This window comes from Vibrio sp. T3Y01 (assembly GCF_013114525.1).
GTDB classification, from domain to species: domain Bacteria; phylum Pseudomonadota; class Gammaproteobacteria; order Enterobacterales; family Vibrionaceae; genus Vibrio; species Vibrio chagasii_B.
This window is the reverse complement of record NZ_VTXJ01000002.1, coordinates 115343-230685: the sequence shown is the minus strand read 5'-3', so window position 1 is coordinate 230685 and position 115343 is coordinate 115343. Positions and strand designations below refer to the sequence as shown.

At 45.7% G+C, this 115343-nt stretch carries 110 protein-coding genes (2 of these 110 running past the window's edge); 59 read left to right on the top strand and 51 right to left on the bottom strand.

Annotated features, from left to right (window positions below; all coding sequences use genetic code 11):
- From F0232_RS03525 to F0232_RS03515, 3 genes are all read right to left on the bottom strand, one after another.
- Positions 1-506: the 5' portion of a TetR/AcrR family transcriptional regulator gene (locus tag F0232_RS03525; protein ID WP_008216855.1), read on the bottom strand. 67 nt of this gene lie to the left of the window's left edge; only the first 506 of its 573 coding nucleotides appear in the window; it begins with the start codon at positions 504-506; the stop codon falls past the left edge of the window.
- Between the two features lie 166 nt (positions 507-672).
- The gene (locus F0232_RS03520) at positions 673-1548 is read right to left on the bottom strand and encodes an NAD(P)-dependent oxidoreductase (RefSeq protein ID WP_171750676.1); all 876 of its coding nucleotides are present in this window, start codon (positions 1546-1548) and stop codon (positions 673-675) included.
- A 16-nt stretch (positions 1549-1564) separates the two neighbouring features.
- Positions 1565-2464: a LysR family transcriptional regulator gene (locus tag F0232_RS03515; RefSeq protein WP_171750675.1), complete on the bottom strand. Its 900-nt coding sequence runs from the start codon at positions 2462-2464 to the stop codon at positions 1565-1567.
- A gap of 84 nt (positions 2465-2548) precedes the next feature.
- On the opposite strand from F0232_RS03515, the gene F0232_RS03510 reads away from it, so the two are divergent.
- Positions 2549-2779, top strand: coding sequence for a DUF2798 domain-containing protein (locus F0232_RS03510; RefSeq protein ID WP_081324508.1), 231 nt, complete (start codon positions 2549-2551; stop codon positions 2777-2779).
- Positions 2780-2908: 129 nt separating this feature from the next.
- Here the strand turns inward: F0232_RS03510 and F0232_RS03505 are convergent, their stop codons facing one another.
- The 6 genes from F0232_RS03505 to phhA all read right to left on the bottom strand — a co-directional run bounded on the left by F0232_RS03505 (position 2909) and on the right by phhA (position 7079).
- The gene (locus F0232_RS03505; protein ID WP_017072329.1) at positions 2909-3625 is read right to left on the bottom strand and encodes a YebC/PmpR family DNA-binding transcriptional regulator; all 717 of its coding nucleotides are present in this window, start codon (positions 3623-3625) and stop codon (positions 2909-2911) included.
- A gap of 96 nt (positions 3626-3721) precedes the next feature.
- Positions 3722-3931 (bottom strand): DUF3283 family protein, encoded by a 210-nt coding sequence (locus F0232_RS03500; protein WP_004736949.1) that lies wholly within the window; start codon positions 3929-3931, stop codon positions 3722-3724.
- Positions 3932-4181: 250 nt separating this feature from the next.
- Entirely contained in the window at positions 4182-4529 is a 348-nt protein-coding gene (locus F0232_RS03495; RefSeq protein WP_171730308.1) for a hypothetical protein, read from the bottom strand.
- A gap of 183 nt (positions 4530-4712) precedes the next feature.
- The gene (locus tag F0232_RS03490) at positions 4713-5813 is read right to left on the bottom strand and encodes a Fic family protein (RefSeq protein ID WP_171750674.1); all 1101 of its coding nucleotides are present in this window, start codon (positions 5811-5813) and stop codon (positions 4713-4715) included.
- Between the two features lie 143 nt (positions 5814-5956).
- The gene (locus F0232_RS03485; protein ID WP_116871108.1) at positions 5957-6295 is read right to left on the bottom strand and encodes a 4a-hydroxytetrahydrobiopterin dehydratase; all 339 of its coding nucleotides are present in this window, start codon (positions 6293-6295) and stop codon (positions 5957-5959) included.
- Positions 6285-7079, bottom strand: coding sequence for a phenylalanine 4-monooxygenase (phhA, locus tag F0232_RS03480; RefSeq protein ID WP_171750673.1), 795 nt, complete (start codon positions 7077-7079; stop codon positions 6285-6287). Before phhA ends, F0232_RS03485 begins: the two co-directional genes overlap by 11 nt.
- A 200-nt stretch (positions 7080-7279) precedes the next feature.
- Here phhA and F0232_RS03475 point away from each other — a divergent pair, with 200 nt between their 5' ends.
- Positions 7280-9265 (top strand): acetoacetate--CoA ligase, encoded by a 1986-nt coding sequence (locus F0232_RS03475; protein ID WP_171750672.1) that lies wholly within the window; start codon positions 7280-7282, stop codon positions 9263-9265.
- Between the two features lie 80 nt (positions 9266-9345).
- On the opposite strand, the gene maiA is transcribed toward F0232_RS03475, so the two are convergent.
- The 4 genes from maiA to hppD are packed head-to-tail and all read right to left on the bottom strand — an operon-like array spanning position 9346 to position 13330.
- Positions 9346-10029, bottom strand: a complete 684-nt coding sequence (gene maiA / locus F0232_RS03470) for a maleylacetoacetate isomerase (RefSeq protein WP_171750671.1) — start codon at positions 10027-10029, stop codon at positions 9346-9348.
- Positions 10030-10083: 54 nt separating this feature from the next.
- On the bottom strand, positions 10084-11121 hold the full coding sequence (locus tag F0232_RS03465; RefSeq protein WP_171750670.1) for a fumarylacetoacetate hydrolase family protein: 1038 nt from the start codon (positions 11119-11121) through the stop codon (positions 10084-10086).
- A 12-nt stretch (positions 11122-11133) separates the two neighbouring features.
- Complete coding sequence (locus F0232_RS03460) at positions 11134-12264, bottom strand: homogentisate 1,2-dioxygenase (protein ID WP_171750669.1); 1131 nt, start codon at positions 12262-12264, stop codon at positions 11134-11136.
- Positions 12257-13330 carry a 4-hydroxyphenylpyruvate dioxygenase gene (hppD, locus tag F0232_RS03455; protein WP_004736942.1) on the bottom strand — a complete coding sequence of 358 codons (1074 nt, stop codon included), beginning with the start codon at positions 13328-13330 and terminating at the stop codon, positions 12257-12259. The genes F0232_RS03460 and hppD overlap by 8 nt, the downstream gene beginning before the upstream one ends.
- A gap of 103 nt (positions 13331-13433) precedes the next feature.
- Here hppD and F0232_RS25000 point away from each other — a divergent pair, with 103 nt between their 5' ends.
- On the top strand, positions 13434-13622 hold the full coding sequence (locus F0232_RS25000; RefSeq protein WP_116871114.1) for a hypothetical protein: 189 nt from the start codon (positions 13434-13436) through the stop codon (positions 13620-13622).
- Between the two features lie 99 nt (positions 13623-13721).
- On the opposite strand, the gene F0232_RS03450 is transcribed toward F0232_RS25000, so the two are convergent.
- The 6 genes from F0232_RS03450 to F0232_RS03425 are packed head-to-tail and all read right to left on the bottom strand — an operon-like array spanning position 13722 to position 19077.
- On the bottom strand, positions 13722-14381 hold the full coding sequence (locus F0232_RS03450) for an HAD family phosphatase (protein ID WP_171750668.1): 660 nt from the start codon (positions 14379-14381) through the stop codon (positions 13722-13724).
- A 1-nt stretch (position 14382) separates the two neighbouring features.
- Complete coding sequence (locus F0232_RS03445) at positions 14383-15402, bottom strand: ABC transporter ATP-binding protein (protein WP_122081402.1); 1020 nt, start codon at positions 15400-15402, stop codon at positions 14383-14385.
- Positions 15402-16187 (bottom strand): ABC transporter permease, encoded by a 786-nt coding sequence (locus F0232_RS03440; protein WP_171750667.1) that lies wholly within the window; start codon positions 16185-16187, stop codon positions 15402-15404. Before F0232_RS03440 ends, F0232_RS03445 begins: the two co-directional genes overlap by 1 nt.
- Positions 16187-17080: an ABC transporter permease subunit gene (locus tag F0232_RS03435; protein ID WP_105058626.1), complete on the bottom strand. Its 894-nt coding sequence runs from the start codon at positions 17078-17080 to the stop codon at positions 16187-16189. The genes F0232_RS03440 and F0232_RS03435 overlap by 1 nt, the downstream gene beginning before the upstream one ends.
- Positions 17077-17940, bottom strand: a complete 864-nt coding sequence (locus tag F0232_RS03430; RefSeq protein ID WP_105058625.1) for an alkaline phosphatase family protein — start codon at positions 17938-17940, stop codon at positions 17077-17079. The genes F0232_RS03435 and F0232_RS03430 overlap by 4 nt, the downstream gene beginning before the upstream one ends.
- Positions 17941-17973: 33 nt before the next feature.
- Positions 17974-19077, bottom strand: a complete 1104-nt coding sequence (locus tag F0232_RS03425; RefSeq protein ID WP_061033991.1) for an ABC transporter substrate-binding protein — start codon at positions 19075-19077, stop codon at positions 17974-17976.
- A gap of 211 nt (positions 19078-19288) precedes the next feature.
- Here F0232_RS03425 and F0232_RS03420 point away from each other — a divergent pair, with 211 nt between their 5' ends.
- Positions 19289-20017 (top strand): UTRA domain-containing protein, encoded by a 729-nt coding sequence (locus F0232_RS03420; protein ID WP_061033990.1) that lies wholly within the window; start codon positions 19289-19291, stop codon positions 20015-20017.
- Positions 20018-20115: 98 nt separating this feature from the next.
- Here the strand turns inward: F0232_RS03420 and F0232_RS03415 are convergent, their stop codons facing one another.
- Positions 20116-22506, bottom strand: a complete 2391-nt coding sequence (locus tag F0232_RS03415; protein WP_105058624.1) for a response regulator — start codon at positions 22504-22506, stop codon at positions 20116-20118.
- A gap of 88 nt (positions 22507-22594) precedes the next feature.
- Between F0232_RS03415 and F0232_RS03410 the strand changes: the two genes are divergently transcribed.
- The gene (locus tag F0232_RS03410; RefSeq protein WP_061033988.1) at positions 22595-23353 is read left to right on the top strand and encodes an ABC transporter substrate-binding protein; all 759 of its coding nucleotides are present in this window, start codon (positions 22595-22597) and stop codon (positions 23351-23353) included.
- A gap of 125 nt (positions 23354-23478) precedes the next feature.
- Here the strand turns inward: F0232_RS03410 and F0232_RS03405 are convergent, their stop codons facing one another.
- Both F0232_RS03405 and F0232_RS03400 read right to left on the bottom strand, forming a co-directional pair.
- Positions 23479-24039, bottom strand: coding sequence for an NADAR family protein (locus tag F0232_RS03405; protein WP_105058623.1), 561 nt, complete (start codon positions 24037-24039; stop codon positions 23479-23481).
- Positions 24040-24228: 189 nt separating this feature from the next.
- A complete protein-coding gene (locus F0232_RS03400; protein ID WP_004736928.1) occupies positions 24229-24423 on the bottom strand; it encodes a PA3496 family putative envelope integrity protein in 195 nt (64 codons plus the stop codon).
- 362 nt (positions 24424-24785) lie between these two features.
- Here F0232_RS03400 and F0232_RS03395 point away from each other — a divergent pair, with 362 nt between their 5' ends.
- From F0232_RS03395 to F0232_RS03385, 3 genes are read left to right on the top strand one after another with little or no spacing between them, the layout of a single operon-like run.
- Entirely contained in the window at positions 24786-25610 is an 825-nt protein-coding gene (locus tag F0232_RS03395; protein ID WP_105058622.1) for an ABC transporter ATP-binding protein, read from the top strand.
- 8 nt (positions 25611-25618) lie between these two features.
- Positions 25619-26551: an ATP-binding cassette domain-containing protein gene (locus tag F0232_RS03390; protein ID WP_061033985.1), complete on the top strand. Its 933-nt coding sequence runs from the start codon at positions 25619-25621 to the stop codon at positions 26549-26551.
- Positions 26548-27030 (top strand): hypothetical protein, encoded by a 483-nt coding sequence (locus F0232_RS03385; protein WP_008216907.1) that lies wholly within the window; start codon positions 26548-26550, stop codon positions 27028-27030. The genes F0232_RS03390 and F0232_RS03385 overlap by 4 nt, the downstream gene beginning before the upstream one ends.
- Positions 27031-27409: 379 nt before the next feature.
- Here the strand turns inward: F0232_RS03385 and F0232_RS03380 are convergent, their stop codons facing one another.
- Positions 27410-29389: a replication initiator protein RctB domain-containing protein gene (locus tag F0232_RS03380; RefSeq protein WP_105058621.1), complete on the bottom strand. Its 1980-nt coding sequence runs from the start codon at positions 29387-29389 to the stop codon at positions 27410-27412.
- 1281 nt (positions 29390-30670) lie between these two features.
- On the opposite strand from F0232_RS03380, the gene F0232_RS03375 reads away from it, so the two are divergent.
- The 4 genes from F0232_RS03375 to F0232_RS03360 all read left to right on the top strand — a co-directional run bounded on the left by F0232_RS03375 (position 30671) and on the right by F0232_RS03360 (position 37164).
- On the top strand, positions 30671-31888 hold the full coding sequence (locus F0232_RS03375) for a ParA family protein (RefSeq protein WP_008217969.1): 1218 nt from the start codon (positions 30671-30673) through the stop codon (positions 31886-31888).
- A gap of 5 nt (positions 31889-31893) precedes the next feature.
- Positions 31894-32868 (top strand): ParB/RepB/Spo0J family partition protein, encoded by a 975-nt coding sequence (locus F0232_RS03370; RefSeq protein WP_102425412.1) that lies wholly within the window; start codon positions 31894-31896, stop codon positions 32866-32868.
- 92 nt (positions 32869-32960) lie between these two features.
- A complete protein-coding gene (locus F0232_RS03365) occupies positions 32961-35114 on the top strand; it encodes a GNAT family N-acetyltransferase (protein ID WP_105058620.1) in 2154 nt (717 codons plus the stop codon).
- 379 nt (positions 35115-35493) lie between these two features.
- Positions 35494-37164, top strand: coding sequence for a DUF342 domain-containing protein (locus tag F0232_RS03360; RefSeq protein ID WP_105058619.1), 1671 nt, complete (start codon positions 35494-35496; stop codon positions 37162-37164).
- Between the two features lie 52 nt (positions 37165-37216).
- Here F0232_RS03360 and F0232_RS03355 read toward each other — a convergent pair whose 3' ends face one another.
- The 7 genes from F0232_RS03355 to F0232_RS03325 all read right to left on the bottom strand — a co-directional run bounded on the left by F0232_RS03355 (position 37217) and on the right by F0232_RS03325 (position 48643).
- Positions 37217-38965, bottom strand: coding sequence for an SgrR family transcriptional regulator (locus tag F0232_RS03355; RefSeq protein WP_105058618.1), 1749 nt, complete (start codon positions 38963-38965; stop codon positions 37217-37219).
- A gap of 158 nt (positions 38966-39123) precedes the next feature.
- Positions 39124-41238: a type I secretion system permease/ATPase gene (locus F0232_RS03350; protein ID WP_105058617.1), complete on the bottom strand. Its 2115-nt coding sequence runs from the start codon at positions 41236-41238 to the stop codon at positions 39124-39126.
- Between the two features lie 18 nt (positions 41239-41256).
- On the bottom strand, positions 41257-43167 hold the full coding sequence (locus F0232_RS03345; RefSeq protein WP_105058616.1) for a LapD/MoxY N-terminal periplasmic domain-containing protein: 1911 nt from the start codon (positions 43165-43167) through the stop codon (positions 41257-41259).
- A gap of 5 nt (positions 43168-43172) precedes the next feature.
- On the bottom strand, positions 43173-43841 hold the full coding sequence (locus tag F0232_RS03340) for a transglutaminase-like cysteine peptidase (RefSeq protein WP_061031924.1): 669 nt from the start codon (positions 43839-43841) through the stop codon (positions 43173-43175).
- Positions 43842-43900: 59 nt separating this feature from the next.
- The gene (locus F0232_RS03335) at positions 43901-45292 is read right to left on the bottom strand and encodes an HlyD family type I secretion periplasmic adaptor subunit (protein WP_008217986.1); all 1392 of its coding nucleotides are present in this window, start codon (positions 45290-45292) and stop codon (positions 43901-43903) included.
- A gap of 112 nt (positions 45293-45404) precedes the next feature.
- Complete coding sequence (locus tag F0232_RS03330; protein WP_105058615.1) at positions 45405-46718, bottom strand: sigma-54 dependent transcriptional regulator; 1314 nt, start codon at positions 46716-46718, stop codon at positions 45405-45407.
- A gap of 53 nt (positions 46719-46771) precedes the next feature.
- Entirely contained in the window at positions 46772-48643 is a 1872-nt protein-coding gene (locus F0232_RS03325) for an ATP-binding protein (protein ID WP_105058614.1), read from the bottom strand.
- A 167-nt stretch (positions 48644-48810) separates the two neighbouring features.
- Here F0232_RS03325 and pdxH point away from each other — a divergent pair, with 167 nt between their 5' ends.
- Positions 48811-49446 (top strand): pyridoxamine 5'-phosphate oxidase, encoded by a 636-nt coding sequence (pdxH, locus tag F0232_RS03320; RefSeq protein ID WP_008217992.1) that lies wholly within the window; start codon positions 48811-48813, stop codon positions 49444-49446.
- Between the two features lie 127 nt (positions 49447-49573).
- On the opposite strand, the gene F0232_RS03315 is transcribed toward pdxH, so the two are convergent.
- The 3 genes from F0232_RS03315 to F0232_RS03305 form a co-directional block, all read right to left on the bottom strand.
- A complete protein-coding gene (locus F0232_RS03315) occupies positions 49574-50323 on the bottom strand; it encodes a helix-turn-helix transcriptional regulator (RefSeq protein WP_061031927.1) in 750 nt (249 codons plus the stop codon).
- A gap of 409 nt (positions 50324-50732) precedes the next feature.
- The gene (locus tag F0232_RS03310) at positions 50733-52565 is read right to left on the bottom strand and encodes a formylglycine-generating enzyme family protein (RefSeq protein WP_105058613.1); all 1833 of its coding nucleotides are present in this window, start codon (positions 52563-52565) and stop codon (positions 50733-50735) included.
- Positions 52566-52731: 166 nt separating this feature from the next.
- Complete coding sequence (locus F0232_RS03305; RefSeq protein ID WP_061031929.1) at positions 52732-53835, bottom strand: PEGA domain-containing protein; 1104 nt, start codon at positions 53833-53835, stop codon at positions 52732-52734.
- Positions 53836-54317: 482 nt separating this feature from the next.
- Here F0232_RS03305 and F0232_RS03300 point away from each other — a divergent pair, with 482 nt between their 5' ends.
- The 4 genes from F0232_RS03300 (at position 54318) to putP (ending at position 60851) form a co-directional block, all read left to right on the top strand.
- Positions 54318-55142, top strand: a complete 825-nt coding sequence (locus F0232_RS03300) for an AraC family transcriptional regulator (RefSeq protein ID WP_017071242.1) — start codon at positions 54318-54320, stop codon at positions 55140-55142.
- A 181-nt stretch (positions 55143-55323) separates the two neighbouring features.
- Positions 55324-58461, top strand: a complete 3138-nt coding sequence (gene putA / locus F0232_RS03295; RefSeq protein WP_105058612.1) for a bifunctional proline dehydrogenase/L-glutamate gamma-semialdehyde dehydrogenase PutA — start codon at positions 55324-55326, stop codon at positions 58459-58461.
- 11 nt (positions 58462-58472) lie between these two features.
- Complete coding sequence (locus F0232_RS03290) at positions 58473-59177, top strand: 1-pyrroline-5-carboxylate dehydrogenase (protein WP_105058611.1); 705 nt, start codon at positions 58473-58475, stop codon at positions 59175-59177.
- A 183-nt stretch (positions 59178-59360) separates the two neighbouring features.
- On the top strand, positions 59361-60851 hold the full coding sequence (gene putP / locus F0232_RS03285) for a sodium/proline symporter PutP (RefSeq protein WP_061032388.1): 1491 nt from the start codon (positions 59361-59363) through the stop codon (positions 60849-60851).
- 71 nt (positions 60852-60922) lie between these two features.
- On the opposite strand, the gene F0232_RS03280 is transcribed toward putP, so the two are convergent.
- On the bottom strand, positions 60923-61444 hold the full coding sequence (locus F0232_RS03280) for a MerR family transcriptional regulator (RefSeq protein WP_105058610.1): 522 nt from the start codon (positions 61442-61444) through the stop codon (positions 60923-60925).
- A 421-nt stretch (positions 61445-61865) separates the two neighbouring features.
- On the opposite strand from F0232_RS03280, the gene F0232_RS24995 reads away from it, so the two are divergent.
- Positions 61866-62090 carry a hypothetical protein gene (locus F0232_RS24995; RefSeq protein WP_061031932.1) on the top strand — a complete coding sequence of 75 codons (225 nt, stop codon included), beginning with the start codon at positions 61866-61868 and terminating at the stop codon, positions 62088-62090.
- A gap of 61 nt (positions 62091-62151) precedes the next feature.
- Here the strand turns inward: F0232_RS24995 and F0232_RS03275 are convergent, their stop codons facing one another.
- On the bottom strand, positions 62152-62322 hold the full coding sequence (locus F0232_RS03275; RefSeq protein WP_004736895.1) for a hypothetical protein: 171 nt from the start codon (positions 62320-62322) through the stop codon (positions 62152-62154).
- Positions 62323-62600: 278 nt separating this feature from the next.
- Here F0232_RS03275 and F0232_RS03270 point away from each other — a divergent pair, with 278 nt between their 5' ends.
- The gene (locus tag F0232_RS03270; protein ID WP_061031933.1) at positions 62601-63089 is read left to right on the top strand and encodes an Lrp/AsnC family transcriptional regulator; all 489 of its coding nucleotides are present in this window, start codon (positions 62601-62603) and stop codon (positions 63087-63089) included.
- Positions 63090-63197: 108 nt separating this feature from the next.
- Here F0232_RS03270 and F0232_RS03265 read toward each other — a convergent pair whose 3' ends face one another.
- Together F0232_RS03265 and F0232_RS03260 are read right to left on the bottom strand one after the other, a co-directional pair.
- Positions 63198-63905 (bottom strand): hypothetical protein, encoded by a 708-nt coding sequence (locus F0232_RS03265; RefSeq protein WP_008218014.1) that lies wholly within the window; start codon positions 63903-63905, stop codon positions 63198-63200.
- A 288-nt stretch (positions 63906-64193) separates the two neighbouring features.
- Complete coding sequence (locus F0232_RS03260; protein ID WP_105058609.1) at positions 64194-66044, bottom strand: ABC transporter ATP-binding protein; 1851 nt, start codon at positions 66042-66044, stop codon at positions 64194-64196.
- A 588-nt stretch (positions 66045-66632) separates the two neighbouring features.
- Between F0232_RS03260 and F0232_RS03255 the strand changes: the two genes are divergently transcribed.
- The gene (locus F0232_RS03255) at positions 66633-67607 is read left to right on the top strand and encodes an arginine deiminase-related protein (protein ID WP_105058608.1); all 975 of its coding nucleotides are present in this window, start codon (positions 66633-66635) and stop codon (positions 67605-67607) included.
- A 133-nt stretch (positions 67608-67740) separates the two neighbouring features.
- On the opposite strand, the gene F0232_RS03250 is transcribed toward F0232_RS03255, so the two are convergent.
- The 9 genes from F0232_RS03250 to F0232_RS03210 all read right to left on the bottom strand — a co-directional run bounded on the left by F0232_RS03250 (position 67741) and on the right by F0232_RS03210 (position 74496).
- Entirely contained in the window at positions 67741-68373 is a 633-nt protein-coding gene (locus F0232_RS03250) for a triacylglycerol lipase (protein ID WP_050647609.1), read from the bottom strand.
- Between the two features lie 112 nt (positions 68374-68485).
- The gene (locus F0232_RS03245) at positions 68486-69325 is read right to left on the bottom strand and encodes an AraC family transcriptional regulator (protein ID WP_105058607.1); all 840 of its coding nucleotides are present in this window, start codon (positions 69323-69325) and stop codon (positions 68486-68488) included.
- Between the two features lie 143 nt (positions 69326-69468).
- Positions 69469-70296, bottom strand: coding sequence for a GNAT family N-acetyltransferase (locus F0232_RS03240; protein ID WP_105058606.1), 828 nt, complete (start codon positions 70294-70296; stop codon positions 69469-69471).
- A gap of 106 nt (positions 70297-70402) precedes the next feature.
- Positions 70403-71542 carry a flagellar biosynthesis protein FlhB gene (gene flhB, locus F0232_RS03235; protein WP_105058605.1) on the bottom strand — a complete coding sequence of 380 codons (1140 nt, stop codon included), beginning with the start codon at positions 71540-71542 and terminating at the stop codon, positions 70403-70405.
- Entirely contained in the window at positions 71535-72317 is a 783-nt protein-coding gene (gene fliR / locus F0232_RS03230; protein ID WP_008218028.1) for a flagellar biosynthetic protein FliR, read from the bottom strand. The genes flhB and fliR overlap by 8 nt, the downstream gene beginning before the upstream one ends.
- A gap of 2 nt (positions 72318-72319) precedes the next feature.
- Complete coding sequence (gene fliQ / locus F0232_RS03225) at positions 72320-72589, bottom strand: flagellar biosynthesis protein FliQ (protein WP_008218029.1); 270 nt, start codon at positions 72587-72589, stop codon at positions 72320-72322.
- A complete protein-coding gene (gene fliP, locus F0232_RS03220) occupies positions 72586-73326 on the bottom strand; it encodes a flagellar type III secretion system pore protein FliP (protein WP_105058604.1) in 741 nt (246 codons plus the stop codon). The genes fliQ and fliP overlap by 4 nt, the downstream gene beginning before the upstream one ends.
- 26 nt (positions 73327-73352) lie before the next feature.
- Positions 73353-73736, bottom strand: coding sequence for a FliM/FliN family flagellar motor switch protein (locus F0232_RS03215; RefSeq protein WP_008218033.1), 384 nt, complete (start codon positions 73734-73736; stop codon positions 73353-73355).
- Entirely contained in the window at positions 73729-74496 is a 768-nt protein-coding gene (locus F0232_RS03210; protein WP_105058603.1) for a FliM/FliN family flagellar motor switch protein, read from the bottom strand. The genes F0232_RS03215 and F0232_RS03210 overlap by 8 nt, the downstream gene beginning before the upstream one ends.
- Before the next feature lie 171 nt (positions 74497-74667).
- Between F0232_RS03210 and F0232_RS03205 the strand changes: the two genes are divergently transcribed.
- From F0232_RS03205 to F0232_RS03110, 20 genes are all read left to right on the top strand, one after another.
- Positions 74668-75015, top strand: a complete 348-nt coding sequence (locus F0232_RS03205) for a flagellar basal body protein (protein WP_008223413.1) — start codon at positions 74668-74670, stop codon at positions 75013-75015.
- 20 nt (positions 75016-75035) lie between these two features.
- Positions 75036-75464 carry a flagellar basal body rod protein FlgC gene (flgC, locus tag F0232_RS03200; RefSeq protein WP_008223411.1) on the top strand — a complete coding sequence of 143 codons (429 nt, stop codon included), beginning with the start codon at positions 75036-75038 and terminating at the stop codon, positions 75462-75464.
- Positions 75465-75501: 37 nt separating this feature from the next.
- Positions 75502-76170 (top strand): flagellar hook capping FlgD N-terminal domain-containing protein, encoded by a 669-nt coding sequence (locus F0232_RS03195; protein ID WP_105058602.1) that lies wholly within the window; start codon positions 75502-75504, stop codon positions 76168-76170.
- Positions 76171-76331: 161 nt separating this feature from the next.
- A complete protein-coding gene (flgE, locus tag F0232_RS03190; RefSeq protein WP_105058601.1) occupies positions 76332-77558 on the top strand; it encodes a flagellar hook protein FlgE in 1227 nt (408 codons plus the stop codon).
- Between the two features lie 4 nt (positions 77559-77562).
- A complete protein-coding gene (locus tag F0232_RS03185; protein WP_105058600.1) occupies positions 77563-78297 on the top strand; it encodes a flagellar basal body rod protein FlgF in 735 nt (244 codons plus the stop codon).
- Between the two features lie 11 nt (positions 78298-78308).
- Positions 78309-79094, top strand: coding sequence for a flagellar basal-body rod protein FlgG (gene flgG / locus F0232_RS03180; RefSeq protein ID WP_102423980.1), 786 nt, complete (start codon positions 78309-78311; stop codon positions 79092-79094).
- Between the two features lie 47 nt (positions 79095-79141).
- Positions 79142-79864, top strand: coding sequence for a flagellar basal body L-ring protein FlgH (gene flgH / locus F0232_RS03175; protein ID WP_105058599.1), 723 nt, complete (start codon positions 79142-79144; stop codon positions 79862-79864).
- Positions 79864-80991 carry a flagellar basal body P-ring protein FlgI gene (locus F0232_RS03170; protein ID WP_105058598.1) on the top strand — a complete coding sequence of 376 codons (1128 nt, stop codon included), beginning with the start codon at positions 79864-79866 and terminating at the stop codon, positions 80989-80991. Before flgH ends, F0232_RS03170 begins: the two co-directional genes overlap by 1 nt.
- Positions 80991-81509 carry a rod-binding protein gene (locus F0232_RS03165; protein WP_105058597.1) on the top strand — a complete coding sequence of 173 codons (519 nt, stop codon included), beginning with the start codon at positions 80991-80993 and terminating at the stop codon, positions 81507-81509. Before F0232_RS03170 ends, F0232_RS03165 begins: the two co-directional genes overlap by 1 nt.
- Positions 81509-82888, top strand: a complete 1380-nt coding sequence (flgK, locus tag F0232_RS03160) for a flagellar hook-associated protein FlgK (RefSeq protein WP_105058596.1) — start codon at positions 81509-81511, stop codon at positions 82886-82888. The genes F0232_RS03165 and flgK overlap by 1 nt, the downstream gene beginning before the upstream one ends.
- Before the next feature lie 10 nt (positions 82889-82898).
- Positions 82899-83783, top strand: coding sequence for a flagellar hook-associated protein FlgL (gene flgL, locus F0232_RS03155; RefSeq protein WP_105058595.1), 885 nt, complete (start codon positions 82899-82901; stop codon positions 83781-83783).
- Positions 83780-84679: an OmpA family protein gene (locus F0232_RS03150; RefSeq protein WP_105058594.1), complete on the top strand. Its 900-nt coding sequence runs from the start codon at positions 83780-83782 to the stop codon at positions 84677-84679. The genes flgL and F0232_RS03150 overlap by 4 nt, the downstream gene beginning before the upstream one ends.
- A gap of 128 nt (positions 84680-84807) precedes the next feature.
- The gene (locus F0232_RS03145) at positions 84808-85083 is read left to right on the top strand and encodes a flagellar hook-basal body complex protein FliE (protein WP_239916223.1); all 276 of its coding nucleotides are present in this window, start codon (positions 84808-84810) and stop codon (positions 85081-85083) included.
- 14 nt (positions 85084-85097) lie between these two features.
- Positions 85098-86771 (top strand): flagellar basal-body MS-ring/collar protein FliF, encoded by a 1674-nt coding sequence (gene fliF / locus F0232_RS03140; RefSeq protein WP_105058593.1) that lies wholly within the window; start codon positions 85098-85100, stop codon positions 86769-86771.
- A gap of 32 nt (positions 86772-86803) precedes the next feature.
- Positions 86804-87808 carry a FliG C-terminal domain-containing protein gene (locus F0232_RS03135; RefSeq protein WP_105058592.1) on the top strand — a complete coding sequence of 335 codons (1005 nt, stop codon included), beginning with the start codon at positions 86804-86806 and terminating at the stop codon, positions 87806-87808.
- A 13-nt stretch (positions 87809-87821) separates the two neighbouring features.
- Positions 87822-88829 carry a hypothetical protein gene (locus F0232_RS03130; RefSeq protein WP_105058591.1) on the top strand — a complete coding sequence of 336 codons (1008 nt, stop codon included), beginning with the start codon at positions 87822-87824 and terminating at the stop codon, positions 88827-88829.
- Positions 88830-88890: 61 nt separating this feature from the next.
- Positions 88891-89178 (top strand): flagellar biosynthesis anti-sigma factor FlgM, encoded by a 288-nt coding sequence (locus tag F0232_RS03125; RefSeq protein ID WP_061031954.1) that lies wholly within the window; start codon positions 88891-88893, stop codon positions 89176-89178.
- Entirely contained in the window at positions 89168-89587 is a 420-nt protein-coding gene (locus tag F0232_RS03120) for a hypothetical protein (RefSeq protein WP_105058590.1), read from the top strand. Before F0232_RS03125 ends, F0232_RS03120 begins: the two co-directional genes overlap by 11 nt.
- A gap of 13 nt (positions 89588-89600) precedes the next feature.
- Positions 89601-90308 (top strand): flagellar basal body P-ring formation chaperone FlgA, encoded by a 708-nt coding sequence (flgA, locus tag F0232_RS03115; RefSeq protein WP_061032390.1) that lies wholly within the window; start codon positions 89601-89603, stop codon positions 90306-90308.
- A 180-nt stretch (positions 90309-90488) separates the two neighbouring features.
- Positions 90489-91004 (top strand): glycine zipper 2TM domain-containing protein, encoded by a 516-nt coding sequence (locus F0232_RS03110; RefSeq protein WP_105058589.1) that lies wholly within the window; start codon positions 90489-90491, stop codon positions 91002-91004.
- Positions 91005-91169: 165 nt separating this feature from the next.
- Here F0232_RS03110 and F0232_RS03105 read toward each other — a convergent pair whose 3' ends face one another.
- Positions 91170-93257 carry a flagellar biosynthesis protein FlhA gene (locus F0232_RS03105; protein WP_105058588.1) on the bottom strand — a complete coding sequence of 696 codons (2088 nt, stop codon included), beginning with the start codon at positions 93255-93257 and terminating at the stop codon, positions 91170-91172.
- A gap of 165 nt (positions 93258-93422) precedes the next feature.
- Between F0232_RS03105 and F0232_RS24990 the strand changes: the two genes are divergently transcribed.
- From F0232_RS24990 to F0232_RS03050, 11 genes are all read left to right on the top strand, one after another.
- A complete protein-coding gene (locus tag F0232_RS24990; RefSeq protein ID WP_081090315.1) occupies positions 93423-94607 on the top strand; it encodes a flagellin in 1185 nt (394 codons plus the stop codon).
- A 95-nt stretch (positions 94608-94702) separates the two neighbouring features.
- On the top strand, positions 94703-96025 hold the full coding sequence (gene fliD, locus F0232_RS03095; RefSeq protein WP_061031958.1) for a flagellar filament capping protein FliD: 1323 nt from the start codon (positions 94703-94705) through the stop codon (positions 96023-96025).
- Positions 96026-96035: 10 nt separating this feature from the next.
- Positions 96036-96440 (top strand): flagellar export chaperone FliS, encoded by a 405-nt coding sequence (gene fliS, locus F0232_RS03090; RefSeq protein WP_061031959.1) that lies wholly within the window; start codon positions 96036-96038, stop codon positions 96438-96440.
- Positions 96424-96723 (top strand): hypothetical protein, encoded by a 300-nt coding sequence (locus F0232_RS03085; protein ID WP_105058587.1) that lies wholly within the window; start codon positions 96424-96426, stop codon positions 96721-96723. Before fliS ends, F0232_RS03085 begins: the two co-directional genes overlap by 17 nt.
- 2 nt (positions 96724-96725) lie before the next feature.
- The gene (locus F0232_RS03080) at positions 96726-98024 is read left to right on the top strand and encodes a flagellar hook-length control protein FliK (protein ID WP_105058586.1); all 1299 of its coding nucleotides are present in this window, start codon (positions 96726-96728) and stop codon (positions 98022-98024) included.
- Between the two features lie 2 nt (positions 98025-98026).
- Positions 98027-98461 carry a flagellar biosynthesis sigma factor gene (locus F0232_RS03075; protein WP_105058585.1) on the top strand — a complete coding sequence of 145 codons (435 nt, stop codon included), beginning with the start codon at positions 98027-98029 and terminating at the stop codon, positions 98459-98461.
- Between the two features lie 9 nt (positions 98462-98470).
- The gene (locus F0232_RS03070; RefSeq protein WP_061031963.1) at positions 98471-99178 is read left to right on the top strand and encodes a sigma-70 family RNA polymerase sigma factor; all 708 of its coding nucleotides are present in this window, start codon (positions 98471-98473) and stop codon (positions 99176-99178) included.
- A complete protein-coding gene (gene motA, locus F0232_RS03065; protein ID WP_102423999.1) occupies positions 99166-100038 on the top strand; it encodes a flagellar motor stator protein MotA in 873 nt (290 codons plus the stop codon). The genes F0232_RS03070 and motA overlap by 13 nt, the downstream gene beginning before the upstream one ends.
- A 10-nt stretch (positions 100039-100048) precedes the next feature.
- Positions 100049-101026 carry an OmpA family protein gene (locus F0232_RS03060; RefSeq protein WP_105058584.1) on the top strand — a complete coding sequence of 326 codons (978 nt, stop codon included), beginning with the start codon at positions 100049-100051 and terminating at the stop codon, positions 101024-101026.
- Entirely contained in the window at positions 101019-101309 is a 291-nt protein-coding gene (locus tag F0232_RS03055) for a hypothetical protein (protein ID WP_008216133.1), read from the top strand. The genes F0232_RS03060 and F0232_RS03055 overlap by 8 nt, the downstream gene beginning before the upstream one ends.
- A gap of 108 nt (positions 101310-101417) precedes the next feature.
- Positions 101418-102137 carry a lytic transglycosylase domain-containing protein gene (locus F0232_RS03050; protein ID WP_105058583.1) on the top strand — a complete coding sequence of 240 codons (720 nt, stop codon included), beginning with the start codon at positions 101418-101420 and terminating at the stop codon, positions 102135-102137.
- A gap of 53 nt (positions 102138-102190) precedes the next feature.
- Here F0232_RS03050 and F0232_RS03045 read toward each other — a convergent pair whose 3' ends face one another.
- Together F0232_RS03045 and F0232_RS03040 are read right to left on the bottom strand one after the other, a co-directional pair.
- Entirely contained in the window at positions 102191-103819 is a 1629-nt protein-coding gene (locus F0232_RS03045) for a phosphoethanolamine transferase (protein WP_061031967.1), read from the bottom strand.
- 233 nt (positions 103820-104052) lie between these two features.
- Entirely contained in the window at positions 104053-104625 is a 573-nt protein-coding gene (locus F0232_RS03040; RefSeq protein ID WP_061031968.1) for a porin family protein, read from the bottom strand.
- A gap of 189 nt (positions 104626-104814) precedes the next feature.
- Here F0232_RS03040 and F0232_RS03035 point away from each other — a divergent pair, with 189 nt between their 5' ends.
- Complete coding sequence (locus F0232_RS03035; protein WP_105058582.1) at positions 104815-105354, top strand: hydrolase; 540 nt, start codon at positions 104815-104817, stop codon at positions 105352-105354.
- A gap of 53 nt (positions 105355-105407) precedes the next feature.
- Positions 105408-105950 (top strand): AAA family ATPase, encoded by a 543-nt coding sequence (locus F0232_RS03030; RefSeq protein WP_105058581.1) that lies wholly within the window; start codon positions 105408-105410, stop codon positions 105948-105950.
- 121 nt (positions 105951-106071) lie between these two features.
- On the opposite strand, the gene F0232_RS03025 is transcribed toward F0232_RS03030, so the two are convergent.
- Positions 106072-106935 carry a MurR/RpiR family transcriptional regulator gene (locus F0232_RS03025; protein WP_105058580.1) on the bottom strand — a complete coding sequence of 288 codons (864 nt, stop codon included), beginning with the start codon at positions 106933-106935 and terminating at the stop codon, positions 106072-106074.
- An 89-nt stretch (positions 106936-107024) separates the two neighbouring features.
- A complete protein-coding gene (locus F0232_RS03020; protein ID WP_105058579.1) occupies positions 107025-108299 on the bottom strand; it encodes an amino acid deaminase in 1275 nt (424 codons plus the stop codon).
- Between the two features lie 176 nt (positions 108300-108475).
- Here F0232_RS03020 and F0232_RS03015 point away from each other — a divergent pair, with 176 nt between their 5' ends.
- From F0232_RS03015 to F0232_RS02990, 6 genes are all read left to right on the top strand, one after another.
- Positions 108476-109909, top strand: coding sequence for an amidohydrolase family protein (locus F0232_RS03015; protein ID WP_105058578.1), 1434 nt, complete (start codon positions 108476-108478; stop codon positions 109907-109909).
- An 85-nt stretch (positions 109910-109994) separates the two neighbouring features.
- Positions 109995-110387, top strand: coding sequence for a RidA family protein (locus F0232_RS03010; RefSeq protein WP_061016111.1), 393 nt, complete (start codon positions 109995-109997; stop codon positions 110385-110387).
- Positions 110388-110593: 206 nt separating this feature from the next.
- Positions 110594-112108, top strand: coding sequence for a sodium:solute symporter family protein (locus F0232_RS03005; protein WP_105058577.1), 1515 nt, complete (start codon positions 110594-110596; stop codon positions 112106-112108).
- Positions 112109-112197: 89 nt separating this feature from the next.
- Positions 112198-113145, top strand: a complete 948-nt coding sequence (locus tag F0232_RS03000; protein ID WP_105058576.1) for a sugar kinase — start codon at positions 112198-112200, stop codon at positions 113143-113145.
- A gap of 20 nt (positions 113146-113165) precedes the next feature.
- Positions 113166-113795 (top strand): bifunctional 4-hydroxy-2-oxoglutarate aldolase/2-dehydro-3-deoxy-phosphogluconate aldolase, encoded by a 630-nt coding sequence (locus tag F0232_RS02995; protein ID WP_105058575.1) that lies wholly within the window; start codon positions 113166-113168, stop codon positions 113793-113795.
- 143 nt (positions 113796-113938) lie between these two features.
- Positions 113939-115343, top strand: the 5' portion of a protein-coding gene (locus F0232_RS02990) for a family 20 glycosylhydrolase (protein WP_105058574.1). 1046 nt of this gene lie beyond the right edge of the window; 1405 of the gene's 2451 nt are visible here — the first part of the coding sequence; the start codon lies at positions 113939-113941; its stop codon lies off the right edge, out of view.

Below are 115343 nucleotides of genomic sequence, written 5' to 3'. Positions count from 1 at the left end.
TGAGACAGTAAAATCCCCCCCTCCAAGGCGACAAAAATTAGCCTCGCAGCTTGAGTCGCTTCTAATCCAGAACGGAAATGTCCACTCGCAATCCCCTGCTCTATGCTTTTACGAATAAAGTCTTCATTGATTTGAACAAATTTAGACAATAGGCTTTCCAAACCATCCGCCAAAAAATAGAAGTCAGAAGCATACATACCACATAGACACAGTTTGTTGTTCTCGCGCACATCAACAAAAATGTCGGCTAACGCTTCAATTTTACCTTCTGCAGAGATGTCTTGACTCTCGATCCGCTTTAACGCTACTTCGTAATTAACAAGGTAACGTTCAAATACCGTTTGAGCCAGGTCTTGTTTCGTTTTGAAATGATAATGGATACTCGCAGTCTTTATCCCAAGCTCATTTTGAATGTCGCGAAAACTGAAGCCATTAAAACCTCGGCTTTGCATATAACTTTCAGCTAAATCGACGATCTTTTCTGCCGTTGGATTAAGTTCTTTCATATTAATTCCACCTATATTTGGGGGGAATATAGCATAATTCACAGGCATCGCCTATCTATCAGTAGGTATGGAGTTCCAAGAGGTGTAAAGTTCGAGTGTGGGTGGGCAAAAAAATAGCCACTGATTAGCGGCTATTTTTAGTTATCTAAACGAAGTTTCTATCTTTCTAATTCTTTGTCTCTTCAACCACAGCTTTCATCAATACAGAGGTATCCATGCGGCCTTCACCTTGTGCAGACAGAGCCTTGTATGCGTTGTTGGTCTTCTCCGTCAATGGAAGTTGAATGCCTTGGCGCTCAGCTTCATCTAGGCAGAAACCTAAGTCTTTGATCATCCAGTCAATGGCGAAGCCGAAATCAAACTTGTCTTGCGCCATTGTCGTAGCGCGGTTTTCCATCTGCCACGAACCAGCAGCGCCGTTTTTAAGGCAATCAACCAGAGTTGGGATATCCAAGCCTGATTTCTCAGCAAGCACTAAGCCTTCAGATAAGCCGTTCAACACACCCGCGATGCAGATCTGGTTAACCATTTTCGCGCGTTGGCCTTGGCCTACTTTACCCATCAGAACTGACGATTTACCGTAAGCTTCAAATACAGGTTGAAGGTCGTTGAATAGCTCTTGCTCACCACCACACATGATAGTTAGCACACCGTTTTCTGCGCCCGCTTGGCCACCAGACACTGGTGCATCCATAAAGCGAACACCTGCTTGCTTCGCAGCTACTTCAAGCTCTTCGGCAAGGATTGCAGAGGTTGTCGTGTGATCAACAAGAATCGCGTTTGGCTTCATCGCGGCCAATGCACCTGTTTCGCTGGTTGTCATGCTGCGTACGTCATCATCGTTACCCACACAAACCAACACAACATCAGCTTCTGCCACACACTCAGCAACGCTCTCAGCGGCTTTACCTTGGTGTTTTTCAGCCCAGTCCAATGCTTTGCTGTGAGTACGGTTAAATACCGTTACCTCGAAACCGGCTTTGACTAGGTGTCCTGCCATTGGGAAACCCATAACGCCTAACCCGATAAAACTTACTTTCATTTCTTTCTCCTTTTGTTTAACTCAGCTCATCGCTATGGAACGACTGAACGCTTTTAATTAACGCCTCAATAAGCAGAGTTAAAGCCTTCGGCTGATATTTTCTTTCTTTGTACACTAAATACGCTTGGCGATCACCCCGATGGTACTCAGGGAGCACTTGAACCAGATTCATTTCCGGATACACATGACGAAAAGGCAGCGAAGCGATACCCAGCCCCTTTTGCGCTGCCGCCGCGACCGCATGAATATCGTTCACAATAAACTTGGGTTTGATCGTCACCATCTGTTCCAAGTGACCCGCTTTGTAGAGCGGCATATCAAACACATCATCAACGTTAATCCAGTCTTGATGTTCGAGATCTTCCGGTTTAACGATCGGCCCACGTGATTCTAAATAGGCTTGGCTCGCAAAAAAGCCATGTTTCGCTCTAAACAATGGTCGAGCGATCATGCCGTCCATGTCGGAAATCTGAAATGTGATCAACAAATCGCGATCGGTTTGAGGCACAACTTGCTGCTGGCTCAAAATCAGATTGAGCTGCACATTTGGATATTGAGTAAGGTATTGCTCGACAGTCGGGCGAAGAAAACCACTATAGAAATTATGAGGCACGGCGAGTTTTATCTTGCCTTGAATAGCGTCGCGCTCTTCAAGCAGGCTACTAAAGCCTTGATGAAGGGACTCCATACAACTGCTCAGCGCTGCAAAGGCCGCCTCACCATCTTTCGTCGCTACAAGCTCCCTGCCCTTCTTTTCTAGCAAGCGGATGCTCAAACGCTCTTCTAAAGCGGTTAACCGGCGTGACATGGTCGACACAGGCAGTTGAAGCCGCTTCGATGCCGACAGCAACGAGCCCTCTTCAACCACAGTACAAAACAGGAATAGATCGTCAATGTTTCCGAATATGGAATTCATACTTCTATTTATGCCTATTTTTCTCATTAATGGATAGTTGTAACCTTATCTCATCAGTTACAGAAAATCACGGGAGAAACATATATGAGCAAAAAACAATTTTGGGTAACCGCGATTTTATCCTCCCTCACCATGGCAACCATCATGTCTGGGTTAATTTCTGGCTATAAGATGGGATTCAGCCACGATTGGCCGCCAATCTGGTTACAAAGCTTCTTTCTTGCTTGGCCGTGTGCCATTGTGCTGAACCTGACAGTGCTCCCTTTGGTTCGAAAGCTATCTGAGTGGATTTGTCGCCCGCGCACGCTTTGCTAATCAGTGCTGTATAAACGGGCTCTTTGGTGGCAAAAATACGGAACGATGATCAAGGCTTGATCAATACTAAAAGCATAAAAAAACCGAGCACTAGGCTCGGTTTTTTATTAACTGTTGTCACTGTAAAAATTACAGCTCAGCGTTGTGGTAAACCTGCTGAACATCATCACAGTCGTCAAGCATGTCTAAGAACTTCTGGAACTTCTCAGAATCTTCTTCCGCTACCGGCGTCATAGTTTGAGGAACGAAAGTGATTTCCTCAACATCTAGAACTAGCTCAGGGAACGCGTTAGTTAGTGCAGTCTTCGTTTTGAAGAACTCAGTTGTTGGAGCGAATACAGTGATTACGCCATCTTCTAGCTCAACGTCTGTTACGTCTACGTCGTCCATCATTAGTGTTTCTAGGATGATCTCGTCGTCTTCACCTTTGAACTGGAATACAGCTTGGTGAGCGAACATGTGAGAAACAGAACCTTCAACACCGATTTTCGCGCCAGTTTTAACGAAACATTGGCGAACGTCTTGGAAAGTACGGTTGCCGTTGTCAGTTAGACAGTCAACGATTACGCTTGTGCCGCCTGGGCCAAAGCCTTCGTAACGAGCTGGAGCGTAGTCTTCACCACCGCCGCCGTTTGCTTTGTCGATCGCTTTGTCGATAACGTGTGCAGGAACTTGGTCTTTCTTCGCTTTAGCAATAAGGTGCTTTAGCGACAGGTTCATGTCTGGATCTGAACCACCATTCTTCGCACACATGTAAATTTCTTTACCGTATTTGGAATAAACTTTAATTTTTGCGCCAGCAGTTTTAGCCATTGAGGCTTTGCGCACTTCAAAACTTCTTCCCATCGGGATCTTCTCTCTGATTCAATTAACGGGGCAAATTCTAGCAAATTACTGTGTCATTTCAATTCTACAGCTTTGCTGAGCAAGGTTTGTCTGCGGTTATGCGACGCCCATTACTCGTTTGTATTTTTCTACAGACTGTTCAAACCACGCCTTTTCATCTGGGTCACCGAGCTTCATTGCTTCTTCAACAATGGCTTCAGGGCCACATTTAGCCTGCTTCAATTTCCATACTAGAAACGATGCCTGCTTATCCAGTTCGATTTTGTTTTTCTCGCTGGGTGGAAGGAGTGAAAGGTTGATAGACATTAGTCGCCTTCGTCTGTAATACACTTGGCCGAGAAATATATCATAGAGCAGCCTCATAAAACCAATACTATGAGTAGTAGAAAGGATTTATGAGACAAGAAACCAAGCAAGTCGCTGATGCAGGTCAAGCTAGGTTTGGAAATTGCGTTTGGGTAAAGAGGCCATTACAATATAAAAAGTAGGGGGGAATGTTATCTTTGTATGGTCAATGGTTCGCATTTTTAGAAAGACAGCAGCATAACTAACACGCTTACTCTACATTACTAAAAGCTTGGCAAGGGAGGTCTAAAGGAACTTCAAAAGTTACTCTATGAGCAATATTTGATTCATCTAAGTTTTTAATACCGCCTCCGATAGAGAAAACTGATAATTTGGCTTTTGCGCTAGCATCAACATCAGTGCTTTCTTTTACTTGGATTGCTATATCAAATTTAATAGTTTGCTTTGGCGGCTTTTCAGGGTGTACATCAAAAACAGCATCAATAAACGTTGCATGAGGATTAACAGTGCCACCTAACGAAGACACCTCTTGAGCAGCATCATTCACGCCTTTTACTATCTGCACTAACGTTTCTTTAATATATTCATCTAACTGCATAATTTAACTCGAATAATCACGCTTATCAAAGTATCCATAATACCAATATAGAACATCCGTTGCATAACATTATTCTTTTGATATTTATAGATTTCTCACACACGAAATTGAAAGCGGAGCAGAGTTATGTGGTCGCTAATAGGCAGGTCGAACTAGCCCTGAGATGCATCAAAGGCCTAAACCCTACTTCGGCAACAGATAGCGGGTGCTTCTGCCACCAGAACCAGATTTAACTAAGCAGCCATTCTCAGTCAAAGCGCTCAAATGACGTGTTGCTGTGGCACTACTCACCTTCGCTACCTTTTTATATTGACTAGCATTGATACCTTCAGAAAAATCACCATCAAGCATTCTATTAAGCACTTTCACTTGCTCTACAGTAAGCTTAGTTTGATCTACACTTCGCCAATAATTGGTCTTATAAACGGTTTGGTCGACCTCAGAAAAAACTCCTGTAAACGTCTCGTCTAATGTATCTAAAAACCACATCAACCAATCGCTGATATCGAGTCCCCCTTTCTGGGTTCGCTCCAATATCTCGTAATAATGTTTGCGATTAGCAAGTATCCCCACCGACATCGCATAGAAACGTACCGATTGCTTCTCTGCTTGTGCTAACGCCAAGTCGGTCAACAATCGAGTAATACGACCATTACCATCATCTAGCGGGTGTAAGGTGATAAACCAAAGGTGAGTTATCGCAGCTCTAAGTAAGGGATCGAGTGTAGCGTCGGTAAGTGAATCATTAAACCATGTGATAAATGTATCTAGCTCAACATCAAGAATGTCTCGGCTAGGCGCTTCAAAGTGCACGGTTGGACGGTCAATTCTTCCTGATACCACTTGCATCGGAGCGTCACCTCGTAGCTGACCTCCAACTACAGGGTTAAACATGGTGTAGCCTTGAGGAAACAGTCTATCGTGCCAATGTAAGATCCTATCAAGCGCTAGTGGCTCTGTTAGGTTCTGCACCGCATCCAACATAATTTCAGCTAGGCCATCGGTTTGCTCTGTCGTAGGAAAAGGTCGCTCTTCACTCACGCCAAGTTTGTTGGCTAAAGAAGAACGAACAGAGAAGGCATTCAGCTTTTCTCCTTCTATCGCACTGGAGTGGACAATGTTCGCTAGCAAAGTATCGAGCATTGTTTGCGTTTGGTCTGCAGATTGAGAGGTAATCTTGCCCAATAAAATGCCCTGATTAAGCCGAACTTCTCTTAACCTCACGCCTATTCTCTGATTATCCCAAACAAAGTTTGGCCAATTATCTTGCTGCCAAATCCACATATTACGCCCCATGATGCGAAAATATCACTTATTCAAATCACATTATGAGGTGTTTAAGGTTATTATTCAAATCACAAAGTGAGCCGAATAATGGGATATTCAAATCATTGAGGCTGGAGAAGTACTTCTCCAGCCCAGAAAGACTATTCACTCACCGAGAACACATCACAGCGTGAGGCACAGATGAAGTCATTTTTGTGCAGGCCTTTGATTGAGTGGCTCCACCAAGTGACGGTAACTTTGCCCCACTCTAATAAGATAGAAGGATGATGGAACTCTTCTTCTGCCAACTCTGACACTTTGTTGCTGAATGCCCATGCTTGCTTGTAGTTTTTAAATTTGTACACCTTCTCAAGCTGCGGAATACCGTCTCTTTCCATGATTTGCCAGTCAGACAACTCCAACAAAAGAGACTGCTGCTCATCTTTACTCAGGGCAATCGCGTCAATACTGCAGGCTTCGCATTTTAATTCATTCAACATGTGTCGGTTCCTTAGGTTCAAAAAGTGGTGGTAGTAACCCCGCTTCAATTGCGAGATCAGCTTGCTGTAACAGGTTTTCTTGACTGATTTGAAATAGCTCAGCCAGATCATTAATCACATAATATTTCGGTTGCATGATGTCGATGCGATAAGGGGTTCTTAGCACCGTTTGTAAATCGAAACGCTCACGAACGGCCAAGTCCCCTTCCAGCGCATAGTTAGTTTCTGCTGGAGAAGAGAGAATGCCGCCGCCGTAGATTTTCAATTTATCTCCCTCTTTTACTAATCCGAACTCAACCGTAAACCAATACAAACGGGCAAGGTAACCTCGCTGTTTAGAGGTGGCTGCTTGGCCTAGCTTTCCATATTGCTCAGTGAAAGCGGCAAAATCAGGGTTAGTGAGCATGGCACAGTGACCAAAAATTTCATGAAAGAAATCTGGTTCTTGTAGGTAATCAAACTCGTCTCGCGTTCTCAAAAATGTTGCTACAGGGAATCGCTTATTGGCGAGCAAATCAAAGAAACGGTCGAAATCGATCAACGCAGGTACGGGCTGTACTTGCCAACCTGTTGTTTCCTTTAGAACTTTGTTTATCTCAGGGAGTTGAGGAACTCTGCCTAATGGCAGATCAAGCAGCGTCAATCCATGCAAATAAGCTTCACATGCGCGATCATCAATGACGTCCAGTTGCCTTTTCACCAAGTCGTGCCAAATGGCGTCTTCTTCGAGGCTCCACTCAACCCATCCCTCTTGGCTCACGGGCTTAGAATGATATTGAGTCATTACGTACCTCCTTTCGAATGTCTCCCTTTAAGCCTATCCCCACTCATTGTAAGCGCCAAATTTACGCTATTTTTCGAAACAGCCCTTTATGTAACATTTTATTTACATAAATATATCAAAGCCTTATTTCACTGATCTTTTGACTTTGTAAAACCTTCATACCAGACTGAAATCGTTAAGTTTTTGTTAAAGGTAAAGGAATGTACGAAAGCAACAAGCCAGTTTGGCAGCCAAGCGATCAGCGTATCGCTGATGCCAACTTAACCCGATTTATCGACACCCTTGATCTGTCTGATTTAAACCTAGATAGAGGCATACAAAGCTACGCCGAACTCCATCAATGGTCGGTGGATCAGCCTGAGTCGTTTTGGCAAAACGTGTGGCAGTTTTGTGGAGTGGTTGGCTCGCAAGGGGATGACATCAAAACCCAAGGTGAGAGCCGCTGGCAGCAACCTAAATCCAATCGTGATGCAGCTTGGTTTCCGAATGCGCAAGTAAACTACGCCGAGAACTTGCTGCGCTTCGCGCAAACCATGCCTGACGAGCACGCAATTTGGTTTGAGAATGAGCGTGGTGAGCAGCAGAGCTACACATGGAAAGCCCTATGTGAGGCTGTGTCCAACGTTCAGCAATGGCTTGTTGATAGCGGCGTAAGGCAAGGTGATGTGGTTGCTGCGTATACGCCCTACCTACCACAAACCGTGATCGCCATGCTCGCAACCACCAGCTTAGGGGCGACTTGGACGTCAACCTCGCCTGATTTTGGCGTTGAGAGTGTGATTGAGCGATTCGGCCAAGTGAAGCCCAAAGTGCTATTCACCTGCGATGGTTACACCTTCAATGGTAAAACATTTGATATGGCAGACAAGAACAGCGCCATCATTGAACATCTCAGCGAGCTAAAACAAGTGTGTCAGATCGGCTATTTAAAAAAGAATGATTTTGAGCATGACGTGTCGCTGCAAAGCTGGAACAACATCATCAATCATTACCAGCCACAGCCTGTTCGATTTGTGCGTATCGGCTTCAATGAGCCGCTGTTTGTGCTCTACTCTTCTGGAACCACAGGTAAGCCAAAGTGCATAGTGCACTCTGTTGGTGGCACCATCATTAACCACCTAAAAGAGCATCAACTGCACAGCGATGTTAAGCAGAACGATCGCGTTTTCTACTACACCACATGTGGTTGGATGATGTGGAACTGGCACGTCTCTGCACTCGCCAGCGGAGCTTGTTTGGTGATCTTTGATGGCAGCCCTGTTTACCCGCAACCTAATGTGCTGTGGGACTTGGCACAGCGCGCCGATGTGTCGCTGTTTGGTACCTCAGCCAAGTATCTAGAAGCGATTGAGAAGGCTGAAGTCTCGCCTATCGACAGCCACTCTCTGCCTCATTTGAGGACACTGTGTTCAACTGGGTCAGTGCTTTACCCAGAGCAGTTTGATTTCGTTTACAAACACATCAAGCAAGACCTACATTTAGCATCCATTTCTGGCGGCACGGATATTTGCGGATGCTTTGTGTTAGGTAATCCTATCTCGCCGGTGTATCGCGGCGAATGCCAACAGGCAGGGCTTGGCGTCGACATCAAGGTTTTCAATTCAACGGGTCATAAAGTCGATCACGAACGTGGTGAACTGGTGTGTACAAATTCCCTCCCCAATTTCCCAGTTGGCTTCTGGAATGACACCGGAGAGCGCTATCACAGCACTTATTGGGACAGGTTCGACAATGTATGGCATCACGGTGACGAGGTCGCACAGAGCGTGCATGGCGGTTATCTGTTCTACGGGCGAGGCGACACCACGCTCAACCCTGGTGGTGTGCGTATTGGTACTGCTGAGATCTACCAACAAGTGAACACCATTGAGGGCATCATCGACTCCATCGCCGTCGGTAAAGACGTCGACCGCAATGAGCAGATTTGGTTGTTCGTTCAACTGCAGCAAGGTGTGGTTCTCAATGAAACGCTATTGGCCGCCATTAAGCACAAGCTCAAATCCTCTTGTTCACCTAGGCATGTACCAAGCCAAATTTTTACTATCAGCGACGTACCAAAAACACGCTCAGGAAAACTAGTTGAGCTGGCCGTGAAACAGATCGTGAATGGTAAACCCGTTGAGAACCTCGGCGCGATAGCCAATGCGGATGTGCTCGATGAGATCAAGCGTGTGATTTCGCTTTAAACTTGAAACAAAAAAGCCCTCCACGAATGAACATCGTGGAGGGCTTTCTACTCTTAATAACCGTTGGGGCTTAATCTGAGCTATACGTTCGCATCCGCCTGATTCTCCGGCATCGCATCAATAAACGCAGGCAACTGGTTACACGCTGCAACAATCGAGTTAATCAGCGGATAAGGCGACATATCGAGGTCAAAGCGCAGCGCATTGTAAACTTGCGGCACTAAGCAAATATCGACGATACAGGGTGAATCCGTGAGGCTATATACCGAGTCGCCGTGCGCTTTTCTGTGTTTAGCCAGTTTCTCTTCTAATGCACGGAACCCTTGGCTCATCCAATAGTGAAGCCATTCCATTTTTGCTTCTTGTTCGCACGACAATTCTCGCTCCAAATACTGCAACACGCGCAGATTGTTCAGAGGATGAATTTCTATCGCAATATCCTGAGCCATCGCCAACGCTTGATAACGTAGTGGTGTTTGCTCAGGAATCAACAAGGAGTCTGGGCTGCTCTCACACAAATAGTTTTCGTCCAAGTATTGCAAGATCGTCAGCGACTGATTGAGTTGAACATCACCATCCACCAGCACTGGCACTAATTCACTGGCATTGAGCTCGCGATATAGTGGATCATGCTGCTCGCCGCCATTACGCACCAAATGTACCGATTTCGACTCATAGCTAAGTTGCTTTAGGTTCAAGCCAATACGCACTCGATAGGCAGCCGAAGATCGCCAATAACCATAGAGTGTGACCTTCTTGTTCATAAAGAGCCCTCGTTCATAACGTGCTTCTCTGCAGTTTTACTCTTGTCATTGTAATTAGCGCAGTCGATATTGACTGACTTTTTGGTCAATCGCGCCAAAGATCGAGTCACCAGCGGCATCGAACATCTCTAGACGAATCGAATCACCAAACGACATAAATTGAGTTGAAGGCTTACCATCACGAATCGTCTCTATCATGCGTACTTCAGCAATGCATGAATAGCCTACGCCGCCCTCGGCAATTGAGGTGCCGTGGTCAGTACCTTGTTTATTGGACACAGTACCCGAGCCAATGATTGCCCCTGCAGACAGTGGTCGAGTTTTCGCAGCATGCACAACCAACTCAGCAAAATTGAAAGTCATATCCACACCAGCATTTGGACAACCAAAAGGCTGGTCATTGTAGGTTGAAGTCAGTGGCAGGTGCACCTTACTGCCTTTCCAATGTTCCCCCAACTCATCAGGCGTAACGGCAACCGGAGAGAACGCTGAAGAGGGCTTAGACTGGAAGAAACCAAAGCCCTTGGCGAGCTCAGCCGGAATCAAACCACGCAGCGACACATCATTCACCAACATTAGCAGACGAATCGAATCATGCGCTTGCTTGGCACTGGCACCCATTGGCACATCTCCGGTAACCACCGCGACTTCACCCTCGAAATCGATACCCCACTCGTCACTGGCAAATTCAATGTTGTCACGAGGGCCAATAAAGGCATCTGAGCCACCCTGATACATGAGCGGGTCAACCCAGAAGCTTTCTGGCATTTCAGCGCCACGAGCCTTACGCACCAGCTCAACGTGGTTTACATACGCGCTGCCATCTGCCCATTGATAAGCACGTGGCAGAGGCGATTCACAATATTGAGGTGCAAACACTTCACTGCCTGTCACATGGCCAGTGTTGAGTGAGTTGTATAGCTCCTCTAACTGAGATGCCACACTGTCCCAGTTATCCAAGGCGACTTGCATTGTTGGCGCCAGATGCATCGCGTGAAAAATCTCCGTCGCTGGCACACACTGTTTGAGATCTCTACTCACGACCATCAACAGACCATCGCGAGTACCATTTTTCTTGGTTGCTAATTTCATCCTTGTTGCCCCTTACTTCTCTTGCCAACTGTAGACATATTCTTTGTTCTCAACACTGTCGAGTTCGTCAGAGAACTGCAGCGCGTGGCGGGTATCAATCATCACAGCCACTTCGTCGGTGAATTTTTTCTTATACGCTTGCCCAGCCTTAAAGGCTTTCGGGTGAGGTCCATGAGTGAAACCCACAGGGTGAAAAGTCACCATGCCCGCTTCAATATTGTCGCGACTGAAGAAGTCCCCTGCGTGATAGAAAAGCACTTCGTCGTAATCATCATTGTTGTGGTAAAACGGCACTTTCAATGCGCCTGGATCGCTCTCAATCGGGCGCGGCACAAAGGTACACACCACAAAGCCTGCGCCAACAAAGGTCGTGTGTGCAGACGGTGGCAAGTGGTAACGATGTGACATCAGCGGTCTAATATCGCGCCAATTCACTTTTACCACAGCCAAATCACCATGCCAGCCAATTGCATCTAAAGGATTGAACGGATAAGTGATCACGCTGACTTTGTCGTGACGTTTCACCTGAACTTGAGTTTGATCTTCTGAATACTGAGCGCGGAATTGATCGTTGATCGACGGGATTTCAAGAACCGCTGGATCAAACACCGCGTGATTGCCGACCATGCCCTTCTCTGGCAAGGAATAAGCCGCGTCGGTGTTCTCAATCATCAAGATGAACATCGGCTCACTTGGCTCCAAGCGCCAATTAGTCGAGCGCGGGATCATCACGTAATCCCCTTCACTCACCTCTAAATGACCATAATCGCAATAGAGATCAGCGCTGCCTTGGTGAATGAACAGTAGCTCATCGCCATCGGAGTTACGTACCAAGAAATCCATCTTCTCATCCATACGCCATACACGAATTTTGCAGTCCGCGTTGTGCAAAAGATGAGGCACCGCCCAAGGGGTTATCTGGCTGGCTTTTTCCACCAGCGTAAAATCAAAAGCGCGAGGGCGTAAGTCGCCCTCCCACTCTGACCAACCTGTTGGCGCATGTTGGTGATGAAAGTGAGCGGCAGGGCCGAAGAAACCACTTCGGCCCGCCTCTCGCTCATAGATAGCCTCTTCGGGGAAATCAGCATGCGCTTGTTTAGAGCACACACCCTCCCGATGAGGAAACGAGATCCATTTATGCATCGTCTAATACTCCTCGACGAATCTGGTCCTCTTCAATCGATTCAAACAGCGCCTTGAAGTTACCTTCACCAAAGCCTTCATTGCCTTTACGCTGAATGATTTCAAAGAACACAGGCCCAATAACCGTCTGTGTGAAAATTTGCAACAAGATGCCGTCTTTAGTCGGTGCGCCGTCAATCAGAACACGCAGTTCGCGCAGCAGATCAGTGTCTTCACCATGGCCTTTAACGCGCTCATCGACTTTCTCATAGTAAGTATCTGGAGTTGGCATAAAGTCCATGCCGCGATCACGCAGAGTTTTCACTGTTTTGTAGATGTCATCCGTAGCAAGCGCTATGTGCTGGATGCCTTCACCGTTGTATTCGCGAATGAACTCTTCAATTTGTGATTTATCGTCTGAAGACTCATTAATTGGGATGCGGATTTTGCCGCATGGGGAGGTCATTGCGCGGCTCACAAGGCCTGTCAGCTTACCTTCGATGTCAAAGTAACGAATCTCGCGGAAGTTACCGATACGCTCATAAAAACCAGACCACAGATCCATATTGCCTTGTTTCACGTTGTGCGTAAGGTGGTCGATCTCGTAGAGGCCTACATCAGCTTTTGCCATGCGCTCTTCCGCATCGTCATAGAATCGGAAATCAACATCATAGATGCTCTGCTTGCCGTAACGGTCTACGAAATAAAGCAAACTTTCACCAATACCGTAAATAGCAGGAATGCTCAGCTCCATTGGCCCGATTTCGGTCTTGTACTCTTCACCACCGCCGCTAGACGCCTGCGTCATTGCCGTGGTTGCATCGTTAACACGAAACGCCATGCCACACACCGATGGGCCGTGAACTTTAGCGAACGCTTCAGCTTGGCTGTGTGGTTGTTCATTGACGATAAAGTTGATGTCACCTTGTCGATAAAGCCAAGCCTCTTTTGAACGGTGCTTAGCAATCTCGGCAAAACCAAGTGACACAAACAGCGCTTTAAGTTGCTCAATTCCCTTGTGGTCGACAGCTGTGTATTCAACAAACTCGAATCCATCCGTACCAAGCGGGTTGTATGACTCCACCATGAACTTTCTCCTTGTACCTATCGGTCTTGTGTTACGTTTTTTATGAAATGGTTGTGTGTTTTTTGTCCTTAATTAAATTTGGCTCACAAGCTGACAGATTGGAATGGATGGAGAGAAATGGGCAATCACGCTAAAAATCCGTCAAATTGTAAAATATTTGTTACACGCAATCTCTAGTAACAAGAAAGTGAGCGCTATCAAGGGATTGAAAGATGGTGGTTTGATTTACAATCAAGCAAGAGATGTTATTAAGTTGTTACATGTGAGATTTTCAATGGAAAGTACAGATTAGAGAATTCCACCAAATCTCATTCACTGGCAAACAAAAAGCCGCTGTAGTCAGCGGCTTGATAAGTTCTAAAACGAAGCTAATTCGAATATAGGATTCACGTTAATCCCAGTTTAAAATCGACCAATTCGGTTGATCGGCCAATGCTTTCAAACGCGGGCATGGATTCACTAGGTACGCAAAATCAGCGTGTTCACACAAAGGTAAGTCGTTGATTGAATCTGTATAAAAGTGAATGTCTGAGTAGTTAGTTTCTTGATTGTCTAACCACTCTTTCAAACGGGTAACTTTACCTTCTCGATAGCTTGGCACGCCTAATATTTGAGAAGTAAAGCGGCCTTGGTTTTCGACCAAATCGATACCGAGTGCGTTCTCGATACCAATCTTACGACCCACTGCTTCTACTAGGAAAGTGACGCTCGCCGAGATGATCAACATGTCGATATCGTCACGCTCCAGCTGCTCTATCAAGGGTTTCGACTGTTTGAACTGCTTAGGTAAAATATGCTGCTCAACACACTCTTCAACCAAAGCGCTGACTTGCTCAGTTGGCATGTCGGCCAGTGGATGCATGGCGAACGCAAGGTAGTCTTCCATGTTCAGCTTACCTTCCGAATACAAGCCCATTAAGCGCTGGTCTTCTTCAATAAAGTTCGGTGCTGTAGCTATGCCCTTTTCAACCAAGAATTCATTCCAGAGCATCGCTGCATCAGCGTTGATCAGCGTTTCGTCCATATCAAATACATACAAAGGTTTGAACATCTTAGGCTCTCACAGGTTGAATTTCGTTCAGGTTAAACAGGAGTTCAAGTTGGCTGCCATTTGCCAATAGTCGTTCAGAAGAACGGTTAAGTAGGTCGACCGTTAGCTCGCACTCATCGACATCCACTTGGTAGCGAATCACGTTGCCCAACAGCTGGTGGTTACGAATGGTGCCGGTTTTCGGCGCAGAGATATGTTCGCCATATTGTCGACCTTGCTCTTTAACGTAGATAGATTCAGGTCGAATCGCCACTTTCCACTCGGTTTCAATATTAAACAGCTGCTTAGCCTTGTTCGCTTGTACCAAGTTGTAGTGTCCCATGAACCCTGCCACAAACTCATTGGCTGGTTGAGTGTAGATCTCTTCAGGTGTTCCCGCTTGCACGATCTCGCCTTTATTCATCAAGAAGATACGGTCAGACATGATCATCGCTTCTTCTTGATCGTGAGTCACGAAGATCGTGGTCAGATTCATCTCTTTTTGAATGTCTCGGATCTGTTGGCGCAGATGTTTACGAATCTTCGCATCCAGCGCTGAAAGTGGCTCATCGAGCAATAGAATACGCGGCTTGACCACCAAGGCTCTTGCCAAAGCCACACGCTGACGCTGACCGCCAGATAACTGATGCGGGTAGAACTTCTCTTTGCCCGTTAAATCCACCAGCCCAATCACTTTCGCCACTTCGCGCTTTATCTCATCAGCAGCAAGCTTTTTCATCTTAAGGCCAAACGCAATGTTACCCTCAACCGTCATATTCGGGAACAACGCATAAGATTGAAACACCATGCCGATGCCACGCTCTTGCGGTACTTGATGAGTGATCTCTTCACCATTCACCCAAATCTCGCCACCATCGACCGGATTTAGGCCTGCTAAGCTACGTAGCAACGTTGACTTACCGCAGCCACTCGGGCCAAGTAGCGTGATGAATTCACCTTTCTCGATGGAGAATTCAATGTCTTCAAATACTGTGTTGTCACCAAAACGCTTGGTGAGGTTTTTCGCATTTACATAGCTCATTATTTGGTTCCCTGGCTGAAACGACTTGCCAACCAAGTCAGTAAGAAAATAAACAGGAAGTACGTCATCACAAGGGCTGACGTGAAGTGGCCACTGGTTTGACGCATGTTGTATAGGTAGATTTGCAGCGTCTCGTAACGTGTACCCACCAAGATATTGGCAAACACGAACTCGCCCAATAGGAACGAGAACGACAAGAACAGCGACGCCATTAAGCCTTTCTTAAGGTTTGGCAGAATAATCAACAAGAACGCCTTGGTGGTTCTTGCGCCGAGCAAGTGTGCCGCGTCCATCAAGTCGTGCAGGTTGATCGCTTCAAAGCTGTTGGCAATCGCGCGATACATGAATGGCAGCGCGATGGTGAAGTAAGTACCAATCAAGATCCACGGTGTGCCTATCAAGGAAATTTCACTATCGGCATATAGCTGAAGCAAGCCAACCGACGACACCACGGGTGGCACAGCGAATGGCAATAAGATCAGGATATTCATCACCTTGTCGAGCTTCGGGAAATAGTAAAACACCACGAAAATCGCAGGCAGAACCAACACCACACTCAATGACAGCGCCGCCACACAGATAAACAGTGAACGACCAAAGGCTTGTAAGAAGCGAGGATCGGTCAACAGGTTGATGTACCAATCTAACGTGAAGCCATCCGGCAGGATCGTTGCGCCCCAACGAGAAGAGATCGAGTAGATAAAGGTCGCTAAGATCGGGATCATCATGATGCCGACAATCGAATAGACCACGGTTTTATGAAAGTGAGTATTTACAATATTCATTACTTTCTCTTCCCTGCGTAGCTTTTGCTGATCAGCCATTGGTTAATCACAGTGATGAAGGCCAGCATCGCCATCAGAATCACGGAGATCGCCGCAGCTAGATTAGGTTCTAGGAACAAATCGCCCGATACCAAGCTCGCGATACGAATCGTAATCACGTTGTAGTTACCCGAGGTCAACGCATACACGCTTGCATACGCGCCAATCGCATTAGCAATCAAGATGATGAAGGTGCCAAATAAGGCCGGAGACAGCACAGGAAGCGCAACTTTGGTCCAATATTGCCAGGTTTTCGCACCAAGCAGTGCTGAGGCAGCTTGCCAGTCGTCGCTAAGGGCATCAAACGCTGGATACAGCAACAACACCGCCAGTGGAATCTGGAAGTAGATGTAAATCGCCAGTAAGCCCCACTTGCCGTACAAGTCGAAGTCCCCCAACAATCCGTACTGCTTGAGCAATAAGGTGATTGCACCGTTAGTGCCTAAGATGATGATGAAGGCGAACGACAAAGGTACGCCAGAGAAGTTGCTGCTCATGTTAGTGAAAGCAATCACCGCATCGCGGATTTTAGAATCAACGCGACGCAATGAAGAAACGAGCAGAGTCGCAATCGCCAAGCCGACAATACTCGACCAAATAGACAACCATAAACTGTTGCCAAAGGCCTGCATCATAAAAGCAGAGTCGAATATTTCAGAATAGTTTTCTAAGGAAAACTCATCGTCGTAGAAGAAGCTGTTGATCAGCACCCAAACCATAGGGGCCAGCTGAAACAGATAGAAAAACAGGGCGAAAGGCGCAAGCCACAAAGCGGGCTTGAAGCGTTTGAACCAAGATTTGGTTTGAGGTTTAAGGGCAGAGCCATCGCTCTGCGTGATTACAGAACTGCTCATAGGGCCAACAATTCCTGAGTGTAAGATTTATCGTGTTCAAGGTTGAGTAGCTGACACACACTGCCGCAAATATCAGTCTGTTTCACTGAACAGGCTTGGTGTGTGAACTTATCGCCAATCACAAAGAATGGCACTTCACGTTCTTCAGGCAGAATGCCACCGTGCGATAAGTCATTGTTCATGCCGTGGTCACTGGTGATGATCACCTGATAACCATCGTCAACCCATTTCTCAAGGTAGTTCGATAGGTAAATATCCGCGCCACGTGCACTATTGCGGTATTGGCGAGAGTCCAACCCGTGCTTGTGACCCATGTCGTCAATGTTCATTGGGTGAATCAGTAAGAAGTCCGGCTGATGAGTGACACGCAAGTGCTCTGCATCCAAGAACAAGGCTTCATCTGGGTAGTGGTCCCAGTGATAGAAACAGCCATGTTGAATATTCATGGTTTCGTCGTTGGTAAATCGGTCACGGACAGCGTCAAACGGTGCTCGGTTATACAACTCGCTCACCCAGTGATATGCGGCTGCAGCCGTCACTTTGCCCTGCGATTTAGCCAAGCTAAAGATCGACTCGTGATTCGACAAACGCACGATTTGATTGTTAACGATGCCACTCTCAAAGGGGCGGACTCCAGTTAAGATACACTCATACAACGGACGTGACATGGACGGCAGCTCGCACTGCATTGGGTAAAGCGTCGCGCGCAGCTTGTTTTTCTGCGTGCTCATGTTTAGCGAATCGCCTTGTTTTTCATGAAGATCACTCAGTTCTAGAAGACCGTTCAGGTAGCCCATGCAATCACGGGCTACCTGATAATTCAGTCCATCTAGAACAACAAGGATAACCTTATTGCTCATGGTCTATTCTCTGTTGCTTGTTTTGAATATGGATTACTGCTGGTGAATCAAGACGCTTTCTTGCCATTGGCGCGGCAGACGACGTGCTGATTTTTCCCATGCTGAGAAGTCAGTGACGGGATGAACGTTGCTGTATTGCTCGTTCGAGATCAGCTTGTCTTGTACTGATTGAGGTAGCGTCACGTTGCTACGGATTGGGCGTGCGTAACCTTCTGCTAGGTTGATCTGGCCTTGGTCGCTGAAGATGTATTCACGAGCTAGCTTCGCTGCATTCGGGTTCTTTGCGTATTTATTGATGATGGTGGTGTAACCAGAGATCACTGAACCATCTTGTGGGATATTTACAGTAAAGCGCTCACGGTCAATCTTGTCACGGTAGTTCAGTGCATTGAAATCCCACATGATCGCTACTTCCACTTCACCTTTTTCAAGGTTCGCAATGCTTGGATCGGTGTAAGATAGGCGGCCTTGCTTCGCTAGCTCACCAAAGAATTTAATCGCCGGTTTTAAGTTCGACTCATCACCGCCATTAGCAAATGCCGCCGCGAGAATCGCGTTGTTTGCTTGCGCTGCTACGCCTACGTCACCAACAGTGACTTTGTAGTCGCCTTCAAGTAGGTCGCTCCAAGATTTTGGTGCATCTTCAACAAGGTTGTTGTTTGAGATGAACGAGATAGTGCCCGTATAAGCCAGAGCCCAGTGACCATCTTTATCTTTCGCCCAGTCAGGAATGTCATTCCAAGTGGTTGGCTTGTATGGCTGTGTTACGTCTTTCTTCACCGCAACACGTGCAAAGGCGAAACCAACATCACCGATATCTGCGGTTGCGTTTCTTTTCTCTGCTTCAAATTTCGAGATCTCTTGTGCCGAGCTCATGTCTGTATCTTGATGCTTCAAACCGTAGCTCGCTTTCAGATCAGCCCATGTGCCTTTCCAGTTTGCCCAACTGTCTGGCATGCCCACACTGTAAACCGCACCCTCTTTTTGAGCGGCCTCAATCAGTGACTCAAGATCAGCATCCTTCGCCATCGCTGGCATTGAAAGTGTTGCCGTTATTAGCGTTGCGCCGATTAATTTTGCAGGTGAACCAATCAGTTTGGCTGGCGATACAGTTGAACGGCTAAGCAAAGTTTTCATTGTCTCTATCCCTCTGGACTAGGTCAGTAAGTTCGTTTTGTATGCTATCGCCAGAGTGTGACGCTTTCGCGCAACTTATTTGACAGTTAGGGTGCATTTTCGTGGCAGTTATATTTCACTCATATGACAGTAAGCCTTTGTTTACTGTCACATTCCTGTTAACTCCATGGTTTACCTTATTGAGCACACGAACTTATGGACTAGATCAGTAATGAGAACATTGGCAACAGCGCAATCAGGGACACAGCTAGGTAGAATTAAGGCGAGCATCAGAGAACAACTTCAATCAGGTATCTTCACCGAGGGGCAAAAACTGCCATCCGAACGAGAGCTCAGCGAACTGTTTTCCACCACACGAATCACGCTCAAAGATGCATTGGTGTCGTTAGAAACTGAAGGTCTGATATACAGAGAGGAGCGCCGAGGCTGGTATGTGTCACCCGAACGTATTCGCTACAACCCACTGTCTCGTTCTCACTTTCATCAAATGATTCGCGAGCAAGACCGTATCGCAGAAACACGGCTACTGAGCACTCGCACAGAGATGGCGGCAGGCGATTACGCCAAAGCATTAGAAATAGAACAGATAACGCCAATACACGTGATCGAGCGATTACGCTTTATTGATGGCAGAGCGGTACTGTTCGTTGAAAACGTATTGAAAGCGCCCCTGTTCGAAAAAATATTGTCGGAAAACCTCACCATGTCGCTGACAGGCATTTATAGAGAGAAGTATGGCTATGAGACCAAACGTTCGCGCTTTGATGTCATTCCCACTTCAGCCCCAGCCTATGTCGCTAAGGCGCTAAACTTGGCTGAGGGCCAGCCAGTGCTGAAGATCTGCCGTGTGAACTACAAGCAAGATGGCGAGCTAATGGACTGCGAATTGGAATACTGGCGACCAGACTCAGTAGTGATTCACATCGATAGTATTGGCTAGTGCCGCATCCGTTGAAAGAATAACCCCACATATACAAAAACTCCGACTGATTAGGTCGGAGTTTTGGGTTCTCACGATGAGATTTAATGGCGCGCGGACTAAACAATCTTCTGTTCACCTTCACCTGTTAGTTCGCTTTTATCAGACAAAAAACTCGCGACAATCTCTCTCAATTTACCTTGATTCACGGGTTTAGGTAAAAACTCATCCATACCCACATCAAAACATAAGTGCTTATCTCTCTGCACTACGTTAGCTGTCAGCGCCACAATAGGAATATGTTTCGACGTCCCTTCTTCGAGTGCTCTAATTTGTTTTGTCGCTTCAAAACCATCGAGCACTGGCATCTGACAATCCATGAAGATCATTTGATATTCGTTGTGCTTAAACTTATCGACTCCGACTTTACCGTTGTCGGCAATATCCACTTCAAAACCAAGCTTCTTAAGCATCATCTTGGCAACTTGCTGATTGACTCTAGAGTCTTCAACTACCAGTACTTTACCGCTAAACAACCCAGTTTCAGATTGAGGCTTAGACTCTTCAGCCTTAACGCTCTCTTTCGCCACTACCGCTGGTTTAGTGGTTAGTACAGGCTCATTGTCCTTAAACGCGACTTCACCTCGGTTTGGATAGGTGAAGGTCGAGGTGTCCGCCGATCTCGCTAATACCTCACAGATGGTCCACTTAAGCTGGTTATCTTGATATGGGCGAGCAATGTAGGCAATAAAACCCACTTGTTTGGCATGCATTTCGTCTTGCTTACGAGGGTCGGCAGAGATCATAACTAGCTTAGGGCAGGCTTTGCCCAAGCGCTCTATCAGGTTTCTTGCAAGCTGGAACCCGTCAATAGAAGGCATCACTTTATCAATCAACACTAAGTCGTAAGGCGAAGCGTTTTCGACAGACTCTGAAACGAGCTCTAGCGCTTGGGTTGCGGTTTCACAGCATGTAGAGGACACACCAAAAGACTGTAGCTGTGTCGAGGTGATACGCATGTTAAGTTGGCTATCATCCACCAGCAACACCGAGACCTTATTGAAATCGATATTACTCTCGTCGAGCTCCAAACACGGATCAAAGTCAGCCACAAAGTAAAAGGTACTGCCCTTGCCTTCGATACTGGTTAGCTCAAGCTTGCTGCCCATTAAGGACACTATCTTATCGCATATGGTCAGGCCCAATCCTGTGCCGCCGTAAATACGAGTGGTGCTGCCGTCGGCCTGCTGAAACTTATCGAATACCGATTTTTGTTTATCTTCTGCGATACCAATACCGCTGTCAGCAACTTCAAATCGAACTCTCAACTTCTGCTCAGGCTCGATCACTTTTTCTAAGCGAAGAGAAAGCGTCACATGACCTCGCTCGGTAAATTTGATGGCGTTGCCGACTAAGTTATTCAGTACCTGTCTGAGCTGGGTTCCATCTCCGATCACCATGGTTGGGATCTTAGGGTCTATCTCCAATTGGAATCGTAAACCTTTTTGTTCGGCTTTCACTCTGAAGGTCGATTCAACATCGGCTGCAATACCCATCATTTTCATTGGTTCTTGTTGCAGTTCTAAACGTCCCGCTTCAATTTTCGAATAATCCAAGATGTCGTTAATAAGGTCTAGAAGAGTTAACGAAGAGGTATTGAGCATGTTGACGTACTCTTTTTGCTCTTTCGGCATATCCATTTCTGAGAGCAGAGACGAAAGTCCGATAATTCCATTCATTGGAGTGCGGATTTCGTGGCTCATGTTAGCCAAAAATTCACTCTTGTTGCGGTTAGCAACTTCAGCCGTCTCTTTGGCTTTAATCAACTCTTGATACTGTTGACGAATGCGTTCAATTGATTGGTTGTAGCTGTTTTCCAACGTCGATATTTCATCTTTATAAGTAGAGTCGGTTGGCGTTAAAAAACGTGGTTTATTGTCTTCAACTTGCTGCTCGTTTATCTGAGAGGACATGGTCATTAAACGTTTGACAACCAAGCGATAAACAATGGCCAAAGAGACCAATGACAGCAAAAAGATTTTCACGGCTTCAAAAGCGAGTAGCAACAGTACTCGTTCTTCGAAGTCATTGAGGATCATACTTAAATCGGATTGCACCGTGAGGGTGGCCAGTGGGAAGTCTTTGCCCCCCATCTGATACACCATTTCCCATGACTGAGAATATGACTGCCCTGTCGTTGGGCTGCCAAGCTCTAAGATTTTTTCATCAGGGCTTTCGATAAGGAGATAACTGACCGAAGGAAGGCGGGAGATGCCCTCTGCTTGCACAAACAACTGAGCACGATCTTCAACCCATAGACTTGACGTCAAGCCAGAAAGGTAGCCTGCTTTAACCTGTTCGATCTGAGAACTAATAAAAGAAACTCGATTTTGGTACTCCACATACAGCCCCAGACCTGTCACTATAACTGTGAATAAGGTACTGATAGCAATGATGGCCCCGATCAACTGTCGAGAGAGTCCAATATAGCGTTTTCCTTTTTTCACCATATAAAAATTACCAATGTTGTTATCTTAGTAAACTACAATTACTCAACTAGTATAGTAGTAGTCATTCATCAAATAACTAGGGAAGGTTATGAAAAAACATCTTATCGTTGCATCCATAGTCAGTTTGTTTTCAAGCAGTTATGCTTTATCAAGCGAGCCTCTTCACTACTACATTATTGCGAGCCAAGCGCAACCTTTTCAGATAGAAACTGACGGGTCATCCCACAGAGGAATCGTTTCTGATATTGTTGAAGCAGTGTTTGACGATAGCCAGTACGAGATTAACTACCATACCTACCCTTTTAATCGAATGATTGACAAGCTAGATGCGAGAGAGAACCCAAATTGGGTAACTTACGGCAGCCCTAGCTGGGGGAACATCCAATCAGTCAACCTATCTGAAGAGCCAATTTACAATGTAAAACACGTATTGCTGAGTAGCGGTAAAAAGCCGTTCGAGTTCAATACGATTGACGATTTAGATGGCAAGGCTGTGGTATTGCTGGTGGGATTTGAATATCCAAACTTAGAGCCTTACATCCAACAAGGTAAGCTCAATGAGATCCGAGTAAAAGATTACACCGCAGCGTTTCGTGTCCTGAACCGAGCACCTGGTGATACTGTGTTTGTCGAAATGGAATCACGAATCAAATACAACCTCAACGAACAGAAGCTAAGCATTGATGATTACCAAATGCAGGATTTTGGTTCCATCATCAACAACTACCCTATTCATTTAGCTTTCGACCCAGAAATGGATCCTAAGCTCGAGACTTTTATTAACCAACGCCTAGACCAAATGAAAGACGATGGGCAGCTCGATGACATCGTCCAAAGTTACTTATAGTACTAGCGTCAATCTGTGGCTCGTTAGAGCACTCTAGCGACTTCGGATACCGGAACTACAGAAATACAAAAGGCCGCTCTGTTTTTAGCATACAAGCTAACCAGAGCGGCCTTTTTAATGTGTGCTTAATGTGATGTGATCAAGTGCAGTTGTTGGGTACGAAGTTGTTGGCGTACTGCCATTAGAATCTCACCCAAATGGTTCTCACCACTTCCGTCTCCCCCATCCCCCCAAAAAGGGTCTTTATGTGAGTGCTCTTTGATCACTGAGTCACCAGTTCCCGTCAGGAACAGAGCAAATTGTGGGTTCTGTTTAAACTTTTCGGTGACAATGAAACGCATCACCTCAACACGAACATCGTACCAATCGTCTCGAACTTGGTCTTCATATTGGCGGCTTAATGAAAATGCTTCTGCGGGTGTGCAGGCTTCAAGAATCATGTTTCTAAGTGCTGGTGAAACAAACTTCATCGCCTGATAGTAATGTTCACTGGTTGCCCAAACTTGACCATCCACTTTGATAGGACAAGCGGCAAAATTAGACAAATATCCATTCGGATCTTCTGGTTCATAAAACAAGACTTCTTCAGCTTGAGCCACAGAATTCGACATAGCCTTCTCCTCACCAATGACATCGCATATTTTTGCTTTGCCTTTAAAATTAGTGGCGTCACATATTGCTGTCAAACAACTTAGTTCAAGAGTATGCCGTCAGCCTGTTTTTATACGTAGAAAGAGAGTTACAGAGAGGAGTAATACGATTGAATAGCGACCAAACAAAGTTAGGAAACCAGCTTGAATGGGGTAGGCAGTAAATAAAGTACTTATAAATCAAAGGGTGGCACTGAGCCACCCTCTTAAATGCAATTGGGGATATTAGTGAATAAGACCCAGCTCCCTCGCTTCTTCCAGACTCAAACCGCTTTCTCTAATTTCTCTTAGAGCCTCGATACGACGACGAGCTTCAGCGGACTTCATTTTCTTTTCTGGTTTGAAAGATACTTCTTCTTCAGCATCCCACTTGTTTGCAATATTTGTCATTTCATCATGGTTGATAGAATTAATGGACATGTTTTCCTCCGAAAAGCACCATGTAATGGACAGGTAATCTGTAGCAAATGCTATTTCGCTTGTTAAGAAATTCTGCACTGAAATGTGATGATTCCGACGCTTCACAAAGCTAATTAATAAATAGCTCATTTAAACTTTGCCAAAGCCATTTTCTGCCATTACATTTAAAAGATTCCCCATAAGAAATGTGGTTTGATCCAACTCTCACTTTCCTCCCTCTCATTTCTTGTTTTACCCTGAAAATTCCTGAAATTCTCCAAGATAAATTTCGAGGCACTTCATTGTTTTTGCGCTGATCGCTTTCACTAAATCCAACACATGCTAATGATAATGGTTATCAATATCATAACTGAGTATCAATCATGTCTATGGAAAAACCAGATACACCGCTTCTTGAAGTGAAGAATCTATGCGTCGACTACATCACCGACGACGGTGACTTCAATGCCGTAAAGTCCGTCAGCTTTAGCATAGGGCAAGGAGAAATCTTTGGCCTGGCCGGCGAGTCAGGTTGTGGCAAGAGCACCATCGCATTTGCTATTAACCGACTTCACAAGCCGCCCGCATTCATCTCTGGCGGTCAAATACTTTTTGATGGACAAGACCTACTGAGACTATCTGACAGCCAGCTTAATACATTACGCTGGAGTGAGATCGCCATGGTGTTCCAGAGTGCCATGAACTCACTCAACCCTGTATTAACTATCGAAGAACAATTTGCTGACGTACTACGCCACCACAAAGGAATGAGTGATGAACAAGCCAAGGACCGCGCAGAAAAGCTGCTCGACCTAGTGAATATTCCTCGCCATCGCCTGACCGAATACCCTCATCAATTTAGCGGCGGTATGCGTCAACGATTAGTGATTGCGATTGCTCTCGCGCTCAATCCCAAACTGATCATCATGGATGAGCCAACTACGGCTTTGGATGTCGTCGTTCAACGAGAAATATTGCAACAAATACATCAACTCAGAGAAGAATTCGGCTTCTCAATCCTGTTTATCACCCACGATTTAGCCCTGATGAGCCAGCTGTGTGACCGCATTGCCATTATGCGTCATGGCAAGATAGTTGAAGTCAATCAAGCCTATGAGATTCGCAATAACCCTCAGCACTCCTACACCCAAAAGCTGTGGAGTTCATTCCCTAATATTCACGAACATGCTCACGCCACAGCGTGCTAGGAGCCTCAATGTCACAACCAATTATGCAAGTAAAAAACCTCGTTAAAGAGTTCACCGTAGGTGGTGGATTTGGCAAAGAGGAGATATTTAGAGCCCTACATGGCGTGAGTTTTGATTTATACCCAGGAAGAACGCTAGCACTCGTTGGCGAATCAGGCTGCGGAAAGAGTACCTGTGCGAGGCTGATGACCAAAGTTTACCCACCGACAGAGGGCGAGATCCTTTTCAATGGCAAAGACATCTCAACCCTCAACAGCCGCAAAGACATCTTGGACTACCGCAGCCGAGTACAAATGGTGTTCCAAGACCCGTTTGGCTCGTTGAATCCGACACATACTATAGAGCACCACTTAACACGCCCTCTCAAGATTCATAAGCAAGTCGCCAACAAACAAGCGCTAGCAGAGCGACTGGAAGAGTTATTAACGCTGGTGGAGTTACCCATTGAAACATTGGCTAAGTACCCTCACGAGCTCAGTGGAGGCCAAAGACAAAGGGTTAACCTAGCAAGAGCACTGGCTGTTGGCGCTGAGGTCATTCTTGCCGACGAGCCCACCTCCATGCTGGATGTTTCGATTCGACTTGGCGTACTTAACCTAATGCAAAGAATGAAGAAAGAGCTCGGGATTGGCTTTTTGTACATCACCCATGATCTCGCCACCGCACATTACATCGCAGAAGAGACAGCAGTTATGTACAAAGGACAGATCGTCGAATGGGGATCCACTCAGTCGATCTTGACCAATCCTCAACACCCATACACCAAGCTATTGATATCTGCGGTGCCAGATCCTGATCTACCGTTTGGCGAACTCGTTAAAAATGAACCAAACTATTCAATAGACGCTGATCGTATTCGAGAGCAAAGCAGTGAAATACAGCATAACGTTAAGCAAGTTGCTGATAATCACTTTGTAAAACAATGGGATAATGTTGCATGAATGAACTAGACACTTGGTTAGAGCGGATCGGAGATTGGTACAAAGCCCGAAAGCATGATCAAGTGGAACGGTTAGAACCTTTGATCTTAACGCCTCCAGATGCACTCTGGGGGCCGTTGATCACGGATGAACAAAGCAAAGGCATCGCATGTTGGTTAGATGGCTGCCTGAGAATCTTTACCTTCTATCGACAGCCGAACGAAAATGCACACCATCAAGAAAAGGCTTACCAATACCTAATGTTTGCTTACGGCAAGCTGCAAGCAGTGTCGTGTGACCCTAAAGCAGAGCCAGACTTGCAAGAGTGGTGTACTCAGCGGGTTCAGCACCTGTGTGTGCTGGCTCTAGAGTTTGCCAATCAGCAGCAGGAGCCGCGCTGGCAAGCAGAATCAGAGAAGTTGATCGAGTCACATGTCCGCTTTATGGCCAGCCATCCCCGAAACGATGATCAAGGTAATGTAAAACATCAGATTCACTGATCACCGAGTTATTGATCTGATACTTTTTCGTAAAAGTTTTCATCGGTAGCGATGAGTTGGATCCATGAAAGCATGATCTAGCCTTGATCATGCTTCGGTAAGGAATATCTTAAGCTGTTGATTTTTAATAGTTAGGCGGATTTTAGACAAAAAAAAGCGAGTCCCTTGGGGGAACTCGCAAAAATCTATTCAGTATGATGTAACAAAATATGAGCCAATCTATTAATCATAAGAAAGGACAAAAGGTTGTCTATTCGGGATAAATAATAATCAACCGAGTGCGCTACTTTGTCATCACTTTGTCAGCGTTAGGTGCGGTTCTTATCAACACCTAATGTGTTTCAAAGACCCATTCATAGCACTGAAAACTGGCACAGAATTAATGACCTATCGCCATTTCATCCAACGCTAGGAACACATTTTCATCCAAATGCCCTTCGTGAACTTGCTTACAGACCTTACGACGCACTGCTAAGCCTGAGATAAGACGTTCAATCGAAAGGTGGCGATTACTGCTACTATCGCGATCGTTATACAGCTCAATTAACTTACTTAGTGTTTCGTAAGGAATGATCTCATCCCCTACTCTCAGCCAATCAAGCTTCTCAATAAGCTCTGAACACTCTTCTTTGATTGAGGCATGTGAGTGCCCTGTCATAGCAGATAAAGCCGTTATACTGCGTTCTAGAGCCTCTGCAGAGGTATATTTAGAGAGCGTTATCATGATCTCATCAGCGTTAATCTCTACAGAGTGCTTACGTTGTTTAACGCGACGTCCTAACTTGCCTCTTGGTGATGGTGCTTTACGTTGGATTGGCTCGAACTCTCCATCAATGATTTCAGACAGCTCTTCCAGCTTCTGCTTGGAAACCATTTCGTTACGAAGCGGGTTCGGTAGCGTCGGTGCCATATTACGTTTGCCGGCGTTAGTAGTTCGTGCTCTTGAGTAACGCAGTACTTCTTCCACGTTACACTTGATATCTACTTGATAATCCGTCGTTTTGCCTTTTTCGATCAACGCGGTGATCGTCAAGTGATAACCCCAAAGGTTAACCAGAAAGGTATCTTCATGATCCCCTACTTCGCCCAACTTTCTGAGTTCACGGATCAGATCCATCGAGAACCGACGCCAATCAATGTTACGCGCCAATTTCTGGTTGAGCTCACTGAGCAACATACAATCTGAATGACGACGTGCCATACGGCTTCTAAAGTACGAATACATTTGGAAGACCAAGGTATGTTGCTTCAGAATTTCTGGCGGAAATAGGAAGAAATAATCACGCGTCAGCAGCTCTTCGTAGAACGAAGGTTCCCAAACCAAGATGTATAGGTTCGGTTTAATGCGAATTTCGCCGTCAGAGCCTTCTGTAGGCGCTTCTTCCGATGCGGTAATGGTTCTAGCTAAGAATCGGAAACGATCACTCTTAAAGCCTTCTGGCATGTTCTCACTAAGCCAGCGGCCTGTAAGCTCATGCAGTTGGAAATCAGTGAATTCAATACGATCAATACTGTCGCGGATCGAATCACGTGCAGGGCCGCTGTCTTTCTTGCCACGCAAAGACAAAATATCAGTGATGTAGAGTGGTGTTTTGTTCGGTGTGTGTTTCGCGTCTAGATGGTAATCATCTTGGTGATGATCATGATATTGAACGGTGAGCGTGAATAACGCGAATAGCGTCATCAGATCGTCAACAGTCATGATGTTTTTAGAAGATCGTGTCTCGATCACCGCTCGAGTGCCAGAGATCGAAACCATGGATTTCTGGTAGCTCTTACGAGTTCTAGGCGGCGCTAACGCTTGATCAATAATCCCCGCCCAATTGGTTGGCGAAACAATGAATTGATCCGCTTCATCTTTCATCGTTGGTGGGGTATTCAGTCCATGTTCATTCAGTAAGCGCTTGTTTACTTTGGTTTGAGCTAGGGCTTTAGAGCGCTTTTGCTTTTCATTTTGCTTCACGCTTTCTGTTACTAAGCTGGTGGCACCCAGTACCGATATCAATTGGTTTGGGTTCACAAAGCGATGCAACATGGTTTTACCAGCAAGGCCTTCTTCAAAGCGAACGGGGATTTGTTTGAACAATCCGATATTGACTGCTGCTCTCAGCCTTTGCTGTAAGGCCGCACGAGTGACTTGACCATCAGTTGATTCAATAATCTCAGTGGTGGAAACGTACCCGTCTTTGCTACTAAACCCACGAAGTGAAATTAGGTTAAGAAGCTCAACTATGCTTTTGGTGACACCTTTAAAGTGTTGATATTGTTCTATCCATTCAACGGCTGTTTCAGATACCTCAAATAAATGACCATCTTTGTGGCTTCGTGCCTTAATTAACAATTTCTCTTCTGGTTTCATTTTTGATCCGTATCACACTAACCGTAATTTCACTATAGTTCCTGAATGATAAAGAAAGAATGATCATAAATAAAGAGAATTTATTGGCTTTTAAATAACTGATCTTTTTGATTAATATGATCTTAAATGATTAAGTGATCTAATGATCTGGCTGTAAGTTTGCTTTTAAGTTGCTGAATTTAAACTGTTAAATAAAATTCGCTTGGAAAGCATGATCATAAGTTACTCGAAACGATGATCATAAAACAGAAGAAAGCATGATCACAGCGAGTCAGAACGATGATCATTAAGTCATTGTAAGCATGATCATTATTGATTCGAAAGCATGATCATTATGGTTATACAGCTTATCCACAGCCGATCTTTGTCTACTTTGCTTCGAAGTACTTATTTGCTGGCAATGTGGATATTTTTGATTATCAATGTATCGGAACGATGATCAAGTAAGTCGGTATTTTTATCGTTCCTACCCCCTTTCGTACAAAATCCAGTCAATATTGATTACTCATTACTGATTTGGAGCTTCGGAAAGAGAACCCGTTAAATATAGGAAGCATGATCATGAAATTGTCATGTTTACGTATTCTCAGCTCGTGTCGATTGAATTTCCTAGTGTTTAAGCCTTATGAGCCTTGAATCCCCATTCCAAAAGCATTCGTCCGTAAGTTAGCCCTGAAAATATATGCTTCCGGAACGATATCTACTTGATCATTTTTCCGGAGATTGATCATTTGGAGCGCGCATTTTAGTGGATCAATATTGGGGACCATAAGCCTTGATCATGCTTCATAATATGCAGTTATCAATCCAAGTATATGTGATGAAACCCATGATCATTCTTCCGTCGTCGTCGGCGACACGATTGTTCGTTTGGCCAACTGACGACTAAATTGTAGGTCTACGAGTTATTTATCTAGCATCAATCAACTCTGTTATTGAGCGTGTATGTTCATCACCTGTTCCATAATCAATATTCGAATACAAATCACATCTACCGTAATCTATGGTTGTATTTCAATCGTTCCGAAGGTTTTTCTTCATATTCTCATTTACATTGTAAATAAGTGATGCTGTAACATTTAAAATCTAAGGGGAAATTAGGCTCGTTATACACTATGAAAATGGTCAAATTTGTATTCGTTTTAGATACTATTTCATCAAACTGTAAAAAATCAGTCTATTTTATGTGATTTTACTCATAAATGTATGTTCATGTTTTTGTTGTTTTTATTGTTAATCGCTGTACAATTTGTACTTAGTTAATCATTACGGAAACTGGCAATGAAAAGAGAACAAACGATTGATAAGCTCTATCAGCTAGCCGAACAAACTCAACAAGTTCAGGCTGACCGAATTGAGATTATTTTGGAAGAGCGAAGTGATGAGCATTTTCCGCCTATGTCTAAGGCTATGATGGAGACTCGTTCTGGTTTAACTCGTCGTAAATTGGATGAAGCTATCACTAAGCTTGAGGCGGAAGGCCATCAGTTTACGAAGAATAATGCCAACCATTACTCGATTTCATTGACCGAAGCTCACATGCTAATGGACGCGGCTGAAGTGCCAAAGTTCCACCAACGTAAACAGCATGCGGGCAATAAGCCATGGATTATCAACGTACAGAACCAAAAGGGTGGTACGGGTAAATCAATGACAGCGGTTCATTTAGCGGCATGTTTATCTTTGAATCTTGATAAGCGTTACCGCATCTGTCTGATCGATTTAGATCCACAAGGCTCACTGCGTTTGTTCCTAAACCCACAAATTAGTGGTGCTGAGCACGATAGCATTTATTCTGCTGTTGATATCATGCTGGACAACGTGCCTGAAGGCCAAGAGGTTGACCAAGAATTTCTGCGCAAAAATGTATTGTTGCCAACACAATATCCAAACCTAAAGACGATTTCTGCGTTCCCAGAAGATGCAATGTTTAATGCTGAAGCGTGGCAAAGCCTTTCTCAAGATCAGTCTTTAGACATTGTTCGTCTTTTAAAAGAGAAGCTTATCGATAAAATCGCGGACGATTTTGATGTGATTATGATTGATACTGGCCCTCACGTAGACCCGCTTGTATGGAACGCAATGTACGCGTCTAACGCACTGTTGATTCCATGTGCGGCGAAGCGTTTGGACTGGGCTTCAACGGTTAACTTCTTCCAGCACTTACCAACCGTCTACGAAATGTTCCCGGACGATTGGAAAGGGCTTGAGTTTGTTCGTCTGATGCCAACCATGTTTGAAGACGACAACAAGAAACAGGTATCAGTACTGACTGAAATGAACTACCTGTTGAATGACCAAGTCATGATGGCAACCATTCCAAGAAGCCGCGCATTCGAGACTTGCGCAGATACTTACAGCACGGTTTTCGACCTTACTGTGAGTGATTTTGAAGGTGGTAAGAAGACTCTGGCTGTCGCTCAAGACGCGGTACAAAAAAGTGCTCTAGAATTAGAGCGAGTATTACATAGCAACTGGCCTTCACTTAATCAGGGATAACAAGAATGGCAATTAAAACATCTGACTTAAATGCAAAGCTATTTGGTAAGGCGAACAAACGTCGTGTTGCTACGCCTCAAGAAGCGCAAACGGCTGCTAAAGAACAGGCTCAAGTGATTGAGCTTTCTGTTGCTGGCGAAGATTTAGTTTCATTTGAATTGGTTCGAATTCCTGCTTCTGAAGTAGCAACTCGCACCGTTGTTTTTGAAGAGAATGCTCGTGAGCAATCTTTCCTAAACGAACATGCTCTTTCTGATGTTCTTACAACATTGAAAGAACGCGGTCAGCAATATCCAGCAGTTGGTCGTAAAAACAAAGACGGTAAGATTGAAGTTCTTGATGGTAGCCGTCGTCGTATGTCGTGTATTTTGGCTGACAAAGAGTTCCTTATCTATGTTGCTGAAAACATTAACGGCGAACACGCTAAGTTCTTATCTGATGTTGCAAACGCTCATAAACCACTTTCTCTGTACGAGAAGGGGAAAGAGATGCAAGCCAAGCTTGATAAAGGCGAAGCTGAAGACCAAAAAGCGCTAGCAAAAATGTTCCAATGCAGTGAGGCGCTAGTAAGTGGTGCATTGAAAGCAGCCGCTTTACCACTGGAATTACTGCAAGCTTACCCAAATGTGAGCGATCTTGGTCGCCCAACTATTGTTAAACTGCATAAACAATTCAGCGGCCTGACTGACGACCAACAACAATCGCTACTGACTAAGTGTGATGCGTCTGAAGGCTTTGTGTGGCAGCGCAGCGAAGCACAAGGTGTAACTCGTTTAACTAAAGACGTAACGGAAACACTAGAAGGTTGGATTCTTGAACTGGCTCCTGCGCCAGCGAAAAAAGCATCACCTAAAGTCGAGCTTATCAAAGGTCGTGCTTCATACAGCCGCAAGGGCTCAAATCTAGCGCTAAACCTGAAGAAAGTTGACGATGCAACGATGCAAGAAATCCTAGCGTTCGTGCAATCGAAACTCGACTAAGTAAATTTCTTTCCAAACTTCTCTAAAGCCGCTTTATGCGGCTTTTTATTTGGCTGTGATAAACTGTGTTTAGATGAATCTGGACACAAATTATGACAAGCCTAACCAACACGTTTCTGCATACACTTTCCGATATCGCCCAACATAATGACCACCGTTACGGCGTGGTGTTTAATGGCAGTGCGACATGGCAAAATTCCGCTATCTCTACCTATCTAATTGGCGCAAACACACAAAGTGTTTTCCAAATCGGTGGCACTCCGTTTGAAGGGGGAATGCATGCACCAGTAAAGAAAGGTCAGCAACTTCTCGGTCGCGAATGCCAAGTGTTGGTGTGTGATTTTAGAGAGCAGTTTGATGCAAACGGTTTTAGCGCTGCGCTTGGTGCGTTAGTGGGAGGTGGATTATTGTTGGTGCTGCCACCAAACATAAAAGATCCTGAACACACCGAAGATTCGGCGTTTGGTGAATGTTGGCTCAAAACTCATTTTGATAAACTCATCTCAGTTTCCCAAAGCGATGAAGCGTCGGGATTGAAGTGCAGTTATGATTCGCTTCCGCAAAAACGCATTGAAGCAACCCGTCTAAATCGATTTGAGCAGCAGAATATTGCTGTTGAGTCGGTCAAGAAAGTGGTGTCTGGTCATCGAAAGCGTCCTTTGATTTTAACTGCAGACAGAGGCCGTGGTAAAAGCTCGACGTTAGGTATTGCAGCAGCGCAGCTTTTGGCTGAACGTCCAAGATTCAAAATTGTTGTGACAGCTCCATCTGTTAAGGCCATTGAGCCTGTTTTTTCGCATGCGCAGCAAAGACTCGACGGTTGTGAAGTTCTTAATGCCACTCATGTTTGCTACCAAGGTGGCAGCCTTAGATTTGTCGCGCCAGACGAATTACTAAAATCCAAGCCTGATTGCGATCTGTTGTTGGTTGATGAAGCAGCGGCGATTCCCATTCCAATGTTGAAGTCTATGGTTGATAGTTATCACCGTATGGTTTTTTCAACCACGGTTCATGGCTATGAAGGGAGCGGTCGAGGTTTCGGAATCAAATTCGAAGCATGGCTTTCTAAGCATCGCCCAGGCTGGAAAGGATACAGACTTGAACAGCCTATCCGTTGGAATAATAACGACCCGCTTGAAGCTTGGTTGTTTGATTGTTTCTTACTTGGTGCAGCCTCATCAATTGATACGGCAGAGCACAAAGTTGAAGTGCTTTCTAATGAGAAACTCAACTCACTAAGTTTGGTCGAGTTATCCAAGCAAGATTGTTTAGCTAACCCAAGTAAGCTCCATCAATGTTTCTCTCTGCTGGTTGATGCTCATTATCAAACATCTCCAAATGACCTGATGCAGTTCCTAAGTAATCCTGCGATTCAATTGTACGCCGTGTGGCAGCAAGAAGAGTGTTTGGGTTGTATGTTGGTCACGCAAGAGGGTGGGTTAGACAGTGAATTGATTTCCCAGATTCAAATTGGAAAACGCAGACCACAAGGTCATCTTGCTCCTGTGTTGTTAGCTAATCAACTTGGAGCCACACAAGCAGCAACGAGCCACTGTATCAGAGTGATGCGTATTGCTGTATCAACACGTCATCAAGGTTTTGGTATTGGCAGTTGGATGTTGGATAAGTTGTCGCAACACATCGAACAAGCCGACTACTTAGCGACGAGTTTCGGCGCGACCAGTGATTTGATTGCATTCTGGCGTAACAACGATTTTGCTCCAGTACATATTGGCCACCAGCGTGATCAGGCAAGTGGTTGTCACTCTGTGCTAATGGTTAAGCCTCTTAATGCCAATTCTGAAATTTGGGTCAGTCAACTTCTGCACCATTTTGAGCGCAGCTTTTGTTTTGTCGTTTCGGGTTCACTTGCGTCTCTTGAAGTCGATATGGTGCGTGCACTGTTGCCCACTTATTGTGAATCAATCTGCGAGCTTGAAGCCCAACTTATCAAGAACTATGTTGATGGAGGCAATAGTTACGACAGCATCGGCTACAGTGTGTTGAAGTTGGTGCTTATTAGTAATGCACGTCAAGCTCAGGTAGTCCCCCTCGATTCTACGAATATTACTTATTCTACGAATATTGCTTATTCTTGCGTTTCTGATTTGTTGCTTGCTAAAGTCGTTCAACAGAAAGGGTGGGGGAGCTGTGTTGAACAGTTTAACTTTATTGGGCGTAAGCAAGCAGAGGCTCAATTTCGAAAAGATGTCGAAGCCTTACTCGCTAATTTACAGTGTAAATAGCGACAGCCGATTTCAAACGAGATTTACAGTGTAAATTAGAAGGTTGAATTTACACTGTAAACTGCTTCTTATCTTCTTATCTTCTTATCTTCTAGCCACAAAGCCCATTTCCGATTTCATTGTCTCCGTTTCTTGTCGAGCTAAGGTAAGTTGCCACGTTAGCGAAGTGTAAAACTTCAAATTACAACGTTCAGAGAATAACGCTTTGTATCGGTAAAGGTGAGGCAAATCATAAAATGGGTAAGTCTTAATTATGAGTCATCTTTGCAATAACGAAAGTAAGTGATGTGACGCTGATTATTATAATGTGACGATTCTAAGCTCAGATTGATTTATATAGACTGAATAACAACTGAGTCATTAGGGATACTCAATTCGAATGTGGGATAACATCGTTACACTGTCGGAAGATAAGCAACAAGTGATGGCACGTCTGCCGTCAGGGTTTGTGGTCGACGCAAGCTTTGACAATAAGACACTGCCACCAGCCTTGGAAGCGATAGACGCATCAAGCTATTTTCTTTTAGAAGAAGAAGTGCTGCGTTTTGTCTCTCTTGCTAAAGAAGGTAAAGGGGAAGCTTACGAAGGGGTTCTGCTTGCTGAAGTTCGTGATGCCAGTGTAGAGGTGCAATTATCAGATGACGAGATGTTAGCGAGTCTTGTTGTCACAGGTCCATACCGCGGAAACCCACTGCGTGGTAGTGACATCATTCATTGCCTTGCTCAGGCCCATATCACGAAGGGGATTAACAAGTTAGCTCTAAGAAAAGTCTTGATGATGAGCAGTAAACTTAGGCCTGGTGAAAAGTTTACTCAACCTGTCGCCAAAGGTACTCAGCCGGTCAGGGGCAAGGACGCTAAGTTTGCAGCACTTGTAGAAGACATTACACGCCAAGTTCTTAAGCCCCGTAGTAAAGACGAAGGCAAGATTGATATGCGGGATTTGGGAGAAACCATCACCGTTGGATTGAATGATCAACTGATGAAGCGTACTCCCGCGACCAAAGGCGTCGCTGGCTTTACGGTCCAAGGTCGAGTCATCCCACCAATCCCTGGACAAGACAGTTTAATCAAGCCTGGCAAAGGCACTTACATTTCTCCAGACGATCCCAATCTATTACTCGCTTCCCACCCTGGTTTACCCATCATTAAAGATCGCACCATCGAAGTCGATGATGCTCTGTGTGTCAGTAATGTCGATGTCACGACTGGGCACGTAAAGTTTAAAGGTAATGTGTTTGTCTCTGGCAACATTGAACCAGGAATGGTTGTGAAAGCCACGGGCAGCATTACCGTCGGCGGCTTTATTGAATCAGCAGAAGTTCAGGCTCAAGGTGATATTAAAGTTGCGAAAGGTATTATCGGCCACACAACCAAAGAGGGAGAGCCGAAAAGCTGTAAGGTATTTAGCAAAGGCTCTATCACGGCAAGCTATGCCCAAAACGCCGAGTTACAGACAGCGAGCGATATTCGCCTTGGTGTACACAGTATGAGTAATGAAATTCGCTGTGGTAACAACCTTATCGTGATGGACTCTCTCAAGAAGCACGGCACACTCAGTGGCGGTGAAGCGAAAGTCGGTGGTAAGGTGGAGTGCGTTTTCTTGGGCGTTGAGGGGGATACTGCAACTAAGGTTCATGGTTTTGCTCGCTATGATGGATACCGACAGAAGATTGTTGAACTCAAGGAAATCTACAGACACGCGCAAGAACAGACAATGGACGTGATTCGCCAAGAGCTCGAGTTTAAGAAATTACCTAAAGCAGAGCGAAGTGAAGAACAAGCGTTACAAATAGAGCAGCAGCGCGAGAAGAACAATCACGCCATAGAAAGTACTAAACAAAAGCTGGATACTCTGGAAGCGGAATTTGAAACGAACCTTGCGGAGTGTACAGTCGAAGCACACGAAAAGGTTTATACACGAGTCACCGTGCAGTTTGGTGATGAAACTGTGACGACCAAGCGCACCCATGGGGGAAGCGTGTTTTCCTTCAATCAATACGAGATTCAATGTTCCTTTAAGATGGAACAAGAAGACATTTCACTATAAAAGGCGCCAGTGTGCGGCGCCTCTATCAAAACATCCTCATCGCAACAGTTCTTTAATCAGAAGACCACACCGAACGAATATCTGGCCATCCCCAATTAGTGAGTGCGACATCTTCTAAGACACCTTGAAAGCGTAATGTTTGCGTGTGATGAAACATTGGGGCAATCCAGTACTCACTGACTAACGTTGAGGCGATCGGTTCTAGCGCTGTTAGGTAATCTTCTAACGGAGTGCTCGCTCTTAGATTTTCTAATTGTTGATCAAGCCAGTTGGCATTTGTCTCTCCTAGAGTGTGGTACAGCACGTTATTGCAGTAGAAATTAGAAAACGCTGAAGCATGACGGTTATCGTCTAAATTGATATTCGTTAAGATCAGTGTCTCATCGAGTGTGCCGCTGTTCGCTTTTTCACTCAACTCCCGATAGGAGTACATCACCATTTCAACCACACAGTTGTGCTCGGCAAGTACTGAAGAAATAGCCCGAGCGCATCGGCGCAGCGCTGTGTAGTTGTATCCAGCAATGGTAATGGTTTTTGGTAGCCCGCTGAATTCACCAAATGGGCGTAAAACGGGGTTCCAAACAGGTAATAAGTTGTTGGCAACGACACTGCCGTAATGAATCTTCTCTTTCTGGAATACTTCGAGCAGTCGCTGCGGTTGGATCAATTCCGTAATACAACAGCGTTGGGCACGTGTTAACGGATGCTTTGCATGATGGTTGAATAACGCGAACAAGCAGCCGTCTTCAGTGCGACTGTGTTGACTTGAGTGAGTCGCATTGGGTGTTTGTATTGAGACTTCAATACCGCTTGTCGTTTCAGATACTTGGATCGGTGCATTACTGGATAGCGACGGGTTCTCCATTTTTTCGTCGTTGACACTCCAAATCGTGACTAAGTCGACTAACATGCGACACGAATAGTAGCCATCGAACGCTTGCAACTTAAGTCTGTTTTTATCGTGTTCGATCACCGAAAATGGCCCACTACCAATCACCGAATTATTGTTTGCCATGTTCACTTGGCTCGGCGGCTGAATACCGTATTTGACTCCGGATATAAGGCCTGCAAACCCTTGATCTGGCTTGCTTAGTGTAAATACCACTTTCAGTGGATGTGGGGCGCTGATGTCGCTGACATGCGCGAGCTCTTTTTGATAACAGGGAAGGGCACAGAGTTTAGCAAAGAGACTCACAATGGTATCAGCGTCAATTGGCTCGTCGTTGTGGAACGTAAGCCCAGGACGAAGGTGGAATGTCCATTGATAGCTCGCTTCGTCATAGCGCCAGTGGTGAGCGAGTTCTGGTTTGATAACGCCATTGTCATGGCTGGATACCAAGCAGCAATACACCTGACGCAAGAAGAAGCGCTCGCTACAGCGGTGTAATTGGTGGGGCACAATGCGCTCGAACATGCGCTTGTATGTGAGTTGGATACTTACACGGCCTTCCTGAACAGAAGCCCCTGACGTGGTTTTCAGCAGGCGGCCAAACGTTGCTTCGTCTTCATCAACAATAGCCAAAGCTTTCTCATACTTGCCTTGTTGGATTCTCTCTAGAGCAAGGCTCTCTTTGAGTGCGCCTAATTCGATATTTAACAGTAGCGAAGATCGTTGGTTTCGGCCGGCTTTAGGTAGCCAGGTTAACCACGCTAGTTCTTGCATTTGTGATAACAGGTTGCGAGCATGTCGAGGAGAAGTACACAGTAAATCAGCCACTTCCTGAACTGTGGTTTTCATTTCGCTACCGACACCCATGGGTGCGATTCGCTGATAATACCTAAGCAGGTTGAGATTAGACACCAAGAGCCCTTTGTTAATGGATAGCCTGGTATTTTACTCAACTTAACTTCGAGAAAATAAGAAAATGTTCAGTTACTTTGTTCCCCTTTTGTCACGGTTTAAGGGAATAAAAAAGGGGAGCATTCGCTCCCCTTTGGTGATTGTGTTGATGACAGGCTTTAGCTAACTGCTCTTACGCGACCTTGTTTTAGATCGGACAGCACCTTCGCTTTCGGACCATCAGCAATTATGCTGCCTTTCTCCATCACGATGACTCGGTCTACAACATCTAACATCGAGGTTTTGTGAGTGATAAGGATCAGCGTTTCGCTTGGTAACAGTTGGTTAAGCTGGTGCTTGATGTGCATTTCTGAACGGTTATCCATTGCACTGGTTGGCTCATCCATTAGCAACACCGGAGGACGGCCTAAGAAAGCTCTGGCAATCGCAATTGACTGGCGTTGACCACCAGAAAGCAAACCACCACCTTCACCCACTTGGCGCTCTAGGCCTGCAGGATCTTGCTGAGTAAAGGCTGTCACACCCGCACGGTTCGCTGCATCCATCACATCACGATCGTCCACCAAAGGGCGGCCTAGAGTAATGTTATCTCTGACTGAACCATAGAATAGGTTACTGTCTTGCGGTACACAGCCTATATTACGTCGTACGTCGACATGGTGAAGTTGCTCCATATCGGTGTCATCAATGCGTACATGGCCTTCTGTGGGCTTATAGAGGCCCATAATCAGGCGTTCTAGGGTAGTTTTACCTGAACCAATACGACCGATGATCGCCACCTTCTCGCCGGGTGTGATGGTCAGGCTGAGATCTCGCACTGAAGCGACGGGGGAATCAGGGTAGTGGAAAGTCACTTTATCTAGCGCAATATGACCTTGGATGATTGGTCGGTGAATGTAGCGCTTACCTTCCTCCTGCTCATCAGGCATCGACATCACTTGTTCAATCAGCGTCATTGAAGATTTGGCTTGGTTGTAACGTGTAGAAAGCAGCGACAATTGAACAAGAGGACCAATCGCACGGCCGCTCAACATGGTTGCAGCGATCAAACCACCCATTGTCAGTTCGCCTTCAGCAATTAGATACACACCAAAAATGATCATCCCTACATTGGTACTCTGCTGAACAAAGCCTGCGGTGTTTTGGATGCTGTCGGTAATGCGTCGGCTTTTAATATTCCAGTTCGCCATGTGAGCAACGGCTTCTTCCCAACGGAATTGGAACTGGCTCTGTGCGCTGAATAGTTTAACGGTTTCTAGGCCCGCCAAACTTTCAATCAAGTTTGCGTATTTCTGAGAGGCTAGGCGTGAACCTTCTTCAATGGTGCGACGCAATGGACCTTGAATCAGCAACGCGTAGATGATCAGAATCACCACACCAGCGACTGGAACAAACACTAAGTTACCCGCCATTAACCAGATTAAGGCGAGGAACATGATGGCGAAGGGTAAGTCGATCAGAGAACCAATCGTAGCTGAGGTAAAGAACTCTCGAATTGACTCAAACTCTTGCAAGTTCTTCGCGAAGGCACCAACTGAAGCTGGTTTTGCTTCCATACGGATGCCAAGTACCTTGCTGAACAATTTAGATGAAATCAGGATATCAGATTTTTTCCCCGCGACGTCGATGAAGTAGCTACGCATCAATTTTAAGAGTAAATCGAACAGGAAGACTACGAAGATACCGCTCGCTAATACCCACAAGGTTTCAAATGCGAGGTTGGGTACTACTTTGTCGTACACCAAACGCGTAAACATCGGCGCGGCAATCGCGAAAATATTGATAAGAATTGATGCGATCAAAACATCACGATAGATGTTTTTCGATTCCCAAATGGTGCTCCAAAACCAGTGACCTTTGCGTGTTTTCAGGACTTCTGGTGAGCGCTCGTCATAGCGGAACTGCTTTTTAACTAAGAAGTAGCGGCCAATGAACTGCTCTTTAAGTTCGGCAACAGGAATGATGATTGGCACCATTCCACTCTCAGCTGTGATGATTTCAGCTTCTTGTTTTTCAAGGTCGATGCTGTTGAGCACACACGCTTCGCCCTGCTTTAGCAATAATACCGCCGGCAAAATTAGGTGTGGGATGTTATCTAAGTCGGAACGGTTTTCTTTTGCCACTAGCCCCGCACGTTCTGCCGAACGTGGGAACAGGAAAGGGGTTAGCTTTCCGTCTGATAGTGGCAACCCATTGACCAACGCCTCAGGCGAGTTCGCTAATCCGTAATATCGGCTAACGTAGATCAATGAGTTCAATAGTGGATCTTGCATGCGATATAACCCTTACAACTATTTATCAACAATGAAGCCTTGGAACACTTCTACGTAGTTATCAGACAAGATATCTAACTGAGTCTGAGTTTCGATTCGAGATGCGATGGTGGTGACACCAAGGTTATGAGCCGTTCGTGAAATCGACGTGAGCGTGAATTTCTGCTTCTCATCGTCCAAGTTATGCGTGAACAGGTAATCTAGCTTCACGTAGCTAGGACGGTACTCGTTGATGTAGTCCAGTGATTGGAAGTTACGTCCGTAGTTATCGACACCAAACATGGCTTCAGCATTACGAATGGTGTTACACAATAGTGCCGTGTAGTGCGGAACGTTGATGAAACAGTTTTCTGGGATCTCAAAGTGCAGCAGGTGAGCAAGTGAAGCGTTTTGCTCAAGCGTTTTACCAATCCAACGGATAAAGCTTGGCTGAGAAATACTGCTTGGTGAGATATTGATTGCGATTGGGCTGGTCACCTCTTGTGCTGTTAGCTTCTCAATCATCTTCTCGATAACGTATTGGTCGAGAATGTGGCTCATTTCAAGCTGTTCTAGTGCGTATAGGTACTGGTTGGCACCGTAACGAATGCCATCTTTCTCAATCGCAGAGAACACCTCTTGGTGATAGGTTTTGCCAAACGCATTGTTTGCAGCTTGTAGGCGGAATGTGACTAGGTCATTGATGATCGCCTCTTCAACCAACATACGCCACTGTTGTTTACCCATTACTGCGCCGTGGTCGTCAGCAGTGACGTAGCCGTAAGCGAGTTCACGGTTCGCTTTAGCACTAGACAGCGCGTTATCGACCAGTGACATGATTTCGGTGCTGGTTTTACGTTTGTTGCTGTGTGTTACACCCAATGCAATGTGTGGGTTTGCCATGCCTGTTGGATCTGAGCCTAGGCTTTGAATACAGTTTACGATGCTGCTTGCAACCAGTTTAAGTTCGCTTTCATCAATGTTCGGCATAATGAAACCAAACTCGTCACTAGAAATACGTGCGATGGTGATATCTGGCGATGAGATGGAAGCTTGCAGTTGTTCTGCCAATTGATGCACTAACGCATCACCTTCTTGGTAACCTTTCTCGTCGTACTCTTCACTGATAAATTCCGCTTTCAGTACTGCAAGACCACCTAAACTCGACTCTTCTAACCACTGATTTAATTGCGACATGTAGTAAGCGCGATTACCCAGCTGAGAAACCGGGTCAATGTACGCTCTTTCGCGCAGTTTCTGGGCTTCTTTCGCTTGGTTTTTAAAGGCTTGTTCAACTTGAGTCGACATGTGATTGATGCCATCAACCACCAAGATCAGATCTTTTGTTTTAGGACGTGTTAATGGCTCACCGAATTGGTTCTTAGCGATCTGATCCATTTTGGTGATGATCATCGATAGTGGGCGTAGTGCTCGCTTAAGGATCCATGAAATCGAGATCAAGCCGAGTAAAAAGATCACACCAAAGATGCTTAATAAGCGGGTAAAGGCTTGCCACAGTTGATCATAGGCCGGACCCGGATGGCTGACGATCTCTACCTCAGCAAGTTGCATCCAGCCGCTGGTGATCACTCGGCGATCATGAACGGGTTCAAATAGGTTGAGATTGGTAAACCAATGGGGCACGCCCGAAGGCTTTACAGGGTATGAACGGATGATGTCTTCACCGCTGTCGAGAAAAATTAATCGTACGACCGAGTAAGAACTGCCATCAAACAGAGCGTTGATAACAGACTCTACCGATACCTTGTCCTTTTCTTCAAGGTAAGGGGCAAGAGCCAGTCCAACAGTATTAATGGTATTACTTACCTCAGAGCGTTGCTGCTCCTCTAAGTATCCACGAGTAGTATTGAATTCGATCATAAAGACTGACGTCATCAGTAATATGAACACCGCAACCATCCCGACCACAAGCTGTTTATATAAAGTCATTGTACCTACTCATCGTAATTGATAATGGGTTTGTTTAATTTTAGAGAGCGCTCACGGGAACGTAAGTCGTTCCATAAGCTCAATCTTGAAGATTTCCCTGCTAGCTTGCCGCTGCCTGCTGCCGACTTGATTAACCAAAGGTTTTTACCGTTGAAACTGTAAATTGGTCGTAGGTCAGGGCGCTTAGAACCGCGCTTTATCTCAGGGTTTAAATTATCCAAAATTAGTGGCTCTGCACTCGGTGTGGAGTAGTAAGCCAACACCATGTGGAATTGGTTTAGTTCCAGTGCTTTTACGTACACTAATCGCAATTTCTTATCTGGAACGCCTAGTTCAAGCAGAGAGAAGTATTTGGCAATGGTGAAGTCTTCACAGTCGCCTGCGTTACTGCCTAAAAATTCCAGCGGGGTCGCCCAGTAGTCGTTTTTTCCCCACAGAATGCTGTCGTCGACAAAGTACATCTGATTGAAGAACTGATTAACTGACGTGAGTTTCTCTTTTTCGCTTAAACCATCGTATGACGTCATATTTGAACGCCAGGTTGCCACGCGTTTTCCGGCTCTCTCACCGTAGGTCTGCGTGACCGCATCGATCCACCTTTGGTCGTTCTTATTGAGAGCGACAGAAGTAAAAGAGGTGAGGACGAGCAGTAACAGCGATATTCGAGACTTCATAGCCTCAGCTCTTGTTGGTTCACTATGTATTGAAAGGCATTGTTAACCATCAAACGTCCTTACTCTTTCAGTGCGTTGTTTTGTGCACTGAGGATAGGTTTCAACATGTACTCAAGTACGGTTCTTTTACCCGTGATGATATCGACCGAGGCTGTCATACCTGGAATGATTGGCAGCTCTTCGTTTTGTCCAAAATTATGTTTCTCGGTACGTACACGCACGATGTAAAAGCTGTTGCCTTCTTCATCTTGTGTCGTATCGGCGCTGATGTGTTCCAACACGCCTTCTAAGCCACCATATTTAGTGAAATCATAAGCACTGAACTTAACAATGGCGGTCAGTTCTGGGCGCAGGAATGCGATGTCTTGTGGGGCAATTTTTGCTTCAACCAGCAAGGAGTCTTCGGTCGGTACAATCTCAACGATGTCCATACCTGGCTGGATTACACCACCCACGGTATTGATACCTAACGTTTTAACGGTGCCGGTTACTGGAGAAACGACAACTGTACGGTTTACTCTGTCTTCGAGGCCAACCGCAGATTCAGTCAGTGCCGAGAGTTTATCTTGTGCTTGGTTGAGCTTTTCTTGCTGTTCAGAGCGGAAGTTGAGCGCCGCATCGATACGGCTGAGCATGGCTTCTTTGATTGCAGAGCGTAGCAGAGGGATTTTAAGCTCACTTGAGGTCATTTCTCGGCGAGTATCGTTGACTTGTCGTTGCAGCTTAAGCAATTCAATTCTTGGTACCACGCCTTCGTCGGCAAGCGGTTTGGTGATGTCCAGTTCTTGGCGAGCAAATTGGTAACTCTGCTTTAGGTTTCGCACACGCGCTTTGATCTCGACAAGGTCTTGTTGTTTCTGTTCAACTTGTTGATCAAAAACGGAAAGTTGGTTTTTAAGGTTGTTTAAATCTTGGCGGTATTCTGCTTTTTGACGATTGACCAGATCAGGTTGAACCTCGTAGAACTTAGGCGGGAAAGCGAGTTTTCCATAATCAAGAGTGACACTTTTCTTCCACTCCTTTTCGTTAAAGTCTTCATTGATTACTACGCTGGTTAACGATGCGGAGAGCATCAATACGTTGGCGGTTAAGTTGGCAACTTGCTGCTCACGCTCACGGAAGTCAGAACGGAATCGAGTGTCATCGATCAATAGCAGTTGCTGGCCTTTTTGAACCTGCTGACCTTCTTTCACCAAGATCTCTTTAACTAAACCACCTTCAAGGTTTTGCACAACTTGGATCTGGGAAGAGGGGATCACTTTGCCCTGCCCGACAGTAACTTTGTCGATCTCCGCCCAAGCGGACCACCCAATAGCAGCAATAAAGAACAGAACGATCATCCACAACATGATACGCGCACTGGTCGGCGTATTGAGTAGTAGTGCCGCGGTTTTATCGTCGACGTACTCAAGTTCGGTTTCGTTCAATTTACTGAAATTCTTCTGGCTCATAACAGTCCTTGTTTGCTGAATAAAAGTGCAAGCCTATTGAGTGTATTCTTACTTTTGATAAATGTTAAGAAATTGCTCCTTTAAATATTTGAATTTATATATTTTTTAACTCTTATCTGTTTTTGAAATCTGTTTTGTCGAGTTGGTGCTTTCTTAGCTTGTCATAGAGGGTTTTCCTCGACACTTGCAGCTCTTGTTGTACGTCTTTTAAGCGCCCTTGATGGCGATGCAGTGCTTCTATCAAGAGGATTTGTTCAAAGCTGTCGGTACGTTGGCTTAATGACTGTTGTTGTTCTTCAATATTGACGTCTAGCGAACCGTCATCCGCTTGTTCTGGATTGTCTGCTTGACCTGACTCTTGATCGTCGAGTGCTGGTTGCTTCACCTGAGTTAGCACGCGCAGCTCGGCATGTTGACGAAGCTGGCGAATGTTGTCGCCCCAGTGAGTGGCTATCAAGCGTTGAATCTCTTTTTCTGTGATTACCGGCGGAGGCAACTGATAACGACTTGCCGCACCTCGAGCAAAGTGTTTGAACAAAGACCCGATATCTTCCGTTCTTTGTGCTAATGGTAATAGATTAAATCGACGCAGCTCATTTATAATTGTAGTCGGTACTACTGTAGTTGCGACAATGATACAAGTTGCATTGGTCTTGCATGAGTTTTCACGAAGTAGAGTCGGTTTTAGAGCCGCTAACCACTGCCATTGTTGTGAAGTTAATGCTTCTGTTTCATGAATATAGAGCGTTCCACCTTGATGCTTTTGAAATAATTGAAGCACGAATTGGTGAAATGTCGATTCGTCATTGCGCGGTAAATTAAATGCAGCAATCGGACAAAGCTCCGCTGTTGGTTGGCTGTGTAAATCGTGGGTGTACTGCGCAGTGATGCGTTTGCCTGTTCCTATATCACCAACAAACAATAACAGTGGGTTCTGTTTGCAATCTAAGGTGATTAATTCGCGGCGTAATGTCTGCATTGATTGAGACTGACCAATCAGTTTTGGGCCAACCTGATTCTGCATCGCGAGCTCTTTTCTAAGCAGGTTGTTTTCTTCAACCAAGGCGAGCTTATCTGCTGCTTTTCTTACTGCGGTAAGCAGGGCATCAACCACAAATGGTTTTTCTAGAAAATCATAAGCACCGGACTTCATCGCTGAAACGGCGGTTTGCACATCGCCGTGTCCAGTCAGTACGATGATTTGAAAATTCGGATTTTGACTCAACAGCTTTTGCGTAAATTGAATGCCATCCATCACTGGCATGTGAATATCGGTGATCACAATGCCTGCTTGCGTGATATTAATCTGCTTGAGAGCCTCAATCGCATTAGGAAAGCAGACAATGTCGATACCTTCAATGAGCATGGCTTGTTCTACTGAGTCGCGAATTGCGGGTTCATCATCGACAAAGTAGAGTTTAGGCATAGAGTGCAAGTGTTGAGTCCTTAATGTTGAAGAAAGCTATTAATAACAATCCTTTAGCCTTTGTCTTGGTACAGTGGAATATTCAGAGAGAATACCATGCCTGAAGGCTCGAGCTGGCTTGCGCTGATCGTGCCGTGATAGGCTTCAATGATTCGCTTCGATATCGAAAGCCCGAGCCCTAATCCTTCAGGCTTAGTGGTAAAAAACGGGTCGAACAAATGTTCCAGTTTGTCACTGGCGATACCAATCCCGTTATCCCAAATGATCAGTTGGCAGGCATCATTATTATTAAGCTGCCACTCTACGCCTATTTGAGGAATGGTCGGTTGCTTCCCTTCTTGAGTTTCCAAGTCGTTTTGAAGTGCTACTTGTTGCGAAAGTGCTTGTGTCGCATTGTGCATCAGATTAACCAACACTTGCTCAAGCTCGGTTGGGTGAATCGCGATATTAATGTCATCTGGCACGGTACTTAACCTTAGGGTGATGCCTTGTTTGATCATCAGCGCGCTGAGAATGCTGGTGGCATTGTTGATCGCTTGATGCAGATTCGCCACATGATGTTCTTGCTTGGTTACCTTGCGCGTAAATACCTTAAGGCGTGCAATGATCTCGGTAATCGAAGTGTTTAGCGCGATCATTTTATCCAGATTGCTTTTTACTAAGTCTGAGCGTCCCATCTCAAGCAGCTTGACGCTGTTTTCGCTATAGGTTCTAAGCGCAGCAAGTGGTTGATTGATTTCATGATTAATACTGGCTGACAGCTCACCCAGCACGGCTAACTTAGCGGTTTGCGTTAGCTCTTGCTCTGTCTGTTTTAACTTCAATTGAGACTCTTGATATTGAAAGAGTGTCTGTTGAAGTTGTTGATTGGATTGCTTTAGATATTGAGTTCGCTTATCTACGGTTTGCTCTAGGTTCTGATTGAGTTCAGTCAGTGCCACTTTCGCGAGGTAGGTTTGGCGCCACGACCAAGCAATCAGCATGACTAAGCTGTAAATCACAATGAAGATAACGTCGATCTGCAGCACCTTGAGCAGTTCGGATCTTGTGTCCTTGATAGCCACAACTTGGTACTGGTTGTCACTGGTAGCGGCAGGGTACAGGTTAAAATTTCCAAGTTTAAATAACTGGTTTGCAGTGAGCGCTTTGCTTGCATCGGTTGTTTGGCTCGAAGAGTTAAACGCATCAATGATCGAAATTTTGTTTTGACCGTATTGGCGTTGCGCTGCGATATCTTGCTGTTGTTGTTCCGTTAATGGTAGCAATGAGTGATAAAGCCAAGGTACCTGACTAGAGAGAAACACCACTTGGTTGGAATCAAGCACCACAATCTCAAAGTCGTCGCTAGTTAGAATGTTTTCTAGGTTTTCTAAGCTTACTTTCACCGTGATGACGCCTACGATGTCATCGTCGATATAAAGTGGTGAAGATAAGAAATAGCCTCGCACATCAGAGCGAGCGCCGAGTGCGACATATTGGGTTTTATGGCCTTTTATTGCAGAGGCAAAGTAGGGGCGAAACGCGAAGTTTTCGCCAACGAAAGTCCGAGGCTTTCGATAGTTACTTGATGCAACCACTGTGCCGCTCGGATCGTGGATATAGATGGTATCGGCTTGGCTTTGCCCCGACCACTCGAATAACAAGGTGTTGAGTTCAGCTGTGGAGATTTTGTCGCTCTTTGGTGATTCATCAAAGTAAGACAGCAGGCGTGGGTCGTGGCTGAGCAAGTCAGGTATTTGTTTGAACTTATCCAATTCAGAATCGATCTGGAGGTTGGCTTTGTTCGCCGCTTCATTGAGTTGTTGTGTGACAACTTGCTCTTGGTATTGACCGGCCAAAAAGTGAGTAGCAGTTAGCCCTGCCGTTCCCAGTATCAATGAGAAAAATACAAAAGGCGTGATCAGGTTAGACAGTTTTTTAGACACGAGAAACTCAAGTTACAATCAGTTTACATATAGACTATCAATATGACGGTTAGCGTACCGAGATCTCGTTAACACAGAGCACCTTCAATGAGACAAAACCAAGGCTTAGACTTGTGTTTCAAAGGATTACAGAGCAGAATCACAAAAAAATTAAAAGGAGCAACCAAATGGAACTGACAGACATTCGTCGTGAATACGCTCAGGGTGGATTGAGACGTAAAGACTTAGCCGCAGACCCAATTGACCAATTTAACCTTTGGTTAGAGCAAGCGATTGAAGCTAAGTTGATGGATCCGACGGCAATGACAGTGGCGACGGTTGATGAAAATGGACAGCCATTCCAACGTATTGTTTTGCTGAAGAATGTTGATAAAGATGGTTTCGTTTTTTACACCAACCTAGGTAGCCGCAAAGCGCAGCAACTTGAGCATAACAGCAAGATCAGTTTGCACTTCCCTTGGCATCCGTTAGAGCGACAAGTTCATATTACTGGTACCGCTGAAAAGCTGACGGCGATGGAAAACATGAAGTACTTCTCGTCTCGTCCAAAAGAGAGCCAATTGGCAGCTATCGCAAGTAAGCAGAGTAGCCGTATCTCTGCACGTGGCATCTTAGAAGGCAAGTATCTAGAGCTTAAACAGAAGTTTGCGAAAGGCGAGATTCCGGTTCCTTCTTTCTGGGGTGGTTTCCGAGTGCGCGTCGATAGCATTGAATTTTGGCAAGGTGGTGAGCACCGTCTGCATGATCGCTTCTTGTTCTCACGCCAAGACAACAGCTGGGACATTGATCGCCTAGCGCCATAGTTTGAGTCTGTTGGACTCAGCAGTAAAGACAGTAAAATTAGGAAGATACCGTTGATCTTGTGTTCATCCACATCAACGGTATTTTTTTGTCTGTCTTTTTATCTCTATGGGCGCTGTGAGTCGTTAATCAGTCGCTGTGTAGAACCACTGAGATCTGTTTCTTGAGTAAGGTTTCAGGAATCACAGAGCCTAATCCTGAATCCAATGCATACTCGATTAACTGACTCTTACTACGTGCATCGAACTTTTGCTTTAGTCTAGCGACATGCCCCTCGACCGTCTTGATTGAGATGTTCAATGTCAATGCAATGTATTGAGGCTTCTTACCGAAAAGCAGTAAGAACAGTACCTCTGATTCACGTGAGGTCAGTTTCTTTTGCAGTTTAGACACTCGCGGAGTTGAGCCTGCGATTGATGCTTGATTGTCTTTGGCGCAAGTTGCCTGACACACCCAGTGACCCACTTCTAAAATCGCTGTGTCTGTGAGTTCTTGCCCATAGAAGATAGTGCCTTGCACGTTGTCGTTGTCATCAAGCCAAGGCGTTTTGGTGAAGATATGGGCGTGCCAGCGTCCATCCGGGTAGGGGTGAATATCAAGGATTTTAAGCGTCGAGCGCGTTTCCATTACATGCTTGTCTTGCGCTCTAAAGTCTTGTGCGCATTCGATGGTTTGGCTCGGCATATCGAAGTCCGTCAAGCCGGTACAACTCTCGCCCGGCTTCAAACCGATCAATTGGTTGTAAGCGAGGTTTGCGTATACGAAAACAGAGTCAGTATCTTTACAGCCCCAGCAGCCTGGAAGTTGTTCGAATAAAGAACGATGTATGGGGTTTAGTGGTTCTGGCAAGGTTTTCTCTCGTGTGTTTCGATGTTGCAATGATATCAGTTTACTATTGCTCTGCAATGGCAATTACAGGTTGGAGTACGTGTAGAAAAGGCTGGGTGAGTTTTCGTTAATCAAAGTGCTGAATAACTGCGTGATTCACGGATGATAGGTCGGCGAACTGCGTGTTCAATAGGCAAAAAAAAGCCAGCCTGAAGAGGGGCTGGCCAAAGACAAGTTATGCCTTGTCGACATGTAGAAGATTTTCAGCTTAATTTACGAGGGTCAGGTAAATTAAGCTGAGGCATCAGTTAGATACCCAGAGTGACTTACTACTCTATCGACGAATTTACTCCTAGGCGTACCTATGCATAAGGGGGGAATTCCCCTATAAACACGATTCAATGCGATAAATGAGAGCCTAGAGTAAATATTTTAAAGTAATGGGCGAGCTATCGAGAGCTTACAGCTCTCGTAACACTCTAAAGCCGAGGTAGTTGGCTGCTGTTGAAGGCGCAACGTATAGCTCGTTAAATGCTTTGGCCTCTTCAGGAGAGAAGCTCCACGCGCCACCTTTGGCTAGGCCCTTTTGAACGGTTGTCCACTCCCATACATTGCCGACCATGTCGTAGAAGCCCGTTGGTGTTGGCATGAATGATTTAACAGGAGACGTACTGACGTTTGACCAAGGTGTACCAGCCCAGCCTGTATTAGCTTTACCTGTGCGGAATTCGTTACCCCACCAGAAGTTGGTGTCTTGGCCTGCTCTTGCTGCGGCCTCCCACTCTTGTGGTGTGGGAAGGCGATAGGTGAAGCCAGTGCTCTCAGATAACCAGCGAGTGTAGGCTTGAGCATCGTTTTGGCTTACACAAACCACCGGAGAGTTGTCAGCTTGTTTGAAGCCCGGTTTTTGCCAGTCATTGTCGGAGACTGAAGTAATCTCGGCATTAGCGAAGGTGTCGCAGGTGTTCATTAGCTCAGCATCTGTCTGATAGCCAGTACTCTTAACGAACGCTCTAAAATCTTGCACACGTGTCGGGGTCGCGGCTAATGCAAATGGCTGTTTTATCGTTACTTGCTTGGCACTGTTCTCACCCAGCAGGTAGCGACCAGAGCCGACCACAATCATTTCAGGGCTCTGAGTATTATCTTCCATCGGGTCCGCAAACTTGGTACCGACGTTTAACGTGTTTTGTTTGGCTTGTAATACCGCTCTTAGGTTGTGATCGCGAGTTATTTTTAGCTCTTGGTGGAAAGAAAGGTAACCTTCTTTCTCGATCGTCACCATGTGTGGGCCGGTTGGTAACATGATTTCAACAGGGGTGCTGCCGTAGTTAACGCCGTTGATTAACACTTTGTCGTTGTACTGATTTGAGCGAACCACTAAGTTGACCCAAGCGACCTCTTTTTGCTGGTCGTTGGCTTGTTGATCGGTTTGCGTGAAACAGTTAGACGATTGAATACCAAGTAGGCGGCAAGGTGTATTCTTATCCGGGCGAGTTTCTAGATTCGCAGCAATCACAGCTCTGTATCGGTTATCTTCTGAGAAACCAGAGGAAGTCACCTTGTGTTGTAGCACGTGGATATTCAGTGATGTCGATGCCAAGTGTTGTTTGACAGTTTTCGATTCTGTCGTGTTATCAACGAGGTTGTGTTGGAACTGTTTTACTGCTTTTTGAAGCGCTAGGGTCACTGTTTGATCAGAACATTGGGCTAATGTCATGTCGCTGCTGCAGCGATTGGTAAAGCTGACCGTTTGCTCTTGTGTTTGGGTGATCTCGTTTCTGAGTCGTTCAGCTCTTGCTCTCAGCTTGTCTTGCTCTAGCTGTGCGATGGCTGTTTCTGTCGCTCTTTTCTCGGCTTGGATAGCTTCAAGCTCCATAGCTAAACCTTGCTGCTTCTGTTCTGAGTCAGAAATCGCAAGTTTGCCTTCTTTCACGGTTTTCCATGCGTCTTGGAAGTGATTTTGAGCCGTCGAGATATCGAAGTCTGGCTCATCAATCATGCGCGTGTAATCCTGCTCTAGGCTTGCTTTGGCCGCTGCGAGTTTTTGTTCTGCTTCCACAGATAGTTTAGCGAGACGTGCCGTTTGCTGCGCTTGGTTATCGACTTGGTTTTGTTTGTCTACGACTTTCTTTTCGATAGCCGTTAACTCGGCGTGCTTTTCGAAAAGCGAACTTTCAAGATCAGTAACAGAGGCGGCCGTGATTGCTGGTGGTGTTGCTTCAGCAAAAACAGCAGGTGTCATTAAGCAGGGTGCAAGTGCAAATAATAGAGTGGGTAAACCTTGGCGCATGATGGGCTACTTCAATCGTAATTTAGGTTAATCGACTATTCTAAACGACAACGCCATTTCGTCTGCAGCTACTGTTTATAAAAATCAACAGTTTATAACTATCAACAAAATGGCGAGTGTTCATTCAGCTTTGTGAAATCGGTATGGCGATCTTCTACTGAGGGAATTAGCTTTCTTTGCTAGGAAGAAGCTTAACCCAGATAGTGTCGCTGCCGTTGATGGTAACTGTGCGGTTGTATGACTCGTAACCTTGCTTAGAGATAGTTACTTGATGACGACCGCTTGGTAGCGCTACCTCAAGAGGTGTGCTGCCATACTTAATACCGTTGATGGTCACAGAGTCGTTGTATTGGTCAGAACGCACGGTTACGTTTGCCCATTTCTTGTCGCTCTTTTTAACTGCAGCCGCATCGCTGCCAGTTAAACAGTAGCGTGTTGAAACGTTCAATAGGTTACATGCGGCAACCGCTTCAGGTTTTGCTTGCAGTTGAGCTTGCATCTGCATGAAGTAAGAGTTGTTGCCAGAGAAACCGCTCTTGATTGGCTGGCTGTCCTGAACGTGGATGTTCAGCTGAACCCCTTGCAAGTTCTGCTTCGCCAGAGTGCTTTCTGTGAGCTGCTCAAGTAACTGGCTCTTGAACGTTTGCACCGCTTTTTGGTTCGTTAGGTATTTACCTTGAGCTGTACACTCACCAAGGGTCATTGTGGATTCACATGTGGTGGTGTAGCTGGTTTCCAAAACTGCACTTTCACGCAGTTCTGTTGCGATACGTTTTACGCGAGCTTCAACTTTTGACTCTCTCAGGCTTGCCAGCTCATTGTTCATTCGAGCTTGCTTCTGTTTGATCTGAGAAAGGTGAATCTCACCCTCATTCATCGCTTGTTGATTGTCTAACTGAGCCGATTGATTTTCTTTAACTGCAGCCCATGCATCTTGGTAGCTTTTTTGAAAAGAGACCAGGTCCGTTTCTGGGTCTTCAAGTAGACGACTGTACTGTTTGTCTAGTACAGACTTGGCTCTGTTACGTTTTGCCTTAAGTTCTTCACCTTCGCGCAACAACTTACTGTTTGTGTTCTGTAGTTGTTTTAGGTTCTCAGTCGCCGATACTTTGGTTGCTGAAATACGCTCAATATCTGAGTTTTTCTCTGTTATTTTTGCATCGATGGCTGAAACGGGATCGACTTGATTCAGTTCTTCAGCTGATACCGATGCAGATACCCAAAGTGGGGATAGCGCAAGTAAAAGCGCTGAAATTCGAAAGTTAGTCATAGGTCCCTGCAACTTATAGATTGAAATTGGCTCATTGATAATGTGTCTGCTTTCTAGTTGTGAGTCACTAGTTATTAGCAATTAACACAGTATCCGTCTTTATACCGTTTTATTGTATTTCAATCTACTCAAATGCCGCGTTTCGGTACTTTGGATACACTTTTTATAAGTTTTATGCGAATTGTTTGAGCTATATAAGCAAATGTTTTAGTGATGCTCTGATGATTAATTTCTCATTTATGAGTCATCTTGGTTGAGTGAATCGTGAGGTTGAGATTTATAAAAAAGCACCGAAAATATTGATTTTACATAGGCCGTAGTTTGTACACTCTTGATCATCTTTCCGGAGGCATGATCAAGATGATCGCGATAATGATCTTTTCATTCTCGCGAGCAAATAACTCTCATGAGCATTTACAAATTCATCTTATGCGCATTTAAGAGTATTATTCTTACTATGTTGACCCGAGTATTTTTCTGTCATGTCTAAACCTTTACCCTTTCCTAACCTAGACCTTTCTCCGCTAGGCCTTACTGGCCCTCGTCCTGCTGAGATTATCACTTTGCCATCGCATATGGATTGCCACGATCACCATTATTCTCAGGTGGTGATTGGTTTAAAAGGTCAGGCGGAATTTGAAGTGAGTGGTAAGGGGAATCTTGTTGGCCCAGGACAAGGTTGTGTGGTGACAGCGAGCTCTGATCATGCTTTCGGTGGTGTGGTCGGTCAGTCCGACATTTTGGTGCTTAACATGCCCGTGCCCAGTGACGACGACCCGCTGATGCTAGAGAAGATTAATCAGCTCGAGTCTTCGAACGTCTATTTCCAATTAGATGCGCAAATTCAAAAGCTTATTCATATGCTGGTACAAGAGATGCAGGCGAGTCCTGATGATCTGTTGTTAAGCCGAGCCTGCAATGACACGGTGATCGCCTTAATGCAAAGGCACATCTCGGCATTTGAAACGTCAGTGAAGGATTCGCGCTTCGATCTTGAAGCGCTTGATCGTTACATCGAGCAACATTTAGCAAGTAAGATTTCAGTCGCGCAACTTGCAGGTAGCGTGTTCTTAGGCGAAAGCCAATTCCATATGTTGTTTAAAGAGCAAATGGGCATTACTCCTCACCAGTATGTACTAGGTAAGCGAATCGACCGTGCTCGACGTCTTATTGAACAAGGGAATTTAAGCCTTGGTCAGGTCGCAGAACTTGCTGGATTCTCCGGTCAATCCTCTTTTACCCACACATTTTCACGCCTTCAAGGCATGTCACCATCTCAATACAAAAAGCAAATTTCTGTTAAATAGTGAAACGAAACGGCATATTATATTAAAGTTTCATATGTGACATTGTGTTTGTTTTGTTAATAAAGCGAGTTTTTAGCAAAAAACTCGGAGTTTTTGACAAGTATTCCTTATATACTCTAAATACACTGCAGCCATTGTAGAGATCCCGGGCTAATTCCGGGTGTGAGATTAAGGAAAACGCATGTTTACAGCTACTGATGTGTTAAAGCCAGAATTCAACGAGCAGTCGCTTGATGATCTATGGTCGCTTATCTCACCATTATATATGGTGGATGAAACCCAATGGCTAGAGCAACTTCTGCCACTAGCTACCCCTTCTGAGTCTGAAAAGCAGCAAATCACAGACAAAACGACTTCTTTGATCGAAGCTATCCGTGCGGATAAGACTTCTATCCAGATGATCGATGCACTGTTGCTTGAATACAGCTTAGATACTCAAGAGGGCATCTTGCTGATGTGTCTGGCGGAAGCCTTGATGCGTATTCCTGATTCAGCAACGGCTGATGCACTGATTCGCGACAAGCTAAGCGTTGCGGATTGGAAGTCTCACCTAAAGAATTCTGATTCGGTTTTTGTTAACGCTTCGACTTGGGGCTTAATGCTAACAGGCAAGGTGGTTGGACTTTCATCGAATGAGCAGAGTGCTGGACAAGCGGTTAACCGTTTAGTGAACAAGCTTTCTGAGCCGGTAATTCGTAAAGCGATGCACCAAGCGATGAAAGTGATGGGTCACCAATTTGTTCTTGGCCGCAGCATTGCTGAAGCGCAAAAGAACGGTAAGTCTATGCGCGACAAAGGCTTTACCTACTCTTACGACATGCTAGGTGAAGCGGCACTGACTACAGCTGACGCAAATAAGTACTTTAAAGATTACCTAATGGCGATTGAAGCCGTAGGTCGAGACACTTATGTCTCTTCAAAATCTAGCCCAGCGCCATCTGTGTCTATCAAGCTTTCTGCACTTCATCCTCGTTACGAAGTGGCGAACGAAGACCGCGTACTGACTGAGCTATGCGACACGCTAGAGCAGTTACTGCGCCGTGCGATTGAGCTTGATGTTGCGATCACAATTGATGCTGAAGAAGCGGATCGCCTAGAGCTTTCGCTTAAGTTATTCGAAAAACTGTATCGCAGCGAGCTAGTGAAAGGCTGGGGTAAGTTTGGTCTGGTTATTCAAGCGTATTCAAAGCGTGCGTTACCAGTTCTAGTTTGGCTAAACCGCCTAGCAAAAGAGCAGGGCGACTTAATCCCACTGCGCCTAGTGAAAGGTGCTTACTGGGATAGCGAGATCAAATGGTCACAACAAGCTGGTTTCGATAACTACCCTGTTTACACTCGCAAAGAAGCGACTGATGTAGCCTACCTAGCGTGTGCGCGTTATCTATTGAGCCCAAGTGTTCGTGGCAATATCTTCCCGCAGTTTGCTAGCCACAATGCTCATACGGTTTCTGCTATTGCAGTGATGACAGACCATAAAGACTTTGAATTCCAACGCTTACACGGTATGGGTGATTCACTTTACAACCATGCAATGGAAGCTTACCAACAGTCGGTACGTATCTACGCGCCAGTTGGTAGCCATAAAGATCTACTGCCATACCTAGTACGTCGTCTGTTAGAGAATGGTGCAAACAGCTCGTTTGTACACCGTTTGGTTGATGCTCGTTGCCCTGTGGCAGAGCTAACACAGCATCCAGTCGACATGCTTTTGGCATTCGATACGTTGAACAACACTAAGATTCCTCTGCCGCCAGCGGTATTCCCTGAGCGTAAGAACTCATACGGTGTGAACATTGATATCGAAAGCGAAGCGCATCAGTTTGAAGAGCAAGTAAAAGGCTTTTTGAACAATAAATGGACTGCTGGACCTGTGATCAACGGCGAATCTCTTGCCGAAAGCATGATCAAGGTTGATCAGAATGTTGAACAAGTAACAGCACCTTACGATCGTCGTATTAGCGTGGGTCAGGTGGCTTTTGCAAACCTTGATCATGTTTCCGCAGCGATCACTGGTGCAGACGCCGCATTTGCTGATTGGAATGCGACATCGGTTGAAACCAAAGCCGCTGCGCTTGAGAAGCTGGCTGATCTGATGGAAGAAAACCTGGCTGAGCTGGTGGCAATTTGTCATCAAGAAGCGGGTAAGACAATTCACGACAGCATTGATGAAGTACGTGAAGCGGTCGACTTCTGTCGTTACTACGCAAAACAAGCGAACAACCTACAAGGTTTTGAGCTAAAAGGCTTTGATGGTCTAACTCGAATCGCTTCGCGACAAGGTCGTGGTGTGTTCGTTTGTATCAGCCCTTGGAACTTCCCATTGGCGATCTTCCTTGGCCAAATTACCGCTGCACTAGTGGCGGGTAACACGGTTGTGGCGAAACCTGCAGAGCAAACAAGCTTGATTGCGGCTCGCGCGGTGGAACTAATGAATGAAGCGGGCTTCCCTGCTGGCACGATTCAACTTCTACCTGGTCGTGGTGCAGAGATCGGCAGTGCGCTAACTAGCCACGATGCGATTGCAGGCGTTGCCTTCACGGGGTCAACCCCAACTGCACAACGCATTAACGTGTCACTAGCAAGCCGCAACGCTAAACCAGTACCGTTTATCGCGGAAACCGGTGGTCAGAACGCGATGATTGTCGACAGTACTGCACTGCCTGAACAAGTGGTTCGTGATGTCATTCGTTCTGCCTTTGCTTCGGCAGGTCAACGTTGTTCTGCGCTACGTGTGCTTTACATTCAAGAAGACATTGCAGATCGCGTGATTGGACTAATTCACGGTGCGATGGATGAGCTAAGCGTTGGTATTCCACATCTTCATAAAACGGATGTGGGCCCAGTTATCGACCAAAACGCGAAGCAGAAGTTGATGACGCACCTAGAAAACATGACTAAGACCCAGAAGAAAGTAGCTCAACTTTCTCTAGGAGCGGATTGTGAACATGGTGACTTTGTTCCACCAAGTGCATTTGAAATCGATGACATTAGCTGTTTGAAAGAAGAGCAGTTTGGTCCTGTACTGCATATCGTTCGCTTCAAAGCGAGTGAACTGGCGCAAGTGGTAGACCAAATTAACCAAACCGGTTTTGGCTTAACCATGGGTATCCACAGCCGTAACGAGACAACTTACCGTTGGATCGAAAAACACGTTCGTGTGGGTAACTGTTACATCAACCGTGACCAGGTCGGCGCTGTTGTTGGTGTGCAACCATTTGGTGGTCAAGGCTTGTCTGGTACTGGCCCTAAAGCGGGTGGTCCTCACTACCTATACCGCTTTACTGATGTTCATTTCTCTCAATCACAAGACAAGGCATAAGGAGCAGTATCATGGTTCATCAAGTGACAGGTTTTTCTGATGCTTTCTTGGCGTGGGAACAATGGAATCTTACCGATTTTGATCATAAGAGTGCTCAGGTACTTGCATTCAAATCAGAGATCGAAAGCCAATCTACGTCTTTGGCGGCAGTGGCAACTTATCACCTAGAGCAGGCCTCTGCGTTGCTTTCTGAGCAGCACTTAATGGCTGGCCCGACTGGTGAAACAAACGAGCTGTATGCTGCAGGACGTGGTGTGGCTTTGGTGATTGTTGATGATTGCCAAGACAAAGAGCCAGCACTGCAAACAGCAACCGCGATGATTACCGCAGCACTATTAGCGGGTAACAGCGTGCAATTGTGCAGTGATGACGTGCAATTCAACACCTTGATTGCTGATGCAGCGAAACAAGCGAATTTACCGACGAACTTGGTGCAGGTTGCTTCGTACGACGCGGTTCAACAGCTGCTGTCTTGCGATGTACGTAGCGCAGGCTACGTAGGTAACTCACAAACGGCTCAAGCTATCAATTTACAACTTGCTAAGCGTGACGGTGCCATCGTCAGTTTAGTAGCTGAAACGGATCTGACAGCAATGCATGTTGCTCACGATCCACACCTATCGCTGCGTTTCATTACCGAGCGTACGCGAACTATAAATATAACAGCCGTGGGCGGTAACGCGACCTTGCTCGAACTTGGAAGCGAAGCTCACTAACCTTCAGTAACATTGGCTCTAAGCACTTTTGTTTTCTCCATTGTTGGTTTCACCACCTTTGGATTTAACTCATAGTGCCTTGGAGCCTCAATACCTAACTCAATGCACTCGCTTGCCTTTACGGTGAGTGTCTTGCATTGAATTAGGCATGGAAGGCTTTTTACAAATGAGGACTATCAAATGATAGAAAACAGTTTTGCAATAACGACGACGTTCATTGCGTATCTAATTATGATGCTGGCAATCGGTGTTATTGCTTACAAACGTACTTCTAGCTCGACAGACTACTTCCTTGGTGGTCGTTCGCTAGGCCCATGGCCTGCTGCACTTTCTGCTGGTGCATCAGACATGAGTGGTTGGCTACTACTTGGTCTACCGGGTTACGCTTACGCTGCTGGTTTTGAAGCATTCTGGCTTGCTGGTGGCCTGCTAGTTGGTACTTGGGCGAACTGGTTAATCAGTGCTAAGCGCCTGCGTACTTACAGCATTACGACAGAGTCACTGACACTACCTGAGTTCCTATCTCGTCGTTTCAATGATAATTCTAAGCTGATCCAAACAATTTCTGCTTTCTTTATCCTTTTATTCTTCCTTTTCTACACAAGTTCTGGCTTGGTAGCGGGTGGTAAATTGTTTGAAACGGTATTCGGTCTAGATTACACAACAGCGGTAATCATCGGCACAGTATGTGTGGTTTCTTACACGCTATTTGGTGGTTTCCTTGCGGTATCTTGGACTGACTTGGTTCAAGGTCTATTGATGTCTGCTGCGCTATTGATTGTACCAATTGCAGCGATGAACGGTGGTCTTGGTCAGCTATCGACTGATCTTCACAACATCAACCCAGAGCTTCTAACGCTATGGAATGATGCGAAAGGTGAACCGCTATCTGCTATCGCGATCATCTCGCTAGCGGCGTGGGGTCTTGGTTACTTCGGTCAGCCGCACATCCTTGCTCGTTTCAAAGCAACACGTACTAATAAAGACCTAGCAACAGCGCGTCGTATCGCAGTGGTATGGACTGCACTGTCTATGGTTGGTGCAATGCTAGTGGGTCTGGTTGGTCTTATCTACGTGACTAACTCTGGCGCGCCTAAGCTAGACGATGGTGAGAAGATCTTCATGCTTCTTGTTAACGCTATGTTCCACCCAGTAATCGCAGGTATTCTACTGGCGGCTATCCTTGCTGCAATCATGAGTACTGCGGATTCACAACTTCTTGTATCTTCATCTGCAATGGCAGAAGACCTTTACAAGCAAGTACTTAAGAAAGATGCGACATCTGAAGAGATCGTTCGTGTGGGTCGCTTTGCGGTAATCATCATCTCTCTTATCGCGCTATTCCTAGCGATGACGCCAGACAGCTCTGTACTTGGCCTTGTGTCTTACGCTTGGGCTGGTTTTGGTGCGGCATTTGGCCCAGCTATCGTGATGAGCCTTTACTGGTCTCGTATGAACCGTAACGGCGCTCTAGCGGGTATCGTGGTTGGTGGTGTGACTATCGTACTTTGGAAGCAGTTCACTGGCGGTTGGTTCGACGTTTACGAAATCGTACCGGGAATCATCCTATCGACTCTATCTATCGTTATCGTGAGCCTAATTACTGGCGAGCCAGAAGACGAAGTGAAAGCGCAACACGCTGAGTTCGAGAAGAAGCTAGTAGAGCTAGACTAATTTACATTGTAAAAATACAAGCGAATTAGCAAAAGATATAAACAAAGAACAATAGAGTCACTTCGGTGGCTCTATTTTTTTGACCACTCTCTGATGCTCGCGACTTCTTGCTCATCGATATTCAAAGATTCCAAAAACTCTTGGTGAGCGGTAGGCTCCATCTTTTCAAACTGCTTGTGCCAGTTCTTCATATCCTTTTCGTCAAACCCAGCATTCTCCATCACCCGTACCCAGCGCTCTTTTGTCAGCATCTTCTGCTCTAGCAACTCAGGTTGTTCAAGCAACATCACAATCGCTTTCTGCTGTTGACGTAGGTTCTGAATTTCCTTTTCCAAGGCGTTGAACTGATTCACTAGTGTCTGCTCTTGTTTCACATCGTCTTTGCGATCAAGCAGAGCGCTGATCTCCTGGATAGACAAACCAAACGATCGGTAAGAGATAATGCTCTCTAACCGAGCTTGCTCTTTTTTTCCATACCAACGATATCCATTATCGGAGCGGCTGTGAGGTAAAAGCAGCCCGGCACGCTCGTAGTAGAGAATGGTGGTACGAGATATGTTGTTGGCCTTGGCAATTTGAGTAACGGTGAGCATTTCTACCTCATTGGTTACGAGAGCGTGAACTAAACAGGCATGTTTAATTGATCGCCGAGTATTCTAATCGTCTCGTATAAAGGTGTATAGGTGAGTAGTTTGGATTCAGCAATTTGAGCAGCCTACGATATCAGTATTTTGTTACTGAGGTGCGACGTTTGTCGTACTTAAGATCGGGATGAAATTAGACGTGAACGAGCGGTTATTGGGGTTTTACAATGTAAATTGAAGCGATCGGATCTTGCGTGAGAAGGGAAAGATCAACTTACTCAATGGCGTGTGATGTCAAAAAATGAAATAGAAAAGTGGCTATTTTTTGAACTTGGCGCTCACTTTTGTTATTAGCTCGGTGAATTGTGGAACCGAATTGGACATCATGTGTCAATTGTCAGTAACCACTAAAGACCTATAGGACAAAGGTATGCCTGATCTCTATTGCAAAGGATGTAAAAAAACAACACTACATAAGTCTATAATGAAACGTTGTGAATCAGAGCCTGAGACAACCTCTGGCCGTATGTTGCAATGGACGTCAAAGCTATTTAGTGGCAATTTATATTACGATATGGAAACGCAGCACTTTTGTCGCACATGCAACTGCCGTTGTGAAGCGGGAAATGCAGTTCCTCAAGTTGGCTTAGCTTAGCTGATGGTAAGTGCTTACTAACTGATATCAAAAAAACCTCCTTTTGGGAGGTTTTTGTCATTTAAGCTGCTTTAAGCGCGATCTCGCTGTTAATGGCATTGCCATCAATTTTTACTTCCCATCCGTAGTTTGAGTATTCATTAGCGAGTGCTTGAGCCACATCTTTTGACACTGTTACGTGTGTCCATGAGCCGATACCGTAGGGTTTATATGCGAGTTCTTGTGTTTTCATAATAGAGTCATCCTTTCTCTTTGATAATTCTATTATTCACTTTGCCATATATCCTTTCTTTCGTTTCTGGCTCAACTTATTTGTTTATCGGGTCATTTCTATAATAATTTGTTAATAGCCAGAGTTTGATCTATAACGATTGTTATCTATTTGTATGAATTTATATTTGGTGTAAATGTGGCTTGTATGTTTAGTTTTTAAATGTGTGAGCGGGGTTTTCTTCGATTGCTCTAGGTATGGAATATACTGAGCCGAATTTAGAATGTTTAAGGAATGTTATGTCTCAGCATCAGCTTGATCGTATCGATAAAGAGATACTAAGAATTCTGCATATGAAAGGGCGCTTGCCTGTGGTTGAGTTGGCCAAGCAGGTTAACCTAACGACCTCCCCTTGCTCTGATAGATTGAAGCGATTAGAAAAAGAGGGTTACATCACGGGTTACCACGCAGAGCTGTGTTCCGAGAAGTTGGGGCTCGATGTTCAAGTGTTTATCCATATTCGCTTGGATCAGACCAGCTTTTCGATTTTTGATAAGTTTGCTCAAGCTGTAGAAATGATGCCAGAGGTGGAAGAGTGTTATTCGTTGTCGGGAGACTTTGACACCATGATCAAGGTTCGAGTGAAAGACATGAAGGCATACCAAGCGTTTATGGCCACCAAGTTAGGTACCTTGCCAGGTGTGATTCAGACGCGCAGTGAAGTGGTGATTGAAGAGCATAAAAAGGGCTTTGGTGTGAACCCTGAGCTGTTAGCGACTTTAAATTAGTGCCCTCCTGGCTTGAGCCAGTTTTGATAGATATAAAAAATGGAAGCTAATGAGCTTCCATTTTTTGTTGAGCGTCAGATAAAAAGTAATCCGATAAACTTGTCCGGCTTACAGCGTAATTGCCGCAGAGATTAAGCCAATCACACCACCGAATACACCACCCCAAACGACTAGCCAGCCAAGGTGCTTCTTGATCATGGTTTGAACCATCTCTTTTACCAGCTTCGGTGTCAGTTCATTCAATCGCTGATCGATGATCGCTTCGATGTTCTCTTTGATTTCGTCCATCATCGCTGGTGATTCCAGTTCTTCCTTGATGGCATTCTTCACTGAATCACTCTTGCTGATTTCGATAACCGATTCTTGCATCTTCTCAACAAATGGCGCTTTCATTGGTTCTAATGCTTCCGTACCACCAAACATTGCTAGCATGCCGCCAAACTGTGAGTTCTCGATAACGTTAACCAGTGAATCGAACGCAGGATTGAAATCGATTTTCTTAATCACAGGCTCTAGGTTCAGTGATTGACCACCGCTCATTTCGCTGCTTAGGAAGCGGTCGATGTTACTTTCAGTAAAGAACTGCTCCATCATCAGTTGCTTGATGGCTGCTTTGAACTCTTCAAAGCGTGCTGGAATGACGCCAGAACCGTATAGGCCGGGTACTTTCTCGAACAACATGTGAATCGCGAGCCAGTTGGTGATGGCACCAGAAAAGGCGAATAGGCCCGCGTAAAGTAGGTATTGATTTGCTGTCGCATAGCCGCCAGCAAGCAGTGCTAACGCGATGACGTTAGTTAAGACACTTTTGTTCATGGTCGATCTCTAGAAAGAATATTGCGCGCATTTTAAGAAAAAAACGCCAAGAAAAAAACAAAAGGATCGATGAAGTTGAAGGAACAGGTGGGAAAGATCGCTGAACTACGGACATAAGAAAGGCTAGCCTCCCCCCGAAGTCTAGCCTTATTCCAGAACGCGCAAGCGAAGCCGTCTTGGTTTGTTGAAGTCATTATATAATTACGACATAACATTCTGCCATGTGTAATTTGCCGCTATTTAGTAAATTGGTGTGAAATACGCCGCACTTTTAAAGTAGCACACAAATTAATCGTTGCTAGCTTGCTCAAGATCATCGGCTATGAAGCCACCAGTCTGGTGATTCCACAACTGCGCATAGATACCATTTTGGTTAATCAGATCTTGGTGCGTGCCTTCTTCAACGATATTACCTTCATCCAAAACGATCAGGCGATCCATTGCTGCAATGGTGGATAGGCGGTGTGCAATTGCGATAACCGTCTTACCTTCCATTAGCTCAATTAAGCTCTCTTGGATTGCAGCCTCTACCTCTGAATCTAGAGCTGAAGTCGCTTCATCAAGAACCAACAGTGGTGCATTTTTCAGAAGTACACGTGAAATCGCCACACGTTGGCGCTGACCACCAGAAAGCTTAACACCACGCTCGCCCACTTGAGCATCGTAACCAATGTTGCCAAACGGGTCGGTTAGGGTTTCGATAAACTCATGCGCGTGCGCTTGCTTGGTTGCGGCATATACCTCTTCATCTGTTGCTTCCGGACGACCGTAAAGAATGTTGTCTTTGATCGAACGGTGAAGCAGTGAAGTGTCTTGTGTCACCATACCAATATTGCTGCGCAGTGAGTCTTGAGTAACGCTTGAGATCTCTTGATCATCAATCAAGATACGGCCGCTTTCGACATCATGAAAACGCAGTAACAAGTTAACCAATGTCGATTTACCTGCGCCAGAACGCCCAACCAAGCCTACTTTTTCACCGGGTTTGATGTTTAGGTTTAGCTTATTGATAACACCTTTGTTTTCACCGTAGTTGAAGCTCACGTTTTCGAAGTTGATGCCGCCTTGTGGAACCTTAAGTGGCTGTGCATCTTTCTTATCTTCGATAGCGATCGGCTTCGACATGGTCTTAATGCCATCAATCACGGTACCTAGGTTTTCAAACAGGCCACCGATTTCCCACATGATCCATTTCGACATGCCGTTAATACGTAGAGCCAAACTCACCGCAATCGCAATGGCACCCACAGTGATTGCGCTATCGAGCCATAGGTAGATAGAGATACCCGCGATGCTGAATACCAGTAGGTAGTTAGCGAATTCCACACAGATGTTGAAGCCAGTAACAAGGCGCATCTGGCGATACACGGTATCTAGGAAGCCTTCCATGCCTTCTTCGGCATATTCGGTTTCTCTCTTGCTGTGTGAGAACAGTTTCACGGTGGCGATGTTGGTGTAGCTATCAACAATACGACCCGTCATCAATGAACGAGCATCCGCTTGTTCGGAAGAAACATCTTTTAGCTTTGGCACGAAGTGCAGTTGAATACCGATGTAAACGAATAGCCAAATCAGCATCGGAGCCATCAAGCGCCAATCTGACTCGGCAAGCATGAAAAGCATCGCGGTGAAGTAAACCGTCACGTAGACAAACACATCAACCATCTTGGTCACGGTTTCACGAACCGCGAGCGATGTTTGCATTACCTTGGTGGCGACACGTCCGGCAAAGTCATCTTGGTAGAAGGATAAGCTTTGTTTTAACAGGTAGCGGTGCGCCAACCAGCGAATCGACATCGGATAGTTGCCGAGTAAGGTTTGATGAAGCAACAGTGAGTACACACTGATCAAGATTGGCATCACGACCAACAGCAGCACACCAAGGCCCATAAGAGTGGACTTGTTGTCAGCTAAGAAGGTTTCTGGGTTACTTGTTGATAGCCAGTCAACCAGTTGTCCCATGTAACCAAATAGCGCCACTTCGATGATCGCAATCGTCATGCTCATGATACCGAGCAAGATCAGTGGCTTTTCAAAACCTCGTGTGTAGTGGCGGCAGAATGCCAGTATTCCAGTAGGAGGTTGTATCGGTTCTCCCTTTGGAAAGGCTTCAGTAAAACCTTCAAACTTTTTGTACATAGATTTCCCTTTATAAACTCGTGTCTCTATATGCAGCGGCATCGTCGTGCAGCTTTGTTTTATAGTCTCAATTTAAATTTTCACAGTCTTGGTTTGAAATTTTATGAGCGCCCATGCGTTCTTATAAGCACTAAATCATTCGATGGAGTTTGGTTTTCACTCTGGCTCAAACGCTTGGCTCTAGAGCTTGGTTTAACACCGTGTTTTAGTGATCGCGAAAGGTCCAAAACGTATTGTGTATGACGCTTATTTTAGATTGGATCAGATGGGAAGAGTTAAGCTTATTTCAAACGTAATTGATTGTTATGCAACGGTGATAATCCTAACGCTAAATGGATTAAATTGTAACCTAAACTCGCGGTAACACAGAAAAGAGCGCTCGGATATTTATTCAGCAAATCCTCTAATTGATATGCAAACTGTTGGTTCTTTCTGATGTGCTGTTATCTTGCAGTAAAAATTACGGTTTAAACTGGGTTTGGCAGTAAATGTTTGGGATAAATATTCAAATCATTATTCTTTTCAGTGAATCTTGTCGTAACAACTTGTTTACAATCCTGAGGTAAATAAAAGATAGGGACGGTTGAAATGTTAAACCTACACAAAAAATCACTTCACATTACTAATGTTCAAAACGCCAATTGCGTTGTTATGGTGCCGCCAAAAGAATTTCGATTTAACGAAGAAACGGCACAAGATAATGAGTTTCAAAACAGAGTTAACCTCACTGAAGCTGAGGTTAAGTTAGAAACTATGGCCGAATTTAAGACGATGGTGGCTTCATTACGTAAAGAGGGTGTGCAAGTTGTAGAGTTTGATTACCCAGAGCTTGGTGTGGAAACGCCAGATGCGGTATTCCCTAACAACTGGTTCAGCACTTGTAGCGATGGCAGCTTGTTCACGTTCCCAATGGCCTGTGAAAACCGTCAGAATGAAGTGAAACCAAATGCGCTTATTGAAGCACTAGAGGCGTCGGGTCGTATAGTTAACCACACTGAGTCGCTAGAGTCTTATATCGCGCAAGGCTCTTATCTGGAGAGCACGGGTGTAATGGTGATTGACCATATTAACAAGACCATCTATGCCGCGCTTTCTCAACGTTGTGACCGCGAAGTGTTAGAAGATTACGCAAAGCGCATTGGTTATTCACGCGTGGTTTCGTTTCAAACGGCATTGCCATCTGGTCAACCGATCTACCATACCAATGTAATGATGGCGATTGGTGATAACTTCTGCGTGATCTGTGATGAAGTGATCCCTGAATTTGAGCGCCGTTTTGTGGTTAAGTCACTCGCGAAAGATAAACAGGTTATCTCTATCTCAATCGATCAGATGAATCGCTTCTGTGGCAATATCCTGCAGCTTGAAACCGTGAATGGCGACAAGGTGATCGCGATGTCTCAATCGGCTTACGATGCGTTTTCTCCAGCTCAGTTAGCTCAGCTATCGACACATGGCAAGCTGCTACCATTTAACGTGAAAACGATTGAAGACATTGGTGGTGGTTCGGTGCGATGCATGTTGGGAGAGGTGTTCTTACCAACGCGAGTAAATCGTCTGTAACAAGCACTCACTTCAGTAATGAATCTTTGAATACCACTCTTATCGCAGAGTGGTATTTTTGTTTTTATCTATCACAAATAAGACAACAAGAGCTCGATACAGGAGTCAACGCGCAAAAGCTAACGGAAATAAGCTATGAAGCGTCCTTAAAAGCTCTGTGTTCGATGAACTGAGCCGACAGTGTCACGACTTCCTTGGAGTAGACAAGCGCCGTGTGGTTGAGTTTGAGGGCGTAAGTATCCGTTGCTCCTCTTAGGTTGGCGTCTTCGAGTGTGACTGTGCCATCGCCCGGGTTTCTTCCCAATACAATGCGTCCTACTCCGGCGTCGTAGGTACCCGTAATCACGCCAATCGGCACATCAATATCGTAGTCACCCAAGCCATCGCTTAAGATCATTTTGCTCGAACCAAATATAAATCCAAGCCCATGATTAGATAGTGTTTTGGCGATGGTTGCCCCATTGTGCGGCGTACCTGCCGTAATAATGCAGGTGTCGGCAAAATTGGGCTGATAAAACTTAAAGTAGTGACGAATGAGTAAGCCACCGAGTGAGTGACCGAAGAAATAGACCTCATCGTACTCATTAAAACGAGCATTCACGAAGCGATTGAGGCGTTTGGCTGCTGAAGGAAAACGCAGCGAGTTATAGGCAAACTTGTGCGTTGTAAAGCCGCGTTTTTTGAAGTTTCTATCCAGATATTGCATGATCAACGCAGGCATATACAGACCATGAATTAAAACTATGTGTTTGTTTTTATTATTCATTATTGCCCTCCGTCTGATGGTGTTTCCAGTATATGGAGTCGCAATTCTAAACTCAATAAAACTTGCTACGAATGGGACACGATAGACAGAGATCTAGCGCGCAGGCAGTTCGTTACTCTGGCCTGACACCGCCATAAACATCTATGGTTAACCCACCTTCTTTCGCATAGGTATGTGGTGTGAGACCAATGGTCTTCTTTAGGTACCGAATCAGGTGTGGTTGGTCGCTAAACCCAAATTGAAAGGCAACGTCTAGCCAGTCTATGTCACTCAACTCTTTCTTATAAAGGTATTCGAGCATCGCTTCGAGCCGGTTCATTGATTGGCACTGTTTTAACGTTAGGCCTGTCACCTTGTTAAAGCTTCGCTCTAGTGTTCTTTGTGAGCAAAACAGCTTGTCACCAAGTTCAGCAATCTGCGTTGAACCAAGCACACCCAGCACTTTTCGAGTGAGCTCGCTATGTCTATCGGTTTTAGCGGTCGATAGCCAAGGCAGCAGTAAATCATCCAACTGTTGGCAACAAGTTTTAAAGTCGCTTTGAGCAAGTTTAATCAGTGACGTTACATCGGCATCATAATTGTTGAGTAGAACAGCAAGGTCGATGTTGTTGACGCGATCTAAACTTGGGTGCGGGCAATCAGGGATAGTGAGCGAGTACAGAGCCCCTACATGGAACTTGATGCCAAAGTGGATAAACGGCTTTGAGTGATCCAGTTTTATGGCTTTGTGATGGGGCAGTAATAGGTGACTACCAATTCCTTGTTGGACTTGTTGCTCTATTGTGTAGTGATATGGTTGATCGCTTGGCGACAGAATCAAATGTGCTGAAGGGTCAGGGTTGAGTATCGGAAACTGATGAGTTTGAGCATCGGGCGTTTTCTCGATAAGCCAATAACAATCAATGTATTGAGCAACAACGGAGGATTGAGGAGACTGTAACCAATTGATCATTCTAGCTTCTATTTCTGATGAGTATCACCACAACTATATGTGGATATCCTTGTCGGCGACAGTTTTATCCTTACGGATTATGCCTAGTATTGGACCTGCGCCTGAGCATACTCAGCAGAGCAAGGGCTAGGCTGAGTATTTTATTAGTTAAAGTCAAACTGCAAGATGCGATGCTTTGATGACAAACCAGCTCGCTCAATTGCTTTTTGCGCACCGATATTACTGCTCTCGGTCGAGCAAATAACTTCTAAACCTTGGCTGGTGACGTGTTGTGTTAGAAAGTTCAGTACGCGTGTTGCTAAGCCTCTGCCTCGTTCTTGCTCAGCGACAATCATGCCTAAGTCGGCATACTGCGTTTGGTGTTCATCGAACTTACGGCACTCTCCCGTTGCAAGAACGCGTTCATTTTCCCAGTACCCCCACAGCTCTTGGCGAGCAATTAAATTGCTGTAGTAACCAGTTAGCCACTCTTTCGGTGCTCCAATCGCTGATGAAGCAAATTCCACAAGCTTATCGAGTTGCTCTTCCGTCGCGAGCGCCATTTTAATGCCTTCAATACAACCTGAATGTCGGCTAGCGTCGCTTTTTTGGTTTTGGCGGTACATCATGGCATTGACTTTAAATGATGCGCTGTTGTCCAAGCACAGTGATAAGTATTGAGGCTCAGCCGTGCTTACGAATGCGCCTTGCACTTGACCAATCACTGAGCTGTTGCTCTCTATGATCAAGGTAAATAGGTCTGCAATGTTTACGCTAGCTTCTGGCACAAGGTAAAACTGCAGCAAGTAACCTTCACGGTTTAGTACGCAGTAACCGACAAGTTTGCCGCTCTCGTAAAAGCCGAAATGGTCCGACATTGGTACAAAGCCAAAATGCCACATGCCATCGAGTGGCGCTGTCGATTCTGAAAAGTAAGTCGTTTTTAATTCACTTAAGTCGCTAAGTGTAGTGATCTTTTTGATGTCTAACATCGCGTTAATCTCTGTTGTTTCAATGACCGGAAGTGTAAGTGGCTATTGGATTTGGGTATTGAACAAAAACGACAACTTTGGGTGTTTCATTTGGTGACGTAGCGATCTAATCGGTTGGATCGGACCAAGACTTAGGGATGTTGAATTGGGGCAAGCTGGTGGGTTTGTTTCTTTCGCCTTTGCGCCATGCTTTTAGTTGATTCACATAAGTTAAGATGTGCGCTATCGCGACAAAGAGTTGGTTTGGAACCATCTGGTCGATCTGAGTGGTGTTGTAGATCGCCCTAGTGAGGGCAGGGCTCTCGACGACTTCAACCTCGTGTTTAGCTGCAAGTTCTCGAATGTATAACGCCACATCATCTTGGCCTTTCGCGACAACAAACGGGGCTTCAGCTTGGCTCAAATCATAGATTAAGGCAATGGCGTAACGGGTTGGATTGGTTAATACAACGCTCGCTTTTGGCACTCGCTCATTGGCACTTCTCTTGGCATTTTGAGTCTGTATCTGACGGATTCGAGCTTTCACTTCAGGTCGCCCTTCTTGTTCTTTGTGCTCATCTTTGACCTCTTGCTTGGTCATTTTCATCTGCTTTGTAAATTCATGTCGTTGATAGGGGAAATCAAACAGGCCAAACAGTAAGACGATTAACAGAAGGTAGCCCAAGTACTCAATGGTGATGGTCGCGACCGACAGCACCACGGTATCAAAGTGGGCGCTGACGAGGTTGGTGATCACTGAGATGTAGCTCGATATGACCCAATACAGCAGAGTAAAAAACAGAGAGACCTTAATAACGTTCTTGAACAGTTCGACGATCGACTGGGAGGAAAAGATACGCTTCAATCCCTTGAGTGGACTTATCTTTTCCCATTTGGGAATCAGCAAAGATGGGCTGAATATCCACCCTCCAAGTAGCGTCGAGCCGACGATTGCGGCAATCATTTGATAAATCAATAGCGGGAAAAATAGCGTGATCATCGAAAAAAGCGCGGTGCCTACTAACTCGACGATAGCCATTGGCTGGCTGACTGTTTGGCTATCAAACTGAAAGCTTACAAGAAACAGTTCAATGAAGGTCTGTTTAATCATGTCTACATTCAACACGTAGTAAGCGACGACGCTGATGAGGGTTATGGAAGAAACGAACTCTTTAGCGCGCGGTACTTGCCCCTCTCGCCGAGCTTTAGCGAGCTTATGTTGACTGGGTTGTTCGCTCTTGTCTCCGGAATCTTTATGATCAGACATTAGGCAGCCTTAGCATGTAGTGCAGATGCTGGTTCAACTCTAATACCAGATCAAAATAGTGATCGCCGATACCGGTTAGGGACGCCATTAATGCGAATAAGCCAAGTAGCATGGTCATTGGGAAACCAAGTGCAAAGACATTAAGAGACGGTGCCGCTTTGTTCATTAGCCCAAACGTAATATTACTTAATAGCATGACGACGATAGCTGGCACCGCTACCAACAAGCCGGTCGCAAACATCCAAGACACCATTTTCAGTACGTATTCAATGCTGTTGAAAGGGAAAGGTGAATTGAGAGGCCAATACTCAAAGCTCTCTTTGAACACAAGCAGCACCACAAGGTGCCCGTCCAAAGAGAGGAAAAGCAGCATGGAAGTGATGAACATGATTCTGCCAATGATGGCAATACTGACTCCGTTGGCAGGGTCGTTCATTACAGCCATGGCTAAACCCATTTGCATGGAAATGGCCTGACCCGCAATCGAAAAAATGGTGAAAAATATCATCACCGCAAAACCAATTAAAAAACCAAAGATGAGCTGGTAAAAAGAGAACAGTAGGGTGTCGATACTGAATGGGTTAAATGGAGGAACCTCTTTCACCATTGGGGCGAGAAGCAGAGAAAAAATAAAAGCAAACAGCAGCTTAACTCTTACCGGTATCGCTTTATCACCAAAAAATGGTGCGATCAGAAAAAGCCCAGTAAACCGAACAAAAGGCCACCAAAGTACCCCTAGCCATTGGGTAATATCGGTAAAGGTTATTTGCATCATGGCTAGCCAACCTTGCTTGGTATCGTATTGAAGATAAACAAGAATAGGTCGTTGATCTCTTGTAATAGCCAGTGGCCTGCAAGAATGATGCATAGCAGAGTGACGAGCAGTCTAGGGAGGAAGCTAAGGGTTTGTTCATTGACTTGAGTGACGGCTTGGAAAATCGCTACTACCAAACCGACGACTAGGCTAGGCACAATAAGAACCGACACCATAAGAATGATCAGCCAGATTGCTTGGCTGACCAGTGTGACGGCTTCTTCCGGGCTCATCCACTGATCCAAAAACTGTTGGCTAAACTCCCCATGAGTAAGCCCCAGCCATCAACGATGACAAATACCAACAGTTTAAAAGGAAGAGAAACAATCAAGGGTGACAACATCATCATCCCCATAGACATTAAGACGGATGCCACCACTAAGTCGATGACCAGAAAGGGCAAAAACAACATAAAGCCGATTTGGAAGGCAGCCTTGAGCTCACTCAGTAGATAGGCCGGCAGTAAAACTAAGAAGGGGATATCCTGATCAGACTCTATGGAGGTTTCTCCGGCTATCTTGGAGACTTGTTCAAGTGCCTTGCGTTGTGTTTGGTCGAGCATGTAGCGACGCAGTGGTTTTTCGGCTGTGTCTAACGCCTCCATCAAGGTCACTTCGTCGTTTGAGTATGGAATGTAAGCGGTGTCGTAAATCTTGGTCCAAACTGGCCTCATGATCAGCAAAGTGAAAATCAGGGCAATCCCCACAAGCACCTGATTTGGCGGTGTTTGTTGTAGGCCAAGCGCTTGCCTTAAAATGGCCAAAACAATGACAATTCGTGTGAAGCTAGTACACATAATCACGAAAGCTGGAACGAAGCTCAGTAATGTCATCAGGATCAGAATCTGCAATTTAACGCTGTATTCTGTGCCGTCAGATGTGGTGGTTTCACTGAGAATCGTCAGCCCTTCTGCGTGCGATGCGCCCGCAAATAAGGTCAAAGCGAGCGTGAAGAATATTGGTTTAGACATCGTATTTTTTGCGTTACTCAAAGGCTTTACTTACTTGGCTTCTTGATGATGCTCAGTAATCTCACGCCATACTGACCATTCTTGGATACGATTTCCCCTGTGCCGAATGCGGTGCCATTGATTTTGATATCAACAGGGTCTCCTTCATGTTTTTCCAGCATCACAACACTGCCTGCCTTTAAGTTCAGTAGCTCGTCTAATATCAATGTCTTGCGTGCAACCTCAACGGTGATATCGACAGGAATACTCTTGAGCAGAGAGATGTTACTGACGTGCTCTTTGTCGGCTCCAAGGTCGATGTCGTCGGCAAGATCATCCAGATCTAAATCATCAAGATCTGGCAATTCATCATGCAGGTTTAGGTCGCTCATTGAGCTGTCAATGTTGCGTGTCTCTTTGTCGTTAGCCATCGATTTCGACTCCCAGTTCAGAGTTTATGGATTGAAGTTTGCCAAAAAAAGTTGGGTGCCCGTTGACCTTGACTGTTAGGTTTTTGCATAGGGTCATGGGCATAAAATCTCCGGGTTTCAGCTGAGAAAGCTCATGCAGTGTGCACTGCTTGTGAAGCATGACGCACCCTAATTCGACGGGGTGATAACGCAGGTTGTCGAGTATCTCTTCCCGATCAAATGTTTCGTTACTTTCCATCATGTCGCGCAGCTTTTTCACATACTTGTTGTCGATCATGAAGGTCACATCGAGTTGCTGGTCGTCAAACTCAAACGTAATGGTGACGCCAATGTCAGAGGGCTGATGGTCGGTGTGCTCAATGGCGTAATGATTGGCATCGGCAGTCAGCGCGTTGGTGATCGCCATGGTGAACTTTTGAAAAAGCCTTAGGTGGGTTTGGGTTAGCGCAATATCGGGGTTGCTACGCTTAGATTTTTTGAGTGGTAATGGGTTGTTGAGGTGCTTGTGTAGCAGAATATCGGCAGCTTGGGGTGAAATAAAGAAAAAAACATGTCCAAATTCCTCAATATGAAGAACGGTTTTGATGCTGTTTGCTGGTGGTCGGCGCGCTTCTGAAAACGTGGCTTTGACGTGACGGCCCGCAAAGTTAAATTTAAAAATATCAATAATTTCTGTTGAGAAATGGCTTGAATGTCTTAACAGAAACTTACGCATTTTTATGCTCGGATTTCCGAATTCAGTCAATGATAATTTCTTCATGTCAAGTACCAATGGTTGGTTTTTGCGGTCATTCTCAAATTTGACACGCTAATTAATCCTAACTATAGGTTAAAGCAATCTCATTTCAACTTCGGTTGCGAGAGAAAATATAAAAAGATAAAGGCCTACTTCTGATAAGGATTAAGGCCAAACAACGACGAGGCTAGGGCAATGATTCACTTAGACGATGCACTTGGGGTACACCCCAAAATGGTGCAGTTTCGTTTGGACAGAGCGGCAGTATTGAGCTCCAATATTGCTAACGTGGATACGCCTAATTACAAAGCGATGGATCTCAGATTTGAGGCGGTACTCAGTGGTATTGGTCACTCAAAAGACTGGTACATAGGTACGGCGGCTCAATATCGGATTCCTGTGCAAAGAACACGAGATGGCAACACTGTTGAGCTAGAAAACGAGCAAGCTAGGTTCGCGAAAAATGTGATGGATTATCACCAGAGCCTTGCGTTTTTGCAGTCTAAGATCAACGGGATAAAGTCTGCCATCAAAGGACAATAAGTGAATTAGGTAGGGACATCATGGCATTCTTAGGTATCTACGAGACGGCAGGCTCAGCGATGAGTGCACAGACCGTCAGGCTTAATACTATATCCAGTAATTTGGCGAATGCCGATTCCGTATCTGGTGACCCATCACAAGTCTATAAACCGTTGAAACCGATTTTCTCAGCGGTCTATAACCATTTCAATGCACAGCAAACTCAGCAGCAAGGTGTAGTGCCGATTCGCATTGCCGATGTTGTTGAGGTCTCCTCAATGATGGAAGGGCGTTATGAGCCCAACAATCCTCTCTCCAATGACGAAGGGTATGTTTATTACTCTGGCATCAATGTGGTTAACGAAATGGCTGACATGATCTCGGCTACTCGTAGTTTTGAAGCCAGCGTCGAAGTGCTCGGCAACGTAAAGTCGATGCAACAATCATTGATGGGGCTTTGGCGCAGTTAATCCAACTGTTCGCCAATGACCCCAGAGGAACGACACCATGACAACGATATCCGGTGCTGCGCAGGTCAATAATATTGAGTCTGCGTCAACGATGACCCCTCAAGATAATCCGAACAGTGCGAGTGCATTAAAGAATGAGTTCATTACTTTAATGGTGGCTCAGATTGAAAATCAGGATCCATTGAACCCAACTGATGGCACGGAATATGTCGCACAGTTGGCGCAGTTCTCTCAGGTTGAAAGTACGGAAAACCTAGTTCAACTGACGCAAAATAATTCGACAATGCTCGATAACTTACAAGTGCTTAGCACCGCCGCATTGATCGATAAAACGGTGACGGTAAAAAGTGATCGTTTGTCTGCATCGGGTGTTGAGCAGCATACGGGGTACATTGAGTTACAGGCGCCATCGAATACCGTGATGCTCGAGTTAGTGGATTCGCTTGGCAACGTTAAGTCGTTGAACCTTGGTCCGAATAGCGCAGGGCGAGTGGATTACACATTGGACGCGCAAGCCATGGGGCTGAGCGGTCAGTATCAGATGCGTATCAAATTGGACAGTGGACAAGATTACCAGCCATCGATTTATCAGCATGGTCAGGTGGAACATGTGACAACGCCTTTGATTGGTGGCACTAGCCATTTGCAGGTCAAAGGGGTTGGCATGGTCGCGTTTTATGACGTGGCTGCCTTCTCAAATGAGTAAGGCTTTTAACTAGTTAGATATTTTTCGCTACATTTTCGGCTTTGCCGGTTTTTGGTTTGTATTTTTTAGTTTTGTTTTAAGCAAGTAAGATGACGGCTGTCGTTCTCCGCTGATGTTCGAATCTACGGAGATAGCCTCTTTAGCGTGAAGAGGAAGACATTATGAGTTTTAGTATTGCACTGAGCGGGCTGAATGCCTCGAACTCAGAGCTAAACACCATTTCAAATAACATAGCTAACGTTTCTACGACAGGTTTTAAAGAGTCGAGAACCGAGTTTGCTTCCGTTTATAGCGGTAGTGAAGCTGGCGGCGTTGAAGTGGTTGGGGTTTCGCAAAACTTTGAGAAAAGCGGAACGGTAACCGGAACTGGGCGCTCACTGGACATGGCATTAAGTGGCAATGGCTTCTTCGTGCTTGAAGACAGTAAAGGGCAAACCCTCTATACCCGTTCTGGTATTTTCAACATGAACGCCGATGGCGTGATCACGGCAAATAGTGGTGCGGCTCTGCAAGGTTACTCGGTTGATGGTAATAACAATTTATTGCTCGGCTCGGTAGGCACGGTGCAGATCAGCACGGCATCGCTGCAAGCTAGAGAAACAGACAGTATCGAGTTTGTTGCCAACCTTGACGCCAGAGAGCAGGTTCCTGCCAGCGCATTCGACTACAGTGATTCCTCCACCTACAACCACTCTTATACCACGCCAGTCTATGACTCTTTGGGTAACCCTCATACGGTGAGCCAATACTTTGTTAAAGGCGCGTCTAATGACTGGGATGTTCACATCTTGGTTGATGGTAAAGCGATTGATGGGTCTGACGCCTTGGTACCTGCTGCTTCACCAACCGCGACGGATACCGCGAACTTTTCCTTTAATGCCGATGGCACCATCTCATCGGGTGGTAACTACTCAGTCAGTTTCGACCCAGCCAATGGGGCAAATAGCGTCACTGTGAACATCGACCTATCCGCAGTTACCCAGTTTGGTAGTGACTTCGTTGTTTCCAAAAATAGCCCTAATGGTTACACCTCCGGTGATTATGCCAGTGTGCGAATGGAAAATGACGGGCGTATCTTTGCCACCTATACCAATGGTCAGTCTCAACTACAAGGTCAGGTGGTGCTTGCCGACTTTGCTTCCCCTCAAAACATGATCAAAACCAGTGATACCGCTTGGTTACAAAGCTTTAGTTCTGGCACGCCCGTTCTGGGTACTGCGGGCAGTGGTGTGTTCGGGGATTTGACTTCCGGTGCGCTCGAAGGCTCCAACGTTGATCTGACGTCTGAACTGGTGGCCTTGATGACGGCTCAGCGTAACTATCAAGCCAATACCAAGTCGATATCGACATCGGATCAACTGACGCAAGCCTTGTTCAACGTGGTGTAGCACTATGAATCCGATTCTATTTAGTGCAGCGAAAGGTGCTGAGCGAACCATGCTCGCTCAGCACGTACGCGCGAATAATTTGTCCCATGCGGACACCGTTGGTTTTAAAGCCTTGATGGAGCACTCAACACCAATGCGCCTTGAAGGTTCAGGCTTTCTTACTTCCGTTACCTCCAGAACCAACTCTTCGATCAATAACTTTGCCCAAGGTGAAGATATACGCACCGAGCGACCACTGGATGTAGCTATCAATGGTGACGGCTTTATTACGCTCGAAGGGTTAGAAGATGAACCTGCCGAGCTCTATACGCGGGCGGGCAATTTTCGATTGGATGGTAATGGTCAACTCTATCTTGGTGAGCGTCGAGTGATGTCGACTGATGGCCCCATGGTGTTGCCAGACTTTGAGTTTGTGTCGATGAGTTCGAATGGATTGTTGTCGATTACCCCGATTGGTGGTGAGGCGTCGCTAGAGGTTGGCGCGCTTAAATTGGTTAAGCCCGAGAACGAACAGATGACGATGCATGCGAGTGGTCACTTTGTTCCTAAAGGCGGTCAGGTTCTGGCTGAAGACTTTAGCGTTCAGGTTCGTTCTGGTTATTTAGAGGCGAGTAACGTCTCCAGTTTAGAAGAGCTCGTCAGCATTATGTCGCTGACTCGACAATACGAAATGCAAATTGAAGTGATGGCATCAGCGGATGAAATCGCTCAGATAGGCAATAAGCTTCTCAAAGCTTAAGGAAGGGAATTATGCACAGTGCCTTATGGATATCCAAAACAGGGATGGCCGCACAGGATGCAAAAATGACGGCGATTTCGAACAACCTTGCCAATATCAATACGGTGGGTTTTAAGCGAGACCGAGTGGTGTTCGAAGATCTTTTTTACAGTGTTGATAAGCAAGCAGGTACCGAAACCACAGAGCTTAATGAACATCCAACGGGGATTCAGCTCGGTAATGGTGTTCGAGTGGTCGGCACCGAGAAAGTGTTTACTCAAGGGAATATCCAGAATACCAACCAACAATTTGATCTGGCTATTCTAGGTGATGGTTTCTTTCAAATTGAGAACTCAGATGGCGAGCTGCTCTATACCCGAAATGGTCAGTTTCAAACCAACTCTGATGGCCAGCTAGTTAATACCCAAGGTTATCCTCTGATCCCTGAAGTCGTCATTCCTCCAGAAGCAACTCTGGTCAGTATTACTGCTGATGGTGTGGTCAGCGCCACGATTCCGGGCCAAGTGAATCCTGAAGATCTAGGGCAAATCACCATAGTGAAATTCATGAACCCTGCAGGGCTTTCTGCTCAAGGGGGAAACTTATTTATTGAAACGGAAGGCTCGGGTGAAGCGGTCGAGCTCGTCGCAGGAACAGAAGGTTCAGGTCAGTTAAAACAAGGGGCACTTGAAGGATCGAATGTACAGGTGGTGGAAGAAATGGTTGATATGATCGCCACCCAACGCGCTTATGAGATGAGCGCCAAGATGGTCAGCGCAGCCGATGAGATGCTGCAGTACATCGCGCAGCAATCATAGCTCTTGCTTTAACGAGCGAATAACGATGGTTGCTAGGGAGATCTGACATGGAAAAGCCAATTAAGCCAAGGTTGGGTAAGCCGCATGCAATCGGTGCGATTTATTATCTCGCCGTAGTTACCTTGCTGGTGGTGATGGTGGCGGGTTGTGCTGGTCGCCAAGACGATTTTATTCCACCATCGCCAAATGATGAAGCGTATGCACCGCCCGAGCTGGACTATCAAGTGACCAGAGTCAGCAAAGGTAGCCTCTATACGGGAACGACTTCGATGACCTTGTTCCAAGATCGAAGAGCGTACCGTGTGGGCGATATTTTAACGGTGTTGTTGGATGAAAAAACAGAGTCAGATAAGAGTGCTTCAACCCAATATGGCAAAGATTCCAGCGCTAACATCACCGCGCCTACATTGGGCAACAAGACCTTTGAAGACGTGAGCGCTTCTGTTGATGCTACGCGAGATTTTGATGGCGCAGCTGCCTCGAAACAAGGTAACAGCTTATCGGGTTCTATCACTGTTACCGTTTACAACGTCTTGCCGAATGGCGTGCTTAGGGTAAGAGGAGAGAAGTGGCTCAAGCTTAATCAAGGAGATGAATACATTCGTCTGACGGGCAATGTCCGGGTCGATGATATTCAGGCAGACAACACACTCTCTTCCCAGAGAATCGCCGATGCAAGGATCACCTATGCTGGCCGCGGCTCGTTTGCCGATACCAACACTGCAGGTTGGTTGACCCAGTTCTTCAATTCGCCATGGATGCCATTCTAATGAGTGCGCTGATTCGATTCTACTTAACCTCATTGGCGTTGCCTTGGTGTTTGTTTGGGTTTACTTCTTCGGCAGATGCGGCACGTCCGATTGCTGAAGTTGCCGAGGTGTATGGCGATAGACAAAACCAACTTATTGGCTATGGGTTAGTTGTGGGTTTGGACGGGTCTGGCGATAAATCGCAAGTGAAGTTCACGCAACAATCGGTAGTTAACATGATCAAACAATTTGGGGTGCAACTGGATGATTCCACTAACCCTAAGCTGAAAAATGTCGCTGCCGTTAGTGTCACAGCCATGGTGGAACCTCACCAAGGTGCAGGTCAAACCCTGACTGTGACGGTGTCTTCATTGGGGGATGCAAAAAGCTTGCGCGGAGGCACCTTATTGCTCACTCCACTACGAGGTATTGATGGCGAAGTGTACGCCATAGCACAAGGCAGTCTTGTGGTTGGTGGCTTCAATGCCACTGGTGAAAACGGAACCAGCATTACAAGAAACACTCCGACCGTCGGGCGTATTCCCAATGGTGCGACCTTAGAACGTGAGGTATCGACCGGTGCTGATTTAGAGCCAACGATACGCTTGCAGCTCAAACAACCGAATTACGAAACCGCGCTTAATGTTTCCAAAGCCATTAATAAGATGTTTGGCGGTCAGGTAGCGAAAGCGCTCAATAAAGGTCAGATCCAAGTCTCTGCCCCGCTTGATAGCGAAGACCGAGTGATGTTCGTTGCCATGATTCAAGAACTTGAGGTTGAAGAGGGCCGCCGATTGCCTAAGGTGGTGTTCAACTCTCGCACCGGAACAGTGGTGATCAGCCAGAATGTGACGGTGTCTGAAGCGGCGGTCAGCCAAGGCGGGATCACCGTGACAATACTGGAATCTCAATCCGTTTCTCAGCCCGGTGGTGCTTTCAATACTGCTGGGGAAACCGCAATTATTCAGAACTCACAAGTGAGTGTGGATGAAGAAGATGGGACCACTATGATTTGGCCGAGAGGGACCAATCTGCAAGAGATCGTTGATGCGATTAACAACATTGGAGCGACGCCGGAAGCGCTGATGCAGATCTTGCAGGCACTCGATGAGGTGGGTGCCATTAACGGGGACTTGGTGGTGATTTAATGACGAATCTAACGGCTGTGACTCACGCGGCGCTTGAACCAATATCAAGTCATTATGCGGCGCCAATACTGGATAGCCCCAAAATGGCGGCGTCGGTCAAACAGGCTGAATATTCACAGCCATTTGAAAGATTAATGATGGACAGAGCGCCTGAAACAGGACACATGGCGAAAGCCAGCTCTGGTTCGAGCCAAGCAATGACCAACTTTTACTTGGACAACAACGCGCTTGCTAAATTAAAGCATGACAATTCTGCTTCAGGATTATTGGCGGCTTCACAGCAGTTTGAGGCGTTGTTTTTACAACAAATGCTGACTCGAATGCGCTCTGCCAGCCAAGCGCTTAGTGACAAAGATAATCCGTTGTCGATGAAATCAGACGATATGTTTCAGGGCATGCTAGATGCTCAACTTGCACAGCGAATCAGCCGTCAATCGTCGTTCGGATTAGCCGAGATGATTTTTAAACAGTTGTCATCACAAGTTATGGGCCGACCTTTTGATAAGGAGAATCAGTAATGGGTATGACCAACATCGGGTTAAGTGGCGCGCTCGCCAACCGGGTAGCGCTCAATACGACGGCGCAAAATACCGCTAATGTGAATACTCCGGGGTATAGCCGTCAAATAGTGACCATGGAAGCCAGTTTATCGGGCAATGCCGTAAATGGTATTAATTTAGGGTCTGGTGTTGAGGTGAGCGATATCCTGCGCATTGCCGATCAATCGTCTATCAATCGATTAAGAGAAGCGACGGAATCTGCCCAATTTAGCCAGAGCTACTTCAATGGTCTCTCCAATTTGGAAAACTTATTGGGGGCGGATGGGCTGAGCCTGACACAGGGGATGAACGGATTTTTTGCTGCCATTGATGAGGCCAGTGTGACCCCCGAAAGTGTTGCTTTTCGCCAGCAAGTACTGACCAATGCTGACGCTTTGGCGCAACAGTTTAACTCTGTATCTGCCCAGTTGAGCCAGCAAGAAGCCGCGCAAAGTGAGCGCTATGGTGCTTTGGTTACCCATGTGAATAGTCAATTAGAAAGCATCGCTTCTCTAAACCAAAAGCTCCAAGAAGATGCGCTGCTAGGCAAGAACGTTGGTGGTTTACAAGATGCGATGGATAAACACCTCAATGAACTCTCTAAGTCTCTCGATGTTCAGGTGATCTACACCAATGGCGGCGTCGAACTTTCTACACCAAACGGCCAACCTCTAGTGATTGGTGGCTATGCCGCATCGCTTGCGCGAGACCTATCCAGTGGCGACCCTTACAGCACGGATTTGAATATCACCTTTCAGTCAATGACAACGCCTGTTGATGCTTCATTAGGTGGAGAGTTAGGAGCGCTCGAAGCACTAAAAACGAATCAATATGAACCCATCAAAACACTGCTAGCAGATCTTGCCAAAGGCTTGGCCGACGGTGTGAACTCGGCATTAAATTCTGGGTTTGACCTCAATAGTGTGGCGGGTCAGAACTTGTTTACTTACACCCCAGGCAGTGAAGCCCTATCTTTGGCGATTGATCCTAGCCTCACGGCACAAGACTTAGCCTTTTCATCGAGTGCAACGCTTGCCGGAAATGGCGATGTGTTGAAAGACCTATCGATGCTGTCACAAACACCATTAACCAATGGTTCTGTGGTGGGAGAAACACCCTACAGCGCTTACTCAGGGCTACTCGGTGATATCGGTATTTTCACTCGCCAGGCACAGAGCGAAGCAACGGCAGCTCAAGTGAGCATGGAAGACGCGCAAGTGGTAAGAGACAGTGTCAGCGCGGTTAATTCCGATGAAGAGGCGGCCAACATGCTGCTCTATCTCAACGCTTATGAGGCCAATATGAAAATCATTAGCACGGCCAATCAGATGTTCCAGACCTTGCTAAGAGCATTCTAGGAGAAAAGTGATGCGTGTAACGGACTCCCAATTTAACGCGGTGATGCAGCGTTCATTAATGGACAACAATATCCGATTGAACAAAGTGTTTGAGCAAATGTCGACTGGGCTGAGGATCAATCATTTATCCGACGACCCGATAGCCGCTGTGCGCCTTGAGGGATTAAAAAAGACGGTCTCTGATAATCAGCAGTACCAGCGAAATATCGAAAATGTGCAGTCACAACTGACGCGCTACGAGACTAACGTCAACACGCTTGAGTCGCTCTCCCAACAAGTGAATGAACTGCTTCTACAAGGGAAAAACGGCACTCTTGATTCGGAAAGTCGGGCGGGAATCGTGCTCGAACTCAAGTCACTTAAAACGGAAATGTTGAACACACTGAACCAAGCCAATGAGGGCAGTTATCTCTTTTCAGGTACCGATATCAGCACCCCTGCGATCGATACTGCACCGCCTTATACCTTAAATCCCAATTCAGATTATCGCGAAACTAAGGTGGGTGATAATCAGTACGTGCCGAGTAACCTAACCATCACCGACACCATAGGTAGCAGTGCAATTTTTACTGATTTAGACAATGCGATAGCAGAGTTGGAGTTAGCAACCGGGGGATTCACAACGGCTTTGGATAACGCGCTCAATACCAACCAAGCGCTTCATCAAAACTTGTTGGTTTCATTAACCGACATCGGGAGTCAATACAACGCATTAGAAAGGTTGAAAGAGACCAGTATAGATATGGTGTTCTTTGCTGAAACGGTTCGCTCTGAGCTAGAGGAGTTGGATTATGCCGAGGCATCCGTTGAACTTAACCAAGGCATGATCGCGCTCGAAGCTACACAAAAGACCTTTGTGCGTGTTGCCGGAATTTCACTGTTTGATCTGTTATGAATAAGTACTTTTGGGCAAGTGTTAGTTCGAACATTTCTTCTGCCTTTCGATGCCGACTTGGCAAGGTGCTAAGCGCATGTCTAATAAGCTGGGGAGTGATGTCGTCTCAGGCTTTGGCACAGCGCTACATTGTCCCCTTCGATAGCGTCGAGTGGCGGTTTACAGAGTCTGTTGATATGTGTGAACTGAACTCTTTCGATCCTCATACTGGCTTTTCCGTGCAATTCATTTTGTTGGCAGCAAGCCCGATGAAAGTCAGAGTGGAAAAGCGAGGTGTGCGATCGCTTCCGACCTCAACATCATTCAATACCACTGAGCCGGTATGGGGAACGTCTCAGTCTTACACCACAACCACCATTGAAAGAGTCAACAAGCAAGGGGCGGCGCTGGTGACTGACGATGGCGCCACCTTGATGCTGGATGATATGGCGAGTGGCGCTTGGTTTAACGTTAATGCTATGGACTTTGATGTCTATTTCCCAACCACCAATTTTAAGCCTGCTTTAGAGCAATTTAATGAATGTCGTTATGGCTTACCGCCTGTTAATTTCCAACATGCGCGTCGAGTCGAACTGCGCTTTCAACAGGGCGCGGTGACCCTTACCGAAGGGCAGAAGCGCACCATCAACGACATCAGCACCTTGGTCAAACGAGACTCGAGAATCATTAAAATTCTGATTGATGGTTACACCGATAATTCCGGTGATTCCGTCGCTAATTTGCAACTTTCAAAGCAGCGAGGATCCGACGTTGCGCAGTGGTTTATGGGCAATGGCGTGTCAAAGCAAATGATTGAGATACGTGGTCACGGTGACCGTTATCCAAAGTACGACAACACGACTCAGCAAGGCCGGGATAAGAATCGTCGTGTAGAGATTCGGTTAGTGCGCAAGTGATGCAACCGCGAGGATAAATAATGGAAAAGATGACTGCAGTCCAAATGCAACAAGCCATGTTGGGGAAGATAGAACAGCAACAAGAGGTTGCCAGTAACCCATTCTCTAACCAAGCCGTCACTGGAAACATGGTGAGAGGTATCACGCATGACAATCTCGCGGTAAATCCGGTATCGGACAATTCACTGGCGTTCAGCAACACCTTAAAAAGTGTGCTTGATACTGTGGATAGATACCAGTCTCATGCTGCGGAAAAAATCACTGCTGTTGAGTTAGGGAAAAGCGATGATTTATTGGGAGCAACGGTCGCATCTCAGAAAGCCCAACTCTCATTCAATGCATTAATGCAAGTGCGCAACAAGATGGTGTCCAATTTCCAAGACATCATAAAAATGCCAATTTAGGCTAGGGATTAGCGATGGCAGGAGAAGCAGAAACTCAACCCGCGTTGACCAATAATATGGGAGCCGCCAAAGAGAAGCTCACGGAAGCCTCTGGTTGGCTCACCATGTTTTGGCAGAGTTCACAGCGCAACGTCATTATCATCACTATTTTTGCGACGATCACAGCGGCGATTATCGTGATTATGTTGTGGACGTCATCGGAAAGGTTTAGACCCCTCTATAGTAAATCGGCGAACTTCGACTCTAGCCAAGTGCTACATATGTTGGACGAGGAATCAATACGTTACCAACTGAGTCAGGACGATGGACAAATACTGGTTCCCGAAGGCGATGTCGCCAAGATCCGGATGATATTGGCGTCGAAAGGCTTAAAAGAACAATTGCCAAGTGGTTTTGATTCACTGGATAGCTCAAAGAGCCTTGGTGAAAGTCAGTTTATGGAAAACGCTCGTTATCGCCATGCTTTAGAGGGCGAGCTAGCACGCAGTATCACCACCATGAGTGCCGTGAGCTTAGCTCGTGTTCATTTAGCGATACCCAAAGAAAGCCTGTTTATGCGCGATGACGCTGAGCAGCCGAGAGCCTCTGTGATTGTCCATATTATCAATGGGATGGACCTCAAGCCGACGCAGGTTGAATCAATCATTAACTTGGTGTCTGGCGCGGTCATAGGGCTTAAATCGGAACACGTGCGAGTGGTCGATCAACACGGTCGTTTGTTATCGAATGACGCGACGGTTGGGGACATTACCGTGACGACAGGCAAGCAATCCGATTACAAACGTAACCTTGAAAAAACCTTGGTTGCTCAAGCGACCGATATGCTGACTCCGATTCTCGGTGCGGCTAATTTTCGAGTGCAAATTGCCAGTGATATTGATTTCTCTAAGGTGGAAGAAACAGAAGAGATCTACGCTGATCCCGTGGTCCGAAAAGAGACCTTACTGAGTGACATGAACGAGTCTTCGATGGCGCTCGGTATTCCGGGGGCATTGAGCAACACACCACCAGTGACCGATGGAGAGCCTCAACCAGAGCCCAACGCTAAGGTTAATCGAAGTGAAACATCACGTGATTATGCGGTGAGTGGCAAGGTTCGCCATACTCAGCACCAGCAAGGTGTCTTGCAGAACCTTTCGGTTTCTATTGTGGTCAACGATTTAGCGAACCCCAATCAAACTTGGACTACTGAAGAGCTTACTAATGTTGAGAATGTGGTTCGTTCGGCCATCGGTTTTAATACTGAGCGCGGCGACAGTATTCACATCACTCACTTCCCTTTTGTGATTGCGAGTATTCCAGAGCAAGCACCGATAGCTTGGTTTGAGAACACGCACATCATGCAGCCTCTCAAATATCTGCTGGGTGTGATGCTCAGTGGTTTGATGATCATGGTGGTGCTACGACCTCTTGCTCAATATCTCACTAAGTCAGCGGAGCAAGAAGAGTTGGAAGCGGAAAGCATGGAATACGATGACGTCATTACCAAAGAGGAGCGTGCCGCCGATGCTGCATTGCAATCCAAACTGGAATCGCTAGGTATTGATGCGACCGGTATTAAAGCACTCGATGACAACTTGCCATCTGCAGATAGCCCACTCGAAGTTCAAATTAAACATCTCAAGCTCATCGCAAAAGAGGATCCGAATAGGGTGGCTGAAATTTTACGTACTTGGATACAAGCATAACGAACTAAATAAAAGTCAGTAGGAGAAGGTGCATGGATGGCAAACAAACCTATCAATCAGTGGACGGCGTTGCGATGTTGGTGCTCACGATGGGAGAAGACATCGGTTCTGAGGTACTCAAAGGCTTTACCCATGAAGAGATAAAACAGATCACTCATGCCATGAGTAAGATGAAGGACATCAAAGCCAAGGATGCCTTGGTCTCTTTGTCGGGTTTTTTTGATGATTTTCGTAAGCACTCCGGGATTCTCGGCGGGACACGACAATACATCACCAATGTGTTGGAAAAGACGTTAAACGGTAATTTGGCGAGAGATCTAGTATCGGAGATTTATGGTGACGAGATCCGCTCACATGCTGAAAAGCTGGCGTGGATTCCTCCGGAACTCTTGGTTAATGATCTTAAAAAAGAGCACATTAACCTGCAAGCGCTGTTGATTGCCCACCTCCCTTTGGAATACAGCGGTCGTGTCATGGATGAATATGAGGAAGAAGAGTGCCACGCGTTAATATTGCAAATATCTAAGACGCAGGTACTCACCTCTGGTCTGATGGAGACACTAAAAGACCTTATCGATCGCTGCAAAATCAATTATCACAGTGGCGGGTCTGCCAGCTTGCAAGGTTCGAAAGTAGTCGCGAACCTCATCAACCGTTATTCCGGTGACAAAAGCAATTTATTCCAATTCCTTCATGATCAAGACGCTGAAGCCGCAGAACTGGTGGAAGAGGCGATGTTTGATTTCTTCACCCTATTCAATCAAGACCTAGAGACTATCAACCTGATTAACGAAAGAGTAAGCCTAGAGCAATGGGCTTATGCTCTGAAAGGTACCAATAAAGATTGCCGCCTTTACATCATTAACTCTATGCCACACCGGGTATCGACAGAGCTTAAAGAAAATCTGGTGCGTATTGGTGCGGTACCAGTCAGTCAGGTGGAGCAAGCACGTAAAGATATCATTGAAATTGTCAAACAAATGCAATCGGAAGAGATCATCAAGCTGAACTTTGCTAACGAGCCAAGGTTGACCTAATTGGAGAGGCAGTATGAAACTCACGGGTATTACGCAGCGCAAGAATCAAGTGAATCCGACAACGACAGGAAAGATTAAGAAGCCGGAAAAGCTGACCAGCAACAAGCCGAATAATGCACTCATTCGACAGCAAATGGTGCAAATGAACTTGCAAGAAAGGCCTAAGCTGATTGCTGAGGTCGCCGACTCTCACAAAATGTACAGCAGGCTCATGATGGCCGGGGAAGTGTTACGAACAGTGGCGAGTGAGTTGATTAAGCTGCGCCAGTTAGCCGAGCTGAAACAATACAACCCTGAACAAGCCAACCATATTGATGTCATTAAGAAAAAACTGGTGTTTTGGAGTCAGAAACGGTTGTTTGGTGACTATGTGGTGGATTCAAGTTTTGCACCGATTCAAGGCGATAACCCTTTTATCGAGTTCACGGTTCCGGGGCTCGACTTACAGCGAGAGCGGTTTCGTGATGAGGTTGTCTCTCTGTACATCAATAACCGCTTGATACCGTTAGCGTTTGAACGCTCTGAAGACAGAGAGGTATTGTTAGAACAATTCAAGATGATGTTTGCTTATGCGCATTTGCAGCTCAGAATTAATGCACAACAAGAGTTCGTGATCGGCATTCGAGACCAACAATGGCGATTGTGGGATGGGCAGGTCTTTGTTTCGGGCCAAGGTGGTCGCTATGCTGAAGGACCACCGATTGCGGTACAGGCTCAAGCTCGCTATCCGGTGTTGGACGACATCAGTCGCTTGTTGGTCAATGAGCCGGGTTCGAATCAACAAATCGATGCTTTACTTGAACGGGTCAATAAACTGTATTTGGCATTATCGAAGATGTTGAAAATGAAAAGGCAAAAAGCTGACCAGCTTATCGCGTTTTGTTCACACCCAGAGTTGCACAAATTAGGCAGTTTTAAACATCAGTTAGTGAGTAATCCAGAGTTGTCGCTGAAGTCAATTCATCGCGGCTTTAGCGGGCCAACCAGAGACAATGTAATCAAACTATTGAGAAAAAGGTGAAACAGAGACGAAATACTGCCGTTATAGTTAATTAGTAGTGCAGCAAAATGGGTAGGCAGAGATGAGTCAAATTAAGGTCGACAATGTGAAACACGTTGTGCCTCATACTCAGGTAGATGTGGTTCAAAACAAAAAGACAGAGCCGGATCAAAAAGCGAAGGTGAAGCCGATTAACCTCTCTCAACATGAAGTGGAGTTACTCGATAATACCAAGAGCCTTTTTGACGGTGTAGATGATATCGATACGGCTAAAGTCGAGCAGATTAAAGCGCAAATTTCCGCGGGAGAGTTAGTGTTTGATATGGATGAACTAGCGAAAGTCATTACGAGACTGGATCATGGAACGTAGAAGCGACCTGATTGGTTACATTACCTATGGTCAGCATGTGCTGGCGTTGTCAGGCGAGTTGTCTGCACGTCTAGATGACATTCGTGTGGCGATATTAAACCGCGAGTATCAGAAGCTGGAATCGCTCAATCAAGCGTTCACGTCACTGACTCAACGGCTAGCAGACGCTGACGATAAGCGATTTGCTCTGGCCAAGCGACTGGGGTGTGAAGACAGACAGTACGCAAAAAGTATGCAGGCTCGGCTCAAAGGAAAAGCACTACAACGTGTTCAAACTTTGGATGCGGAAATTGAGCTGACTATCAAGCAGTGCAAAACTAAGTTGGCGCGCCAAGGCAGCGTCATGGTGATGCAGCATCAAGCAATGGAAGAGGCGCTTGGTAAGCATCAACTAAGGGTCAATGTTTAGGTTGAGGCGGTGTATGGCTAAGTTATTAAAGCTAGCTAGTACATGGCTGTTCGCCCTTGGTTATGTGACCAAGGTGAGCGCAGAAGTCGGTAACATTACTCTTGAACAACAACTTTCCACTCAAATCCAATCGCTCATTGAGCAAACCATTCGTTACCGTTATCCCCAGCAGTATCAATTGGATATTCAGATTCGCTTTTCTCGAGCTATTCATCAGCTACCACAGTGTAGCGAGTCGGTTGAAGTCACGCACAGAAGTAAAATCAAGCTTGGTAAACAAAAGTGGAACGTGCGCTGTGAGCCAGAGAGATGGACCCTTTCAGCGACCTCCACGTCGACAATAACCGTCTGGACTGCGACAGCCAATAAGGCGCTTAAGAAGGGCCAAAGACTGACGCATGACGATATTGCGATTGAACCTATCAAACTCTACAAAGACCAAAAAGTGTTCTTCAAGGCTAACGAAATCGCTGGCAGCAAAATCAAGCGCTCAGTAAACAAGGGCGATTTATTGACTACATCTTCTATGTATTTGGATTATGACGTTGAAAAGGGGCACGCTGTGGATGTGGTTTTTCAATCGAAAAGTATCCGTTTAGAAACGTTAGGAATGGCGTTGGAAAGTGGGCTGATAGGCGATACGGTCTCAATTAAGAACCAACAATCTGGAAAGTTGTTACGCGGCGTCGTCATTGAAAAAAATAGAGTTCGAGTATTCTAAATCCTCCCGTAATCTACGTTTGTATAGTAAATCACCACGCCATGATAATAATTTTACAGTGTGATTATCTGGCTCTGACTCTTCACCAGACAATGACATAGAATTCATTCACCGCTGAAATATCACTAATTTTAATCCTTATTATGCCCTCCGATACAAAAACATAATTAAGGAAAGACAATGAAAATCAAAGCAGTGGTAATGGCAGCAACAACCGTAGTGACACTCTCAGCGTGTAAAGAGGAAGCTTCTGCCCCAACACTTGCCAATATTACGTTAGTTGAGGCCGTCACTAAATCGGTCAAGACTCCTCATCAGGTTTGCCACAATGTGCTGGTTACTCGACAAGCTGAGGTGAAAGATGAAGCCAAGATTATAGGCACGATCGGCGGCGCTGCTGCTGGGGCAGCTTTGGGCAACCAAGTTGGAGGTGGCTCAGGAAAAACCATCGCGACTGCCGTTGGCACGGTAGCAGGTGCAATGACAGGGCGTAAGATTCAAGATAACGCACAGAAAAACGATACAATAACGACCACTGAGCAACGCTGCAGCACCGAATACACCACATCGACACAAGTTGATGGATACGATGTGACTTACGAAATTGGCGGTGCCTCGACAACCGTACGTTTGGCTAAAAAGCCAACCATAAACACTTTCCCAATCGTCTCAGGTCAGGTTGTCTTACCTCAATAGGATGAATAGATTCCCGCGTGGTGAATGGTGAATGGTGAATGGTGAACCCATTCTTTAGTCAGCGTGTTTTACCATTCATTGGCTTCGCGGGAAGGTCAATGGGTAAAGAGGTCCATCAATAGGCTTTCTTGAGCTTGGATGGGCTTCTTTCTTGCCTCTTATGACTTATTCCACATCCCCCAATACGTTCAACCCATACTCATTTGGGATCTCGTTGTAACTCAACACAATCAGCTCTTTGGCAAAGGCTTTTGCTAACTTGGCGATCATTGGGCGTGTCGTAGGCGGCACAACTATGACCGGTGGCAGGTTTTGGCTCTGCATGGTTTGTACTATGGTCGGCATGCGGTTTTGGAACTTTTGCAAGATAGTCGGTTCAACAGGAATCGAGTCGAGAGGGATATTGGGGTCGCTTTGCTGACTCAAAGAGATCGCGCCTTTTAATTCACCTTCTAAGGTTGCTCCAATAATGAAAGCATGAATGGTCTTGCTGTTTGGTGAGATCAAATTGACGATGGTTCGTTTTAACGCGACCCGAATATTAGAGGACAGCAAGATCGGGTCCTTTATGGTGTCGACGCTTTCAATAATGGTATTAGCGATCGTCCTTACGTTAATGATAGGCACTTGTTGAGCCAGTAACTGACGGATGACCTGCATTTGTAGGTTCGGGCTAATGACGCTTGCTAGGTTCTCTGCAAGCTCAGGATGCTGCAGAGCAAGTCGTTGGTTGAGGGCTTTTACATCATCGTAATTGAAGATGTTGTCTAGGTGTTCACTGCATACTTTGCTGACGTGGGTCGCGATAACATCATGTACTTCAATGACCTGAAATCCATAGTTGATCGCCTTGGTTTTGTCGCCTTTTTTAATCCATAGGGCTGGAAGCTGATAAGCAGGGTCGATGCCAACAATGCCATCCAGATCTGGGTGGTCAATGTGGTTGCCGACTGCCATCGCTTTATCGGCATACACCTCACCACGCTCAATCTCATCACCATCAATGCTAATTGCGTACTCAGAAGGCTTGAGTGAAAGGTTGTCGGTGATCACCACCTCTGGCATCACAAAGCCTATTTGTTCACTGAGTGTTTTTCGGCTACCACGGATACTTTTAATTAAATTGCCGCCTTTTTGTGAGCTCGCCAAAGGAACCAATTTGAAGCCTAACGACAAAGCGATCACATCGACGTTGGGAATAATGCTCCAGTCGATGGTGTTTTCTTGGTGGGGCTGAGGAAGCGTATCTAAATCGGGGCTGGTTTCGGGTGTCACATGCTGAAATTTCGATTGTCTCCAGCCGACAAACGCTAGCAAGACGGCAAAGGTATAAAACGCTAAATGCGGCATGTTTGGAACGCTACCAATAACAAACATAACCCCTGCTGCCATGTATAAGTTGTTCGGTGACGCAAGTAACTGCCTTTTGACCGTTTGCGCCATGTCGTTATCGTTGTCACTGATTCTCGTCACTATGATAGCGGCAGAGGTGGCCAGCAACAGCGATGGAATTTGAGCAACCAGGCCATCACCAATCGTTAGTAGGGCATAGGTTTGAAAAGCCGCTTCTGCGCTGAGGTTGTGCTCAAAAATGCCTATCAGCACCCCACCGATTAAGTTGATGAATAGAATCAATAGCCCGGCAATTGCATCACCACGAACAAACTTACTGGCACCGTCCATTGCGCCATAGAACTCAGCCTCTTCTCCTACTTCTAAACGTCGAGTTTTCGCTTCTTTCTGATCGATTGCGCCTGCATTTAAGTCGGCATCAATGGCCATTTGTTTCCCTGGTAGGGCATCCAGAGTAAAGCGCGCAGATACTTCGGAGATCCGTTCGCCCCCTTTGGTGATAACTACAAAGTTAATGATCATCAAGATCACGAACACCACGATACCGACAACGTAGCTCCCGCCGATAACCACTTCACCGAAGGATTGAATGACCTTACCTGCGGCGTCTCCGCCATTATGACCTTCGAGTAGAACAATACGAGTAGAGGCGACGTTAAGAGTTAATCGAAGCAAGGTTGCGACAAGCAATAGTGATGGAAATATAGAGAAATCAAGCACTCGCGAAACGGTGCTGCTGACCAGTAAGACAACAATGGCAAGCATGATGTTAAAGGTAAAAAACGCATCCAATAGAATAGGTGGCAGCGGCAAAATCACCATCGCCAAGATCATGAGCAACACAATTGGAATTGTTAGCCTTGCAGCCATTGCATTAAATACGTGTCTCATAACAACCATTATTATGAATATTGTTGATTAATATACTAGGATATTTTTACGCACTTCTCATTTTTGAGTCTTGCTATTTTTAAATTTAGTGATCTTTTTTCGAAAAATATGAAATGAAAATTTTCCTCTGTCGTTAACAGTTAGTGAACAGCAAACACAGATGGGGAACATCAGATGGCTATATCAGTACATACAAATTACGCAAGCTTAGTGACTCAAAATACATTGCAGTCGACCAACAATGCGTTAACTAAATCAATGGAAAAACTGTCCACCGGCTTTCGAATTAACTCAGCTGCGGATGATGCGGCGGGTTTGCAAATTGCTAACAGATTAAATCTTCAAAGCCGAGGCTTGAATGTCGCAATGCGAAATTCACAAGATGCGATCTCTATGATGCAAACGGCAGAAGGTGCAATGGATGAAATGACCAATATTGCTTATCGAATGAGTGACTTAGCAACGCAAGCGGCTAATGGTACATATACTGATGACGACCGCCAGGCGCTGGATGCTGAGTTTGGGCAGCTTGCAAGTGAGTTATCTAATATTTTTAACAATACCAGTTTTGGTGGTAAATCGCTTTTGACCGGAGTCGACTCTTTCGGAGTCGCAGGTGGTGTAACTTTTCAAATTGGTGATAAAGCTACGAATACATTAGATGTAGATTTAAACCAAGAGTTGAGTGGCGTTTCAAGCTTTACTACAGGCTTTAATGCGGTGTTTGCTGAGCAGAGAGCTGCAGCGAGTGCCGACTTTCAGGCTGAAGCGGATAACTTCGCTACCGGAGCCACCACGACAGTATTAGGTGATGGTGTGGATGCTGGTGGTATTACAGGCACCTATGATGATTTTGCCGATTTGAAGGCTAAAGCTGAATTGGACGAAGGGACGTCACAAGCTGATTTAGCAATCGTGCTTGACGATATCGCAATAAGTGTCAGTTCTCGTATTGCGGCGAATGCTGGTGCTGGGGGTATATACGACACGGCAGCTTCAGGGCTAGCGTTGGGTGCTGGTACAGAGTATGCAGATCTTATGGCCGGAACCGCAGGTACTTTGTCTATCTCTACACAAAGTGCAGCTAACTCAACAATTGATGATATGAGCACGTTAATCAGTAATATTGGTGAGGCTAGAGCCAAATTTGGCGCAAATATCAATCGCTTAGATCACACTATTACCAATCTTGGCAATATCACAGAGAACCTCGATACATCGAGAGGTCGTATTATGGATACCGATTTTGCTTATGAGTCCGGCATGATGAGTAAGTCTCAAATGCTTATGCAATCAGGTGCTTCTATGCTGAGTGCATCGAAGATGGTGCCGCAGTTGGCGATGAGCCTACTGGGCTAGTTTGAGCAGTAATTGTTTTCGCAGTAACGGCTACATACATAGCCGAACACTAGGAGGGTAGAGCTGTACCTCCTATAGAATTAAGGGGAAGGGTTATGAACGTTGACGCGGTTCAGTTAGCCAGTAATTTTGCCAGTTTAGACGTGCAGCCATTTGAATTTCGTTATAACCAAAAGCTGTCGATGATTGCTTCTAAAACATCCGCTATCGGTAAAGTTAAAACGGCCCTTCAATCTTTAGAAAACAAGATCTATGAATTTACGAAACCGGGCTCCAGTCTCACTCAAACGTCAACTTCGACATCGAGTGATGACTATTTCTCTCTCTCCGTCGATTCTGGTGTGAATGACATCAACTTAGATGTTTTTGTGCAACAAATGGCTTCCAATCATCAAGTGGTTTTTGATGCCAACTCGGTCGATTCAAATGATGTGATGGCGTCGGGAGGTGTATTTTCTGTCACTCAAGACGGCGTTACTACAGACATCAATATTATGGATGCAGACACTGACGTAAGTGGTGATGTTACGTATAGCGAGTTTGTCAGTTACTTCAATGATCAATTTGACGGTTCTATTCAAGCTACTCTCGTTAAGTCGCAAGGGGCGATGAAAGTGCTGTTTGGTTCTGAAAATGAGGGTGCTGACGCTGCTTTTACTTTGTCTGCAGATGCAGCAAGTGGTTGGGACACAGTCGTCGCGACAGCAAGCGCCGCTCCCATGCAAACCGCCCAAGATGCGGTGATCGCACTCGGTGGTGAGTTTGGAACTCAACTTACTAACTCAAGTAATACCTTTGAATCGCTCATCGATGGGGTCGACCTTACGCTGACTAAAGCGAACAACACCGGAGATTCAGCGACAAAGATTGAAATAGGCGATGATCTCTCTGCCACAGTGGCTTCCTTACAAGAATTTGTCGACGCCTATAACAGTGCCGTTACTAAGATCACTAACCTAACTGCTTCTGGTAATGAGGATGAAGCAAGGGGAGTGTTGGCTTCAGATAGCGCAGTGCGCAGCATTGAAAATCAACTGGCTAGCGTTATTCGTGATGATTACAACGGTACTCGCTTGTTTGAGTTAGGGCTCGAAATCGACCGTGATGGCAAGCTTAGCCTGGACTCTAGCAAATTCGAAAGTGCGGCAGCGACGGTCGATTTTGAAACGCTATTTACCGGAAGCGGTGGAGTTTTTGAAGCGTTTGAAAGCAAACTTGAAACCTATATCGACTTCTCCAACGGCTCCCTCAATCGACGAATAGATACGCTCGACAATGAAAAGAGCCGCATTAGTGACGCCTTAGCGGCGCTCGATACTCGCTATGAGACTTACTACAACCGCTACTTGTCTCAGTTTACTCAACTGAACTCACTCAGTAGTCAATTGGATTCGGTATCTGGACTTTTCACGATTTAAGGAGCAACACATGCTTTTAGGGAAACAGCAGCAAGCCAATTATGCCAATGTTCAAGTGACGGCGAATGCTTCAGTGTCGTCGAGCTTTGAATTGATTTGTATGTTACATGAGCGACTGATTCAAGAGTTAGAAAGTGTCAAATTCTCAATTGAAACCAAAGACTTGGAACTCAAATCCAAAGCAACACAAAAATCGATTGATATCTTAGTCGGGCTCGATGCGTCTCTGGATTTATCGAGCGGGGAAGAGCTTATTCAAAACATACACGCCTTATATGAGCACGCCATAGCGACTGTATTTGAGGCATCAAAAGAGATGAATCCCGAGCTGATCGTTAAGTTGATTGGCGTCGTGACTGATCTGAAAGAGGGTTGGGAAGGTGCCATGGAGTGGCTTGATGAAGCCCAGTCCTAAACAGCTAGAACGTCTTGTCAGTAAGTTAGAGGATGCAGCAAATCGTAAAAAATTTGCTGAGATCGCGAAGCTTAACCTGCTAGTGAAAAAGGTGCTTGGAACCGTTGAACAGTCGCACCCTGACTATGTTGTTATCGTTAGGCGACTTAAGGTGGTTCATGAGCAATGCCGAATCTTGGTGAACCATGAGCAAGCCATATTAAAACAGCAGCTTAGTAACAATATCAGTCTACGTGAACGTGACAAAGCCTATGCTCAGACACAGGTCAGAGCGGGAGAGTAATTATGGAATTGCAAGCACAAACGTCGTCTTATCGAGGCAGTTTGGATTTACTGTCGACGGCAAGTTCTTCGGTGAAAAGTAACACCGCGAGTACGTTATCGGCGCCTCTAGTCTTTGACCACTTAGCTTCTGATCCTTTAGCTTCTGAACGATTGGCTTCAGAACTGGGCGAGATACGTATGACGCCTCTTGCACAGTCTTTTCAGTCGCTATTTTCGGTACTCGACCAGGTGAGTTCGTCTATGGCTGCAAGCTCTCCAGATCCTGCTTATCTCACCACCTCCCGTTCTTCTGAAGGCATAGCTGGTGTTTCTCACTCGGTACTCTCTTACTCACAACTATCTAATTCTGAATTATTGAATCCTGAGCTTGATACCACTCACTCTTACTTACCTTTAGCTCAACTGGAATTACAAGCGCAAGGGTTGAACCTGAGTGATAGAGCGGCGGTGCCGCCGGTCAATTCGACACAAGAGCTTGTGTTGCAATCACAGATTCAACCACCGCAGTTAAGTGCGATTGCTCGTTTTGTTACCCAGCAGTTGGAATTGATGAATCAAAGACGGGGAGCGGGTTTTGAATTCGGTTCAACGAGCAGCGCTTTATTGTTTTCTAAAGGCGTGGAATATTCAGGGACTGATTGGCAAGCGAGCACGCCTTCATTTGTTGGTCACACGCCCAATAGTTACACCTCCTCTGAGCTTGCTTTGTCGTCTAATCATCAGATGGCCAGCTCAATGTTCAACGCCACTCCTGCAAGCCTCAAATTAGGAGCTATTTCCAACACACCGCTGTTAACGGGGCTGCCCCTAGTTGAAGCGGTTAATACTACCAGTGATAGTAGCCATGTTAGGGCGATGGCCCCGATGGTAGAGGCGACCAAAGAGTTTAGTTTAGAGAGCCAGAGGCAGATACATCAAGTCTTGAGAGACAAGATCCAGCTTCAGTTCGATACGTTAAATCAGGCGGCTCGAATTCGTTTTGATCCACCTGAGTTAGGCAAGGTAGAGATGTACATTCGCATGGAAGGTGACAAAGTAAATATCCAAATGAGTGCATCATCGGCGCTAACCAGAGAGGCGATCTTAGCGACATCGGAGCGTTTGCGACACGAATTGATTTCGCAAAATTCAGAGTTGTCTGAGGTGAACATTAGTCTTGACCAACCTAGCCACCATCAACCTGAGTCGAAGCAACAAAATCAGCCGTTCGAACAAGAACGCCTATCCTCTAGTGATGCTCATACGCAAGATCAACCCGAGTATGTACTGGAATACCAAGCATATATTGCGAGGGTCTGAACATGATTAAAGTTTTCATCACCTTTGCTTTAACTCTCGCATTATGTGTGACCGGATTTTGGTTTTATCAAACCAATCAACTGAATATGGGACTGTTGAATTCATGGTTAACCCCAAGTGAGCCAGAACCGGCTCCAACGCAACAGATCGAGGTTCAGTTAGAAAATGTACTCGTACCGATTAACCTAGGTAACCGACAAAGCCTGCTGTTGCTGGATGTCTCTATGTTTACGCCGGAGCGGAACAGTGGTTACGTGCACGAGCAGCTCAGTCGAATCAAAAATCGAATCATAAAAAAATTCAGTGTGAAGGAGGCGTCTTACTTCTATAACAAGCAGTTTATTTATGTCATTCAAGACGATTTAAAGGACGATTTGGACGAGTTACCCAGCTTACAAGTGGGTGATGTGCTTGTGACGAAAGCGGTATTTCAATAGGTCGTCATCATGTTAATGCAGCCTAAATATCAACATACCCAAACCGATGACCAGGCGACGCTACAGGAGCTTGAGAAGTTGGTATTGCAGCAAAACATTAAGTTGATTAATGGGTTGCTGTATCAATATCGCTATGCGGTGGATGAGGGCACGTTTGAAGATCTGAAACAGACCGCCATGATGACCTTAGTGATTGAATTGAGAAAGTTTGACCATGTGGCTAATGATGATTTTCGCCGTGCAGTTGCGGTGCGTATTCGTGGTGAATTGATCGATGAATTGCGTCGACGTGACTACATGGAGCGTGATAAACGCCAGTTGGTGAATCGCATCAAACATGCCGAGCGACAGTTACTCCAGCAACTCGGGAGGGAGCCAACCAGCAATGAAGTCTGTCGACATTTAGGGGTTGAAGCGAGCGATTATCAGCAAGCTATGACTCTCGTGGATGTGTTTGATGATATCGAGCTGGAGTCGGTGGTAACCGCTGTACCTGAAACCGACAAAGAAGTGCTGTTTAACGAGGTGAAAGAGGTGTTGAACTCGCTCCCTGCAATGGAGCAGCGGATTTTGTACCTGGTTTATGTGAAGAGCTTGAGCACCAAAGAGACAGCGTTGGTCCTTGATATCAATGAGATTAAGGTACACCGACTCAAGCATCGAGGCTTGGACATTCTCAAAAGCAGAATTAAGGAGAGTGATGTATGCAAAAGTTAATCGGTATTGTCGTTGTATTGAGTGTGATTTTTGGCGGCTTCATTTTCCTTGGTGGTAAGTTTGAGTTCATCTTTAAGCTATCAGAGATCATCATTATTTTTGGTGCGGCCTTTGCCAGTTTGCTGATGTCTACGACCTCTTCAACGCTTAAATTGATGGTTCAACAGATTGGTATTGCGTTTCGCTCGACCCCTTACAACAAGGACTATTATCAGCAGTTGTTGTCATTGATGTTTGAGCTGATCAATACCGCGAGAGTGAAGAACATCAAAGCGTTGGACATTCATGTGGAGAATCCTGAATCAAGCAAGATCTTCGCGAAGTATCCTCGAATTGCCAAAGACGCGCTGACCACACAATTTATTATCGATTCGTTCCGTCAGGTGATTACGGGTAAGCAGTCTCAACATTTACTTGAGGCGTTTCTTGAAGAAGAAATTGAACATCTAGAAGACGAATATACTAAGCCGTCAGAGAAACTGCATGCCACAGCTGAGGCGATGCCAGGGTTAGGGATCTTAGCGGCGGTGATGGGGATAATTCTCACGATGCAGGGGTTAGATGGTGAGATAAGCGAAATTGGTAAGAACATTGCTGGTGCATTGGTGGGTACTTTCACTGGCGTTTTTGGTTGTTACTGTGTGTTAGGCCCGATGTCGAGCAGCATTAAAGATGTGTCTGAGAATCAGCTAGCGCCTTTGTTGTGTGTTAAGTCGATATTGTCCGCTTATGCGCAAGGGCAGTCGGCTCACATGTGTGCCAATGCCGGTCGAAAAAATATCGAGACGCGCTACAAGCCATCATTTGTTGAACTTGAGAAAGCGGTTGAAGTATTAAGACAGCAACCGTCATCAAGTTAAGGAGACGATGATGCAGCAACCACAAATCATTATTCAGAAAAAAGGTCGCCGTAAGCGCAATGAACTGCAGCATGGTGGTTGGAAGGTCGCAATGGCGGACCTGATGATTTCGTTGATGTGTCTCTTTTTGGTGCTATGGATTTTGCAGGTCGTGGATGTTGATGATCAGAAAAAGCTCCTCAATTACTTTGCTTACGGCAATGACCCAATCATGCATTTAGGTACCAGTGAGAGTGGTGGCAATTCAATTAACCCGCTACCACTGCCTCATGTCGCGACCTCCCACTATGATGCCGATCTTCATCGAATTAACGACACCTCAGTATTGCAAGGGGAATTTAACAGTCAGCAGGAGCTTGAACTGCTGGCACAGCGCATAACCCAAGAGCTTTCAGGCATTGATGCACTTGGCAGTGTCAGTGTTTTTGTTACACCACAGGGCGCTAAATTGGTGATTGCGGATTCAGACAAAGGGCCGATGTTTTTCCGAGGTGGCGCGAAAGTAACGCCTTTTTATCAGGATCTGTTACTCAACCTTGCTGGCCTACTGGAGAATATTGAAAATAAGATGATCATTACTGGTCATACGGACGCCAGTCGTTATAAGGGAAGCCGTATGACGAATTGGGAGCTATCAAGCAATAGAGCAAACAGCGCACGTTACTATTTGAATAAAGGAGGGCTTCAAGAGCGACATATTTTCCAAGTGACAGGGATGAGTGATACCGCTCCCGTCGATTATGAGAACACTAAGTCTGGCATTAATCGTCGCATCGAACTCTATATTTTAACGGCGAATACGTTGGCGCAATTAAACAAGGTCTACAAGTCTTTTGAGATTGGCAGTGGCGGTAGTGGTAATGGCTCTTCACCACTTGCTCAGCATGAGTTAGATAAGGTGTTGCCCGACAGTAAGAGAAGGGCCGTTAGACAGGCGGAGTTAAACCAACCAGTCACCTCTTTTGAAGTGCTAAGCCGCTATGACTGAATCACTCAACGTCATGTTTAACACACGAAAATGCCTAGCTTGGCTAGTACTGATTGATTACATCTTAATTGGATATTACGTCTATTTAGCGACAAGTCTGCTGTATTTCGATGTTTTTGTCGTAGGTTTGTTGATTGCTATCTACAATATTTTGTTGGTGATGTTTATTGTGCAACAGCCACAAGGTTTTATCTCTCTCGAGAAAGATAAGCACTTAGTGATCCCTATCTGTTTCGCGGTATTTTTGGGTTGTACCATCGTGGTATTAACCTTTTTTTGGTGAGTCTTTGAGTGAACGAGCATGGGTGCACTTCTAAGGTTGAAACTAGGGTATCAACACGGATAAAGAACAATTAACACGATAAAAACAATACGGTGATGGAGTGATGTTTTGGCTAAAAGTTTGAGCGCTCAACTTCTCGTACACTGGTTATTTAGGCTGGTGGTGTTTGTTGTGTGTCTTCAAATTACTGCCAGTTATGCGCAAAATCGTCCGCCTCATAATGCAATCCAGCCCCACATCAACACGCTTAAGCCATATCAGAGCCAAATACTGAAAAAGCTAGAAGAGTTCGACCCACTGGTTAACGAGATTTTTAGACAGCTTGCTGAGCGGTCACTCCCTGACAGCTTGGTGTTGGTACCTATGCTTGAGTCGTCGTACAACGCTAATGCGGTATCTCCCGCTAAAGCGGCAGGTTTATGGCAGCTGATGCCAGCCACGGCTGAAAGGTTTGGTTTGACGGTTAATGACAGGCAAGATCAAAGGTTTGAGATTGAACCCAGCACTCATGCGGCGATGCAGTATCTCGATTTTTTATATCGCAAGTTTGATGGAGATATTAACCTCACGCTTGCGGCATATAACGCAGGAGAGGGACGAGTGCAACGGGCCGTCAAAAAGGCGGGCAGTCGGCAGTTTTCCGATTTACGATTACCTAAAGAGACCGTTGATTATGTTCATCGTTTTTACGCCTTGCTGGTGTTAGTGGACGTCACTTCACTCAAACAAAATTCGGTTGCGCCAATGTGGCTGTTTGCCAGCGACAGTCACTGGCAAAACGTGCCTTTGGTTGACTTAAACCCCTTACCACCCTTGGTTTCGTTGTGATGGTTAGTGAATACGAGAATCACTCTTTGGAATTAAAAGTACACAAGCCTCTTTTAAAACGAGCGGCACGGAGCAAAGATATCTTGGTTCTCCCGATACTCAGAGGTTTGTACGTCCATTAAGCCAAGTAGGGAGTCAAATAAGTTATCGTGTGAAAAACTCTGCTCCTTCCCTGCCTTTCTTAAGCAAGTCTGGCTTATCCCTTTTTGCTCGGCAAAGCCATCAGACATCCATACGATCATCGGGACATGGGTTTGTTCTTTTGGAGCGAGAGAGTAAGGCATGCCATGTAAGTAGACGCCATTTTCTCCCAATGACTCACCGTGATCGGACACGTACATCAACGCCACGTTGTATTTGTCGGTCAGTTTCTCAAGTTTTTGCATCGCCTGTGAGAGGAAGAAATCAGTGTACAAGATGGTGTTGTCGTAGGTATTGATCACTTCTTCTTTGGTACAGTTTTCAATATCGGCGCGAGCACAGTCTGGGGTGAATTTCTTATGTTCTGCTGGATAGCGTTCAAAGTAAGTCGGGCCATGAGAACCAGAAATATGGTAGAAAATGATGCTATCTTGCTTAAGATCTTGAGTATCTTGCTCAAAGTTCTCTAACATCGCTGTGTCGTAGCATACGTCTTTATTGCACAAAGGGTCGCTATCTTTGGCGACGAGAGTCATCTCTTTGATTCGATGTGCAACGGCCTTGTCTCCACCATCGTGCTCTCGCCAGATTGAGTGAATACCGGCTCGGTTCATGATGTCGACCACGTTATCTTGGTTGTAGGCTTTATCACGGTCGTAGTTACTACGGTTCATGTTAGAGAACATGCAGGGTACAGATACGGCGGTGGCGGTTCCACACGACTGAACATCAGAGAAAAATATCGGGTTGTAAGGTTTGGTGTGAGCGTTCGTTGCTCTCTCATAGCCATGATATTGGTAGTTATATACACGCGCGGTTTCGCCAAGCACAAACACCAGTAAGGTCGGTTTGGTTGCTGCTTTGGCTTGCGGTGTTTGCTTCGCATCTAATCCTAGCTCTTGGTAGGGGATAGGCTCTTTGATGTAGGTGTTATTGATGTACTTTACCGTCGATGCCACATACTCGGTCGGGATGATCATCTTTTTGATGTGCGAGTTATTGCGACCAATCGAGACATAATCTTTGTAAAACAGCCCTGCGATGATGGCTATCACGATCAAAGATGAAAGAAGCCCAATTGCTTTCCATACTAGGAAGTCTTTCCATGATTCTTTTTCTAATTTCGCGAACAAAAGGACGAGAGATGGAATGCCACCCATGAGTACCAGCCATAACACGGAGTGCGCGCTTACATAACTGGCTGCTTCACCGCTATTGGTTTCGAAGACGTTTTCTATCATCCCATAGTCTACATAGATGCCGTAACTGAACATGCTGTAGCTGACGAGTGTTGAGGTGATGAGCAAGAAGATAAAGAATGGCTTGGAGAACATCGGCCAGTTGAAGACTTGGAAGATGAAGTTGAACGCTGCGAGGAAGAAGATTGGAATGGATAGAACAAACCAGAGGCTCTCAGATTTTGAGGACTGAACAATACTAAATAGTTCTTGGGAGAGCGGTATGTTGATAATCAGCAGGTAATATACCGCCAATACAAAGGGCAGTTTGTTTATCGACATATTTACACTTGGTAGATTCACTATGCTTGTCTCCTGCGCCTCTTATCTCTTTATTTTAGCCTCGCTATCAAGAAAGCTCTAATATCAACCTATACAGCTCAAATCGACGATGATGAGCGATAAACTGGCTAAAGTGAAATGACGCGTGTGGGGCAGTAGAAACGAAAAATTCACTTTACTGAGTGACCTTCATGACAAGGTGGAACAGCAAAGTGAATTATTTACGTTAGGGTGTTCTACGTAGGCTCGCTACATTAGAAGTTGTAAGAACCACCTAGGCTAACACTGCTGAATGCCAGTGTCTTATCTTCGGTTTTGAATGGACCGTAGTAGTTTTCTACGCTCACAGCATCTGCTTGTGAAATTAGGCGTAGTGTTAGGTTTTCGATTGGCGTGTATTCAACACCCAAACCAAAGTGGAAACCTGTACCGCTGTCATCAGCGTAACCAGCACTCTTATTTGCGTTTAGGTCAACAGAGCTTAAACCAGCCAATACGAACGGACGAATTGTATTGTCGAACGTGTAACCTAGGTTTGCAGATACAGAAACAGACGTTGGAGACAGTTTTTCTGCACCTTTTTTGTAGTCAGCATAATCGTTGTAGCCAAGTTCAACACCAACAATACGGTTGAACTGGTAGCCACCATATAGGTTGTAACCCATGCCGTCTGAGTCTAGGTTGCCTTGACCGTCTGTATCAGAATCTTGGTACACACCAAGGCCGCCACCGATGTACGCACCACCGTCAGTGCCTGCTGCTAATGCAGGAAGAGAAACCGCGCCTATTAAACCTAGTGCTAATGCTGATTTCGCGAATTTGTTCATTGTTCTTACTCACTCTTTAATGTCATGTAGTATCAATTATTTTTGTTTTCGGCCTTTCGACCGTTGGTGAGTATTATTCCGTAGTCTTATACGTATTACTGTATGGCTTTGTAAGCTAAATCGTTACATAGTAGAAAACATACCCATTAGATTGCTTAGTGAGTTAGGTTGCTAAATAAAGGGATACACATGCTAATGAGACAAAATACAGGCTTGGTGGTTGTGGATATTCAGGGCAAGCTCGCACGCCTTGTTGATGAGAGTGAGACACTTATTTCTAACTGTGGGAAGCTGATTAAGGGCGCGCAGGTTTTGGGGCTGCCCATCATTTACTTGGAGCAGAATCCAGATAAATTGGGAGCAACGGTCAGTGAACTTAACGACTTGTTGAGTGATGCAAAGCCGATACCTAAATTCACGTTCAACGCGTGTGATGAGCCCAAGTTTGTTGAGGCGGTGCAAGCCAAGGATGTGGCTACGTGGTTGGTGTGTGGGATTGAGGCTCATATTTGTGTGTATCAAACGGCAATGGGGTTGTTGGATCTTGGCTACAAGGTTGAGGTAGTTAGCGACTGTATTAGTTCTCGAACGGCGCTTAATAAGGATCTAGCTATTTGCCGAATGCGAGAGTCGGGCATTCAAATCACTGGGTTAGAAATGAGCTTATACGAACTTGTGAAAGATTGCCGCGCACCAGAATTTAAGTCCATTCTGACCTTGATTCGTTAACTTGGGTTTCGTTAAGGTCCAATTCGTTAATTCCCCCCTTTGAAGAGGTTCATTTGAATAACCTAATTGTATTTACTGGTGGTCCGGGCTCAGGTAAAACCTCGGTCATCGACGCTTTGAAAAGCCAAGGCTATCGCTGCGCACCAGAGGTCGGGCGTAAAGTGATTCAACACCAAGTATCCCAACAAGGGAGTGCTTTACCTTGGCTAGATAAAGTGGCTTTTCGTGATGAGATGGTGCGCGAAGAATTAGTCAATTATCAGGCGTTTCAGGCGAGTAACCTGCCCGTTTTCTTTGATAGATGCATTGTCGATTCATACGGCTACAGCCTGTTAGAAGCACTGCCTATTCCAGATTCCTTGCTAGATCTGTGCAATGAACTTGAATACAGCACTAAGGTGTTTACCTTTCCACCTTGGGAAGCGATTTTTATCAATGACCAAGAGCGTAAACAGGATTTTGAAGAGGCGGTCGCCACCTATGAAAAGATGGTAGAAGCCTATACCCTATTTGGTTATCAACTGGTGGAAGTGCCGAAAAGCTCTGTTGAAGAACGAGTCGAGTTCATTTTAACTTCCATTGACTCAGATGAGTGATTTCAGAAACATCCAAACGAAAAAAGCCCAACAGTATCGACTCGATTGAGTGATTAATGCGGGGCTTTTCTATCTAGATTCAATTTTTACTGAGCTGTGAAACGCCTACTCTCGACAACGCTTAATCACCAAGAGGTTGTCGGTCGCCGCCACCTCGGTAGGAGTCTAAAGCAACCTTCAAGCGGCGCAGTTTATCGCGCGATCGGTTCTTGTGATTAACTGCCATGCCCATTGAAAGTACATCCACTAACGCTAGCATGGCGTAGCGAGACGCCGATGGTTTGTAGATGAAATCAGTTTCCATGTGTTTGATAGGTAACAAGATATCCGCAATGTTTGCCAATGGTGTATCTTGTGGCGTAATTGCGATGATCTTAAGTCCATACTGTTTAGCTAATGCGGCGGTTTCGGTGATAACGGGCGTAAAGCCTGTCGCGGAAATCATCACCATCACATCATTGGCATCGGCTGTTGCGGCAACCATGCGTGACATTAAGCCATCGTTGTACGACACCACTGGATAGCCTAAACGAAACAGTCGGTGTTGCAGCTCTTGAGAGGCAATAGTTGAGCCGCCACCCATGCCGATTGCAATGATCTGTCTGGCGTTGTGCAGCCAGTTTACCGCAGTTTCAACATCTTGTTCTTTGAATAGAGTGCGGTTGATATCTAGGCTCTGCTTGATTGATTCGTAGATACCTTGATAACCAGTTTGGTTAACCGGTTCGAGAATAAAGCGCTGGCCAACCGTTAGGGTTTGAGCAAGCTTGATCTTCATATCACGTACGTTGTTACAGCCAATCGCCTTAGCAAAACGGGTAATGGTAGCTTCACTGACTTGCGCGTTTTCAGCGAGTTCTGTAATGCTGGCTTTGGCAGCAAAATCGATGTCATCCATTATCAGCTTGGCGACTTTTTTCTCGGCATCACGAAGAGCGGGAAAACGCTCTGTTATCTGTGAAATGATATCTACTTCTAAACTCAAGAATCCTGATCCTTTGTTGATGGGGCTAAGCCTTAGCCCCGTTAGTATATCTGAATGCTTCGCTGATTCTAGCTTATTGAAAAATCGAGCTAGAAGCAGGTCTCTACCCAGTTTGTTACCTGATAGTCGTCATCGCTGATAGCAATGTAACGCCACTTATCGAAAGTCAAACACGGGTGTGAGGTTGAGAACGCAATCATGTCGCCCACTTCAATCTCAGCAGAACCGTCCGTTTCAACAAAGGTATGCTGATCCATTACTGCAGTAGCGGTCAGGCCTTTCACAGATATAGCTTCACCATTGCGATATCCGCGTTCAGCAATAGGTAATCCAGCATCAAAGGCCACATCACGCTTACCTAGCCCGATCACCAGTTTGGTTGGCTCTGGACGAGAGATAACATACGCCCATACCTCAAGTGCCGATTCTAAATCACCACCCAATTCACACGCGTAGCCTTGGTTTACTTGGGCACGCTGCAATACCTTACTTTGGGCATCTAGGTAGATCCCAGTATCGTGGATGGCATAGCAACCTGGGCGGATGATCGCCAAGTAATCGGTTAGGTGTGCCAAGCACTCTGCCACCACATCATACCAAGCCGATCCTGCGCCAGTGATGATTGGCTGTCCTGTGATCAGTCCATCTGATGCAAGGCTTTCGACAGAGCTTAGTGCTTGGTTTAAGAAGGTGCGAATGTCTTGCTCGGCATTGTCACCATGAATCACACCCTCATACACCTCAATACCCGCTAGCGAAAGCGCAGGCGTATCTTGGATGGTTTGCGCAAGCTCTAGAACTTCTTGAGGAGAACGACAACCACAACGACCACCCGGTACACCAAATTCGATCAGTACTTTTAGCGTCTGCTTTGTATTAGCGAAATATTGGTTAAGTTGCTGCACGTTGACCGATGAATCCACACAACAGTAAAAGTCGACATCAAATTCACTGATCAGCTGTTCAACGATCACCATGTTGGTTTTACCTACCAATTGGTTAGCCATGATGATTCTTTTTGCGCCTGCCATTGCTGCAATTTCTGCTTGTGCAGGTGTTGCAACGGTAATTCCCCAAGCGCCATTTTCTAGCTGTTGGCGAAAGAAATCAGGCGTCATCGATGTTTTGCCGTGTGGCGACAATTTAACCTGATGATGATCGGCGAATGATTGCATCCAATTCAGATTATTGGTCAACGCTGATTGCTTGATAATTGCTACCGGAAGCGAAATGTCTTCATCGACCAGTCGATAAACGCCGTTCTCAGTTTGTGATACTGCTCTCCCTTTTTGGCCTCTTTCAGTCAAGACGAAACAATCTTTTTGATACTTTATAACATCTTTTTGTGCAGGGTTATGTTTCATTGCTGATTCCTAACATGATTTAAGTGGTTGTTATTTAATGTTTAAATCTATCTTGTGTTTGTTTTGTGATAGAAACTATCACACAAATTAAAATATTATGTGTGTTTTGTCACTGAAAATAATCGGCTGGATTTTTAATATAGCTCCATCAACAGAGTGGATTGAGAGAGTGAGAAATGTTGTTCGATACGATAATTAAAAATGTAGAGGTGTTCGATGGCACCGGCGAACAATCGTTTTGTGCCGATGTAGCAATCCGAGATGGAAAAATCGCCGAAATTGGCAGCATTGATCATGAAGATTGTGGCCAGTTGGTTGAAGGAGCTGGCTTAGCATTGGCTCCTGGGTTTATTGATGTACACACACACGACGATACCAATGTAATTCGTTACCCAGACTGTTTACCAAAGATCAGCCAAGGTGTGACAACCGTGATTGTTGGTAACTGTGGTATCAGTGCGTCACCAACGGTTTTAGCTGGTGACCCACCAGATCCTATGAACCTTTTAGGCGCGCAGGCTGATTTCAAATACCCAACCTTTGCCGCGTATGCACAAGCAGTGGAGCAAGCACAACCTGCAGTAAACGTTGCAGCGTTAGTGGGACACACCACACTGCGTAACCAAGTGATGGACGACCTACAACGCACCGCAAGCGAAGAAGAAATTGCAGCAATGCAAAGCAACCTTGATTTAGCAATGGAGCAGGGCGCATTAGGCTTGAGTTCTGGTTTGGCTTACGCAAGTGCGAAGCAAGCCAACGCGAATGAGGTGATGCAGTTAGCCAAAGTGCTGTCTAGCCATGGCGGCATCTATACCACGCATATGCGTACTGAATTCGAAGAGATCTTAAGCGCGATGGAAGAGGCGTTTGAGACAGGCCAATACGCGAAAGTACCGGTTGTTATCTCTCACCTTAAATGTGCAGGTGCAGGCAACTGGGGCAGAACTGTTGAAGTACTTGATTTGATGGATAAGGTTTCAGAGCACCAAGATGTGTCTTGCGACTGTTACCCATATTCAGCGAGCTCTTCGACATTAGACTTGAAACAGGTGACGGACGATTTCGATATCTTCATTACTTGGTCTGAAGCAAAACCAGAACATGCAGGCAAAACACTAAAGCAGATTGCTGATGAGATGAACTTACCCCTGATGGAGGCAGCAAAAGCGCTTCAACCAGCGGGTGCGGTTTATCACTGTATGGATGAGAACGACGTAAAGCGCGTTTTGAAATACAAGTTGACCATGGTTGGTTCCGATGGGTTGCCGAATGACCCGCACCCGCACCCAAGATTGTGGGGCACCTTCCCGAAAGTGTTAGGCCATTACTGCCGAGATGAAAAACTGTTCGCATTGCCTGAAGCGATTCACAAAATGACTGGTATGTCAGCAGAGCGCTACAACTTAGCGGGTCGAGGTGAAATTCGCCAAGGTGCATTTGCCGATTTAGTTTTATTTGATCCAAAGAATATTAAAGACACCGCAACATTTGAAAATCCTATTTCAGTTGCAGAAGGAATTGAGAGTGTCTTTGTTAATGGTGAGTTAACTTACCAAAAAGGAATTGTACAAAATAATCGTTCGGGCGTTTTTATTTATCGTAATTAACGAATTTAAAGAACTGAAATTATTTTATTTAAATTAAATTTATTGGAATAACCAATATTATATATTTTACATCTGGAGTTAAAAAATGACTATTAAACGTTACGGTGTTGAAGGTGGTACAGGTACAGGTGGACAACATTTACCATTTGCACGAGCAACGGAAGCGGGTGGTTTCCTATATGTTTCTGGCCAGACACCAATGACTGACGGTGAAGTGGTTGAAGGCGGTATTGTTGACCAGTCTCGCCTAGCGATTCAAAACTGTGTCGATATCATGACTGAAGCGGGCTACGGCCTAGAAGACGTAGTACACGTAAAGGTTGTACTGACAGATTCTCGTTACTTCCAATCTTTTAATAAGGTATTCAAAGAGTTCTTTGGTGCTAATCCACCGGCACGTATCTGCATGGTTTGCGACCTAGTTGTAGACGTGAAAGTTGAAGTAGATGTGACTTGCTACCGCGCTGATCGCGTTTAGTTATAACCTAATCACAATAACCTACTTAGAGAGTATTAGGGCGTAGTCATCCCTGTTATTATTCCTTAATACTCTCACCCTACATTTATAAAAATTACTTTAATTAAAATATACAAAATAAATAAAGTAATTATATGAAATATAAAATGAATGAATCATAAATAAAAGTTCAGGAATGAGCTTAATATTTCACTGAGAGGTGTCAAATGAACAGCACTCTTTTTCTTACAGGCTTCGGCGTGTACGTATGTTTTTTAATTTGGTTAGGCTGGTTTGTCTCGCGTAATCAAAAATCTGGCGAAGATTTCTTATTAGGCGGCCGTGGCCTGCCACTATTTTTAGTACTTGGTACAACGGTTGCGACGATGGTCGGCACGGGTTCAAGTATGGGTGCGGTTGGCTTCGGCTACGCAAATGGCTGGGCTGGTGCTCTGTACGGAATTGGCGGTGCTGTTGGCATCCTATTGCTTGCCCTCTGGTTTGCTCCGGTCCGTAAGCTGAACTTCATGACAATGAGTGAAGAGCTAGCGTATTACGTGGGTGCTAACCGAATCGTGAAAAACGTGGTTGGTCTACTTATCTTCATTGCGTCAATCGGTTGGTTAGGTGCGCACATTCTAGGTGGCGGTATGTACCTAGCGTGGATTGCAGACATCGACCTGAACCTTGCGAAGATCATTATTGCTGCGGCATTCACTATCTACGTGGTGATCGGTGGTTACACAGCGGTTGTATGGACCGATACCATTCAAGCTATCATCCTTTTTGCTGGCTTCATCTTGATGGCGGTGATGTCTGTGAACCACATTGGTGGTATGGATAACCTTTACGCTGCGATGGACCCTGCTGCTACGAGCTTTTTAGCAATCGATAAACTAGGCATTCTGCCCGCTGTTTCTCTGGCTGTGGTTATCGGTGTTGGTGTACTGGCGACGCCTTCATTCCGTCAACGCATTTACTCTGGTAAAGACGTTTCAACTATCCGTCGTTCATTCGTGGCGTCTGGTGTGTTGTACCTTTTCTTCTCTATCATTCCAGCAATCATTGGTATGGCAGCGCACGCTATTGACCCAACGCTGGATAACCCTAACTTCTCGTTCCCTTACATTGCAGCAACGGTACTTCCAGTTGGCGTTGGCATGATTGTTCTTATCGCTGGCCTATCTGCAACTATGTCGAGCGCAAGCTCAGATGCGATTGCTGGTGTATCTATTCTACTGCGTGACGTGTACGTGATGTTCACAGGCCGCGTACCAAACAAAGAATCAATGATGAACTACTCTCGTTTAGCTTTGGTTGTGGTGATTGGTTTTGCACTGCTATTCGCACTGACGTCAAACGACATCATTGGCTACATCACTAAGATGATTTCAACGGTTATGTCGGGCATGTTCGTGTGCGGTATGTTGGGTAAATTCTGGAAACGCTACAACTGGCAAGGTGCTCTTGCAACGCTAGCGGGTGCTTCTGTGGCTTCATTTGTAGTAATGCTAAACGCTGACTACACAGCATTCTGGGGCAACCCTGTTATCCCATCATGCTTGTTCGCTCTAGCAGCAGGTGTGGCAGTGAGCCTAGTGACTCCGGCTAACCAAGTAACACCAGAAATGGCAAAAGCGATTCTTGATGACGAGCGTGCTCTGATGGAGATGGAAATGTCTGATACTGGCGTAATTGAAGAAGAAGCAGCACCTCAACGTCCTGCAAATCAAACAAGCTAAACCTAGTCTCCACAACTGGTTTGCTTAATTCAGGCCCTGCTTAGTGGCAGGGCCTTTTCCCCATATATATCTCTATTTTAGGATCGGCTATGCCTGTATCTTCTAACTTCAATATCGCTTTCTTTGGCGAATGTATGGTCGAAATCAGCGGCTCCCCATTAACCAAAAAGTTTGGCGGTGACACGCTAAATACTGCGCTTTACCTTTCTCGCTTAACTCAAAATAAAAACCTATTAGTGCATTACGCGACAGGCCTTGGTGGCGATGAACTGTCTCAAGATATGATTGATAGCTGGCAGTTAGAAGGTATTCAAACCAATTTCGTAGAGCGCATTGCGAACAAGCTTCCTGGTCTCTACATGGTCGAAACCGATGAGACTGGTGAACGACACTTTCATTACTGGCGCAACGACGCGGCAGTTAAATCTTACTTCCGAACGGATGATCTGAATAAGCTTGAAATCGCGCTGACAGAGAAACAAGTCGACGCGGTTTACATCAGCGGTATCAGCATCGCGATTTTAGATGACACCTCACGTGAACGCCTGTTGAAAGCCATTGGCGTGTTCTCAAACCAAGGCGGTAAGGTGATTTTCGACAACAACTATCGCCCGCAACTTTGGACGACTGAACAAGCACAATATTGGTATGCCAAGTTACTGCCATTGGTAGACATCGCGTTGATTACTGAAGACGACGACTTGTTGGTTTGGGGTAACTCCGAGAGCGTTCAACAGCGTTGCCTGCGCTTGGGTTGCCAAGAGATCGTTATTAAGCGTGGTTGCGAGCCATGCAAAATCGTTCAAGTTGAACAGGGAGATGTTGTTGAGAGCTATGTATCCGCGACTCGTGTTTCTAACGTGGTCGACACCTGCGCAGCGGGTGACTCCTTTGCGGCGGGCTATCTGGCTGCACGTTTAACTGGCGAAAGTGCTACAGAAGCAGCAGCGCTGGGCCATCAGTTAGCTTCTACCGTTATTCAATATTCAGGCGCGATCATCCCGGTAAGCGCCATGAATCACTTAATTAAAAAATAGAAAAACAAAGCGAACTTATTATGTCTCAAGAAATGATCAACACACTTAAGCAATTCAAAGTTATCCCTGTTATCCAAATCAACAAGGTGGAACACGCGATTCCACTAGCAAGGGTATTAGTTGAAAACGGTCTGCCAGTGGCAGAAGTGACGTTCCGTACTGAAGCGGCAGCAGATTCAATTCGTGCGATGCGTGATGCTTACCCAGAGATGTGCATCGGTGCTGGCACAGTATTAACACTAGAGCAGATCGACCTTGCAAAAGAAGCGGGCAGTGAGTTTATCGTTGCACCTGGCCTGAACCCAAACACGGTTAAGCGCTGCCAAGAGATCGGTATGCCAATCGTTCCCGGCGTAAACAACCCAAGCCAAGTAGAGCAAGCGCTTGAACTTGGTCTTAACTTCTTGAAATTCTTCCCTGCCGAAGCGTCTGGCGGCATCAATATGGTGAAATCTTTACTAGCGCCTTACGTTGATGTGTCGCTAATGCCAACGGGCGGTATCGGCAAGCACAACGTCAATGACTACTTAGCCGTTGATCGCGTGGTGTGCTGTGGTGGCACGTGGATGGTTTCTCCAAAGATGATCGAGGACGAACAGTGGGATGAGATTGCTGTATTGGTTCGTGAAGCCGTTGAGCTAGTTAGCTAGTCATAAGTTTGTGAGCTCATTCGTTTTTAAACAGGCGTTAGGCTTTTGATCTCACGATAAACAACAGCAGTGGCTGATGGTTCTGTTTTGTGAATTGCCTCCGAGAAACCAAACAGAACCGCTCTTATATAGGAAAATTAATAATGAAAAAAACTATATTGTCTCTATTGATTTCAGGTTCAGTAGTATCCCCAATGGCGTTAGCAATGGCTCCGAATACCGATCTTAACTTAATGCCGTACCCACAAACGGTTGAACTACAAGCAGGGCAAGTACAGGTCGACGGTAACTTCAAGGTTTACATCAAAGGCTTTAATTCTGATCGCGTTGAGTATACGGCGAAACGCTTTGTCGACCGTTTGGTACGCCAAACCGGTATCCCGATTCTGAATTGGCAGGTTGATAGCGCAGACCAAGCAAACCTGATCATTGATATTGACGCAGCTCCAAAGTCTGAAATTCAGAACATCGACTCAGAAGAGTCTTATAAGATTACGACTCAGGGGGAACAAATCACGCTTAGCGCCCCAAGCCCTTATGGCGCTATTCACGGTATCGAAACCCTTTTACAGCTCGTTGAAACAACAGCGACTGGCTACCACATTCCTGCCGTTACGATTGTTGATGAACCTCGCTTCCGTTGGCGTGGTGTTTCCTACGATACCTCTCGTCACTTTATTGAATTTGATGTGTTGATTCGTCAGTTAGATGCGATGGCTTCTGCGAAAATGAACGTGTTCCATTGGCACTTCTGGGACGACCAAGGTATCCGTATTCAAACGGAATCTTGGCCGCGTCTATGGTCAGAAACCACCGATGGTGATTACTACACTAAAGACCAAGTTCGTTACCTAGTCGAGTACGCTCGTAACCTTGGTATTCGTGTGATTCCAGAAGTCTCCCTGCCGGGGCACTCTTCTGCTGTGGCGCACGCTTACCCTCGCTTGATGTCGGGTGGCGAAGGTCAAAGCTATGACCAAGAGCGTGGTTGGGGTGTGTTTGAGCCATTGATGGACCCTCTAAACCCAGAGCTTTATGAAATGCTGGGTGATGTGTTTGATGAAGTGACCGAGTTGTTCCCAGATGAGTACTTCCACATTGGTGGCGATGAGCCTAATTACTCTCAATGGATCAACAGCGAAAAGCATCAGAAATTCATCGAGGAGAACGGCATTGATGGCGAGCGCGGTTTGCAGTCTTACCTCAACGTAAAAGTTGAGAAGATGCTGGAAGAGCGCGGCAAGAAGATGACGGGTTGGGATGAGATTTGGCATAAAGATCTGCCAACTTCCATCGTGATTCAAAGCTGGCAAGGTCACGACAGTATCGGCCGTGCTGCGCAAGAGGGTTACCCAGGTATTCTGTCTACCGGTTACTACCTCGATCAGCCTCAGCCAACTAGCTACCACTATCGCAATGACCCAATGCCAACCGGCATCACGGTTGATGATAAGCTTCACAGCGGCGAGAAGTTCGTGACTTACCAGTGGCAAAAGCCTCGCTCTAAAGGCAGCCCACGTAAGGGTACGCTGACTATCATTGAAGCGA

Bases quoted from the DNA above. Each gene is read 5' to 3' on its own strand.
- F0232_RS03110 (WP_105058589.1), top strand. From the start codon at position 90,489: ATGAAAATCAAAGCAGTGGTAATGGCAGCAACAACCGTAGTGACACTC.
- F0232_RS03020 (WP_105058579.1), bottom strand. From the start codon at position 108,299: ATGAAACATAACCCTGCACAAAAAGATGTTATAAAGTATCAAAAAGAT.
- hppD (WP_004736942.1), bottom strand. From the start codon at position 13,330: ATGGTGGAGTCATACAACCCGCTTGGTACGGATGGATTCGAGTTTGTT.
- F0232_RS03365 (WP_105058620.1), top strand. From the start codon at position 32,961: ATGACAAGCCTAACCAACACGTTTCTGCATACACTTTCCGATATCGCC.
- flgH (WP_105058599.1), top strand. From the start codon at position 79,142: ATGGAAAAGCCAATTAAGCCAAGGTTGGGTAAGCCGCATGCAATCGGT.
- fliF (WP_105058593.1), top strand. From the start codon at position 85,098: ATGGCAGGAGAAGCAGAAACTCAACCCGCGTTGACCAATAATATGGGA.
- F0232_RS03070 (WP_061031963.1), top strand. From the start codon at position 98,471: ATGTTAATGCAGCCTAAATATCAACATACCCAAACCGATGACCAGGCG.
- F0232_RS03415 (WP_105058624.1), bottom strand. From the start codon at position 22,506: ATGGTGAAAAAAGGAAAACGCTATATTGGACTCTCTCGACAGTTGATC.
- F0232_RS03170 (WP_105058598.1), top strand. From the start codon at position 79,864: ATGAGTGCGCTGATTCGATTCTACTTAACCTCATTGGCGTTGCCTTGG.
- F0232_RS03215 (WP_008218033.1), bottom strand. From the start codon at position 73,736: ATGGCTAACGACAAAGAGACACGCAACATTGACAGCTCAATGAGCGAC.
- F0232_RS03360 (WP_105058619.1), top strand. From the start codon at position 35,494: ATGTGGGATAACATCGTTACACTGTCGGAAGATAAGCAACAAGTGATG.
- F0232_RS03280 (WP_105058610.1), bottom strand. From the start codon at position 61,444: ATGCTCACCGTTACTCAAATTGCCAAGGCCAACAACATATCTCGTACC.
- motA (WP_102423999.1), top strand. From the start codon at position 99,166: ATGCAAAAGTTAATCGGTATTGTCGTTGTATTGAGTGTGATTTTTGGC.
- F0232_RS03500 (WP_004736949.1), bottom strand. From the start codon at position 3,931: ATGTCTATCAACCTTTCACTCCTTCCACCCAGCGAGAAAAACAAAATC.
- F0232_RS03205 (WP_008223413.1), top strand. From the start codon at position 74,668: ATGATTCACTTAGACGATGCACTTGGGGTACACCCCAAAATGGTGCAG.
- F0232_RS03015 (WP_105058578.1), top strand. From the start codon at position 108,476: ATGTTGTTCGATACGATAATTAAAAATGTAGAGGTGTTCGATGGCACC.
- F0232_RS03310 (WP_105058613.1), bottom strand. From the start codon at position 52,565: ATGCGCCAAGGTTTACCCACTCTATTATTTGCACTTGCACCCTGCTTA.
- F0232_RS03265 (WP_008218014.1), bottom strand. From the start codon at position 63,905: ATGAACAAAAGTGTCTTAACTAACGTCATCGCGTTAGCACTGCTTGCT.
- flhB (WP_105058605.1), bottom strand. From the start codon at position 71,542: ATGTCTGATCATAAAGATTCCGGAGACAAGAGCGAACAACCCAGTCAA.
- F0232_RS03000 (WP_105058576.1), top strand. From the start codon at position 112,198: ATGCCTGTATCTTCTAACTTCAATATCGCTTTCTTTGGCGAATGTATG.
- fliS (WP_061031959.1), top strand. From the start codon at position 96,036: ATGCTTTTAGGGAAACAGCAGCAAGCCAATTATGCCAATGTTCAAGTG.
- F0232_RS03075 (WP_105058585.1), top strand. From the start codon at position 98,027: ATGATTAAAGTTTTCATCACCTTTGCTTTAACTCTCGCATTATGTGTG.
- F0232_RS25000 (WP_116871114.1), top strand. From the start codon at position 13,434: ATGGATGGAGAGAAATGGGCAATCACGCTAAAAATCCGTCAAATTGTA.
- F0232_RS03135 (WP_105058592.1), top strand. From the start codon at position 86,804: ATGGATGGCAAACAAACCTATCAATCAGTGGACGGCGTTGCGATGTTG.
- F0232_RS03425 (WP_061033991.1), bottom strand. From the start codon at position 19,077: ATGAAAACTTTGCTTAGCCGTTCAACTGTATCGCCAGCCAAACTGATT.
- maiA (WP_171750671.1), bottom strand. From the start codon at position 10,029: ATGAACAAGAAGGTCACACTCTATGGTTATTGGCGATCTTCGGCTGCC.
- F0232_RS03150 (WP_105058594.1), top strand. From the start codon at position 83,780: ATGAATAAGTACTTTTGGGCAAGTGTTAGTTCGAACATTTCTTCTGCC.
- F0232_RS03275 (WP_004736895.1), bottom strand. From the start codon at position 62,322: ATGAAAACACAAGAACTCGCATATAAACCCTACGGTATCGGCTCATGG.
- F0232_RS03475 (WP_171750672.1), top strand. From the start codon at position 7,280: ATGTACGAAAGCAACAAGCCAGTTTGGCAGCCAAGCGATCAGCGTATC.
- F0232_RS03335 (WP_008217986.1), bottom strand. From the start codon at position 45,292: ATGAGCCAGAAGAATTTCAGTAAATTGAACGAAACCGAACTTGAGTAC.
- F0232_RS03380 (WP_105058621.1), bottom strand. From the start codon at position 29,389: ATGAAACCAGAAGAGAAATTGTTAATTAAGGCACGAAGCCACAAAGAT.
- F0232_RS03520 (WP_171750676.1), bottom strand. From the start codon at position 1,548: ATGAAAGTAAGTTTTATCGGGTTAGGCGTTATGGGTTTCCCAATGGCA.
- F0232_RS03505 (WP_017072329.1), bottom strand. From the start codon at position 3,625: ATGGGAAGAAGTTTTGAAGTGCGCAAAGCCTCAATGGCTAAAACTGCT.
- F0232_RS03080 (WP_105058586.1), top strand. From the start codon at position 96,726: ATGGAATTGCAAGCACAAACGTCGTCTTATCGAGGCAGTTTGGATTTA.
- F0232_RS03260 (WP_105058609.1), bottom strand. From the start codon at position 66,044: ATGTACAAAAAGTTTGAAGGTTTTACTGAAGCCTTTCCAAAGGGAGAA.
- F0232_RS03485 (WP_116871108.1), bottom strand. From the start codon at position 6,295: ATGTTGAATGAATTAAAATGCGAAGCCTGCAGTATTGACGCGATTGCC.
- F0232_RS03085 (WP_105058587.1), top strand. From the start codon at position 96,424: ATGAAGCCCAGTCCTAAACAGCTAGAACGTCTTGTCAGTAAGTTAGAG.
- F0232_RS03300 (WP_017071242.1), top strand. From the start codon at position 54,318: ATGTCTAAACCTTTACCCTTTCCTAACCTAGACCTTTCTCCGCTAGGC.
- F0232_RS03145 (WP_239916223.1), top strand. From the start codon at position 84,808: ATGGTGAGAGGTATCACGCATGACAATCTCGCGGTAAATCCGGTATCG.
- F0232_RS03465 (WP_171750670.1), bottom strand. From the start codon at position 11,121: ATGAAATTAGCAACCAAGAAAAATGGTACTCGCGATGGTCTGTTGATG.
- F0232_RS03495 (WP_171730308.1), bottom strand. From the start codon at position 4,529: ATGCAGTTAGATGAATATATTAAAGAAACGTTAGTGCAGATAGTAAAA.
- flgK (WP_105058596.1), top strand. From the start codon at position 81,509: ATGGGTATGACCAACATCGGGTTAAGTGGCGCGCTCGCCAACCGGGTA.
- F0232_RS03040 (WP_061031968.1), bottom strand. From the start codon at position 104,625: ATGAACAAATTCGCGAAATCAGCATTAGCACTAGGTTTAATAGGCGCG.
- F0232_RS03245 (WP_105058607.1), bottom strand. From the start codon at position 69,325: ATGATCAATTGGTTACAGTCTCCTCAATCCTCCGTTGTTGCTCAATAC.
- F0232_RS03400 (WP_004736928.1), bottom strand. From the start codon at position 24,423: ATGTCCATTAATTCTATCAACCATGATGAAATGACAAATATTGCAAAC.
- F0232_RS03240 (WP_105058606.1), bottom strand. From the start codon at position 70,296: ATGTTAGACATCAAAAAGATCACTACACTTAGCGACTTAAGTGAATTA.
- fliP (WP_105058604.1), bottom strand. From the start codon at position 73,326: ATGTCTAAACCAATATTCTTCACGCTCGCTTTGACCTTATTTGCGGGC.
- F0232_RS03515 (WP_171750675.1), bottom strand. From the start codon at position 2,464: ATGAATTCCATATTCGGAAACATTGACGATCTATTCCTGTTTTGTACT.
- pdxH (WP_008217992.1), top strand. From the start codon at position 48,811: ATGGAACTGACAGACATTCGTCGTGAATACGCTCAGGGTGGATTGAGA.
- flgL (WP_105058595.1), top strand. From the start codon at position 82,899: ATGCGTGTAACGGACTCCCAATTTAACGCGGTGATGCAGCGTTCATTA.
- flgC (WP_008223411.1), top strand. From the start codon at position 75,036: ATGGCATTCTTAGGTATCTACGAGACGGCAGGCTCAGCGATGAGTGCA.
- F0232_RS03420 (WP_061033990.1), top strand. From the start codon at position 19,289: ATGAGAACATTGGCAACAGCGCAATCAGGGACACAGCTAGGTAGAATT.
- fliQ (WP_008218029.1), bottom strand. From the start codon at position 72,589: ATGAGCCCGGAAGAAGCCGTCACACTGGTCAGCCAAGCAATCTGGCTG.
- phhA (WP_171750673.1), bottom strand. From the start codon at position 7,079: ATGACTCAATATCATTCTAAGCCCGTGAGCCAAGAGGGATGGGTTGAG.
- F0232_RS03490 (WP_171750674.1), bottom strand. From the start codon at position 5,813: ATGTGGATTTGGCAGCAAGATAATTGGCCAAACTTTGTTTGGGATAAT.
- F0232_RS03375 (WP_008217969.1), top strand. From the start codon at position 30,671: ATGAAAAGAGAACAAACGATTGATAAGCTCTATCAGCTAGCCGAACAA.
- F0232_RS03125 (WP_061031954.1), top strand. From the start codon at position 88,891: ATGAGTCAAATTAAGGTCGACAATGTGAAACACGTTGTGCCTCATACT.
- F0232_RS03370 (WP_102425412.1), top strand. From the start codon at position 31,894: ATGGCAATTAAAACATCTGACTTAAATGCAAAGCTATTTGGTAAGGCG.
- F0232_RS03255 (WP_105058608.1), top strand. From the start codon at position 66,633: ATGTTAAACCTACACAAAAAATCACTTCACATTACTAATGTTCAAAAC.
- F0232_RS03105 (WP_105058588.1), bottom strand. From the start codon at position 93,257: ATGGTTGTTATGAGACACGTATTTAATGCAATGGCTGCAAGGCTAACA.
- F0232_RS24995 (WP_061031932.1), top strand. From the start codon at position 61,866: ATGCCTGATCTCTATTGCAAAGGATGTAAAAAAACAACACTACATAAG.
- F0232_RS03120 (WP_105058590.1), top strand. From the start codon at position 89,168: ATGGAACGTAGAAGCGACCTGATTGGTTACATTACCTATGGTCAGCAT.
- F0232_RS03130 (WP_105058591.1), top strand. From the start codon at position 87,822: ATGAAACTCACGGGTATTACGCAGCGCAAGAATCAAGTGAATCCGACA.
- F0232_RS03010 (WP_061016111.1), top strand. From the start codon at position 109,995: ATGACTATTAAACGTTACGGTGTTGAAGGTGGTACAGGTACAGGTGGA.
- flgA (WP_061032390.1), top strand. From the start codon at position 89,601: ATGGCTAAGTTATTAAAGCTAGCTAGTACATGGCTGTTCGCCCTTGGT.
- F0232_RS03460 (WP_171750669.1), bottom strand. From the start codon at position 12,264: ATGCATAAATGGATCTCGTTTCCTCATCGGGAGGGTGTGTGCTCTAAA.
- F0232_RS03165 (WP_105058597.1), top strand. From the start codon at position 80,991: ATGACGAATCTAACGGCTGTGACTCACGCGGCGCTTGAACCAATATCA.
- fliR (WP_008218028.1), bottom strand. From the start codon at position 72,317: ATGATGCAAATAACCTTTACCGATATTACCCAATGGCTAGGGGTACTT.
- F0232_RS03035 (WP_105058582.1), top strand. From the start codon at position 104,815: ATGCTAATGAGACAAAATACAGGCTTGGTGGTTGTGGATATTCAGGGC.
- F0232_RS03060 (WP_105058584.1), top strand. From the start codon at position 100,049: ATGCAGCAACCACAAATCATTATTCAGAAAAAAGGTCGCCGTAAGCGC.
- F0232_RS03330 (WP_105058615.1), bottom strand. From the start codon at position 46,718: ATGCCTAAACTCTACTTTGTCGATGATGAACCCGCAATTCGCGACTCA.
- F0232_RS03195 (WP_105058602.1), top strand. From the start codon at position 75,502: ATGACAACGATATCCGGTGCTGCGCAGGTCAATAATATTGAGTCTGCG.
- F0232_RS03385 (WP_008216907.1), top strand. From the start codon at position 26,548: ATGAATGAACTAGACACTTGGTTAGAGCGGATCGGAGATTGGTACAAA.
- fliD (WP_061031958.1), top strand. From the start codon at position 94,703: ATGAACGTTGACGCGGTTCAGTTAGCCAGTAATTTTGCCAGTTTAGAC.
- F0232_RS03210 (WP_105058603.1), bottom strand. From the start codon at position 74,496: ATGAAGAAATTATCATTGACTGAATTCGGAAATCCGAGCATAAAAATG.
- F0232_RS03340 (WP_061031924.1), bottom strand. From the start codon at position 43,841: ATGAAGTCTCGAATATCGCTGTTACTGCTCGTCCTCACCTCTTTTACT.
- F0232_RS03350 (WP_105058617.1), bottom strand. From the start codon at position 41,238: ATGCAAGATCCACTATTGAACTCATTGATCTACGTTAGCCGATATTAC.
- F0232_RS24990 (WP_081090315.1), top strand. From the start codon at position 93,423: ATGGCTATATCAGTACATACAAATTACGCAAGCTTAGTGACTCAAAAT.
- F0232_RS03410 (WP_061033988.1), top strand. From the start codon at position 22,595: ATGAAAAAACATCTTATCGTTGCATCCATAGTCAGTTTGTTTTCAAGC.
- F0232_RS03055 (WP_008216133.1), top strand. From the start codon at position 101,019: ATGACTGAATCACTCAACGTCATGTTTAACACACGAAAATGCCTAGCT.
- F0232_RS03510 (WP_081324508.1), top strand. From the start codon at position 2,549: ATGAGCAAAAAACAATTTTGGGTAACCGCGATTTTATCCTCCCTCACC.
- F0232_RS03185 (WP_105058600.1), top strand. From the start codon at position 77,563: ATGAATCCGATTCTATTTAGTGCAGCGAAAGGTGCTGAGCGAACCATG.
- flgE (WP_105058601.1), top strand. From the start codon at position 76,332: ATGAGTTTTAGTATTGCACTGAGCGGGCTGAATGCCTCGAACTCAGAG.
- F0232_RS03430 (WP_105058625.1), bottom strand. From the start codon at position 17,940: ATGAGCAATAAGGTTATCCTTGTTGTTCTAGATGGACTGAATTATCAG.
- putA (WP_105058612.1), top strand. From the start codon at position 55,324: ATGTTTACAGCTACTGATGTGTTAAAGCCAGAATTCAACGAGCAGTCG.
- F0232_RS03450 (WP_171750668.1), bottom strand. From the start codon at position 14,381: ATGTTCAAACCTTTGTATGTATTTGATATGGACGAAACGCTGATCAAC.
- F0232_RS02995 (WP_105058575.1), top strand. From the start codon at position 113,166: ATGTCTCAAGAAATGATCAACACACTTAAGCAATTCAAAGTTATCCCT.
- flgG (WP_102423980.1), top strand. From the start codon at position 78,309: ATGCACAGTGCCTTATGGATATCCAAAACAGGGATGGCCGCACAGGAT.
- F0232_RS03250 (WP_050647609.1), bottom strand. From the start codon at position 68,373: ATGAATAATAAAAACAAACACATAGTTTTAATTCATGGTCTGTATATG.
- F0232_RS03445 (WP_122081402.1), bottom strand. From the start codon at position 15,402: ATGAGCTATGTAAATGCGAAAAACCTCACCAAGCGTTTTGGTGACAAC.
- F0232_RS03395 (WP_105058622.1), top strand. From the start codon at position 24,786: ATGTCTATGGAAAAACCAGATACACCGCTTCTTGAAGTGAAGAATCTA.
- F0232_RS03440 (WP_171750667.1), bottom strand. From the start codon at position 16,187: ATGAATATTGTAAATACTCACTTTCATAAAACCGTGGTCTATTCGATT.
- F0232_RS03390 (WP_061033985.1), top strand. From the start codon at position 25,619: ATGTCACAACCAATTATGCAAGTAAAAAACCTCGTTAAAGAGTTCACC.
- F0232_RS03290 (WP_105058611.1), top strand. From the start codon at position 58,473: ATGGTTCATCAAGTGACAGGTTTTTCTGATGCTTTCTTGGCGTGGGAA.
- F0232_RS03005 (WP_105058577.1), top strand. From the start codon at position 110,594: ATGAACAGCACTCTTTTTCTTACAGGCTTCGGCGTGTACGTATGTTTT.
- F0232_RS03435 (WP_105058626.1), bottom strand. From the start codon at position 17,080: ATGAGCAGTTCTGTAATCACGCAGAGCGATGGCTCTGCCCTTAAACCT.
- F0232_RS03270 (WP_061031933.1), top strand. From the start codon at position 62,601: ATGTCTCAGCATCAGCTTGATCGTATCGATAAAGAGATACTAAGAATT.
- F0232_RS03345 (WP_105058616.1), bottom strand. From the start codon at position 43,167: ATGACTTTATATAAACAGCTTGTGGTCGGGATGGTTGCGGTGTTCATA.
- F0232_RS03305 (WP_061031929.1), bottom strand. From the start codon at position 53,835: ATGACTAACTTTCGAATTTCAGCGCTTTTACTTGCGCTATCCCCACTT.